Genomic DNA, 111,040 nt, shown 5'->3' on the forward strand with positions numbered 1-111,040 from the left:
CGAACAGGAACAGGATGTGGTCGTATCCCGTCACCATGTGCTTGGCGCCGAGATAGATGAAGGGCAGCAGATTGATGCCCGTGATTTCCTGGATATAGCCCTTGTCGCCTTCGGCCACGGCATGGGCGAGGGCAGCTCCCCCAAACAATGGGAGGGTCAGGAGAGCGAGCAACACAGGTAGGGCGGGTCGCCAGCGCGCGCAAGGCGAGCATGGCAGGCCCTGATAGCAGGATCCTTGCATGAGAATTCCAATCTTCGTCGTTGAGGGTGGCCGCGCAAGTGGCCGCGATCATGCGGTGAGGATCGGTCTCGGAGGGCGATCGAGCCGGGAACTTGCTTCCAGATCGGACAAGGACGGCGGATAAATCACCCAGGTCCGCCCGGCCGCAGGGACGGCCGGCGAAAAGTCCGGAAGCGTGCTCGCCGTTTCGTGCGAGTGGTCGGCGGGATTGTGGCCGTGAGAATGGCCGGATCCCTGCTCCTCGGTTGCACCGTCATCATGGACATGCCCGTGGGCTTCGATTTGTCCCGCCAGTTCGGCGTGACGGTCGGCCTCGGCGGCAGCGAGCGCGATGGGATCGTGCGAGACCGAACCGCCCATAGGCGACAGCAGCATGCCGAGCGCCATCGCGAAAGCGACGATGAGACGAAAGGCTGCGCTATGGATCCAATTCGGCATGCTTAACGATTATTCTCTAAAATCCTAACGAATGGTTGCGTGCACCAGAATCGAGGCCACTTTGAGGCTTGGAATATCCTCTCTGGGGGGATAGCATCAAGGCATGAAGGAGCGTCCCCACGTCCATGAAACCCATCCTGCCATCATCAAGCGGCTGAAGCGCGCCGACGGCCATCTGCGCGGGATCGTCGAGATGATCGAGGCCGGCCGACCGTGCCTCGACATCGCCCAGCAACTTCATGCCGTGGAGAAGGCCATCGCCCAGGCCAAGAAGACGCTGATCCAAGACCACCTCAACCACTGCCTTGAGGACGTCGTCGGACCGCTGGCGCTCGAGCAGCGCCGCTCGATCGACGAGTTCAAAGATATCACCAAGTACCTGTGAGAAGCGCCATGATGGACAAAGTTCGCGATTGGTTCGGATTCGGCCCGATGACGCATGGCATGGGCGGCCACGGACATGATCACGGTGATGGCGGCCATGGCCACACCCATGGCGTCATCGATCCGACGATCGCCACGACGACGCGCGGCATCTGGGCGATCAAATGGTCATTCGTCGTTCTGGCCATCACGGCAGTGCTCCAGCTTGTGATCGTGTTCCTCTCCGGCAGCGTAGCGCTGCTGGCCGACACCATCCACAATGTCGGCGACGCGGTCACCGCCATTCCGCTGTGGATCGCCTTCGTGCTGGCCCGCCGCAAACCGAGCAAGACATTCACCTACGGCCTGGGTCGCGTCGAGGATCTGGCGGGGATCGTCATCGTTCTCATCATCCTCTTCAGCGCCATCGTCGCCGGCTATGAGGCGATCGACCGGTTGATCAATCCGCAGCCGATCGCATTTCTTGGCTGGGTCGCCATCGCCGGCCTGATCGGCTTCATCGGCAATGAAGCGGTCGCCGTATTTCGTATCCGCGTCGGCCGCGAGATCAACAGCGCGGCGCTGATCGCCGACGGTTATCATGCACGCACCGATGGCTTTACCAGCCTGGCGGTTGTCCTGGGCGCCATTGGCGTATGGCTGGGCTTTCCGCTTGCGGACCCGATCGTCGGATTGTTGATCACGCTGGCGATCTTCGCCATCGTCTGGCAGTCGTCGAAAGCCGTGTTGACCCGCATGCTCGACGGCGTCGAGCCCGGCATCATCGATGAAATCCATCATGCCGCCGAGCATGTGTCCGGCATCGAGCGCGTCCAGAGCGTGCAGGCGCGGTGGATCGGCCATCGTCTGCATGCCGACGTCGCCATCAGCGTTCCGGACATGGCGACGGCCAAGGACGTGCTGGGCGTCACCGAAGCCCTCAAGGAGGAATTGTTCGCGCATTTGCCGGCGCTGGCGGAAGCCAATGTCCGCCTGATGAGCCCGGCCGCGCCGGCCGCCGCTGGAAGGGAACCCTCTCATGCTCACCATCATGCGCCGGAGCCCTTCAAGGTCGCCTGCGATCTGGCTGAAGGGACGTTGGAAATCGTCGACACGGCGGCCGGCGAGCGGATGCGGCTGACCATAGAACGGCACGCCGATGATTTGACAGCGACTGTGATCATCGACCGGCCCAACGGGCCAGAGACGCTTCGCCTCGAGCCTGTCGCTGACAACCATCATCGGCTTGAGAGCACCGTCGCCCCTGCTGAGCCGCATGAGTTCCAGGCGAGGTTGATCCTGGCCGCAAAGGGTCGCGAGCAGGTGCTGCCGTTCAAGATGGTCGAGCCGGAAGGCCACCACCACTGAGACAGGGAGCTGTTCGCGCTACATTCCTGGCTCGACGAACCCCAATCCGCTGCAAGAAGGCAAAATATGCTTCAGGTCCTGGCCAATCGCACCTACCGTCATCTCTTCCTGGCCCAGGTCATCGCCCTGATCGGCACCGGCCTTGCCACCGTGGCGCTTGGTCTACTGGCCTATGATCTTGCCGGCGCCGATGCCGGCGCGGTGCTTGGCACGGCGCTCGCCATCAAGATGATCGCCTATGTCGGCGTGGCGCCTGTCGCTGCCGCGTTCGCCGAGCGCCTGCCACGCCGTACCATGCTGGTTTCGCTCGACCTCATCCGGGCCGCGGTCGCCGTGTTCCTGCCCTTCGTCACCGAAGTCTGGCAGATATATCTTCTCATCTTCATCCTGCAGTCGGCGTCAGCAGGCTTCACCCCGACCTTCCAGGCTTCGATCCCTGATGTGCTGCCCGAGGAGAAGGACTACACACGGGCCCTGTCGCTCTCGCGACTGGCCTACGACCTGGAAAGCGTCGTCAGCCCCATCCTCGCGGCGGCGCTGCTTTCAGTCATAAGCTTCCATAGCCTGTTCGCCGGCACGGTTGTCGGGTTCCTGGCGTCCGCGGCGCTGGTCGTCTCCGTGGTGCTGCCCAGCCCGCAACCCTCGGAGCCGCGCGGCATCTATGAACGCACGACGCGCGGAATCCGCATCTATCTGGCAACGCCGCGATTGCGCGGCCTGCTGGCGCTCAATCTGGCCGTCGCGGCGGCCAGCGCCATGGTGATCGTCAACACAGTCGTCCTGGTGCAGGCGCAATTTGGCCTCTCCCAAACCGATACGGCGCTGGCGCTCGCAGCCTTCGGCGGTGGATCGATGATTGCAGCCCTTGCCCTGCCGAGGCTGCTGGAGAACGTCCCGGACCGGGTTGCGATGCTTTCGGGCGCCGCGATCCTGGTCGCGGGCGTGCTGGCCGGGCCGCTCGCCAGCAGCTACTATCTTCTGCTGCCGCTCTGGTTCGTGCTCGGCCTCGGCTATTCGCTGGCGCAGACGCCTTCCGGCAGATTGATCCGGCGTTCCGCCAATGCCGTCGACCGGCCCGCTCTGTTTGCAGCCCAATTCGCACTTTCGCATGCCTGCTGGCTGATCACCTATCCGATTGCCGGCCGCGTCGGCGCGGCGATGGGATTGCCCTTCACGTTCATTCTGCTCGGCGTCATTGGCGCGGCAGCCCTGTCTGCCGCGGTCTGGCTGTGGCCCAAACACGATCCGGACGTGCTCGTGCACACGCATGTCGACCTACCGGAGGACGACCGGCACGTCGGGGACGCAGTATGGTCGGAAGCAGGTTATGAGCATTCGCATGGTTACGTCGTCGATGATCGGCACCCGCAATGGCCAAAAGCAAGCTGAGCGCCCGGAATGCCTGGCGATCTCGCCGTCTATGGCGGTCTTTTTCTGACCGCGTTCGTGGCGGCGACCATCCTGCCGATGCAATCGGAAGCAGCTCTTGCGGGACTGCTTCTGACGGAAAGCTATGCTCCGGCTCTGCTCATCGTCTCCGCAAGCGCAGGCAATGTGCTCGGCTCGATCGTCAATTGGTGGCTTGGCCGGGGCGTCGATCACTTTCGCGACCGCAAATGGTTCCCGGTGAAGCCCTCCGCACTGACGCGCGCGACGCGATGGTACCAGCGCTATGGACGATGGTCGCTGCTGTTGAGCTGGCTGCCTCTCGTCGGCGATCCGCTGACGATCGTGGCAGGGGCGCTGCGGGAGCCACTCTGGAGCTTCCTTGCGATCGTCACGATCGCGAAGGTTGGCCGCTACCTCGCACTCGCGGCGGTGACACTGAATTGGATGTAGCGGCTTGTGGCAACAGATCCGTGACCATCGCTTCCGACCTTGTTTTTGAGCCGACGCAGATCGAATAAGTATAGACATATCGCATATCCGAGTTAGGATGATTCAAAATCAATCAAAAAATGGGGAACTGACATGATCACTCTCGACCGCCGCAATTTCCTTGTTTCCACCGCCGGACTTGCCTTCGCCGCCGCGATGCCACGCAGCGCCTTTTCCGAAACCAACGACACGCTGAAGATTGCCATCGCCGCGGAGACGGGCGATCTCGATTTGCTGCAGAACGTTTCAACGCTGAGCACCTACACCATCGTCTTCGATGCGCTGATCCACTACGGCCAGAACGGCGCGCTTGAGCCGGGACTTGCCACCAAATGGACTGTCGCGGACGATCAGCTCTCGATCGCCTTCGATCTGCGTGAAGGCGTGACCTTCAGCGACGGCACGGCCTTCGACTCGGCCGCGGCCGAATGGAACCTCAAGCGCTGGATGGGGGTGAGCGACTTTTCCTGGATCGGCATCTCCGACGCTTTCGATAGCATCGTCACCGATGGACCGAACAAGTTGACGGTCAAGCTGAAGCGGCCAGTGCCGGCGGCACTGCTTGAACTCACCATCGTGCGGCCAGTCCGTTTCCTGTCGCCCAAGGCGGTCGACAAGGATGGCAAGCAGACGGCGCCGATCGGCACCGGTCCGTGGATCGTCGAAAAATACGATTCAAGCGGCACCAGCCTCGTTCGCAACGACAAATACTGGGGCGAGAAGCCGCTATTCAGCCGGATGGAATTGAAGGTGGTTCCCGATGAGCTCGCTCGCGCCAATGGCCTGCGCTCAGGCGACCTCGATGTCATCGGTGGCGACTGGGTGGCAACGCTGTCGCCGCGCCGCGCTCGCGCGCTCGAAAGCGACGGCATGAAGGTCGTGGCCGAGCCGGGCACCGCGACGATGCTGCTCGGCTATTCGCCGAAGTCGAAGGTCATCGCCGACAAGGCCGTCCGCGACGCCGTCTATGCATCGGTCGACCGGGCGGCGATCGCCAAGGTGCTGTTCGAGGGCTTTGCCGACCCGGCCGCCGATCTGTTCCCGGCAAACGTGCCTTCGTCGGGCAAGCGGCATGACGTGCCGGTGCGCGACGTGGCGGTGGCCAAGAAGATCCTCGCCGACGGCGGCTGGGTCGACAGCGGCGGCGCCTGGACCAAGGCTGGTTCTCCTCTGGCCATCGACTTTCTGGTTTCCGAAGAATCCCTGCCGGGATCGCGGCGCATCGCCGAAATGATCCAGGGCCAGTTGTCCGAGGTCGGTTTCCAGGTCCAGGTGTCCTCGGTGGACAATGCCACCATGCATGAACGGCGTCCGGCCTTCGACTACGACCTGGCTTTCTTCACCACCTATGGAGCGCCCTACGATCCGCACGGCACGCTGGGCAACGCCTTCGTCTCGACCGCCGACAGCGGTCCCGACGGCAAGATCTATGTCTCCGACGCGCTCGACGGCGTCGTCAAGGCTGCGCTCGAGGCGAGCGGCGCCGAGCGCGACCTGAAGATGCAGGCCCTCTACGACTGGCTCCACGACAACACCGCCATCTGTCCGCTCGTCGTCAGCCAGCGACTGTGGGCCCACAATCCGCGCGCGGAGAATTTCTCGCTCCCGGCGACCGACTATGATCTGCCGTTCAAGGCGATCACGCTGAAGGCCTGAAGACTTCGAGCCCAAGCGAGGCCTGACGATGAAACGCACGATCCTGCGACGGATGCTGCTTGCCTGCCTATTGATCCTGGCGGCATCCGCGCTGACATTCGCCCTGGTTGCGGCCGCTCCGGGCAATGTTGCGGCGCTGATTGCCGAGCGTGCGGCGGGCCCCGGCGCGGACGCCGAAATGATCACCAGGATCGGCAACGAGCTTGGCCTTCACGACCCGCTGCCGATCCGCTATGGACGCTGGCTGGCCAGCGCGCTGGCCGGCGATTTCGGCATTTCACTGCGAACGGGAAAGCCGATTTCTCAGGAGTTTGCCGCCCGCATTCCGATGACGACGGCTCTGCTTGCCGGCGGCGGCGTTCTCGCCTTCATCCTGTCGATTATGCTTGGCATCGCTGGCGCCGTCAGCAATGGCGGCGTGATGGACAGGTTCCTGCACGCATTTTCCTTGATCGGCGCGTCGACCCCGAACTTCTTCGTGGCGGCGCTGCTGGTCATCGTGTTTTCGGTGATGCTTGGCTGGGTGCCCACCTTCGGCACCAGCGGCTTCACCTCATGGCTTCTGCCATGGGTGACGATCGCGCTGTTCCCGGCCTGCGTTCTCAGCCGCGTCGCTCGGGTCAACCTCCAGGAAGCGATGTCGCGGCCGTTTGCGACGACGGGCTTCGCCAAGGGCTACACGAGAACCCAGGTGCTGCTGCGCGAGGCGCTGCCCAATATCGCCATTCCGTTCCTGACGACGTTCGGAGCCCAGTTCACGCTGATGATCATCGGATCGATCGTCGTCGAGACGGTGTTTGCATTGCGTGGCGTCGGTGCCTTCTTCATCGAGGCCATACGCTTCCGCGACTACATCGGCATGCAGTCGGTGCTGCTGCTGTTTGTCGTCTTCTTCGTCATGGTCAATTTCATTGTCGACATGATTTGCATCGTTGTGGATCCGCGAATGCGCCGGGCGCGGGGAGCATGAGGCGATGAACATTTCCGCAATCAGGGATATCAAGGACTGGCCGTGGCTGGTGCTGCTCCCCGTCATCGGCTTTGTGCTCGTCGGCATCTTTGCCCCGGTGATCATGCCTTACGATCCAAGCGCGCAGGATTATTCGGCGACATTGGAGGGCATGAGCTGGAGCCACTGGCTCGGCACCGACTATCTCGGCCGTGATGTCCTCAGCCGCATCGTCGGCGGCGCCCGCATTTCCTTGGTGGCGATGGTGATCGTGCTCGTCGCCGCACTGGCGATCGGCGTGACGATCGGCTCCTTTGCCGGCTACGTCGGGGGACGTGTCGAGCTTGTCCTGATCAGCCTCATCGATATTGCGCTGGCGCTTCCGAGCCTGGTGATCGCGCTGGCGCTGATCGGCATTCTGGGCACCGGCTATTGGTCGATGATCACGGCGCTCACCTTGGCGTGGTGGGCGAACTATGCCCGCATGAGCCGCGCAGTCGTCACGGCCGAGTTGCAGCAGCCTTATATCGAGGCGGCCAGGGTCATGGGCGCTGGCCATCTGTGGATTTTTGTCCGCCATATCCTGCCGCATGTACTTGCCCTGGTCGTCGTCTATGCAAGCGCCGATGCCGGCGCTCTTGTACTGGCCATCGCTACGCTCAGCTTTCTTGGACTTGGCGTCGCGCCGCCAACGCCGGAGTGGGGTCAGATGCTCGTCGACGGCATGAGCTACATCGAGGAGGTTCCACGGCTCGTGGTCCTGCCCGGCCTAGCGCTGACGCTGGTCGTGGTCAGCTTCAATCTTCTGGGCGAAGCTTTCGCATTGCAAAAGGTGCCGCGGCCGGTTCGCGGCGCGACGTTGCGTAAACGCCGAAGGGCGCGCGCTCGCGAAGAAGCCGAGCGCAACGCCGTCGAAACCGGGACGACTTCAGCATGAGTGACAATCAGCCGCTCTATGCGATCGAGAATTTGGTCATCGATCTCTACGCCACCACCGTCTCGGTGCGGGCTGTGGATGGGGTGTCGTTCAACGTCCGTCCTGGAGAAACGGTCGCGGTCGTCGGCGAAAGCGGTTCGGGAAAGACCGTCATGACGCTCGGGCCGCTCGGTCTGCTGCCCGAGGGCGTGACGGTGGACATGAGGGGTTCGGCGCAAGCGGACGGAAGCGAATTGCTCAGCATCGGCTCCCGGCAATTATCGGATCTGCGCGGACGCTATTTCGGCGTGATCTTCCAGGACCCGATGAGCGCGCTCAACCCGATGCTGAAAATCGGCCCGCAACTGGCGCGCCAGGCGCGCCGCTTCGCCGGCCTGTCGCGTGACGCTGCGCGCAGGCAAGCGGTTTCGCTTCTGGCACGCTCCGGCATTCCGGACCCTGAGGATCGCTACAACCGCTATCCGCACGAAATGTCGGGCGGCATGCTGCAACGCGCGATGATCGCGCTGGCGCTTGCGGCCCGGCCGCGCGTGCTGATTGCCGACGAGCCGACTACGGCGCTGGACGCCACCGTCCAGGCGCAAATTCTGGAGCTCATTCGCCAGATCCAGCGCGAGGACGGCATCGCGGTCGTTCTGATCACGCACGATATCGGCGTGGTCGCTTCCGTCGCCGACCGCGTCATCGTGCTTTACGCCGGACAGGTGGCGGAGGAGGGGACGGCGATGGATGTGCTGACCCAGCCGGTCCATCCCTATACGCGTGGGCTGCTCGCATCGGTGCCGGATTTTCGTGCTGACGACGATGTGGCTACGCGCGAGATACCGGGCCTGCCGCCAAGCCAGATCAGGCTGGAGCCGGGTTGCCGTTTCGCCGACCGCTGCGAATTGGTCGAAGCCGGTTGCCGAAAACACCGACCGCCGCTTCAGACGATATCCATCTCGGCAAATCCGCATCGCGTGGCCTGCCCGGTCGTGCTTCGGCGGGAAGGGATTGCCGTTCATGTCTGATGTCGCGGCGATCGAAGTCAGGGGATTGAAGGTGCATTTCGCCAATCGCTCGGGCACCGGCGCGGTGAGGGCGGTCGACGGTATAGACCTGTCGGTCGCGCGCGGCGCGTTCCACGGCATTGTCGGCGAGTCCGGCTGCGGCAAGACCACGCTGGCGCGCACCATCGTCGGTTTGCAGAAGGCGAGCGAGGGCACTGTCTTGATTGGAGGAAGGGATCGCGCCGAATGGCTGAAATCGGACAGGAAGTCGTTCAGCCGCGAAGTCCAGTTCGTCTTCCAGGATCCGTTGGGGTCGATGAGCCGTCGGCAGAGCGTCTATCAGACGCTGGAGGAGCCGCTGCAGATCCATCGCCTCGGCTCGTCGGCGGAGCGCCGCCGCCGCATCGCCGAGCTTCTGGATCTGGTTGCGCTGCCCGCGACCGTGCTCGACCGTTTGCCAAGGTCGCTCTCCGGCGGCCAGCGCCAGCGCGTTTCGATTGCGCGCGCACTCGCCCTCAAACCATCCATATTGGTCTGCGACGAACCGCTCAGCGCGCTCGACGTTTCGATCCGAGCGCAGATCGTCAACCTGTTTACGTCGTTGCAGAAGCAGCTTGGTCTGACCATCGTCATTGTCGCGCATGACTTGGCGATCGTGCGCGAAGTCTGCTCGAACGTGACGGTGATGTATCTCGGCCGCATTTCGGAAGCCGGTGTGACCCGGCCGCTGTTTCGCGAGCCGGCCCACCCCTACAGCCAGGCGCTGCTGTCGGCTGTTCCTTCTCCCGATCCTCGCATCGAAGCCGGGCGCCGCCGGATCATTCTAGCCGGCGATCCGCCAAGTCCGAGCGCGCCACCTCCGGGGTGCCGGTTCAACACGCGCTGTCCAGTCGCGATTGATGTCTGCCGGGTCGAGGAACCCCTGTTGCGGATGGTGCCCCACGGCGGCGTTGCCGCCTGTCACCTTGCAGATAGCGCGCGCCGCCCGGTGATCTGAAGGAGGGTCATTGCTGGCTCTCTTGACCAAACTGCCAGAGGGTCCATCTTGATCGTGTGGATTGTTCCGTTCTCCTGACTGAGGCGCGCTGAATGTCGAAGGCATTTTTTGTCCTGGCGTTTGCGGCTGTGTGGCTGACATCGCCGCTGGCGCATGCCGATAATGTCGATCTGGCGTTGGAAGCTTTTCACGCGATTTGTCTTGCCCATGGGCCTGACTTCGAGCGAACCGCCGCTGTAGCCGGGAGACGCGGATGGACACCGCTGTCCGGCGACGCAGCGCTTGCTCCGGTCGATGACGTAGATGCTTTCCAGGGCTGGGAGGCGACTGGCGACGACCTGCCTGCCAGAACCATGATCGCGGTGACAAAAGCCACCTTGAACGGCAAGGCCGTGCAAACCTGCTCAATCAGGCTGTTCGATGTCGACCGTGCGGCTTTCGAGGAGCGTTTCTTCGCCCGGACTGATGCGGAAAAAATCGGCGAGGACAGAAACGGGGCTCACGTCTCCAAACTCTACATATTGATTGCCGGCAATCGCAAGCAGCTTGTCCATTTGACGTCGCCAAGGTCCCGGATCAAGTCGAGCATGATCATTGCAAGCTCGATAGTCGATGATTAATCGGGGTGAACAGGCGGCCGATGGCGACCAAGGGTAGTGATTCCGACGGTGCTACTCGTGGCGCCACACCTTGTAGGCCGAGATGACGAGGATAGCAGCCAACAGAGGCAGCAGCACTTTCTCTGGCACGATGCCCAACAACATGCCGCCGATCCATGTCCCGACAATCGACCCCGCAGCAATCAGGACCACGAACCATTTGTTCCTCGCAATTACGCCAAAGCTTTGGTCCTGCGAATAGCGGGTGAAACCGACCATCATCGTCGGAAGGCTCACCGCAAGCGACATGCTCCCGGCAAGCTTGATGTCGATCCCGAAAAGCAGGACGAGCGTGGGGACAAGCAGTTCCCCACCGGCTACACCAAGCAACGACGCCACGACGCCGATGGCGAAGCCGGCGATGATCCCGGCAATGATCAAGGCCGGCCCGCTGAAAGGCGGCAGGTTTGTTGCGCTCGGATCGTGGCCGAAGACTAGGACGATGGCGATTAGCAGCAGCAGTGCGGAAATCACCTTATAGAGCGTTTCGGATTTGAGCCTTGTTGCCCAACCCGCACCGAACCAGGCACCGGCTAGGCTACCGGCCAGCAGATTGAGAATGACCGGCCAATGAGCTGCGACGGTGGCTAAAGGGACGGTAGCGGCCCGGAAGGGCAGGGCAGACGCAACCACCACCAAACTGGTGGCCTTGTTCAGAATTACCGCTTCAAGAGCGGCAAACCGGAACAGCCCGATGAGGAAGGGAAGGCGGAACTCTGCCCCGCCAAGGCCAATTAGTCCGCCAAGCGAACCGACGACCGCGCCAACCACAAATGCCAGTATTCCGCGCCGTTCGGCCATGTGGACGATATGCAGCAACGGTGTGTGAAATTCCAGTCCGCAATCCTCGATGGCCCGTCACTCGCAAGAGGCGCGGATTTTTTTTCGTTTGCAAGGAACGCGCGGTAGGACCCATCCTCGGCATTGATCCGGACCAGGAAGTTGAGCGATAGGCAAAGGATCATCTGGATGATAGCGCTGGCAATCCTGCCGGCATCGCGTTGATCATGCTCAACCACTGGCTGAAGGGCGACTTTGGGTGGCCGCTCCGGTATAAGTCGCGCTGCATGGATGGCATGCAGAGAGTACGTCCTATTTCGGCCTGCTTGCAATGCCAGGTGTCCTGCCTGATCCGGAAGCGATGAAATGCGAGTGAAAATGCGACTGGCAGGGATGGTATCAGGCGCGGCGCTGTTGCTCGCTTCCGCCGCGGCGGCGAGCGCCCATCCGCATGTCTTCGCCGAGGCGAGGCTGGATTTGATTGTCGGTCCCGACCGGACGGTCAAGTCACTTCGGCATTCCTGGCGTTTCGACGACCTCTTTTCCAGCACTGTGCTGATGGAATTCGACAAGAATTCCGACCTTGTCCTTGATGCAAAGGAACTCGATGAAGTCGCTCTTACCGTCCACGCATCGCTGGCCGAGTATAACTACTTTCAAATGGTGACCTTGAACGGCAAGGACGTGACGATGGCGCCACCGCCGAAATTCAGCGTCAGCTATGAAAACGATCAACTCGTCGTCCAGTTCGAAACGCAGCCGAAGGACCCGTTGGCCCTTGCTGGAAAAGTCAGCATCGGCGTCTATGATCCGACCTTCTACACGGCAATCGACTTTACCGATGACGACAAGATTGCGGTGGCGGGTCTGCCGCAAGGCTGCTCACGTGCGGTCGTGCGTCCCGATCCGGACACGGCCATAGCGCAAAACCAGAAAAGCCTGACAGACGCTTTCTTCAGTGACCCGACGGGGACCGATCTCGGCAAGATTTTCGCGACACGTCTTGAATTGACGTGTGGCTGACACGGAGCCGATCTGATCGCCATGTTCCGAACCCTCGTCGAATTCCAGCGAACGATCTACCTGGCGCTGGCATCTAGCTGATCAGGCTCGCTGCCCCAGGACCATCACCTTTCATGAATCGGAGCGTGGCATACCCCAGGCGCCGATGCCTTTTCCTGCCATCTTCTGGAACAGGTCGTCTGCCTGTGTCGGTGAAAGGTTCAAGTCGGTGGCGACCCACCAGGCGAGCACCGCAAGAAATGCGCCGGCTATGAACTGAATGGCGAATTCGGCAGGCATGCCGCGATCGCCGATCCGTTTCTCGACGAGTTCTTCCCGGACGGCTCGCCGGATACGCTCACGCAGTTCGTCGTGGATCGTATCGCCGCTGCTTGCAAGCAATGCGTGGTGAAGCGGTCGGAATGCATGGGCGTGCTCGAACATGGGCAGGCTGAACTCGAACAGGCGGCTACCTGTTTCTTGACTTGCCGCCTCGCGCCTGCGGCCGATAGACCGCAGATGCGCCTCGATGGTCGTGCTGCGCAGAGCATCCTTGTCGGCATAGTGGGTATAGAAGGTCGACCTGCCGATATTGGCCCTCCGGCAAATGTCGTCGACGGTGATGGCAGCATATCCCTGCTCCGGGATCAGGGCGATGAGCGCGTCCTGCAGCAGGCCGCGCGTCCGCGCGACGCGTCGATCGATCGTGTTCCGCTCGCCCGCACGTTCGATTTTCATGGCCATGGCCCTCTGCAGTGCCCGGTTTCGGACATTCGGCGGTCCGGTGTCTGACAACACCATTTCCAGACATTGTGTCCATTATGATACGCCAAGTCCAGGAGCTCAAATCGGGGTTTGGGCACGCCGCAAGGAAACAGAAGGTCGCCAGACATGCATTCATCTGATCATCACGCCAATAACGGACCGCATTCGCGCAAGAGGGTGATAGCGTTGGTTCTGCTTGCCAAACTGTCGCTGGTTGCCGGCTTCCTCGTCCTCGCCAAATTGGGCATGGGCTATGTTCAGGCTGGCGCTTGGACGGCGGCATTCCACGGACTCGTCCTCGCGGTGATCGCGGGACTGGCGCTGTGGGGCAGCCTGCGTCACAGGGGGCTCGTCGGCAACGGTGTGCAGAGCGCGAGCGACAGGGGCATTGGCATCGTCCTGCACCGGGCGGCCGCCTATGACTTGCTCGCGCGCGTTCTGACCCTCGGGCGCGAGGGCCGCTTTCGCGAGTTCATGCTTCGCCCGGCAAAGCTCCAGCCCGGCGAAGCGATGCTCGATGTCGGCTGTGGAACGGGCACCCTTGCCATTGCCGCGAAGCGGCTGGTCGGTTCGGACGGAAGCGTCACCGGCGTCGATGCGTCGGCCGAAATGATCGAGAGGGCGCGCGCCAAGGCCGAGCTGTCCGGTCTCGATCTGACTTTCGTCAACGGGACGGCGCAGGAGCTTCCCTTCAAAGACGCGCAATTCGACATCGTCGTCGGCACGCTGATGCTGCATCACCTGTCGAAGCCCGTTCGATCGGCCTTCATCCGCGAGGCGGCACGCGTCTTGAAGCCAGCAGGCCGGCTGTTGCTCATCGATTTCGGCAGGCCGGTGCGCAAGTCCAGATTGCCCAGGCTCCACAAGCATGGTCATGTCGATATGCATTCGGTCGCCTCGCTGTTGACCGAGAGCGGATTCCAGGTCAGCGATATCGGCGCCGTCGGTACCAAGAACCTGAACTATATTCGCGCAACGACGAACAAGGACCAACCAGGCCAAGCGTCGCAGTGATCATGCTCAGACGCTAGTTGCATGGCGACCTGTTCTGGCATGTCCCATTTCGGCCTGCTTGCAATGGCAGGTGTCCTGCCTGAACAGGAAACCCGAAGTGAGTCTTCGCCATGTGCCTTGAATTGACCTGCGGATGATGTTCCAAACCCTTGTCGAGTTTCAGCGCACGATCTACCTCGCGCTGGCCGAGCAGATCAAATTGCTGTCGGCGGGCGGCGACTGGCTGGCGTTCATGGCCTTCTTGCCGATGGGAGTGCTGTTTGGTGCGGCGCATGCTCTGACGCCAGGTCATAGCAAAGCCGTGCTGGCGACGTATCTGGCCGGTTCGGATGCCAAGGTTTCGCGCGGCCTTCTCGTGTCGCTGACACTCTCGTTCACGCATGTGACGATAGCCGTGCTGATCGCAGCCCTCTCGTTGCCGCTGGTCTCGATTGCTTTGGGTAGCGTTGGCCGGGCGCCGCTTTTGGAAGATGTCAGTCGCGGCCTGCTCGGCCTGATCGGCGTCTGGATGCTCTGGCGCGCTTTGAGCCATGGCCATCACCACAAGCATGAAGGTGAAGCCGTCGGCGTCATGGCGGGCTTGATCCCGTGTCCACTCACGCTTTTTGTGATGACCTTCGCGATATCCAGAGGCGTTCCGGTCGCCGGCATCCTCTTCGCAATCACCATGATGGTCGGCGTGGCGTTGACGCTGTCTTGCGTAGCCGTGTTGTCGATCCTGTTTCGGGAGCGTCTCGTGCATTTTTTCGACAGCAGGCCACGCCTGTTCGATATCATTTCTCGGACCATCGAAGGCGGGGCAGGCCTTGTGCTCGCCGGTGTAGCCATTTGGCAAATCTCTGCGCGCTGAAAGACGTTCAAGCAGACAGCCGGACGCAAAGCGTGGCCTCGCCGATGGATGGCGGGCTGGACGGCGCAATAGCGCCATACGTCCGAACTCAGCGTGACCGTTTGCCCGAGCCGCGTTGCAAGCTCGCCAGAGGCCGACCTAGCTCTTCTTGACCGCAACTTTGTCGAGGGCTGCGCGCAGACCTTTCGCCAGCTTCTGTGCATCATCGTTCGCCCAGAAATGCATGAAGAAGAGCCGGGGCTGCTCATCGAGCATGTGGCTATGCAGCGCGGTGATCTCGATGCCGTCGTCCTGCATGGCTTTGATAACCGGATCGACCTCCTTTGCCGTCAGCACAAAATCACCCGTGATCGCCGCCTTGCCGCCACCTGTCGATTGGAAATTGATCGCTATGGCCGAGCCCATGGCCGCCGGCACTTCCATTCCATTTTCCTCGACCGGCTCGGCGCGCGGTATAGTGAACTGATAGACCGCGCCATTGGCCTTACCCTTGTAGCCCATGGTTTGGTCGACAGCGGCGGCGTCGAACTCGATCGGTGGGCCGGCTTGCGGTTGGGCGCCGCCTCCCATTGGTGTTTTGCTCAGCGCCAATCCGGCATGAAGTGCTGTTGCGAGCGTGACCGGGTCGCCTTGGCCTAAGACATGCATGTAGAGTGTCATCGGCTCCGCACGCAGCAAGTGGTTGTGCAACCCGGTGATTTCGATGCCGCTTTCTTCAAGCTTCATCATGACCGGGTTCACCTCGTCCTGTGTCAAGACGATGTCACCCATGACCATGGCCTGTTTCCCCATGGGTTCGAACGCGACCCAGCCTCCGAGCGCAAATCCTGGTTTCAGGGCCACGCCATCGAGCGATACCTTCAGGTCGGTTCGTGGCAAGCCCACCCGATAGACACCGCCAGGCATTTCGGCTCCGGATTTGCCAAGCGCCTGTGCGACTGTTTGCCAATCGGGTGCCGCCGATGCCGGTTGGAGCAGCGCCGACATCGCAATCAGCATTGCTCCGGTCACGAGTTTTGCATGCATGGGATTTCTCCTTGTGATCAGCCCCCATTGCCCAATTTGTTATGCGACCGCCGGCTTCGAGGCCGGTGGCCAGCTGTGCGTTTCCGCTCTGCGGCCCGAGGCCCAGGCATAGAGCGCGTCGTAAATGACGAAGCCGTGCTTCAGCACCTCGTGGTCGTCAGGCGTCAGGTCCCGGAGGCCCATGGAAATCGCGAGCAGCCCCGCCGACTGTGGCGTGAGATCATGCCGATCCGTGTCGGCGCCACGCACGATCGCGGCAATTGTCACGATCGCCGGATCGCGCTCAAGGCCGTATTTCGAGACGAAGGTGTCGAAGCTGCAGCCGTCACCGACATGCGTGAATTCGACGCCGGGTACGTCGTAGGGCGTCGCACCTGTCTCCTGGGCAATAGGGATCACTTGATCGGGCGGCACGAACAGGAACTCCGGTTCCTTGTCGATGAAACGTGCAATCAGCCAGGGGCAGGCAATGCGGTCGATGACCGGACGTTCGCGGGTAACCCATTTCATGACGCAATCCTTTCTTCGCTCATTGCTAGAGGAACGGTTGGCGCGCCGATCGCATGCCAGGCGGCGATGCCGCCTGAAAGCGCACTTGCATCGACGCCGCGGCGGCGCAGTTCGGCGACGGCGTCGCCGCTGACCTGGAAGCCGTAGACGCAATAGACGATGACCGGCCTGTCTCTAGGCAGTTCACCAGCCCAATCGGCGATCGTCTCGGGGGCTCGGAGCTTGGCCCCCGGCAGCATATCGCTGCGCTTAGCCAGATCCTCGGCGAGGCAGACGTCGAGCACGACGAGATCGTCTCCTTGATCGAGACGCGCACGCAGTTCCTCTGGCGCGATCGCTGGAACCGTTTCGTCCGATGCGAATCCTGCTGAAGGATCGCGCTGCGTGACGGCTCGGCGGTGGCGGGCAGCGACCCGTTCCCAATGGATGTTCTTCATGAAGGCATCGACATAGGCGCCGGCCTTGGCGCCGAAATCCATGTGATAGGCATGTTCGTACATGTCGAGCGCGAGGATCGGAATGCCGCCGGCAAGGCAGTTGGTGTGATCCGCTGCCCATTGGATCGTCAGCCGATCGCGGCGCTCCGACCAGGTCAGCAGGGTCCATCCCGAGCCGCCGGCTTGAGCCTTCGCACAGGCCATGAACTTGGCGCGCCAGGCCGCCACGCTGCCGAAATCGCGCTCCAGGGCAGCCGCGAGATCGCCTCCGGCATCGCCGGAGCCACCGAGCCCATCGAAATAGATTTCGTGCAGGATCGCCGAGTTGGCCGCGACCAGCTCTTCGCGCTTCAGCCCGTTGATGTCGAAGACGGGTGCTGCGCCCCAGTCGAGCCCGTCGAGCCGTTGTTCGATGGCGTTGAGGCGGCGAACGGCACCGCCGTAATTGTTTTCATAGTGGCTTGCCAACAGCCGCTCGGACAGGCCGACGAGGCGGGGCGGCTTGAACGGCAGCGGCATGATCTGGTGTGGCATCGGGTTCCCCACTCTGCGGCACGGCCCATCCGTGAGGACGCGAACGCTATGCCTGAATGGAAAATGATACAAGTGTTGCATTGATATTTATTCGTGATACGGTTCACCTATGAGTGAGGGGCAATCGGAAGAACAGCGCTGGCTGCTCCTGATCCATCAGCTGCCAAGCAAGCCCGCCTATTTTCGGGTGAAGATCTGGCGACGGTTGCAAGGCATCGGCGCGGTCGCGGTCAAAAGCACCGTCTACGCCCTGCCGGCCAATGCCGAGATGCAGGAGGATTTCGAATGGCTTCTCAAGGAGATCGTCGCTGGCGGCGGCGAAGCTATGTTGTGCGAGGCACGCCTGGTTGACGGTCTGTCGGACGCGCAGGTGAGGGCGCTGTTCGACGAGGCGCGTGACGCCGATTACGCCGAGATCGCCAACGACGCACGCGATCTTGCCGCGGGGATCAGAGCGGACGCGATGTCGGAAAGACATGCGGAGGCGCGTTCGCAACTCGGCCGCTTGCGCAAGGGGCTCGCCGAAGTCGTGACAATTGACTTCTTCGGCGCGAGCGGTCGCCTCGCCGTCGAAGGACTGATCGCCGAGCTCGAGACACAGCTTATAGAGGACAAGGCCATGACCAAGGAACCGAAGAAGGCGGCCGAGCCGAGCGAGCTCAAGGGCCGGATCTGGGTCACACGCCGGGATGTGCATGTCGACCGCATCGCCTGCAGCTGGCTGATCCGTCGCTTCATCGATGCCGATGCGGTCATTCGCTTCGTGGCGGGCAAGGGATATGTGCCGAAAGAGGGGGAATTGCGCTTCGACATGTTCGAGGGCGAAATCACCCATGAGGGAGACCGCTGCAGCTTCGAGGTGCTGCTGGCCCGCGCCGGCATCACCGATACGGCTTTGCAGGCCATCGCCGAGGTCGTCCACGATATCGATCTCAAGGACGGCAAGTTCGGCCGCGAGGAAACCACCGGCATCGCCAGCCTGATCGCTGGTATCGCCATGGCGAACGCGGGAGACGAGCAACGGATCGCCGAGGGCGCTTCGGTGTTCGACAATCTCTATCGATATTTCCGTTCGAAACGTGGGTGATCCTAGCCATGGCCAATGCGGAGAGTATCGTGACAGCGCCAAACCGACCAAACGACACGCCGGGTCATGGCGTTTCGTTCGCTGAGGCCACGCGGGTGTGGGCCCGAGTGGCCGCGCTCAGCTTCGGCGGGCCGGCGGGCCAGATTGCCATGATGCATCGCATCATAGTCGAGGAAAAGCGCTGGATCGGCGAGACCAGGTTCCTGCATGCGCTGAACTATTGCACGCTGCTGCCCGGACCGGAGGCGCAGCAGCTGGCCATCTACATCGGCTGGCTCATGCACAAGACCAGAGGCGGCCTTGTCGCCGGGATTCTGTTCGTGTTGCCAGGCGCGATTGCCATCATGGCGCTCAGCTGGATTTACGCCATCTTCGGCAACGTCGGCGCCGTTCAGGCTCTCTTCTTCGGTTTGAAGGCGGCGGTCCTCGCGATCGTGCTTGAGGCGGTCTTGCGGATCGGCAGGCGGGCGCTCAAGAACAACGCAATGGTCGGGCTCGCGGCGGCAGCCTTCATCGCTCTCTTTTTCTTCGATGCGCCGTTTCCGCTGGTCATCTTGATCGCGGGCGTGATTGGTTACGTGGGGGGAAGAGCTGGGTGGGCTGCATTCCAGTCGGGCAATGGACATGGCAAGGTCGGCGGCAAGCAGGTCGCCGATGCCGATACAGCGCTCGGCGAAGGGGTGCCGGCGCACGCCCGGCCGTCCGTCAGTTGGTCGCTGAAGATCGCGGCAGTTTTTCTGGCGCTGTGGTTCGTGCCGGTCCTGGCACTTCTGGTGTTTCTTGGGCAAGGCAATGTCTTCACCGACATTGCGATCTTCTTCTCCAAGATGGCGATGGTTACCTTCGGTGGTGCCTATGCGGTGCTCGCCTATGTCGCGCAACAGGGCGTGGATCACTATGGCTGGCTGAAGCCTGGAGAAATGCTGGATGGCCTCGGCATGGCCGAGACGACGCCCGGTCCGCTGATCATGGTCACCCAGTTCGTCGGCTTCATGGGAGCCTATCGGGCGCCGGGCGTACTCAACTCCCTTGTCGCCGGAACGCTCGGCGGTCTTCTCACGACGTGGGTGACCTTCGTCCCCTGTTTCCTGTGGATCTTCCTCGGCGCGCCGTTCATGGAAACGATGCGCAGCAACAAGGCCTTGTCAGCAGCATTGTCTGCCATCACGGCGGCGGTGGTCGGCGTGATCTTGAACCTGGCGGTGTGGTTCGCGCTTCACGTGCTGTTTCGCGAGCGTGAGGTCACCTGGCTGGGCATGACGCTGGACGTTCCCGTGTTCAACTCCATCAACCTGCCGTCTCTGGTGCTGACGCTCGGGGCGCTGCTGGCGGTATTCCGTTTCAAGATCGGTATGATCCCAGTGCTCGCCGCATGCTCGATCCTCGGCTTGCTCTACGGGGTGGCCAGCGGATCGATTTAAGCTGAGCGGTCGGTGTAACCATTCTCCCGGCAGGAGGCATCCTTGACAGCCCAAAGGCCGATGAATGCTCCGCACGAACCGGCTGCGAGACGGAGGGTTGCACTCCTGCCTTCCGGTGCCGGGCCGGCAGCTACGCACCTGCTGGCCTCAAGAGGATTGCGGGCGTTCGGCGATGGACTCGTCAGTCTTCTGCTTCCGGCCTATTTGGCCGCGCTCGGCTTCAACGCTTTCGAGATCGGGGTCCTCGCGACGGCGACGCTCGCGGGTTCGGCCGCGCTCACCTTGGCAGTCGGGTTTGTCGCGCACCATTTCTCTCGCCGCTCTCTGCTGATTGCAGCCGCCGTCCTGATGGTCGTCACGGGGATCGCCTTCGCGTTGGTTCACGATTTCTGGCCGCTGCTCCTTATCGCATTCGTCGGAACGCTGAACCCATCCTCGGGCGACGTAAGTGTGTTTCTGCCGTTGGAGCATGCGCAACTTGCCCATAGCGTCACCGATCGCGACCGCACCGCGCTCTTTGCCCGCTATAGCCTTGTCGGTTCACTCATTGGGGCCGTCGGTGCTCTGGCGGCCGGAGCCCCCGATATTCTCCGACATGTTGCCGGGCTGGATATCAAGCAAGCGCTCCAGATCGCCTTCCTGCTTTATGCCTTTCTGGGAGTAGGTGCGCTGCTCCTTTATCGGCAACTGCCGGACGAGCCGCTCGATGCGAATGCGGTACCGGCGGAGCCATTGCGCAAGTCTCGAGCCATCGTCCTCACGCTCGCTGCGCTCTTTAGCCTGGATGCCTTTGCGGGAGGCTTCGTGGTCCAGTCATTGTTGGCTCTTTGGCTTTTCCAACAGTTCGGCCTATCGCTCGCTGCTACAGGTGCGATCTTCTTCTTGACGGGCATCCTGTCAGCCGGGTCGTATCTGCTGGCAGTGCAAATCTCCAAACGGATCGGGCTCGTAAACACCATGGTGTTTACGCACCTGCCTTCCAGTCTTTGCCTTTTGCTCATTCCCTTCATGCCGAGCCTCGGTCCGGTCATCGTCCTACTGCTGATCAGGAGCGCCTTGTCGCAGATGGATGTACCGACCCGCACCTCCTACGTCATGGCGGTGGTGACGCCGGGTGAGCGGGCCGCAGCGGCGAGTGTCACTGCCGTGCCTCGCAGCCTCGCGGCGGCCGCCAGTCCGATGCTTGCCGGCTCGCTGCTCGCAATGTCCGGTTTCGGTTGGCCGCTGGTCATCGCGGGCGTCTTGAAGATTGTCTACGATGTGCTTCTGCTTGCAATGTTCCGCAAGGTTCGCCCGCCGGAGGAACGACGGGACGGGCAGTAGCAGGTGCAAAATGCGGCCGAGCAGATCACCCGCCCCGTCGAGGGCTTGGTTGACGCTGCGTGGATCGCCCTCGCGATCCACGAAATCTTGCTTCGCTGATTTGACGAAGGCACGACTGAATGCGCGTTCCCCCGAGGAAGTCCTCAGCCGAGAATTAGGCCTGCCACGGCCACTTTGAACATTCATTCCGAATCTGCGCAGGGCTCAGACCCAAGTCTGCCAGCTGATGATCTTCGAGTTCGGCCAGCTGTTCCCGTTGGCGATGGATTTCGATCCAGCGCGCCACCGATGCCATCGAGCGCACTAAATTTTCAAGGACGCGATGGGCACTTGCCTGTGGGGACGAACGCCTCGGCGTCTCAATCAGCAGGGGGTTCAACATTTCTCATCCTTCCGCAGTGCGCTTGTTGACGTGGGGTGCGGAAATGCTCCAATCTGCCCGCGGGCGCAAAGCATGGTTTCTCTTGCTTGGCCCAATTTTTCTCATGACATGGTGTGAAATTGGCCCGCCGACTGCCATCACTCAACGCCCTCAAAGCCTTCGAGGCGGCGGCGCGCCACGAGAGCTTCACCAGGGCGGCGGACGAACTTTCCGTCACGCAGGGTGCGGTGAGCCATCAGGTGAAGGCGCTCGAGCTCGAATTGGGCATCAGGCTGTTCGATCGCGAACGTCAAAAGCTGAGCATCACGCGAGCGGGCCTCTCCTATCTGGAGGTGGTGCGCGATGCCTTCGACCGCATAGCTCTCGGCACACAACGCATCCAGCATCTATCTCGGGCCGGAGCGCTGACGGTCAGCACGTCGCCCGACTTTGCCGCCAAATGGTTGGTAAACCGCCTTGGCAGGTTTGCCGAGACGCACCCCGACATCGATCTCAGGATTTCCGCAACCATGCATCACGTCGACTTCGCCAGGGAGGACGTCGATCTTGCCGTGCGGCATGGCGATGGCAATTGGGCGGGGCATGATGTTGTCCGCCTGTGCTCCGAGCAACTGTTCGTGGTCTGCAGTTCCAAACTTCACCAGCGGATGCGCGAGCCGTCCGATGTGCTGAACTTTCCGTTGCTGCATCTTGATGACCGAAAGGACTGGTCGGAATGGCTCGAGGCCGCCGGCGTGGTCGATGCCGAACTCTCCCATGGGCCAGTCTTGAACCGCGCCAGCATGGTCATAGACGCCGCTATCGACGGCCAGGGCGTCGCACTCGCCCGCACCACGCTTGCGGCATGGGACCTCATCAACGGGCGCCTCGTGAGACCGTTCGCCACGACGCTGCGATTGTCCAAGACCTACTGGATCGTCTGCCCCAAGGCGACGTCGATGCTCCCTAAAATTACGACATTCCGTGACTGGCTGTTGGCTGAAACTGCCGATGATGTGCGCCGCCTCAAAACGCTCGGTCCATAGGCCTAAGATCGAATCGTGAAGATCAAGCAGTCGGAAAAGCTGCTTGCAAAGGGCTCAATTGTTCAACGGGCTTCTGCGAGGGGCCAACGTTCGGTTACCGGCTGTGAGAAGTAATTCGGACGAACGGCGGTAAACGCAGATAAGAGTCCGCTAGCGCGCCAGCGCGACCTTCAGCATGATGAGCCACGATGTCCGGGGTGGCTATTCATACCGAGTTCAACCGCGGCGAGACCGGATGCTGGCTCGCACCAGGCCCTAACTGCGCCTCGGGAGATGATGAGATGACCGATCTTCAGAAGATCACTTGGATGATAGTGCTGGCGATCCTCGCCGGGATCGCAGTGATTTTACTGAATCACTGGATCAGAGGCGACCTGTCCGCAGCGCTGCCATTGACTTTGCTCACCGAGAAGCCAGTTTGAGCTCGGCCGTCTGCAGAGAGGATTTGGTCATTCTGCCACTCATTGACCGGCAGTCAGCGACGCTACAGTGATAGCTCCGCAACGATGCTCAAGGCCAAACGGCGGTTGCGCGATAGCGGCAAATACGCTTCAGAGACGACCGTAGCTTTTTCATACAGAGGATATCATGCCGGCGGACGATGGTAGTCTACGCGACATTCTTGGAATTTTGTTGGTTCTCGTACTCGTAGGCGCAAACGGCTTCTTTGTCGCCGCCGAGTTTGCCCTGGTAGCGGTTAGACGCAGCCGCGTCGACGAGCTTGCAGCTGCCGGGCGTTTGAACGCCGGGCGGCTTCAAAAAACCTTGGTCAATCTCGATGCCAATCTGGCCGCGACCCAGCTCGGCATCACCATTTCATCGCTGGCGCTCGGCTGGGTTGGCGAACCCGCACTTGCCCATCTGATCGAGCCACTGCTCTTGGGGGTAATGGGGTCCCTGGCCACGGCAGCTTCGCACACGATCGCCGTCGTAATCGCTTTCATCATCATAACCGCTCTTCACATCGTCCTGGGCGAATTGGCGCCGAAAAGCCTGGCGCTTCAACGCAGCGAAGGCACGGCACTCTGGGTCGTACGCCCGCTCGGCCTGTTTCTGTTTCTGCTGAGACCAGCGATCCTCGCTCTGAACGGTCTCGGCAATCTGGTGCTGCGTCTCTGCGGTCTGCGCCCAGGCACAGGGGAGGAGTCCTTGCATTCGCCTGAAGAGCTGAAGCTACTTGTGGCGGCAAGCCAGGAGGCAGGGCTGCTCCATCAAACTCAGCAGGAACTTGTCGAGCGTGTCTTCAACATCGGAGATCGGCGCATCGCGGATATCATGACACCGCGACGCGATATCGACTGGATCGACGCTGACGACAGCCCAGACGAGATTCTGCGCACCATCCGCGAATGTCGTCATGAGCAGCTTCTGGTCGGCCGTGGCGGGATTGACGAACCGCTCGGTATGATCCTGAAGAAGGATCTCCTTGACCAGGTGCTCGATGGAAAAACGCTCGATCCGATGGCGGTTATCCGCGAACCCGTGATCGTCCACGAAGGAACGCCAATATTCCGCGTGCTCGATCAGTTCAAGCGGGCGCCGGTGCGCCTGGCGATCGTCATCGACGAATATGGCGCTCTGGAGGGGATCGTCACCCAGACCGATCTGCTCGAAGCCATCGCGGGCGACCTTCCGGACCTGGATGGTGAAGACCCCGATGTCGTCGAGCGTGATGACGGTTCCCTGCTGATCGACGGGATGATGCTGGCGCACGATGCCTTCGCTCGCCTGGGCTTTCGATCAGGGGCGGCAGAGGGTGATTTTCATACGATCGCCGGGTTCGCCTTGTCCCGGCTTGGGCATCTTCCTGAAGCTGGTGAGCACTTTGACTATGAGGGCTGGCGCTTCGAGATTCTCGATATGGACGGAAGGCGGATTGACAAGCTGCTCGCTCGCCGTGAGCAGCCTACATCCACGCCTGCAGCCAGTTGAGACTGACCGCGCGAGAGGCCGGGAGCCGGCCGGCCTTTTGCGCGCGAATATTTCCACCACCCGTCGGTTCGCCCCGGACGAGTCTCCGCTGGAGCCACAGTGGCTGGTGAGCGTCTTCGCGTCGCACTATATGATCAATGGAACCGACAGTTGAGGGTTTAAATGGACGCCAAGAGCGCCGTCTGGCTGATTATTGGGGTCCTTGTGGTGCTAGTGGTGGCCTTCCTCACCGCAATGGCATTCGGACTGCTATGAGTCAGTCAGGCTGATCTACACTCGACATAGGCTGGCGCAACCTGGTGTGGCGAGTCGCGGTCGATGACCGATGGCGTTGGTGAGCCCCGACTGCGTTTGACCACTATTCGAAATGCATGGACTGGCCGCGCATCATTGCCAGCGTCAGCGCGATTGCAGGATTTGCCGGAGGCTTCTCCATATGCAAGGAGCCGTCGAAATCACGCCACGCCGCCATGCGCAATTCATCATCGTCATCGCCGGCCGACGGGTCGAAAACGTGGGCATCACATGGATCTCGATCGATCTCGATTGTCCAGTCCTTGAGCGCCTTGCGCGCCATCTCTTCGACCTGAGCAAGGTCGCTGGTGAAGAAGGGGATACGGTCTCCATCCTCCGAAAGCGGCTCAACCCGATCGAGCGTCGGCCGCTCGGGGACCCAGCCGAGAACAAAGGCGATATCGAAATCGATCTGGCGGTCCGGGCCGGTCGAGATTTCTAGCCGTTTGACGACGTCGGGATAGAGCTGCTTACGATCCGGCCAAGTTTCCGGAATCGCCTCGGCTTGCAACTTCGTGCGGGGGACGTTGATCAACTCCATGACCTCATGGTGCGGAACTTTTTCCGCGGGCCAGCCCGCGCAACATGCCGCCGCCGCAGCCTCGTCGGCTTCCAGCCAAACAGTGGCAGCCTGATCCTCGTCCTCGCTAGGCTTGTCATCTTCTGGAAAGCCCTTGATGTCCCAGCCTTCCAACGCGAACAGTCCTTCCGCGCCCTGCAAGGCCGTAATGCCGGCGCGTGCAAACACCGCTTCGGCTGCCGCGATGCCGCGTTCGAGTTCTTGGGGTGTCGCCCCTTCAATGTTCAAGCGAAGTTCCATGGTTCGCCTCCTATGCCTATTTCCGCCAATAGTGAACAAAAAGAGAACACAAAGTCAAGCATGCCCTTGACGAAGGAGGAATATGTTCCTTATTTCAGCGTGATCTGGAACAGCAAAGGACCATGGGCTCGGCGTCAATCGCGCTGGCCGGCGAAGCTATGGCAAAAACAGCGGAAGACAATTTTCGGATCGAGGTCTGGGATCGCGAGGAGCAGGGTTTGTCAGAAACCATTTCGCGTTCTCCCGATTCAACGGTGAGTCAGGCAGCCTGGCAAGCCGCCATCCGGCGCCGCCCGGGGATGTTGCTGATCCACTACAACAGTCGGCATGTGATGGAGAAAATCCTGACACCCGGCGAGGTGACAATCCCGCCACAGACGATTATCGACGGCAGCGTTCACGCCGGCCTCGATGTTGCTCTTGGAGATCTTCGCGAGTGGCATGTGTTGCGGGCCTGGTGCAGATCCTGTTCGCACCATGCAACGGTAAAGCCTGCCGGCCTCATCAAACGCTATGGCAAAGGCGCTCTGTTCAGTTCAGTAGAGCGAGCGCTATTCTGCACAAGTTGTGACAGGGGAGGGCCTGTCAGGTTGGAAATTCACAAGCTGCCACGCAATTGAGGGGTGAAGATGCAAGACCTCATCGATTTCGTCTAGGCATCTCGGCTCGGGTTTGGACATCCGATCTCGGTCAGCTGTCGAGAGCCGGACCTCCGCGCGACCTCCGCCGGTGGCTTCGGCGCAAAATACGCGGACCACCGCGAACGGGGACAGTCGGTCCCGCGTCCCGTCCTGCGGCCGGCGCTATGCTGACGCTCCTACGGCTGTCCTGTTCACCGCCAGCGGCGGGGGCGAATTTCCTCCGTCCTACGCCCGGCAATTGTCCGCTGTTGCGGACGCGCGCAGGACTGCGTTTTATACGCCGTCCTTCCTTTGGGCGCCGACGGTCGCCGGCGCGGGGACGGGTGGGCATGGAACCGAATCCGAGGCAGGGTATTGAATCGGACTAAGTATCCGAGTTCCGCATGTCGGCTGTAGACGGCACCCTCAGTAAAAGGCGCACACGGCCCAGAGACTCAGAATCTGTCCCTACAAATCGGCTCCCGCGGTTTCGTCCCTTCCAGCTATGCACGCTGACAGACCACATACCGGTCGGCGGGGATTGGCTTTTCGAGATGAAGTTCGACGGCTATCGTGCCCAAGTCGCCATCTCCGGCTCGAACGTCGTTGTCTATACCCGCAATGGCCACGACTGGACCCGACAGTTCAAGGTCATCCTACCGCCGCTTCAGAGACTGACCAAAGGCGCGGTGCTGATCGATGGTGAGATCGTCGCCATCGACAGCCAGGGCCGCTCGAACTTCTCCATGCTGAAAACCGGCATCGCCGCGGGTATGCCCCTCAAGTTCTACGCCTTCGATCTGCTTGAATTGGATGGTGAAGATCTGTCGACCCAGCCGCTCCTCGAGCGCAAGGCGCGACTTGAGTCCCTGCTGGGCGCGCGCCGCCCTGACGACAGCCTGCAATTTTCCAGCCACATCGTCGACCAGGGCAGAAGGGTGTTCGACGCCATGTGCGAGGGCGGCCACGAAGGCGTCATCGCCAAGCGCGCCGACAGCTCCTACGTCGGCGACCGCAGCCGGAGTTGGCTCAAGATCAAGTGCACGAAGAGACAGGAATTCGTCGTCGGCGGCTACCGCCCAAGTGACACAGGACGCGGCATGGCATCGTTGATCCTCGGCACTTACGAGAATGGCAAGCTCATCTATCGCGGCCGCGTCGGCACGGGGTTCACCGCGGCGATGCGCAAGGACATCCTCGCGAAGCTCGAGAAACGCCGTGTTGAGAAACCGGCTTTCGTTTCCGTTCCGAGAGACATTGCCCGCCGTGCCCGATGGGTGAAGCCCGAGCTAGTTGCCGAAGTCACCTATGCCGAAGTGACACCGGACGGCAGCTTGCGACATCCAAGCTTTGAGGGCATGCGCGAAGATAAGCGAGCCGACCAAGTGGTAATGGAGATGCCGAAGACGCCGGCAACTCTTGGCTCCGCCAATCTCGATCCCGGAATCGGCAAGGAGATCGCCGCTGCTGTCGGCGTCAAGCTGACGCATCCAGACAAGGTCATGTATCCCGGGACCAAGGTGACCAAGGCCACGCTCGCCGCCTACTACGCCGTGGTCGCCGAGAAGATGCTGCCGCACATCCAGGATCGGCCGCTGTCGCTGGTGCGCGATACCGATGGCGACCTGCAGCAGACCTTCTTTCAGAAGCACAGACTGCCCGGCATGCCCAAGGCCATCCATGACGGCCAGTTGGAGAAGATGTCCGGGAAGGAAAGCCGCATCTTGTGGGTCGATGACCTGGCTGGGCTGATCGCAGGCGTCCAGATGAACGTGCTCGAATTCCACATCTGGGGAAGCCTGCGCCAGCAGCCGGATCTGCCGCATCGCATGATCTTCGACATCGACCCCGACGAGGGCCTTGGCTTCACTGCCGTCAAGCAGGCAGCCCTCGACATTCGGGGCATTCTGGAGGCGCTTGAACTGCAGTCGTGGCCGTTGCTGTCCGGCGGCAAGGGCGTTCATGTGGTCGTGCCGCTCGTCCCAGAGGCAGACTGGGACGAGGTCAAGGGCTTCTGCCAAGACTTCGCCGAACTACTGGCCCGTACAGATCCGTCGCGCTTCGTCGCCAACATGAGCAAGGCGAAGCGAAAGGGCCGAATGTTTCTCGATTACCTGCGCAACGGCCAGGGCTCAACTGCAATCTGTCCTTGGTCGACTCGGGCACGCGCCGGGGCGTCGTGTGCGGTGCCCGTCAGATGGGAGGAGTTGCCCACCTGCGAAAGCGCCAACGGTTTCGATGTTATCGCCGCTGCCGCGCGGGCTCAGCTGCCCGAGGCCTGGGAGGGCTATTTCGACGTCGAACAAACGCTTACCGACCGCATCCGCCACGCAGTCCGGTAGCAATAACCATACTAGATGGCTAGCGACATTTGCCGATTTGGCGCGGACCGCCGTTGCCCCAAATTCGAGAGCGTCCCCCCTTCTGCGGGAGGCCCGGCAACGCCGTCTAGAGTGAGAGTACGGACCGGTTTGCCGTGACGGGTTGAGAGTTGGAGGAGAGGCCTCCGGCGCCCGTCGCGGAGAACCGCGATGTCCAGACATCACCGCAACGATGGCGCCGGCGCGGACCGGACGAACCTTTATGACGATATCACCAGTAAGATCATCGCCGAACTGGAAGCAGGCCGCTTCCCCTGGGTTCAGCCCTGGGGCACCGCGGCAGCGAAGGCGCCGCTGGCCATGCCGAAAAATGCCGCCACGGGCCGAGCCTACACCGGCATCAACGTGCTCCTACTCTGGGGCGCCGTGGTCGAGCACGGCTTTCCAAGCCAGGGCTGGATCACCTTCCGGCAGGCTCTGTCGCTCGGCGGCAACGTCATGAAGGGCGAGCACGGCACGACCATCGTCTATGCTGATCGTTTTGTCCCCGACGACGAAAAGAAGCGCGCCGTGGAGACCGGCGAGGAAGCGGCGGCCATCCCGTTCCTCAAGCGCTACACCGTCTTCAATGCCGCCCAGTGCGAGGGTTTGCCGAGGGACGTAGCGGTCGCCGCGCCACCGCCGCCGCCCGGCCAGATCGAGCCCCAGGTGGAGGCCCTCATCAAGGCGACCGGCATCGCCTTCCGCATCGGTGGCGACCGGGCGTTTTATGATCCGGCACAGGACTATGTGCGGGTGCCGCCGCCGGCCGCCTATTTCGAGCCTATCAATTGGCACCGCACGGCGCTGCACGAGATGGGGCACGCCACCGGTCATGCCTCGCGGGTCGGCCGGGATCTCGGCGGTTCGTTCGGCACCAAGAAATATGCGTTCGAGGAACTGGTCGCAGAGATGAACGCGGCCTTCTGCTGCGCCTCGCTCGGCATCGTGCCGACGGTGCGCCATGCCGACTATCTCGGCTCTTGGCTCGAGGTGCTCCGCGACGACAACCGCGCCATCGTGCGGGCCGCCAGCCAGGCGAGCAAGGCCGCCGACTGGCTGCTCACCCACCTTCCGGAAACCGACGCCATGGTCGAGGCCGGCCAGCCCGAGATCGACAAGAGGGCCGCATGACCCTCCTCACGAGGGCAAAGTCGTGTCTGCGGCCCAGTCCCCCTCTTGATCTTCGGTGTGCGGCGCAGTCCTCAGAGTGAGAGGGCTGCGCCCGTCTCTTTTGACGGGTTTGGAGGTCGAGAGAGTCTCGGTCGCCCTGTCGCGGAGATAATCCAATGGCTACGCCCAAGCAGAAGATCACCCTCAACGTTTCACGTGACATCCCCTTCAACAAGTTGATGCTGAGCCAGTCCAATGTCCGACGCATCAAGCGCGGGGAAACGATAGAGGACCTCGCAGCATCGATCGCACGGCGCGGCCTGCTCCAGAGCCTTAACGTCCGGCCAGTATTGGATGGCGAGGGTAACGAGACCGGCATGTTTGAGGTGCCGGCTGGCGGGCGCCGCTATCGCGCGCTGGAACTGCTGGTCAAGCAGAAGCGCATGATTAAGACCGAGCTAGTTCCCTGCGTCGTCAGCGACGCCCACAGCGCGGTCCCGATCGAGGAGGACTCGCTGGCCGAGAATTTTCAGCGCGAAGATTTACATCCCCTGGATATGTTCCGGGCCTTCCAGACCTTGCACGATCAGGGCGCCAGTCATGAGGAGATTGCGGCACGCTTCTTCGTGTCCGCTAGCTTTGTCCAGCAGCGCCTGCGGCTCGCAAAAGTTTCGCCCAAGCTGCACGAGGTCTACGAGCAGGAGGGAATGCAACTCGAGCATCTCATGGCCTTTACCGTGACCGACGATCACGCCCGTCAGGAGCAGGTCTGGGAGGCGCTCGAAAACTCCTGGTCGAAGGAGCCGCAGCAGATCCGGCGCCTCCTGAGTCAACTGAAGGTCTTCCGGGAAGTCTTGCGGGCCGGATCGACAAGGCGAGCAGCGGTTGCGCTCGGGATAAGCCAGCCGGCCGTCAGTCAACATGTGAAGCAACTCGAGACCACGCTCGGCATCACACTCTTCAAAAGATCAGCCAACCGCATCGTCCCCTTGCAGGAAGCCTGGGAACTTCTGCGAAACGTAGAACTTGCCCTGACGTCGCTGGATCGCCTGGAAGCGTCGATCTTCGCTATGAAGAATGAGGAAAAGCAGCGGATTGCTATTGCCGCGCCATCTGTTTTCGGTTTCGTGACCTTGCCCAAGGTCGTGGCGATTATCCGCTCACAGACCGCTTCGAATGTGCGGTCGATTTCGGGAAGCTACGAGCAGATCGGCGAGCACATCCTGGCTGGTCGGGCGGATCTCGGAATCTCGAGATTGCCGCTGGATCCACACCTGTTCGAATGGGCGCCGCTTGGGTCGGCACGAAACGTATGCATCTTTCATCCCGACCACCGCTTTTCAAAACAGAGCTGTATCGAGGCGCAAGACCTGGCAGGCGAAACGATCGTCGATATCGATCCCCAGTTCGCCGCCCACCAGATGAACTTCAATGCGTTGCGCTTCGCCGGCGTTGAGCCGGACATCCTGGTGGAATTCGATTGCAACGGTCACGAAGCCGGATACGTCTCCGCTGGCCTGGGCATTTCGATAACCAATGAGATCATTGCACGTGAATACGCGGCGTTTCACTTGGGAATAAAACCGGTCGAACCGTCCGCGCTCTATCACTATGTTGCGATTTGGCAGAAGGGCAGGACCTTTTCCAACACACTGAATGTGTCGCTCGAGGCGATTATCGCCGCGTTTTCCCTGATGCCGCCTGCGAGAGGTTGACCATCCCTTTTGGGGTGGCGTCCTCGACAGCGGCTGCCTTTGAACAGGAGGTAAGGGTTCATCCTATCAGAAAACGATCAGCCCGCGCCCCTGCAACAGAACGCGGGCCTTTTGAGCAAAATAGCCCCGATGTCAGCTGGTCTTGATGCCGATCTTGCGGCGCTTCGCTGGCGCCGCTTCAGGCTCAGGCGCTACGGCCTTCCGTCCCAGGCCGATCGCCTTCGCCATCGCCGATCGCGCCGCAGCATAGTTCGGCGCAACCATCGGATAATCGGAGGGCAGGCCCCATTTCGCGCGGTACGCATCTGGCGTCAGATCGTAGTGGGTGCCTAAGTGCCGCTTGAGCGATTTGAACTTCTTGCCGTCTTCCAGGCAGATGATGAAATCGGGCGTCACCGATTTCTTGATCGGGACTGCGGGTGTAGGCTTCTCTTCCGCTTTGGGTGGGAGTGCTCCCTGCAGCTTGCTGATCGCTCCATAGGTATCGGCAATTACCCGGGCGAGTTCTGCGACTGGAACCGGGTTGTTGCTGACATAGGCGGAAACGATGTCAGCTGTCATCTCCAGCAAGTCCGCGTCGGAGTTGATAAGATCTTCAGGCATTTGGGCCAACCCTTCATTTGCTCTTCAGTTGCCGTAGCCCCGATCTACGTCAGCAGCCTCGCTACAGCAAAGCGCACCGGGTGCACAAGACCGCGTGATCCGGTCGCTGGGCGGCTTTCCCGAAGTCTCGACCATCCATACCACCAATGGCCGCTGGGATCTGGTGGTCGAACTCGGGACCGCATCGCTGACGGATTTCGACGCGGTGTTGCGCCGCATCCGGCTCGTAGCGGGCATAACGGCCAGCGAAACGAGCCTGCTGCTGGCGACGCCGCGCACGACCCGAGCACGACTAACCTAGAATCCAACCGAAACCTTACCGTCACGACTATTGCCGCTCGATAAAAAATGTCAGACCATGGATCGCTTTGGAGCGCTAGCTGCTTGGCTGAACTTCCAAGCGCCCAGCGTTCAAGAAACAGGCTCGTGGGATAGCAGGTTGACCAAGGCAAGGGAGTTCGCACGTGAGTGAGACATGAGCCCCTCGCGATCTGACCGACGGCCTGCAGATCAAAACGACAAACCCGATTACGTGTATTCGCTCCACGGGATCAGGACGAATGCTTTTTGGATGTCTCGCGTTAGCGAAATTGTGGCCCAAGAGACGGGTTTCAAAGTCGGATACCGCAATTACCTGCGCTTTGACCTCTTCATGTTCATCTTCAAGAACTTTTTCTACCACAAGCCGCTGAGACTGGTGGAGAGCGATCTGCGTGCGCTCCAGACCAATTATAGGGTGAGTGTAATCGCTCACAGCTTTGGGACTTGGCTTCTTTTGAAAGCCCTCACAGAGAATCGTGACTTGCAGCTTCACAACGTGATCCTCTGTGGCGCTGTGTTTCCGCGCGCGACTTCGTTCTGGCGGCAACTGACTAATGACTCGAAACAGATCAGTGGAGAAGTCCTGAACTTTTGCGGCGCTCGAGATCCGTTTCCGGCCTTGGCCGAACTGCTATCCAGGAACTTTGGCGCCTCCGGCGTAGTCGGCGCCGGCGATCCGATGGTCGAGGATTCTTATCATGACCTTACGCACAGTGGCTTTATGGAGGTGGATTTCTGCCGCGAATATTGGCTTCCCCTCCTGTTGTCGTCCCCTCGAACCAGATCACCAGCACATGTTGAGCCCAGACCCTATGTCAAAGCCCTGCTGTGGATGTCTGCCCACAGAGGGGTGCTATTGATCGCCGCCGTTGCCGCCGTAGCGGCTTCATACTTTGTCCTGAGGTCGGAAGCCTCATGTGCGGTTCGACGCTGCTACGTGGACGTCGTTCGCATCTACAACTACGCAAACTCCGGCCGTGTCGTCGGACCTTTGCGGTATGTAAACGAGATCACCTTCTCGTATGCCTTCAATTACGACCTCAAGGATTTCGTTTTCAAGGCGGCCACCGATCGACGGCCAGAAGTGATCAGCTTTGTCGGTGAACAACTCACCAATCTTGACGGACAGGAAAGCTCGGAAACCGTAAAAACGGCGGATGGCATTGAGGACCGCAAGTACACAGCGTTTCACGTGCCCGCTCGCGATCGTCGTGCCTACTTTTCGGCCGAGTTCGCCAATGAGTACGATGTGCCGCCCGGGGGAGCCACCGTGTTTGCAGCGCGCGAAATACGGAACCTCCGCATACAGATATTGTTGCCAGCGGGTGTATCGCTCGTTCCCGTTTCCGGCACGTTTAGAGAGGGTGTACTCATTAACGGCGCGCCTGACCGCGAACGTGCAGCCCGCTGTACGTTCGCGACTGACGGTAGGCAGATAAACTGTAGCGATCTCGACCTTCCTGCGAACGTCGAGTTCTTCTATTGCTTTGCCGTAAAGGGTTGGAACTCGTCCGGCGAGATTTCACCCGCGCAGGTCGACAAATGCAAACAGGGGCTGCATTAGGTAAACTACCTCAACTGCGGTCCTCCCTGGGGAGAACGTTAGCCGCAGGGATCGACTTGGATAACCTTGGTCATAGCCTTGCCTCCATTTTTCCACTTACAAATGAGGAGTAACAAGGAAAGTTGCAAGACAGACGTCAATATTTCACATGCAAGTTCGTCCAATCCCAGAATCCGTCCCACCTATCTGACAAATCTGGCTGAACAGCTTTCAGGCGGCGAGCGCCAACGCATAGCCATCGCGCGGGCCTTGCTGGTCAACCCGAAGCTTCTGATCTGCGCCGAAATCCTGTCGGCACTCGACGTGTGTGTCCAGTCGCGCATCGTTGAGCTGTTCCAATCGTTGAAAAAACAGCATTCCGTTGCAATGCTGTTCATCTCGCACGATCTCGCTGTCGTCCAAGCTTGTCGACAAGGTGGGTGTGCTCTACCGAGGCTAACTCATGCCAGATGGCAGATACTGCCACACTGCTCGAATCTCCTCTGCACCCTACACCCAGATTCTGCCTGAGGCGGCACGCGATGTGATCGGTCCGCTCTTCAAACCGCATATACGCCGTCAGGCACCCCAACCTTGCGACTTGGTGGCCCTCAAATATTGCAGGACAAGTGCGTTGCGGTTCTCCGTCCGGAATTGCGTGAAGCCAAAAAGACAGAGCGCTTTTGCGATTGCGAGAAAAAGTGGAAACGCTCGTGCATCCAGGCGAGCTGCGTCGCTCTGATGATGGGCACGCGCCAGTCCAAGGGGCCCGGGCCTCGAATCCGCTCGCCCATCACGATTGCCAAAACCGCGATCATCACGGGGATATGGCTGCTCGAAACAAACATGGGCACCAGCATCCAAGGCCAGCAACTGGCCAAGCACCATTTGCCCAGGCCGGAACCGAAGGCAATACAATCGCGATCGGCTGTGAGCCCAAAAACGCCGATCCGTCGCAGCCGATGCGCCCGGTTCTGCGCTGCCTGGTGGAAAGGACTTGCGCTCCAGACCAGCGCGAGCACGGTCGCTGCGATGAATGCGGTCAAGGCACTGTCCGCCAGCAACCGGATTGTGAACGCGAGAGCCAGGAGAGGAATGCCAGCGAGGACCAACACCCCAAAATAGCCGAGAATAAAGGCTGCGGAGGCGCGCCATCGCCGTGTAGCGAGGCTTGATGCGCGGACATGCGACAAGGGCAACGCGATAAGCGGCGTCATCATCGCCGCAAGCATGGCCAGCCAGGCCAACACCAGTGACGACAGCGGATTGGTAGCAATTATGAAACGCAAGCTGCCGACGACGGCCTCAAATGTTGGGTCAGCTGCCGTGGTGCCGCAGAGCGACGGAAGATCGGCATGGAAATTCAACGTCGATGACGCCGCCATACCGGCCGCTGCTGTCAGCATGGGTCCTCTAAAAGGGGGGCTGAGCAGGCCACCCAGCAACACAAATCGCACGGGTCCACTCCTCACGGCATCGACAGAGAGCCACCGCCTTCTCAGTCTCGAAGCACGCTGACGCGATCGATTGTGACCGGATTGGCGTCACCGCCAGAATGCACCGACACGATCTTCACACGCAGATGCTTGGGATCGAAGTCCTTCTGCTCGATCAGGCGTCGCGCCAGATCGGAGATATCGAAGATAAGCGTTATGCCGTTGCCGCCATGCTGCCCGTCGACTTTTGAAGCGCTAGCCAGTCCGAATAGGGCCGCGCTTCCTGCGACGCGATCCTGGGGCAGATCCGCTCCAGCGCCAGCCGGGGGGTTGATATAGGCTTGAATGCCGCCCGCAATGCTTGCGCCGCGGATATTCTCAAGCTTGAGAAAAAGGCGAGCGGGCGCCGGCCTCTCAGGTGCGTTGGGACCCATGGCCACGATGACCGCCGAGCCCTCCTTGGATGCGATTGTCACGGCCGTTTCGACTGGAGCATCGCCAATAGATACCTTCTGGCCGTTGGCGCCGATGACAATAGGTTCAGCCATGCTCGTTGGTCCTTGCGCAACTCTGATAGCGCCGCCTGCTGACGGGGCCGGAACACCGGTACCCAAATGCAAATCGTCATATTCAGGGTAGAACTTGCCACCTGCAAGAGTATCTCGCGCCGCATAGTTTTCCAATCCTGAGCCGTCGACCGTCGGAACGGCAAAGGCGCGGTCGGATGGACCATCAAGCCATTGCTTTCCACTCTCCATCTTGACTCCGGGCGCGGTCATCCACGCGGCCCAGAGTCGATCAATGTTGCAGTGATGGAGCCAGAACAATGGGTCGAGGCCGGCCGTTTCGAATGCCGAGAGGAAGCCGTCGCCCGGATTGACCGGAAGCGCCCCACCGACAAGGACATGAACCGAACCATGCGGCGCGTTCTCAAGCTGCCCCCGCACGCCAGCTTCTGGATTGGAGAACAGCGTCTTGCTGCCTCCGAAGCTGACTGTCCCGGTGAAATCAGTTTCCTTCATTGCCGACAGATCGATGTCAGGAATGCCGAAGCCCGGCTCTGGGCCAATAACCGTCTGACCGTAGCGCGGAAGGTCTTCAAGCGGGTTTCGTGTGACGCCATCGGGAAGGTACTTGAGAAGGAAGGCCTCCGGTATCTTGCGCGCATTCGGATTTGTCGCGTCAAGATAATTCCAATAGGGCAGTTTCCAGCCAACTGGCCCGCCAAGCGCGACGATGGTCGCCGCGATGATGTCCTCGAAGCGCGCGAGATAGCCGCGGTGCCAAGGGAGGAAATAGTAGGACGAATGTTGGCACTGGTTCCAGGCGATTAAGGTGTCACTGGCTGGAGGAAGCGCCGCATTTTTGTCGATGATTCCCAGCCCGATCCACATGTCGCGATCGAACTGATGCATCGCTGCAAGGTACCGCCAACTCGTCCGGTCGGTTACGTCGCGCGTCTTCAATTCAATGATGGCCTTGGCATACCAGAGGAAGGTGTCGTTCCAACCTGCTCCTAGTTTCCAGGCGTCCTCACGCTTGCCAGCCATTTTGCCCTCTTTTGGTTCTGTCACAGTTGAATTTCAACGCGGTCTCAATCAAGGTTTCCTCACCGCAATGAATGACGCCGTGTAGCCTGCGGGCGCGCCATTGTGCGGCTTGGCTCGGATCAGGGAACCAACCAGCGATGGCACTTGCTTGGTCCCGGAAGGCCATTTGTAGGCAAGGCATCCATTATAGTCGTATTCCCAACCATCGGTCTGACTGCGTGAGCGTCCGATGCCGACAATCGCGAATGCGACCGGAGTGTCAGCGCCGCCCGGTTTGATGATGCCGGTCAAATCGAGCCCGCCGCTGCCCCAATCGATGACCCCCTTAAATTCAGTCTCCGAGATCGCATCGAAGCGGAACTCTGCCTCTGCAAAAAAGAGGTCGAGCGCCTTCTGAGGGTCACCGTTCACCGGGTCCGGATTGTTGTGGAAACTCCGGTAGGTCCAGGTGCCCACGATAGCTGAGGTTGACATGGCTTGAATTCCTTCTTTCCGGTCCGACCTTGCCGCCGGCACAACCGCGCCCGCGACGCCTCCCGTCTGACACATCGGCGCCAATGCACGCTTACCTGTTGATCGGGATGTCGCCGGCCGGATCCTTGATGAACCAGGCGAGTCCCTTGGTGATCAGCACTATGTTGCGTACCGGGGCACCGGACACGCCGGCAACCACAGTGAACATCTTGGTGTCCATGAAGTTGTGCGCGCCGCATGAGAAGTCGAAGGCGGCCTTGGGGCCGAGCGCAGCGAGGTCGAGGTCTTGCCGGACAGTAGCGGTGAATTTCGGCTTCGGCTCGGTATCGCAGACAGCCTCGGTGCCCACACAGGGAAAATCCTTGTCGAAATCGAGTAGTTTGAGCACTTGTGCAAACGGCACGTTTCCCGGGTTGTCTGTTTCGTTTGGGTCGCCGGGATCGCCAAACATCGCGCGGTGGATACCCGTTGGTTGCCAGGAAAGAGTGTCGCCGGGATGCAGCACAAGCGGGTCGGCGGCCTGGGCGAACGCCGGGGCACCGAACAATGTTACGATAGGCAACGTCAGGCCGAAGATGGCGGCGGTCAGGGTCGAAACGTAACGCATCTCAGGATCTCCTTTTCATGAGTGGCTTGTGTTCAATGATGACGCGTCAATGACGCCTTCGGGATAACTCGCACCAGCTGCATCATGCCCCGATCCTCATGCTCAAGGATGTGGCAGTGCAGAACGAACGATCCGGTGAAATCATCGAACCTGTGCCGGATCTTCACGTAGCCCGGCGCCGTGACGCCGTTCTTCTTCCGCGGAATTGCGACGGTGTCCTGCCATGGCCGCGGTGTGGGCGGGATGTAGAGCCTATGCTCCTCCGGCATTCCTGGGTCGAATACCTCGATCACTTGGAACGGATTGACGTGGATATGGAATGGATGCGCTGCTGTATTCGTCGTGTTGACCAACTTCCACTCCTCGGAATCGCCCAGCACCATGGTGTGGTCGTATCCACCGTCCGAGAACTCACGACCATCGATCAGAGGGCCCTTTGACGTTTCCGAGAATTTGATTGTGCGCACGATCGGCGGCTCGTCATCGGGGAGATCGGCGAGAAAACTTGGTCGCGGCGGAAATGACGCTTCTGTCGGAAGCGTCATCGCCATGGGCTCGCCGCTCACCACCAGTGTCAGCAATGGCTGAATGGACTGGTTGTCGACAGCGATCTCCAAGTCGAATATCGCGCTCTGTCCATCAACGGCCAGCGCAGGCGCCTGCACCAACAAGTCCACGCGGTTGCCTGGCGCAAAGTTTCGCAACGGGTAAAAGGTGTCCTGGAGCGGCCGGGTTGCATATGTCTTCGGGTCGAACTGCACGCCGTCTTGCGCTGTCTGTTTCCACGCAGGCAGTGGAGCGCTCGTCGTCTCGTCACGCGGCCGGAAATCGGTAATCTTGCACACCGCGTCCACGCTGCCATTGACCAGCCGCCACAACTGCACTTCGCCGGGGCGCATGCTGATTGTTGGCGTCGCCTGGCCGTTCACCATCAGGGACGGGATTTTGCCCGATTCCACCATGGTGGGTGGAAACTCGGCATATTGCTGGACGATCATGACCTGCTCGACGAGCCCCGGCAGCAGCACCCGCAGTTTGTCGTCGTAACTTTCACCTTCGACCACGAACACACCGGCCATGCCGTGGTACATGTTGATCGCCGTCGATCCGTGCACATGCGTGTGATACCAGTGCGTGCCAGGTGCCTGTCCGGCTACAGCCGGTGGCTGCGTGGTCGCTCCCTTGTGATGTGTCATGGCCATGGCTGGTTGGACAAACGGTGTGATCTGGAACGAAAACGGATGTGCACCAATCTCGAACTGCGGCCACATTCCGGCGGCAACCTGCTCTTTCACCAACGGCAGCAGCCGATTGGCTGTCGGCAGCGTGCCGGGCTCCCCCTTCCATGTTGCGCTGTCGTCATAAGCAGCAAGCATCTCTTCCTGTAGCGCCGTGAGATCGAGTGGAAGATCTCGCCAGTTCCGCGGCGGGTCGCCGCGCCGGGTGCGCTCGAAGATGGCATCGAAATAGCCACCGACCTCGTCCTCCTTGAGTTGCGGATTGGGACGAAGTTTAAGCAGCACGTTGTCGCCCAGCCCGTCCGGGGAGACGTGAAAGCCGTGGAAGTGGATGTTCGTCGTGCTCGAGCCGTGGAAGCAGTTCGGGAACACATCGCTGGATAAGGGGTAAATTGTGTCACCACCAAAGGACTTGGTAACCTCGCAACCGTCAGCTTTGCCGGTCTCGCCTCGGTCGATGCCGTCATCACCGAAAGCCGACACGTCGATGGCGTTGAAGAACTTGATCTCGACGAAATCGCCCACCCGTGCGCGCAGCGTGGGGCCAGGATTCATCGCCTCGCGATCGTCGGCCGGCGGCCACATGGCGCCGGTCAAAACGTCGCGACCCCAGAAGTGCCGAAGGACTATGCTTTCGGACTTGCCGGGAAGGCGCCGCGCGATGTTGCTGGTGCCCAGCACCGCTTGCAGGCGACCGCCGGCACTGCCGATCTCGCCGATCTTGCGTAGGGATGGCCCCAGCGCCGGCTCTTGCGCGGCTGCCGGCGCAACAAACCCGCGCCGCAGCGTTAGGGCTGCGAGTGCGAGAACGCCGGTCGCTGCGCTGATCAAGAAGCGGCGGCGGCTCGGTCGTGCCGTTGTCGCCTCGAAGTCAACTCCAGGACTCGACTGTCCCACGATGCCTCCGGCCCGGACCGTCATGGCCAATTGATCTCGATGACGCCGAGTTCCTGCGGGTCGCGTCCAGAGCGCATCGAGCAGGTATACTCAACCCGGGCCGGACCATCGCTGCCGGCGATCCTGAGAAGCGAGCTGACCTGTGGCACGTCAGGATCGAGGCAGCGGGGAATCCGTTGCGGGAACCATTGATCGTCCGCCCCCCCGACCGGCTTGATCCAGTGCCCGGCTTTCCGGTCAAAGTTTCGGAACACCACGACCTCGACCTCGTCGTCGGCCAGTATCAGCGACAGCACGGGTGGGTCAAACGAAATGAGATCTGTCGTTCGGCGAATGTCTACGGTCTTCAATTGCCACCCTCGCACATTGTTCCAGATAAATTTTCTGCCGCAGAACCGCTTGACGTCACAAATACAGCAACGACGATGGGAGTAATGAAGTTGAATGTTCGGCGCGTCCATTGTGCTAAATCTTCTCAAGCTCCGATGTGGCAAAAGCCACAAACGTGAGAGGCGCTAGGCCACTAGAATTTCGGGTCGGCAGGCCATTGCCTCCGCCGGCTTCACCAGATGGAGTTGGTATGCTCAGGATACAGGCTTCGCCGATCACCGATCTCACCGGCCTTCGCGCGGCGCTGCAGCAGGCGATTCAGCTCGAGCATTCGACGATCCCACCCTATTTGTGTGCCCTGCTGACGCTGTCCGGAAACTCGGACGCGGTGCGGTACGCGCGGCGCCTTATCAGGGATATCGTCCTGGAGGAGATGCTGCATATGTCGTTGGCCTGCAACATCGTCAATGCCATCGGCGGTACGCCCGAGATCAATCGTCCGGGCCTGCAACCCATTTATCCCGGCCCGCTTCCGATGGGCATTGCCGGTGGTGTCGAGGTTCACCTGAAGCGCTACTCGCGTGCACTTGTCCGTGACGTATTCATGCAGATCGAGGAGCCGGAGCTGCCGCTGGATATCCCGGTGCTCGGAGCACTGCCGCCCGATGCGGCGAGCGGACCACGCACAATCGGTGAATTCTACGCGGCGATTCGCCACGAGATCGTCCGTCAGACGGATGCCATCTTTACCGGAGATCCGGCCCGGCAGGTGACGACCGGTCGGTTCGACGCCAGCGAGGAGTTCGTCGTCAGCAATGTCGAAACGGCGCTGCGCGCCATCGAAACGATCGTAGAGCAGGGTGAGGGCACACCACAGTCGCCTTTTGACCTCCAGCAGGACATCGCACACTATTATCGGTTCCAGGAACTCGAAAAGGGCATGAAGCTGGTTGGTAATCCAGGGTCCCCGCTGAAGGTCGGCTTCGATCCGGCCCAGCCGCTGGTGATCGACGACGATGCCGATGTGATCAAGATGGTCGACAACCCGCAGCTCGTCGCGATTGACATTTCGGACGCCCAGGCGGTGCAGCTTTCGAACGAGTGCGACCGACTCTATTCAAGAATGCTGGACGAGCTGCAAATGGGGTTCTCGGGCGAGCCAGACAAGGTAGACACCGCCGTCGAGACCATGCAGGACTTCGCCGGGGTGGCACGCGACCTGCTAGCCCAGCAGCTTACAGCAGGACCGCAATCCGGATTTTTTGCGGGTCCGCGCTTCCGCTATTCCGCAGCCTAGTTCCGGCGGCACGCCAGTTTTTCATTTGCCGCCGCCACGCGTCGAACGTTCTTCAGTATCCGCAGGGGCTTACACAGTTCACCGGCAAATACAAAGAGTGCGCGCCGTTGCCGGTCCACTGCCTGGGATCTGGCAGGTGTCAGCCAGCAGATTTGACGAGAGCCTCGGGAGACTCCGAGGCTGGTGTTGCAGCACGTCGCAGGACAGGCGATTGACAATGCGCCGTTCGTATCAGAAGATCATAATATATTCGAATTCTTGGTGGAAATGTGGCTGCTGCGCCTCTCTTCAGGCGTGTCGCGTTACTCGCTCAACTCGCGGACAGCGAGTTGCAGGCGGTAGTTTCGAAGTGCGTCGTGTGCCGCGTACCCAAAGGTACGCAAATACTGTCGGCGAAGGACGATACTAAAGACTTGTTCTTTATTCTAGAGGGGCGAGCCCAGGTGAAGAACTACTCGCGGAACGGCCGAGAGTTGATCTATTCCGAAATAGGCAGCGGCGGGCTTTTTGGCGAATTCGCGGCCATCGACGGCATGCCCCGGGCGGCAGACGTGTGGGCGCTCGAAGACACGATCGTCGCGCGCCTTGGTTCGGCCGACCTACTGTTGCTGATGCGGGAACATTTCGTGCTGGCGCTGGAACTGCTGAAGTTACTCACGGCGAAGTCTCGGGCGTTGTCGGACGGGTTGCTACAGCGGATCGTGCTCAGCGCGCACAATCGCATGCACGTCGAGCTGGCGCGCTTGGCGGTCGACGGCCAGCACGCCGGAGCGAGCGCAATCATCAGCCCTGCGCCGACCCACTACGAGATCGCCGCAAGGGTCGGCTCGCACCGGGAGGCGGTGACAAAGGAACTCAACCGCTTGGAGGCCCAAGGTTATGTCCAGCTCGGACGTGGACAAATCGTCATCGTCGACGAGCAGCGGTTCCGAAGCGACCTCGTCGACGGGTTCTTGGTCTAGGTCGGACCAGACCAAGGTCGGGGCGGTTCTCGCGTCGCGGCGCTCGGCCGCAACCTTAGATGCTCCGGCAGCTCGAGAGCGGCCGCTCCGCAAGCTCGCCGTGCTTCTCTATGCCGATGCGGTGGGCTATTCTGCGGTGACCGCCGCCGACGAACTCGCAGCGCATCTCGCATTGTTCGCGAGCTTCGAGCTTTTCGCCAGTACATTCGGACGTCACGGCGGAGCAGTCATCTATCATCCGGGTGACGCAGTCCTTGCCGAGTTCTCGACGGTGGCGGGCGCGGTTATGGCGGCCGAGGAGGTGCAGACGGCCCTCGCCGCATCGAGGGCCTCCGCCGCAGGCAGCCTGGAGTTCAGGATCGGCGTCAATCTGGGCGATACGATCTTCGACCACAACAATGTCTATGGCGACGGCGTCAACATTGCCGAGCGCATCCAACGGTTGGCCGAACCGGGGGGCGTGTGCATCTCGGAAGCCGTCTACTCGACGCTCGGGGAGCCGTGGCAGCGCCGCTTCGCCTATCTGGGTGAAAAGAATCTCAAGAACATGAGCCGGCCTGTCGGGGTCTACCGCCTTAAGACGACGGCGCAGGACGCCGCCCCGGCCGAATCCGAAGCAAAGCGTTTCCTCGCGGTCGCCACGTTCAAGATGTCGATGCAGGCGGGCTCTGGCGGACTCGATGCCGAGGACACCCGCCGCGCGGCGATCGCGTTCGACAGGGTGCTGCGCAGAAGTGTCGCCGCCAAGGGCGGGACGATCGTCGGGCGCGCCGGCGACAGATACATCACCGCCTTCGGCATCGAGCCGACGCAGGAAAGCGCGATCTTGGCGTCGGTCGCTGCCGCGCTGGATTTCAGCCGCGCCGCTGGCGATCCGGCCGAAGGGCTGTCGCCCTTGGTCGGCTGGCGCGTCGGCATCGACTGTGGCCTCGCACTCGTCGAAGGCGAGCCGGGCTCTAGCGAAAAGGGCATCTACGGGCCACTGGTGGCGAATTCACTCTGGCTGGCCGAGCGCTCGGGCGACGCCGGCGTCTACATGACCACGGACGTGTTCAATGCCGTAGCCGAGTGGTTCGACGCCATCAGGATCGACGCTGGCCCGGACGGGGCGGTGCCGATATGGCAGGCGATCGGCGAATGCAGTCGGCCGGGGGCTAACCGCATCGGCTTTGTCGGCCGGCTGGTCGAGCTCCTGCAACTGCGCAGCATGCTGACGGCCGTGCTGTCGGCTGGACGCGGCTGCGTCGTCAGGATCGTCGGCGAGGCCGGCATTGGCAAGACGCGGCTCGCCGAGGAATTAGCCAACGGCGCGAACTGGCGGCCGATCCGCGTGGAGTTCGACGATTTCGAGGCACGTTCGGCATCGCTCTCCGTCGCCGGATCGTTCGTCCTGGAGCTGGTTAGGGCGAACGGGCTGAAGACCGCGAGGGTCGAGATCCTGGTTGCCGAGCTGCAGCGTCAAGGCTGGCTGGAGAAAAAGAACCTGGCCTTCTTCTACGATCTGCTCAACGCGTCCGTTCCGATCCAACTCATGGGGCAGCATTCGCTGTTGGATGAGCAGGCGCGTAAACTGGGCAAGCAGGCGGTCGCGCTGGATCTCGTGGCGAAGCTGTCGCGCCGCGCGCCTTTGGTCATCATCGTTGATAATGCCGAACAGGCTGACCATCTCCAGATGTCCTTCATCAGCGATCTCGGCGAGATTGCGGCCACCCACCCTGTCGCGGTGCTGCTCACGTCGCGCGTTGCCAGCTTCCCGACGGAGGTCGACGCGTCCGGCCGGTCCGTCCCAAAGGGCCTCGTGCTGCCTCTTGGATCGCTGGCTTATGACGAATGCAGGCAGATAGCGGAGCAGTTTCCGGCAGTGGACGGGCCGATGATCGATGGCTGCATCCAGCGCTCCGGTGGCAACCCGCTATTCCTAGTCCAGTTGCTGCAGCATCACGACACGTCGACGGGTCGCGCGATTCCGGCCACCATCATGGATGCGATCGACTCGCGGCTGGCCAGCCTGCCGCGCCGCGACAATGCGGCGCTCCAGGCGCTGGCTGTGGCGGGGCCGCGCGCGGCCGCGGAAACGCTTGCCTTCCTGCTCGGTGAGCCCGCCTACGATCCGCGCAGCCTGGTGCAGGGTGGACTGATCCGGATGGTCGACGACGCTTGGACCTTCAATCATCCACTCATTCGCGAGGTCGCCTACGCCTCCATCATGACTTCACGACGGCGCGACCTACATCTGCGCGCCGCCGAATGGTTCAGCGACAAGGACGCTCTGCTGGAAGCGGAACACCTCGAAAAGGCGGGCGACGAGCGTGCCGGCGAGGCCTTCTACCGCGCTGGCGACCAGCATTTGGATCGTCTGCGCCACGAAGAAGCGCTGGCGCTGGTGGAGCGGGGCCTGCTCTGGAGTCGCTCCGGACGGCTCGGGGGCGACCTGCTCGTTCTGAAAGCACAAGTTCTTCTGGCGACGGGCCTCACGGCGAGCGCGACCTCGGTCGCCAGCGAAGCAGTGGCGATGCTCGACGGAGCCGACGATCACAAGGCGGTGAAGGCTCGGCTAGTGCTGGCAAAATGCTGTCTGGCGCTCGACCACTATGACGACGCGCTGGCCGCGCTGGAGCGTGCTGAAGAGATGGCAAGCCGCGGCGACTTCGCGGCCGAACTGGCGCAGGTCCACTACCTGAAAGGCAGCGTCTATTTCCCGCAGGGCAGGATCGAAGAATGCTACCGCCGGCAGCGGGCGGCGCAAGAGATCGCCCGCAAGGCCAATTCCGTCGAGACCGAGGTCCTGGCGCTCAGCGGTCTCGGCGATGCCGAATATGCGCGCGGCCGCATGCGCAGTGCCCATGAATTGTTCCGTCAGTGCGTCGAGATGTCGGACGCCCGCGGCTGGCGCCGCCGTGCGGCCGAGAATCATCACATGGTCGCGACGGCCGCCCACTATTTCGTGCGGCTCGCCGAAGCGCTGCAAGAAGGCCATGCGGCGCTGGAGCGCGCCGAGGAGATTGCCCACCACCGCGCTAGGCTCTGCTGCCACTCATTCCTGAGCGTCATCCTGTTCGACCTCGACCAACTCGACCAGGTCAGGCACCATGTTGAGCAGGCCCAGGGGCTCGCCCGCGAACTCAACGCGCGCCGCTTCGAGCCGCTCAACCTCACCTATCTCGCCAAGGCGCATCGGCTTTCGGGCGAGCCCGTCCAGGCTCGATCGGTCATAGCCTCCGCCTTGGCGATCAGCGAAGAAGTCGGCACGTCTTACAACGGCGCGCGCGTGCTAGGGGAGGCGGCGCTCAACGAACCCGACACGACGCGCCGGAAGGTGATCCTTGCCAAGGGCGAAGCGCTGCTTGCTTCCGGCTGCATCGGCTCGAACCACCTCTGGTTCTATCGCGACGCCATCGATGCCTGTCTCAACAACGATGACACGACCGAAGCGCTGCGCTTCGCGGCCGCGCTCAAGCGCTACACTGCCCATGAGCCGATGGTTTGGACGGATACTGTCGTTCGGCGCTGCGAGCATTTAGCCGCCGTTCGCCGCGGCAGCGGCACCACTTTCGACGACATGAGCGATGTGTTGGCGACCTTCGGCTATCGGTCGTTCGCGACAGGCATTGCCGCCCTCGGGTCGACGCCGCTGACCAGCTGACGCGTTCTATCGCGGAGGGAACGGGCCTACCGCTACTCTAGGGCCGCATGCCGCCAGCGATCCATTTGTCGAACAGGTCGATGTCGGACTGAGGCCAAGCCCCGTCGCACGGCATCGATCCAGCGCGAATCTCGCCGCCGATCGCTTCGATGTTGGCCGTAACGTCCTGGTAGACGTCCAGGCGCCATCTCGCGATCGCTTTCATCGCGTTGATGTCCTTTGCCCGGAAGAGCGGCTTTATGTCCGTTTCAAAACTCGGTGCCGGCATGGCGTCGATTGTCCGGCTCGGCGCCGCGGCGACGCCCTGTCCGGTGGCGAGGTTGTGCATCTTGGACGTTGCGTCGAAGCTGGCGGTCTTGGAGTTGGAGACGGCGAACACGCGCACACCGCGCAGCGGCAGTCCCGGCCCCCAGTAGTTGGCGAGGTCGATACCATCGAGCACGGCCTCGGCGCGGATCGGACGCAGCACCGGCAGGACGGTTGAACCGGCGAGCGGTCGTCTGGCGGTGAAGTCGAACTCCTGGATGCCGTCGGCCGGCGGCGTCAGATAGATATATTGCGACAGCTCGCCATCACTCCAGCCGCTGGTGGTCACGCGCCCGAGGCAGCCGATCAGTAGCGAGGGCGGATTGCTCTTGAGCAAGGTGGTTTCGATCTCGTCGACGGCGTAGATCTTGCTGGTGCTCATGCGTTTGTTCCCTTGGCTTTCGTTGATGGTTTGCGGTGCACAACCATGCTCGTGGAAATGTCATCCGCTGTCAGGCGGACGATGAAGGCGCCGGCACCGAGGTCCCTGCCGTCATCGTCGGTGAAGTCCCATCGGATCGAGCGCGCGCCCGGCCGGGGATCTGTCTCGTCGACGAGCAAGCGCACCCGCCGGCCGAACCGCTCCCAAATACGGACATGGAACGTCCCGGCGCCTTGCGGGATATCCGCGGCGAACTGTACCGAGTCCTCGTCGGCAGGCTCTGCCTTGCGCAGGCCGGCGATGCTTGTGGCAGGGGGGAGTGGCTCGTCGGAGAGCTTGTAGACGGTGTCGCCGGACGCATAGGCGACCACCGGCGGTGAGCCGATGAAGCGGAAGCGATTCAGCCGGAAGCCGGCTTCGTTGGCGTCGATCCAGTTGCGTCCGCCGTCCTCGGTCATGCTGGTGAAGCCACCTGTGAAATCGAGATCGCCCCAGCCGCCGACCCAGCCAAGATTCTCATTGAGGAAGCCGATGCCCTCGAGGTTGGAGTTGCGCTGGCGATCGTTGATGCGCAGTCGGCGCCAGGTCGCCCCGTGGTCATCGCTGCGCAGGATCGCGCCGTCGAGGAAGTTCTCGCAGGAGACCAAAAGCGTGCGCGCGTTGAGTTTTTGGAACTTCCAGCCCCATTCGCCGCGCGGCAACTCGCCGTTCCTGGCATTCCTTGCGACGACATTGACCCATGTATCGCCGCCGTCCTCGGTGAAGAATATCCCGGGCACCACATCCGCTCGCTTGGGAGGGCGCCCGGGATGGCCAACATCGTCCACCCCGCCGACCACCCATCCGCGCTCGGGTGAGTCGAAAAAGATATCGACCAGCAACGTCGCGCCCGGGACCTGGAGGGAATCCCAGGTAGCGCCGCCGTCTCGCGTGCGCAATACACCTGTCGGCTCGTTCGGATAGTTGGTGCCAGCCGCGAAGACGACGCCCGGCGCAGGAGAGCAGAGGCCGCAGATGCGGCCAGGAGATGTCGCCGGCAGGTTTCCCACCGGCGCCCAGCTTTGTCCGCCATCGCGCGATGCGATCAGGCGCGGAGTGGGCTCCAGAGTTCCGACCCACCCCGTGCTCGAATCGGAGAATGCCATGCAGCGCAGGTAGTTCTCAGCAAAGTGCGCCTGCCGCACCCAACTCTCCCCGCCGTCGATGGTCTTGAGGATGTTGCCCTCGGCATTGACGGCCCACCCGACCGAGCTGTCGACGAACCAGATGTCGTCCGTGCGACCCGCGGCAGTTAGTTTCGTCGGCCGCCATGTCAGAGGCATCTCACTCACTCTCTGCCCAAGCCGGGCACGCCATCGAGAACTTCTCGGTGAGTTTGCCGCCTTCCGGTCAGTGCGACTGTGGGAAATGCCACCTTGATGCGATTTCGGCGCCATCTGGGGCAGGTCAGCCTGTGCTTCGCCAGCAAGTTGGTGCCAAGACGAGAAGCGACCCTAGCCCGCGCGAGTGCCCATCCTGGCCGGGACGAGCACCGCATTATCCCAGAGCTGCTTCAAAAGTCGTATCGCCGCCTGCTCGCCGATGGCTGGCGACCAGTGCTGGACCAGTTCCGCCGCCGTCATGGTGCGAGGCAGGTTCGCGAGCAACAAGCGGATCGGCACGTTGCCGACGAAGGCGATCGGCCTCGCGAGCCGAGGATGACTCAAGGCCGTCTCCTCGTCGATCATCTGTCCGCGGATTATCGGTTCCGGCGCAAGGCTTGCCGCTGCGTCGAAAACGAGCGCTGCGTCCGGAAGCAGCGGGCCATCCGCCTGGCGATGCCGTGCCTGCGCCTTGCCTTCAGCGCGGGCGAGCCAAAATGGCGTCGGCGTGACGGCTGCCTGGCGCGCGTAGTGCGCGGCCGAAGCGCGCCGGTCCCAGTCGAGGGCTTCCAGCGTGCGGTCGAGATGAAACGCCTTGGCCGCACCGCGTCTGCCAGACTGCCGCAGCATGGTGTTCAACGCGATAGCCCCTTGCTCGGCCGAAACGATCGCCTTGGTCATGCCCTGCGACGACAAGGGGTCGATCGTGAAGGCCGCATCTCCCACCGCAATGAAATGGTCGTCGACGCAAGGCTCAACGATAGTCGGCGATGCATCGCAGACTGTGACCGGATCGGCGAGCGGTGCTCCGGCCAGATGGCCGAGCAGCGACGACCCTGCGACCAGCCGGCGAAATCCGTCCTCCACCGTGGCCTCGCCTGCGAGCGCTAGATGATCGGGTGCGGCGAAGGCGGTGACCTGAATGCCGCCGACGAGCGGCGCCGCCCAGAACCAGGCATGAGCGGTCGCCTCGACGCAACTCCGTGCCGCTGCTTCGGGCAGGTTGAACTGGCCGGTCACGGCAAGCGTGACCGGGCCGAGGCGTCGCCGCCGGCCGCATCTCGGCCCGTGCCGGCCAGCGGCGAAGATCGCCAGCCTTGCCTCGATTCTTACCTGGCCTTCGGGCGTCTCTGCCTCGGCCAGCCAGCCTGTCCCGTGCCGGTGTAGTTCGTGGATGGATGCAGCGGTGGTGACGACGACACCGCACTGAACGGCCTTGTGCAGCAGCGCCGTCCGCACGGCGGTACGGCGGACGATGACGCTGGTGGCTTCGGAGGCGGCGGTCTCGGTGGCTTCACCCGCCCAGCGGACAGACGTCCCGGCAGATTGCGAAACACGCGCATCGGTGATGCAGTCGGCGATCCCAAGCCGCTCAAGCACGACCAACGAGCCCTTTGCAACGGACTCCACCATGCGCTGTTCGCGCGTCTCCCTCTGGTGGAGCAGGCAGACGTCGAGTCCGAACTCGGCCAAACGGCGGGCAGCCACCGCACCGCTGACGCCACCGCCGATGACGATGCAGTCGAAGCGTTGCCGCGCCGCCATCGCCGGCCGGGCTCAGGTCGGCCCGATGGGCGCGGCGCCGAAAAAGTCGGGACGGCGTGCGCTAAGCCTGACATAGGCGGCCAGGCAATAGGCAAGCCAGCCGCGGATGAAATCGCAAGCCGGACGCCCGCGATGGATCACCTCGTGATGGCAGCCTCCGCCACACAAATAGCGAGCGCCGCAGTCCGAGCAAGGTTGCTGGCGATGCACATGGCGATCGGACAGCCAGGCGCGCCGGCGGGTCTCGTCCGGTCCCAAGGCGACCGTACCCATCGCACCGGCGCCGTCATCAACGAAGCGGTGGCAGGCGAAGTAGGCGCCCTCGGCGGATACGCCTAGATAGCCCCCGCCGGCGCCGCAGCCATAGGGCCGGTGCGTTCCGCGATGGATTTCCCGCATGGCGTTGACGACGTTGAGGAAGGGGTACCGACGTCCTTCGATTACCGCATCCTCGAACGCACGGCCGCAGGCAATCATCTGCTCGAGCATGATTTCGAGCGCTGGCGTATCCATTTCGCCGCGACGCGTCGGCGAACTCAGCATTGGGGAGAAGCCGACGCTGAAGAAGCCACGATCGATGAAGTCCTCCAGAGTGCGCGGCAGGTCGAGATTGCCCGGCGTAACGGTTACTCTGGCGGATACCTGCATGCGGTGTTGCCTCTCCAGCAGCGGGGTGACGCGCCGGATGATCTCATCGAAGGAGCCGCGGCCGCCCTTGTAGGAGCGCTGTGTGTCGTGGACCTGGCCGACGCCGTCGAGGCTGATCGTCACCGCGAAGCCGTGCCGCTCGAAGAACTCGGCGTCGTCCGGGCGAATCAGCGTGCCGTTGGTGGTGATCGAGAAGTTAACCTGGACGCCCTTCTCGTCCGCCGCGACCTCGGCATGCTCCGCCGCCGCGCGCAGCACATCGCGGTTGACCAGCGGCTCGCCGCCGAGGAAGGCGATGTTGACTCGTTCGCCGGCCGTTACACCGCCGATGAGCGCGTCGATCGAGGCCTTGGCGATGTCGAGGGGCATGTTCTTCGGCCGGCCGCCGAATTCGCCTTCCTGGGCGTAGCAATAGGTGCAGCCCAGATTGCATTTCTGTGCGACCGCCAACGATATCGCATGCACCGGAAACGGATCGATCGGCGTGTCGTCGATAAACCGCTCTGCGTCGAGCCGATGCTCAGCGAGCCAGTCCGACAGCGCGTCGTCGTCGTTCGCGCGGGCGGTGAAGGAGCCCAGCAAGGTGTCGTCGATGCCGTAGAGACGCGACCCGTTGGCGAGGAACAGGTGAGGCTGGCCGTCGGCATGGAAGGTCAGGCCGGCCTTCGACCAGCGCGGCGCCGGTGCGGTGAGGGCCTTCGTGTTGGCTTCGGTCCGCATCTCAGGAAGCCGATCCATCGGGCGAATCCTTGCTCTTGAAAACGAACTGGAACTTATCCTCCCAGCTCTGCATCACGTCCTTGTGGGTCAGGAGGTTCTCATCCAGCAGCGTATAGAGCGGCTTGCCGTCGGCGTTCACGCGGGCGACGTTCAGCCAGTTGTGCCCAGTGGTGCTCGCCGTATCGGCGTCGGTGATGTTGACATAGTCGGGCCTATTGGCGGCCCAGTAGTAGCAGGCGCAGCCGATATAGTCGGTTTGCCATGGCGAACAGAGGCTTTCGGTGATCTCGCCCGGCAGGCTTGTCTCGCGCTTGATCAGTGCAGAATCCGCATCGAGCAGCCGATTGACCTTCAGGCGGAACGGCCCAACCGCGATCGCTTGGCCAGCCGACTGGAAGAAGCATTCGACCGTCTGCGCCGTTCCTCCCTTCTGGGCATGGATATCGGCCAGCAGGTTGCTCCATTCGAACAGGATGAACGGTCTGGGGAGGTTCTGATCCTGCAGCGGCCCTTTCATCTGCATGAAGGTCTGCCGGCCGTCGATCGCAAGGAAAAGGCCGCCCGCCACCGCCCCAAGCCGAGTGGCATCCGGGCCCTGCGAGACAATGTCGCCGCCGCTCGCCGCCACCGCCGCCTCATCGACGGCGATCACCTGGGCGTTGTGCTCAAGCACCTCCAGCCCGACGAAGAATCGCTTCCAGACGTTTTGGAAATTGAACTCCAGGCCAGGAAAAAAATTGCCGACCGCATCCTCGGGATGCGACGCGGGAGGATTGCCCCGGCCACGGAACTGTATCTCCGCCGTCACGTTTCTAGCCTTGATGGTAGCCATCCCGCATCTCCCTGTCAGGTTTCGTTGTTGCGGCGAACGCGGCTGAGGATTGGGCGCGTGGCATTGGCGAAGTCGAGGGGCTGCGGCGGGGCCGCGGCCGCGGGCGGGGCCACCCCCGCTACCGCTGCCACTGCATTGGGGTCGGCATGCGCGAGCTTGGCTATCATGCGCCTTGTAAGCACCAGTTCGAGGCCTTCGTTGCCGCGCATCATTGCCGGCATCTTGCGGCGGCCGGCATCGGTGAGGTCCGCGGCCTCTTCCGGCAAACGCACGAAGGCCATGCCATTTGGGAATGCGCCGGCATGGTCCGGACTGCGGAGCGCGCGGTCGACGACCCGCTTGTGCGCGCGCAGGGCGAAACTGTAGCTGGCCTGCTGTGCTGGTTTGAAGATAGGTTCCAAGAGCCGGTTGTAGGTGTCCGCCTCCTGGCCCGGCATGTTGTTTCCGAAGAGCGGATTGTCTGCGACCGGGCTGTCGCCATTGTGCACCACCGTGTTGATCTGGCGCATCGTGTCGAGCCCTCGGCGCAGGATGTCTTGCACGTCGGCGAGCAGCGTCGCCTGCCCGGCTGCGTCAGCTGGCGCGGCGACGCTGGGACCGAATGCCATCTGCTCGATCTCGTCGGCGATGGAGCGCACCGGCAAGGTGTCGGGTGCGAAATCCGGAACGGCCGACGCGAATCGGGCATAGCCGCTGAAGGTCTGGCCGCCGAGCGTCAGCGTCACCTCGGCGATACCGTCGCAGGAATCGTCGAAATAGCCGTGGCTGAGCTTCGAAGTCCCGCGGACGCCGATCGTCGATCCCTGGAAAATGTCGGCCGGCGCAGTCGAGACCGGCGAACCCGGTTCGTTCATGTAATAGCGGTCCCACCTACCCGACTGCGGCGGCTCCGGATCCTCAGACGTGGCACCGAAGTAGACGTCGTCGTTGATCAACGGATCGCCGGCACGCGGCCCGAAGACCAGTCCCTTGCCAGGCGTGAAACGCAGCCGAATCTCGGGGAATGCCGTCGTCGGCTTGATGAAGCGGACATCGCCTAGGGCGATGGTCTTGCCAGGCTTGAAGTTCGCCGAGTGGCCGACCAGCGTGTGCCGCGTGTGGTCGGAGAAGTTTCCGCTGTCCGCCTCGACCTTGTCGCCGTCGATACCGGTGCGACGGGATACCTTCCGATTGGCCGCCCTGACACGCCATGAGATCGACGCCGGCGAGCCGCCGAGGTCGGCGAGATCCTGCAGGGTCAGCGGCACCAGATCGTCACTGCCCTCGAACTCCGCCCAGACTTCAAGGAACGGCGAAACCGGCTTGATGCGCCCCTGACCGTCGCGGAAAAACACGCTTGCCGGCGTCGCCGCCGCGGCAATCTCGCCGGTTGCCTCATCCACCGAAAGCGTCTCGGCGGGCACGACGACGCGATAGTCCGACGTCTCCGCGCCCGCCGCGTCACGCGGCAGCTCAAGGGCATAGTTGTCCATGGGCGTCGACGACGATCCGAACCGTGCGATCGCCATAGGTGGGAGGATGCGTATCTGCCGCAAGACCTTGGCCATGGTGGTTCTCCGTTCGTGCGATCAGCCTGCATGCCGCGCCGTCACGTTAGCCCCCGTGCCACAGGGCGAATGTGAAAATTGCCACGTCGATCCGCTTCCGCATGGCCTACCCGGCCTTGAAGACGATGCGGCTCTGCGCGACGTTGTCGACGACGATGCGAATCAGATACGGCCCCGGCGATACCGGTCGGCCGTCGCCGTCGTTCATATCCCAGTGGAGGCTGGCGGGGTTGCCAAACGGCGCCTCCATTGGGTCGACTTTCCACACGAGACGACCGCGTACCGCCCACGCCCTCACAGTCACGCGGGAGCGGTCGGGCAGATGGAGCCGCGCGGCGAACGCGGCAGATGTCTCGGTGTCCCGCGAGGCACGCGCTGCCCTGCGTGCCGCCAGCCGTTTGGAGGATAGCGTACTAGCAGGGTCGTTCAGGCTGTAGATCGTATCGCCCGCCGCGAAGACGATACCGTTCGGGTGGGTCGCGAAGCGGCTGATGCGCAGGCCCGCGTGGTCCGCCCTTGCCCAGTTCATGCCGCCGTCTGTGGTCGACAGGCAGTGGCCGCCGGTGAAGGTGCTGTCTCCCCAGCCACCGACCCAGCCGACATTCCTGTCGACGAAGCAGACGCCGTCGAGATTGGTCTGCCCTTTGACCGGCAGCAGACGCCATGTCCGCCCGCCGTCGTCGGAAACCAGGATGCCATCGTGCCTGCCACCGAGCGAGACCGCAATGCGTCCGTCCGCCGAGACACTGAGCTTGCGCGCCGCGCCCTTGGCGGGCAGGCTCAGGTCCACGGCATCGTGCCAGCTCGTGCACGAATCCCGTGTCTCAAGGACGACCGGTTCTAAGCTTCCTTGGGCGCAGCCCGGAACCAGTCGGCCGCCGACAACCCAGCCATGGCTTGCGTCGAGGAAGCGGACGTCCGAAATCACGGAAGCGCGACGGGTGAGGTCGACGGTCGCCCAGCTCTCACCTCCGTCCCGCGTCCAGACGATCGCCGCCTTGTCTGTGGGGTATGCGCCCCCGGCGAGCACGACCGTGCTTTCGTCGACGACGCTCAGGCAGGTGATACGCTGCGGTTCCGGCGGCAAATTATTGACCGAGCGCCAGGTCGCTCCGCCGTCGCGCGTGCAAAACAGTCTTTGCTCCGGCGTAAGCGTGCCGACCCATCCGACCACGGTTCCGGCAAAGCCGACGCAGGAAAGATAGGCTGTCGGCAACAGCGCCTGCTCAAACCAGTTCAGGCCGCCATCGACCGTCGCGACGATCTGGCCGCTGGCGTTGATGGCCCACCCGTGTCGCTGACTGGCGAAGCAGATGTCCGGGGTCCATGCGCTTTCGATGGGCGCGGCCGTCTGGAGCCAGCTGTCTACGGGGTCGTCGAGCAAAGTACGCCTTTCGAACGGCAGGTCCAATCTTGAGGGACTATGTGCCGCATCGGCGTTCCACGAGGTGGCGATTGTCACATTGGTCCTCCCTGCGCACAGGCGGGCCGCGGAGTCACTGACCGGAGGGTGGCAATTTTCACATTGCCGTCGGAGCAGGGCTCCTAACATTCGAGCGAAGTCTCGCTGCTGCACGGCTAGGACGGTGGCATCGACCCCGCCGACAAGGCCGAACTGAAGATGGGCTGATCCACTCGCCGGTCGCAAGATTGAGAGCAACACCATGGTTCGAAAAACCAGCAAATCGGCTACGACAGGGTCACCGGGTCCACGGCCGCCCAAACAGCCGCCATCTGCTGTGCTGGACGACAATCCGGCCGGTGCGCCGTTCATCCCGCAAGGCTCGGGCGCCATCGGCGGTACCGCCGAGGCTGCGGCGCCACCGCCCGAAAGCCTTCTGGTGGAGGTGGAACTGACGACCAACGCGTCGTCGATCGGTGCCGTGCTCGCCGCGGACGCCTCTGCCTTCGCGTCCGGCAGCACCGCTGGCGCGCGGGCCGATACCGCGCTCGCCGAGGTGTTGCGTCAGTTCCAGGTGATCGACGCACACCAGGTATTCACCCCCGAGCAGAACCAAGCCGACGAGGCGCGACTGGCGTCCGTCAGGCAGGCTGCTGTGCTGGGCGAGGCGTCGCAGGAGCAGGTAAGCGCGCTGGAGCGGCTGTCCCCGTTGTCGAATTTCGTGCGCCTGCGGTTTCCGGCTGACACATCGGCAGCGGCGGTGACGGCAGCGCTTAGCCGCGTTCCGGATGTCGCGCGTGCTGTCGTTGTGCCGAAGGCAATGCCGCCCATGCTGGCGTTTAACGCCCCAGCGCCAGCGGACCCGCTCATAGGCAGCGGCTTGCTCATCGTTGATGGTGCGACCGGTCTGGAATCGCAGTGGTACCTGCACCGTACACGCGTTCCGCAGGCCTGGCGGTACACGCGCGGCGCAGGCGTGGTTGTTGCGGATATCGACTGGGGTTTCCGCACATCACACCAGGATTTCGGGAGCGGATTCGAACAGACCTACAATGCCGTAGACGGCAGCGCCAACGTCATCCACGGTGCCAGCGCAGGCCACGGCACGGCGGTGATGGGCATAGCAGCCGCGCGCGCCAATGGCGTCGGCATGGCCGGCTATGCGCCGGAGGCGAGCCTTTGGGGCATCCAGGGCGACAGCGGGACAGGCATACCCATATTCCAGGAGCCGTGGGCCGAGGCGATCGACTTTGTGCGGCGCCAGCCGGATGCCCGCCGCAAGGTCATTATCCTCGAGGTCCAGACCGGGCAGGGCGGTAACTACGAACAAGTGCCAAGCGTCGCCCGCGCGATCCGGGCGGCGATTGCCGACGGTTGTGTTGTCTGCGTGGCTGCGGGGAACGGCAACCGTGCCGCCGACCGCACCGATGCCGGCGATCCGTTCGATCCCACCGGCTCGATCCTGGTCGGCGCCACCGCCTACGATCCGGTGCTGAACAAACGTGCATGGTTCAGCAATTTCGGCAGTCGCGTCTCGATGTCGGCGCCAGGCGATTCCAGCCATGATCTGACCTGCGCGAACGAGAGCGATAGTGCCTATCGCAATGGCTTCGGCGGTACCTCCGGCGCTACGCCGAAGGTGGCCGGCACCGTGGCCTTGATGCTGTCGGTCAACCCCGCTCTCACGCATGACGATGCGCGCGACATCCTTGTCGGCACCGGCGCTTCGCTCGTCGAGGACCCCGGCAAGCCGATCGGGATGTTCCTCAACGCGGAGGCGGCGATTGCCGAGGCATTGCGGCGCCGCAGCGAGTCGACGCCCGCTACGGCATTGCTGACGCCGCAGGGTGAACCGGCGCCGGAGCCACCGCCGACCACGAGGCTGGAAGGGGTACGCCGGCGTGTCGGTCAGATGTCGCTGCCGCGCGACACCGGCGGGCCGCTTTCCTGGAACGAGACGGACGAAGCCGTGGCAAATGCGCCGGCGGCCATGCCGGAGCTGGGTCAGCCGCCCGCCGGTGATAAGACACTCAGGCTCTTCCGCGAAAGTGTCGAAGGCACGCTCACCCAGGACGACCGCATCCTGATCGTAAGCCAGGCAATCCAGATGCTGGATAATTTCTATGTCCATCGGACATTGAAGGAGGCGGTGCACGCGGTGCGGCCAATTCAACGGCTACGGGTGCTGCAGCGCCGTCTGCAGACGGAGGGCAATATCCCCTCTGCCGAGCGCGACGAACTCGCCTTCCATAATGCGCTCACGCAGATATTCAATTCGGTGCGCGATCTGCACACCAGCTATCAGCTGCCGCGACCCTACCGCGACTTCATCGCCTACTTGCCTTTCGAGGTCGCCTGGTTCCGGGAGAATGACCGCGACCGGTATCTCGTCACCCGTGTGGTGCCGGGCTACGGTTTCGAATCCTCCGACTTCGCGCCCGGCGCCGAGCTGCTGTACTGGAACGGCATGGCGATCGGCCGTGCGGTGCGCGCGAATGCCGACCAGACGGCCGGTGGCAACGAGGCTGCGCGCCATACGCGGGGCGTCAGCGCGCTGACTATTCGCCCGATGAACACGGCGCTTCCTCCTGACGCGGATTTCGTCGACCTGGAGTTCGTGCCGCGCGACGCCGATCCGCAGGACAGCAGCGCGCGACGCAAGATGCGGCAGGACTGGTTCGTACGCTTCGCACCGTCGACCTCGGCGCCGGCCGAACTCACGTCGTCGGCGCCCGTTGCCCCAGCCATGGTACCCGCGAACATGGCGGTCGCAGCTGCGGCGCGGTCATCGCTCGACTTGGGCCGCCACAGCACGCAGCGGTCGCTCGACATGCTCTACGGCTTGCCGGGCGCCGGGGCGCCCTTGGCGGCCGATTCGCCGCCTCAGGTTGCTGCGGCCGCAGCGCAACCCGTGCGCATAGAAGCGTTCTCGGCGGTTCTCGGGCTCGACACAGCGGCCGATTCGGTGCGTGAGGCTCGCCAGCTCATCTTCGATTCTGCCTCGCTCAAGAATCTCCAGGCGGCCGCCATGGGTGACGAGGCCGACGGCATCCGAGGGAGCAGTTCTGCTGGCTCGGTAGAGGACACACTCGACAGCGAGGAGATCAAGGTCAAGGTGACGTGGGCGACGGCGTTTCGGGCGAGGACGCTCGGCATTGACGGCAAACGGTTCGGGCACATCCATGTCCGCACCTTCAATTCCTCGGATGCGGATGGGTTCGTCGAGGAATTCGTTCGGCTGCTCCGGCAGATTCCGGACAACGGCTTGATCATGGACGTCCGTGGCAATGGTGGCGGCAATATCTGGGCGGCGGAGCGGCTCTTGCAGACGCTGACCGCGCGGTCGATCGAACCCGAGCGGATGCAATTCGTTTCTTCTGCGGGGACGCTCGATCTCGCCCGCAATAATCCGGCTACGTCGTCGATACCTCTGAACTTGTGGCGACCGTCCCTGGAGGAGGCGGTGGAAACCGGGGCCACCTATTCGCGCGCCTTCCCTCTGACGTCGCTGGACAGCTGCAACGCCATCGGCCAGCAATACTATGGTCCGGTCGTGCTGGTCGTCGACGGCAACTGCTATTCGGCCACCGACATGTTCGCGGCAGGCTTTCAGGACCATCAGGTCGGCAAGGTACTCGGCGTCGCCAATGCGACCGGAGCGGGGGGCGCCAACGTTTGGCCGCACTCGCTGCTCACCCAGGCGCTGCCGGCCGGCTGGGGTCTCAAGCCGCTGCCCAACCAGGCCGGGATGCGGGTGGCGATCCGGCAATGCCTGCGTGTCGGTCCGCGCGCCGGGGCCCTTCTTGAGGACTTCGGCGTCGTGCCCGACAAGGTCCAGTTCCCGTCCCGTGCGGATCTGATGCTCGGCGACATCGAGCTGTTCAAGCGTGCGGCGGAGCTGCTCGCGGAGAGCGGACCGCGCAGCATCCGGATCGAAATCGGTGCTCCGCAGGCCGGCAACACCGGCAGGCGCGCGCTGACAGTGACGACGAGCGGCTTGAAGCGGTTGGATTTCTTCATCAACGACCGTCCGGAAGGCTCCGTCACCCTGACGCCCGACGCCGCCGGCAACGCCACGCTCTCGCCGGCGATCGATATCAATGCCCGCTTCAGGTTGGTCGGCTACGCCGAGGTGAGCGATCGCGATCCAGCGGCCCTCTGCCAAGGCCAGGTCCCGTGACGGCGCGGGCAGCCATGATGGCCCTGCCGCGGCCCGGGCGCACATCTGTCTTGCGACGGGGGCTACAGTGAGCATCACCCGCGAGCAGCAGCGCTTTCCGACCCGCAACTATCCCTATCGGGCAACGACGCTCGGCGCGGCGCCAGCCGACGCGGCTTTGCAACAGGCCGTCGACAAAAATGTCCTCTATCGGCGGATCGCTGGGCTGGACGTCATTCCGCGCCCGATGACCGCCGAGGAATTGCTGGGGCTTGACGACCCGCTCGGCCGCCTGCTGCGCTCGGGCAAGCCTTTTCCCCTCACGCTGCGTGCGCTTCTTGCGGCGATCGACGCGCTGGCCGGTACCTCGGACGCCTTGCCGCAGCAACTCGTCTTCCTGGTCGCCGACGGCGGGCACATTCCGTGGACACCTGAGACCGACCGGCTAAGACGCGGCTTCCGCTTCGCGATCGCCCGCGGAGCGAATGATTTTCCGCTCCTGATTTCGGCCAGCACATTGATCGAGTCCGACGTCAACCAAGCCTTTCTGCAGATCATCGGCTGGGACACGACCCACAGCGTGTTCAATTTCTACGAGAGGCGAGAGGGAACTTTCTTCTGGGCCGGCATGTCGGAACACGCCTTGCGGGACGAAACACGCGGACAGCAGGGTCCATTCGACAGCCATGTCAACGGCGCCCCTGTGATGAAGGAACTGCGCCCGCCCTGGGTGCATTGGCATTCGACCCAGGCCGGCATCAACGCAGACGCGTTGGCGCCGAACGACAGCTTGCGCGCCGAGCCGCTGTTTCAAGCACGCGTGTCGGCCGAGCGCTTGGAACGCGAGGTCGTGCGCCCCGGAATAGCGCGCTGGAACCAGAGGCGTGTAACCAGGGCGGTGGCGCCCGACGGCGCCTGGCAACATATCGACTGGTTCATGCGGCAGGTGGTGACCGAGACGACGGTCAATCTGGTCACGGCTGATCTTGCCAGCCATATTCTCACTGACGAAACGCCGCTCGAATTGCCGCTGTCATTCTTCCTCAACCGCGACGTGCTGTTCGATACGCTGTCTCTTATCCCCGCGAACCCGGACATCGCCAGGATCGTCATCTCCGGAAAACTCTACCGCGACTGCCTGCGGCGCTACGATGTCCATCGCTTCGACGGCGAAATGCGTGTCGAAGGTGACACGCATTTCGCCTTCCTCGTCCCCGAGGCCGCCTTCGAAGACACCAACCTGATCGACCAGATGGTGCTGAAAGGCCTCGCTAGTGCACGCCTGATCGCCGCCATCTCGATGACGGACTTCTCCAATCCGGTATTTTCCGGCCGCCGCGCCGCGCTACTGAAGCATACACCGGCCAGCGTGCATGGCCCCGACCCCGCGGTGGAACTGGAGACGCGATTCGTCGCGGCGGTCGAGGGCGCCGTGGCGGCAGGCGGAGAGGCGGCGTCGGCCGACAGCCCGGAGCGCGAATTCCTGTCAAACTGGGAGTCAGCCGGCTTCACAAACGCCTTTGCGGCGAGGATCGGCGATTATCTTGCCGCACTGCAGTCGGGTGTGGATGATCCTCAGGTCGTGGACGGCTGGTTCCGCCTTGCCGAATACCGGCGGCGACGCTTTCGCGACCGTCCCCTCGCGGAGTTCCGCTTGACCACGCCGCGCACGAACATACCGGAAGATGCACCCGCCATGCGCATGACCGTCGCCGGTCGAGCCGAGGCTATTCCATCCCTCCAAGCACCACCACCTTACGTCTGAACATCGCAACTTTGCTGGGAGACAAAAACGCCATGCCTCGATTCGATCCGCCCGGACACCTCGACGACCTCGACGACGCACAGAAAGAGAACTGGAGCGCCAAAGTCTCCGCTTGGTTCGATTCGGCTCGCGCCGGAGATCCCGGTGAGAATGACGGGCCGCGCGCACAGTTCTTCAATCCACTCGTGAATCCGCCGGCGGAAGATGCGAAGGTGGCGACCATCGCCTGGAACGCCTTTCCGCGCCAAGTGCGCAGTTCCTCGTTGAGCGAGGTCCAGCGCTGGCGGCGGGCCGACGCCAGCCGTGACGTTCAGGACGAATATTGCGAATGGAGCGTCAGCCGTGATCCGGCAACGGGCAAGATCGTCCGCGTCACCTTCACCTGCGAGCCGCCCGAATACTGGAGTGAGTTGGCGTTGGTGAATCCCGAAAAGGTGCTGGCTCTCTACCGCCAATTCGTCTCGCCACAGGTCCAGCATGAGGACCTGTTCGTTGCCGGCCAATATACCCCGAAGAACCGCTACAACAGCACCACCACGAACGGTGCGATGCACCTGATCCAGCAGGCAAACACGCTCACCGCCGAGATCTGGCTCGCTGCCGCGGCGACCATCCGGCGGCTGAGGGACGCGCAGGAAATCACCGACGCGCAGGCATTGATCCGCTGTTCGCTCTACGGCTCCGAGGGGCGCAACAGCGATCCCTTCATAGGCGAGCAGGTCAATGCGCTGGCAAGGCAACGTGCCGACATCACCCTCAACAACCCGGTCGGCCTATACTTCCACGAATTCAATCCGGTGGGGTGGACGACGCCGGACAATGAGGACCCGCGCACCTTCTGGAGCTACGTCCGCGGCAGTGACGGACACTTCGTCCGCGCCCACTTCGAGGTGCCGGCCGGACGCGGCTACACCGTCGGCGACATCATGATAGCGAGCCGGCGCATCGACTTCGGCGGGCAGGTCGCGGACTTCGTGACGATGAAGCTGGAGGGCCTGGCAACTCGTCTCGGCCAGAGCACGGTCGCCCCTTTCGCCGGATGCCGCATCGTGCTGCCCGGTGCTGTCGCTTCGGCCGTACCCTTGGCGCCGGAAGCGATTCCCGCCTCTGCTCTCGGCACCCGCACGCTGGCGGCGCTGTCGGATCCGGGCGCCGCGCGCTCACCCAATCTCGCGCTGGCCGCCAATGCGCGGATGGAGACCTTGCTCCGGAGGCTGCCGGCGGTGCTTCGCGGCGAACGGGAGGAAGACGACAGCGAAGCCGCACCGGCTGCCCTGATCCCTTACCCGAAGCTACCGCCGGAGCATTTCGCCACCCGGTCGGTCTCCGGCCGCATCATGGCGTTCGCCTCTCCCGATTCGACCTACGCGGTCACCAGGAAGCTGATCGAAAGCGCCCGGCACTCCATCGTCATTGGCATATACGACTTCAGCGCCTCCTACATGAAGGAGCATCTCAAGAAGGCGATGCGGCGAGGCGCGTCGGTCTCCTTGATGCTGGATACCAACGCGGACGACGATCCCAACCTGTTCGCGGAGCTCAGCATGCTCGGCGCCAATTGCGTGAAGGCGCCATCGCAAAGCGCCGGCAATCCGAACCGTTACTTCGGCAACGCCCACGAAAAGATCATCGTCGTCGACGGCGAGATCGCCATGATCCAGAGTGGCAACTGGTCGGAAAACAGCATCCCGTTTAACGAGGGCGACGGCGTCGTCGTCGGCAGCTTCGAGCCGGGCAACCGCGACATGGGCGTTGCGGTGCAGTCGACCGAACTCGCCAGGCTGTTCTCGGACCTCGTTGCGCGCGACATGCGCCTAGCGCTAGGTGAGCCGCCGGACCTGCCGCCCGCGGTCGTGGCGGAGGCCGACGGCGCCGCGGCGAGCGAGATGTTCTTCGAAGTCGCCCCGAGCGAGATGCCGGAACGGCTGTTTTCCAGCCTGACGATCACGCCCTCCGCACCGATCGCGATCACGCCGCTGGTGACGCCTGAAAATTTCCACGGCGCCATCCGCGAACTCCTGCGCTCGGCACTCCGCAGTATCCGCATCGAGCAGCAATATATCCGCGGCGGCCAACCGGCCGTCGAGGAATTGCTCAGCGCGATCGGGGAGGCTCGTGCGGAAAATCCGGGCCTGGTTGTGAAGATCATCGTCTCGCCAAAGTACCTGTTTGGCGACAAGAAACAGAAGTTCGAAAAGGCCATGCGGGACTTCGGCTTCGAGTTCGATGAAAACTACCGGTATCTGTCGCTGCGGCACTTCGTGCATTGTCACAACAAGCTGGTCGTCGTCGACGACGAGAAGGTGCTGGTCGGATCGCAGAACTGGTCGACGACGGGTCTGATGTCCAACCGCGAGACGAGCCTGCTGATCGAACATGCCGGACTTGCCGCCTACTTCGCCGAAATCTTCGACTCGGACTGGCAGTCGAGCGAGCCCGCTGAAACGCCCGACGAAATCATCGCGCGATCACTGGAGGGTTTGCGGAACGCCGGCGATTTCGCAGCCGGAGGTGTCGTGGTGTCTTCAACCGGTGACTACCGCGACACGTGACCGGAAGCGAAGACTGTCGCCGCCCCAGGGTGATGAAACCTATAACTGAAGCGGCCGTGCTTTCGAAGCAATCTGACAATTAGAATGGAGATTCCCATGAGCGTGAAAGATCTGGCTTTTGCAAAGCTCTCAGCGATCAAGCCTTTGGAGGGGGTCTTCCCAACGGCGAGCGGACAGACTGTTGGGGTACGAGAACAGTGGCGTGGTGTGGCCAGAAGCATGCGGGCACGCGACATGACGGTAGCCGAAGTCGACTCTCGCGCCGCGCTGGATTCCGAACTGTCTGCAGGCGATGTGGTCGAATCCGCCGTGCCAACGCTTTCCGGATCGATCGAAACGGATGAACAGCTGGCAGGCTTCGCTGAGGCCGGCATCGGTTTCTTCCACGGGTCCGACAGCTACTCGCAAATGCCGCTGGCCCAGCGTCGGGACGTTGGAGGCAATGGGTCGGTATCCCGAGTGATGCTGGAAGGATCCAGAATTCTGCTTGAGCCGGAGCGGCTAATTCTGCGCTTTGAAGCAGGTGTTAAGGCCGCTGAGCGAAAGCGAGTCTTCAAAAGACACGGATTGGTACTCGTCGGTTCGGATGGATTGCCGCCCGACACCTATCGCTTGGGCAACACCAGGGGCTTTGCCACCGCGGTAGCCGCAGAACTGATGCAGGAAGGCGTCGTCGTTTTCGCCGAGCCTGATTTCATCGAGCACATCGGTACACGCTATGTGCCCGGGGATCCCAGCTATCCCCAGCAATGGCATCATCCCCGCATCGGTTGCCAGAACGCGTGGGACGTAACAAAAGGAGAAGGCGTACGCATCGCCATAATCGACAACGGTTTTGACAAAGGTCATCCAGATCTGGCTTTCGGCAGTTTATCCGGCTGGTACCGCCAAACCGCGGATTTCTCCGATGCGGACTTCATACGTGGTACGGCCAGCATGCCAGACCAAAATCACGGCACCGCCTGCGCGGGTATGATAGCGGCAAAAGAAGGCAACGGCATTGGAGGCTGTGGCGTCGCGTTCGGCAGCGAACTTAACATGATCGCATGTATGGGGGATCAGGTCGGAACGCAAAGTACGCTCGCACGCGCAATTGCTTACGCTGCCCAGCCTTCGCTGGAACCGGGAGGCGTGGCTCGCCAGGTTGGTGCTGACGTTATCTCGTGCTCGCTCGGACCCAACACGGCACTTTGGACGCTTCGACAAGTTTTATCGGACGCCATCGACTTCGCCGCAACGCAGGGCCGCCAGGGCAAAGGGGTCGCGATTTTCTGGGCATGCACCAACGGCAATTTCCCCGTCAGCTCGGATCAGGTCTGTTCGCATCCGAGGGTCTGTGCGGTTGGACGCTCGACATCGGCGGATACCGACAATGGCTCGGGCTTCGGCCCGGAGTTGGAGTTCTTGGCGCCGGGAGTCCAGGTCTTTATTCCGGCCAGCGGGGGCGGCTACGCTGCAACGACCGGGACGAGTTTCGCTGCACCTTGCGCAACAGGCGTCGCAGCGCTCGCCCTGTCGCAAAATCTTGCGCTCACAAGCACCCAGCTTCGAGATCTAATCCGATCGACATGTGACAAAATTGGGCCACTAAACTATGTTAATGGTAGAAATCCAAGGTTTGGATATGGGAGAGTGAACGCTGAGAAAGCTGTCGCAGCCGCGCCGGCAATCGTCTAGCATCATTCCGGCCCCCGTACAGGATGGTGATGTCAGACAAAGAGACTTCGGCTGAAAAGCTTGACGATCTTAAACGGGTCGAAGGCGTGTCTGCCGTCCCGCCTGGGCCGCCGGGAACAGTTGGAAGCGATCCTGGCCGAGCGCCGCAGGCGGTGTCGATGCTGCCACGTGACGATGTCGACAACTTCACCAGAGCAGGTTGGGCATTTGTCGAGTCCACATCGCGGGTGAACCAAACCGGCGCAAGGGCGGTTTTCAAGGACAGCGACGGTCACCTCAAGATCGATAGCGGCAATTTAAATGTGCGGTTCGCCGGAGAGGCGTCAGTTCCCGAAATTGAGAGTCTTCTGAAAGAGCACGGTCTCTTGATCAGGCGGCAACTGGGCTTTGCACCAAATCTCTACACTGTCGGTCCAAGTCAGGCCAATGCCGTCACGGATTCGGTCGAGACCGCCAAGTTGCTGACGACATCCCAGAAGGTTGAATACGCTGAACCGGTGCTAATCGAGGCACTTGGTGGGCGTAACCTAGCTCGATAACGCTTCTGCTATCGCGCGCGACAACGAAACTCTCGGTACCTGCTCTGACAGTAGTTTTCCGACGGAACGAAGCGACCTTGGGACAGCCGTCGAAGAAAAATTGATGGGCCTGCCCGCGTCACCGTCATCGGCACCTGGCGGCCAAGCTCGAGGCCGCCGCCGGCGAATTGAGACCGCTTGACGCCTTTGCTCGATGTCGATGCGGCCGGCGAGTTCGCCGCCGCCGTCGAGCAGCAGCACGGGCGGGTTTCGATTTTGGGGCCATGACCTATCTTGCCTCTCACGCGGCTGGTCCACCATGACCATTGATTTTGCAACGAAAAATGCACTAGCTGGAGCGGCGACGGTACTTTTTCGAGGCGGCTGGGACGCCTCGAACGCCGAAAAGTGCAAAAATCGCCCGATTGGTCCCGATAGTTGGTGAAACCTCAAAATATTTTTTGCGGCGATTTTCCCTGTAAAATTAAAAGCGTAACTTTTTGACGGACCATGCGTCGGCTTTCGGTGCCGCAAGCAAGAAAAAACCCATCTAGATCAATGGCCTAGCTGGGTTAGAAACAATCAAGTGGGTTTGTTCTATAGGGAAACCTTATGACACTCATATCTATGCTGCGCGCGCTGCCAACAGCGAGTGGAGAGCCTCCGGCTTCAGATGGGTGTAGCGCCTCAACATCTTCCAGTCCTTGTGCCCAGTTACCAGCGCAACTTGTTCGATCGTGAATCCGGCCTCGAAAAGGCGGCTTGTCCCTTCGTGCCGCAAGTCATGAAAATGAAGGTCGGGGATATTTAGGTCAGCGCATCCTCGACGAAACGCGGTGCCGACTGACCTATGATTGAATGGGAAAATTCGATCATCGTCATTACACCGCTTAGCCTGCTGCTCCTCAACAATGGCCCACGCATCGTATCCGGTTGCCGCAAATAGCGGTATGCGCTGATTGTTCCCGCTTTTGTTCCGCGGGTCTTTCCGGTCACGGATTAGAAGCATCCGCGTGCGGACGTCCATGTCGGACCACCGCGCCTTGCAGATTTCCTCCTGGCGCATCGCGGTTGCGACGGCGAAACGTATGATCTGGCTGACTGGTGCCATCTGGCGAGGGTTTGCATCGAAGTGAGCGATCAGTCTGTCGAGCTCATCCTGGGTCGGCCGCCTGTCGCGCTGATGGCCTTTCCCAACGAGACCCAGCCTCTTTAGGGCGATACGGGCGAGATCAACAGGTTCGACCTTGACGGGTAGGCCGTGCACCGCAGCGGCGTGAGCCAGAATGAGTTTTACAAAGCCGATGTCAATGCCGACCGTCATCGGTCCGGCGCCTTGGGCAGCTCGATCACGACCAAAGCGAATGAGGCGTTCGCGATCGAGGGCGGCGATGTTGCACTTCCCTAAGTGTCTTTGCAGCATGTCGAGTGTCGCAGCCTTGGAGCGGAGAGGGGACTTGCCTACATCGCACATGTCGTCGATATGAAGGTCGATGAGTTCGCCGAAGGTCTTCAGGCGCGCTGTACGTGACTTGGTCGGCGTCTCACCGCGATCGACCTGGCGCTCGGCGTCGGTTGCCCAGCGTCGTGCGTCGTCTCGGCGCAGGAAGGTCTCGCTGACGTAGCGACCTTTGCGACGGACTTGGACACGCCAGGAGCCGGACGAGAGTTTTGTGTAGGTGGCCATTTTTTCGTGTGCGCTCCGTGTGCACTGAGAGATCGAAACGTGGCGAAAAGGGTCGTATCCTGGCGTAATGTGGCGTGGCCGCCCTTGCGACTAACGAATTGATGTTAAAGAAAAAATGCTGAAAAATCAAGAGCATAGACTGGCCGTGGCGCCGATGATGGACTGGACGGACCGGCATTGCCGGTTCTTCCACCGCCAGTTGACGAGCCATGCACTGCTTTACACCGAGATGGTGGTGGCCGACGCGGTCATTCACGGCGCGCGCGAGCGGCTGCTCGGCTTCGATGCGACGGAACATCCGGTCGCGCTGCAGCTCGGCGGCTCTGATCGTGAAAAGCTCGCCGAGGCTGCCCGCATCGGCGAGGCTTTTGGCTATGACGAGATCAACCTCAATGTCGGCTGTCCGTCGGACCGCGTTCAGTCGGGCACGTTCGGCGCCTGCCTGATGAAGGTGCCGGACCTCGTCGCCGGCTGCGTCGCAGCGATGAAGGCGGCGGTGACAATTCCCGTCACCGTCAAATGCCGCATCGGCGTCGACGAGCAGGACCCGGAACCAGCCCTCGATGCGCTGGCGGATGGGGTTTTCGATGCCGGCGCCGACGCGTTGTGGGTGCATGCACGCAAGGCGTGGCTGGAAGGGCTGAGTCCCAAGGAAAACCGAGACATCCCGCCGCTCGATTACAGCAGAGTCTATCGACTGAAGGCAAAAAAGAACAACAAATTCATAGGCATAAATGGTGGAATTCAGTCGATTGAAGAGGCCCAGGCGCATCTCGACCATGTCGATGGCGCCATGCTTGGCCGCGCCGCCTACCACACGCCCGGCATTCTGGCCGGCGTCGATGCCGCTTTCTACGGCGTCCAGTCCGAGCCGTTCGATTTTGCCGCGCTGATCGATACCATGGCGGACTATGCGGCACGCCATATCGAGCAGGGTGGCCGGCTTGGCCATGTCACCCGCCATATGGTCGGACTGTTCCATGGCCTGCCCGGTGCGCGCCGCTACCGGCAGATCCTGTCCACCGACGCGACAAAACCCGGCGCCGGCCCGGACGTGCTGAAGACGGCTTTCGCGGCCGTCGAGTTCGGTGGAGCAGCAGCCGAAGCGGCTTGAGTTTTGGGGATCAATCCCTGAGGATCATGCGGTCGCCGCGCACGTCAAAACCCGACAATGAACCGATGAAGTTCATGCCGAGCAGGCTCTGGCTGAGCATGCCGGGTGCGGCGATCATCACCGACATATCCCTGCGCATGATGCCGCCGATCGCAATCTGATCGGTTTTCACGGCCGCGGCGCGTGCCATGCCGTTAGCGGTCGAAACCGGTATGGTGTAGTTGAGCGCGGCCGGATTGAATCCGGCGGCCTGCGCATCCTGTGACGTCAGCACGGTGCTGGTTGCACCCGTATCCACCACGGCCCGGACCGGGTTGCCGTTGACCAGGATGCGCGCTTCGAAATGGCCGTTGTCGGCCTTGTCGAGCGTCACCGTGGCGTGACCGTCTTCGACGCCGAGCGCAAGCGGGCTGCCGGGAACAAGGCCCGCGGTCACCCGGCTGGCGACATCCTGCAACTCATAGCGATATTGGTAGCCAGCGATCAGCGCGAGTGCGATCGCCGCCCAGGCGCCGAGGTTGCGGGCCATGGCGCCCAGGGGCCGGCCCGAGCGAAGCAGGCCGGCGCCGACAAGGGCGCCAAAGGCGCCGAGCCAGATCAGTCGGCTGAAATCGTTGTTCTCGACGCCGAGCGTGCTGCCGGCGGAATCGTTGAGCATGAGCAGGACTGCTCCCACCCCGATCGCGGCCATCAAGATCCAGAACAACCGGCTCATCCGCACCTCACGATAGCGCGTCGCGTTCGCGCGTCATGCGGGTGCGGCGCGTTTCCCGGCGCGGCCGGCGCTCGACCGTTTCCAGCCGGGCCGGCAATTGCGCCATGACGCTGCGGCGCGTTTCCGTCGTCATCCCGATCCAGGTGCCGATCTCCTCGCGCGTGCGGCCGCAGCCGAAACAGAAGCCGGTTTTCATGTCGATCGAACAGACCAGGATGCACGGGGATTCGATGGCCGTCATGACTTTCTCTTGGGCTTCCATCCGGAATCCCTTGTTCCACCTCCACATGGTGCAACGGCAAAGCCAATGCAAGCCCTCGCGATTGCGCCCTTCGGGGCCGGCTTTGCGTCAAATGCAGGCCCATCATCCCAGAGGTTGTGCCAACCTCGCAAGGCGGCTATGCCGCTCACCAACTCCAGGGAATGATCGACAACAAGATGACCAGCGCACTGCCCTTCGACGATTTTCGCAACCTGTTGGCCAATCTGCCGGCGGCCGACACGGCAGCCGAGACCCGCGTGCGCATGCTGTTTGCCAAGGCCGACAAACCAGGCAATTCGCTTGGCCGTATCGAGGACATCGCCGCCTGGCTGGCAGCCTGGAGCGGGCGGGCCCCGCCCGCGGTGACAAGACCGCTGATGGCGGTCTTTGCCGGCAATCACGGCGTCACGCGCCACGGCATTTCGCCACGGCCCGTGGCGGCGACCGCCAATGCGGTCGAGCTTTGCGCCGCCGGAGGTGCCGCGATCAACCAGATCTGCATCGCCAACGACCTCGGACTGAAGGTCTTCGATCTCGCCCTGCACATCCCGACCGCCGACATTACCGAGGATGCCGCGCTCGACGAGCGTGGCTGTGCCGCCACCATGGCCTTCGGCATGGAAGCGATCGCCGGCGGCACCGACCTTTTGTGTCTCGGCGATCTCGGAGTCGGCAACTCCACCGTCGCCGCCGCCCTGCTTACGGCGCTGTTCGGGGGCAGGGGCTTCGACTGGGTCGGCGCGGGGTCGGGCGCCGATGCGGCGATGCAGGCACGCAAGGCCGACGTGGTCGATGCGACGCTGGCTTTTCATGGCGGCCATCTCGGCGACCCGCTCGAGGCGCTGCGCCGGGTCGGCGGCCGTGAATTCGCGGCGATCGCCGGCGCCATCCTTGCCGCGCGCATGCAGAAGATCCCGCTGCTGCTCGACGGATTGGCCGCCACGGCAGCCGCAGCGGTACTGCATGGCGTCAATCCCGCCGCGCTCGATCATTGCCTTCTGGCCAGCCTGTCGCCAGAGACCGCGCATGCACGCGCCGCCCAAAGGCTCGGCCTGCGCCCGTTGCTTGATCTGGGCATCAGCCATGGCGAAGGGGCAGGGGCCGCCCTTGCCGCGGGTCTGGTCAAGGCCGCCGCGCTGACCAGTTCGGGCATGGCAGCTGCGGTACGCGGCTAGAGTCTTGCCGGATTAGCGTCGTCGAGCCGCCACCGCCGCGGTCGGCAGTGCTGGCAGTTCCTCCATCACCCGGCTCAGTGGGAAGATGGCGATCGCCTCGGTGCCTTCGCGCAGCTTGGAATGAAGCTCGAACTCGCCGCCATGCATGGCGAGCAGCCCTTGCACGATCGGCAGGCCAAGCCCGGTGCCTTGCTCGGCGCTCTTGATCGCGATCGAGCCCTGGCCGAAGGCGGAAAGCACGATCGGGATCTCGTCTTCCGGTATGCCCGGACCGTTGTCCTTGATCGAAATGTATTGTCCGCCGCCCGCCGTCCAACCAACGCGGACACGGATTTCACCGCCGGTGGCGGTGAACTTGATGGCATTCGACAGAAGGTTGAGCGTGATCTGTCGCACCGCACGCTCATCAGCGAAAAGGCGCGGCAGTTCGTGCTCGAAATCCTGGGCGACCCGGATATCCTTGTTGCGCGCCCTCAACTCCATCATGTGACAGCAGTCCTCGACGATACCAAGCAGCATCACCGGTTCTTCGTTGAGCTGGTAGCGGCCGGCCTCGATGCGCGACAGGTCGAGGATCTCGTTGATCAGATCGAGCAGATGCTGGCCGGATTCGTGCACGTCATGCGCGTAGTCGCGATAGGTGGGATTGCTCATCGGCCCCAGCACCTCGTTCGACATCACCTCGGAAAAACCGAGAATGGCGTTGAGCGGCGTGCGCAATTCGTGGCTCATCGAAGCGAGGAACCGCGATTTCGCCAGATTGGCGTCTTCGGCCCGCCGCCGCGCCTCGTCCGACATCGATTTCGCCGTCTCCAGTTCGGCGATCAGCGCATCCTTTTCGGAGCGGAACGACAACATCATCAGGGACGAGTGGTTGAGATGCCGGGCCACATAGGCGAAGAACGGCAGCGACATGACCAGCAGCGCGGCCATGATCGCCTCGACCGGCATCCATAGCTTGGCGCCGGCATAAGCGTAGAGCGCCACGGGAACGGCAAAGGTGGCCAACAGTGCCCCGCGCAGAGACGAGGTCATCACCGCGGTCGCCGCCATGGCGAACAACAGCACCACGGCCTTGACGATGTGGAACGGATCGACCTCGCAGACGCTGCAGCCAAGCCACACAAACCATGCCCAGCCGAGACCGCACAGGAAATGGCCGATCAGGAATTCTCGTCGTGCTTGCGAAGGGTTGAGCTCGGAAGCTTCCGTGCGCTCGATGCGCCGCGCCATGAAGGCAACGATGGTGTAGCAGGTCAGGGTGAACAGCGCCCAGAGCCCGATCTCGTTGCCGATTCCGGCCAGCCGGCCGGCCGCCGCGATCGCCAGAACAAGAAGCGGGATGGCGATGGCGCCGCTGGTCATCGCGCGGGCATGCAGCTTCAACAGTTCGCGATCGAAATCGGGATTGCCGGCCTGCTGCGAAAGACGGTCACGCGTCTTGCGCACCGCGCGCGCCACATCGCTGTTGCGATGAGGTTTCCTGCGGTCCACAATGAACTTGTCCGCTGTGTTCGAGCGTTGCAAGGGCATCAAAACTTCAATTTATGCGAGCAGCGGTTTCCAAGTGTTAAGCTACGTTCGAATGATTAACCAACCGTTTGCCATATGAGCCGCTCGTGGTCGCCAAGACCGCGCCGGCGATACGTTGCGCGCCCCAGAAGCCTGTGGCGCCGGCTGGTGGATTACGGGCTTGCCGTCATCATCCTCGGACTGCTGATCCTGCTGGCGGCCCGCCTCGACCGGGTGGAGACACGCAAAACGCAAGGCGTGGCAATCATCAACGACGGCGATTCGATCACGCTTGGCACCGAGCGTATCCGCATGCGCGGCATCGATGCTCCGGAATATACGCAGACCTGCCGCAAGAACGGCGCGGACTATTCCTGCGGCACGCTTGCGCGTCAGTCGCTCGTTCGCCTGATCGCCGGCAAGCCCGTCTCTTGTACCGGCTGGCAGCGTGATCGTTATGGCCGGCTGCTCGGCGACTGCACCGCCGGCGGCAAGAATCTCAACCGCGCGCAGGTCGAGGCGGGCTGGGCGGTTGCCTATGGTGACTTCGAGAGCGAGGAAGCCATCGCCCGCGCGGGAAAGGCCGGCATCTGGGCGGGAACGTTCGATCAGCCGCAAGACTGGCGAGACAGCCATCACGGCGAAGTCGTCGAGAAGAAGCACGGCACGCTGGCGTCGATCCGCGATGCCGTGCGCGAGATTTTTCGCTTCTGGTGATGCACATCCTGGAACTGGAACCGAGAACGAACAGGAGGATGGAATGAAACTCTTCGACGGTGGCCGGGCGCCCAACCCGAGGCGGGTCCGCGTTTTCCTGGCCGAGAAAGGCATCGAAGTTCCACAGGTGCCCATCGACATGGGGGCGCTGGAACACAGGCAACAGGTGGTCGGCTCGCGCAATCCCTTGCTGCGCCTGCCGGTGCTGGAACTCGACGACGGCACCATCATCACGGAATCCGTCGCCATCTGCCGTTATTTCGAGGAACTGCATCCCGAACCGGCCCTGTTCGGGCGTGGCGCACTCGGCAAGGCGCAGGTCGAGATGTGGCAGCGACGGATGGAATTCAATTTGCTCAGCTGCGTCACGCAGGCTTTCCGGCACACCCATCCGGCGATGAAGGAATGGGAAATCCCGCAGTTCCCCGAATGGGGTGAGGCCAATAAGCCGAAGGCCGTGGCGTTCCTCAGGCTTCTGGACGGCGAACTGGGCAGCCGGGAGTTCATCGCCGGTGACAGCTATTCGATCGCCGACATCACCGGCCTGATCGCCGTCGACTTCATGAAGCCGGCACGCATCAAGGTGCCGGATGACTGCGCGAATGTGTTGCGCTGGCATCAGGCCGTCTCCAGCCGGCCGAGCGCATCAGCCTGAGAATGACTGTTGAACTCGAAAACCTCGTCGCCAGGGTCCGCGCCTGCCGTATCTGCGTGGAAAATCCGGCCGGCAAGCCGTTGCCGCATGAGCCACGACCAGTGCTGCGCCCTTCGTCCAGCGCTCGTATCCTGATCGCCAGCCAGGCGCCCGGCACCAAGGTGCATCTGTCGGGCATGCCGTTCACCGACGCCTCCGGCGACCGCCTGCGCAGTTGGCTTGGCGTGACGAGCGACGAATTCTACGACATCGAAAAATTCGCCATCGTCCCGATGGGCTTCTGCTTTCCCGGCCAGGATGCCAAGGGGGGAGATCTGCCGCCGAGGCGCGAATGCGCGGCGGCCTGGCGCGCGCCTTTGATGGCCTCGATGCCACAGATCGATCTGGTGCTGACGATCGGCATCTATGCGCAGTCCTGGCACATGGGTGCGGCGCGCCGGCCCTCCCTGACCGAAACGGTCATGGACTGGCGCTCCATCTGGGAGAATTCCGTCGGTCCGAAAGTGCTGCCGCTGCCGCATCCCTCGTGGCGCAACACCGGCTGGCTGAAGAAGAATCCATGGTTTGAAATGGATTTGCTGCCTTTTCTGCGTTCGGAAATCCGATATCGCCTCGGCTGACCTTACAGCAAGAAATCACTCGCTTTTCCGTCAATTGGCAGAATTTCTTTCTTGTGAAAGGTCGGAATAAGGGGGAGTATAGCCAATCTATTCCCCTGGGGAGCAAAATATGGACCGCCTCGATAGAAAAATTCTCCGTCTTTTGCAGGAGGACGCGACACTCGCGGTCGCCGACGTCGCCAAGAAAGTCGGGCTGTCGACAACACCTTGCTGGCGGCGCATCCAGAAGCTCGAGGAGGAAGGCGTCATCAAGCGGCGCGTTGCCATTCTCGACCATGAAAAGGTCAATGTGCGCGTCACCGTCTTCGTGTCGATCCGCACCAATTCGCACAGCCATGAATGGCTGCGGCGTTTCTCGGAAGTCATCCAGGAGTTTCCCGAGGTGGTCGAGTTCTACCGCATGAGCGGTGACGTCGACTATCTCCTGCGCGTCGTGGTTCCAGACATCGCCGCCTATGACGCCTTCTACAAGCGGCTGATCGCCAAGATCGAAATCCGTGACGTGTCGTCGTCCTTCGCCATGGAGCAGATCAAATACACGACCGAAATCCCGCTCGACTACATGGTGCTGGACAAGGAATCGGGTGCCAACGCCGCCTGAGCTGCAGCAGGTTGTCCTGCTTAGTTCTTCTTTTTGTTGAGGAAACTCCAGGGCGAATTGACCGGCAGGGTGACGGTGTCCGGTACGCTGCCGACGGCGACCACGTCTGCCTTGCGGACGCTGTAGCCAGACTGGATGACGCTGACGCCGTCGAGGATGAACAGCTGGCTCTTCTCCATGTCCGGCTTCAGCGCGCCGGTGACCGCGACCGGCTGATAGGCCTCGGAGATTTTGTAGGGACGTGCCGGCGTGACCAGCACGATCTGGTTGGGGGGCGGCGTTGGCATGTGGCTGCACGCACCCGTCCACGGCACCAGCAGGAACTGATAGACAAGATCGCCGTCGCGATCGACCGGCAATGCGTAGCCGGCTAGCTGAATGCTTTTGTCCTGCAGGTTGAGGGACAGCGTCTCGCCATGGTCGGGCAATTTTGCCGCGATCATCGGCAGCCCGACGTTTTCGGCGGCGGATTGCGTAGCCGGACGCAGATCCTTCCAGAATATGTGCGCGGTCTCGGCCGAGGCATCGGTGGCCGCGGACACAAACAATGCCGCTGCGAAGGCCAGGATTGATTTGGGAGGATTGCTCATTGGCCGCGTCCCTTTGAAGCTCAAGTAAAGACGCCGCTGTCAACGACGTCAACGCTCCCGCCGCATCACATGTCGGCAGCCGCATCACATGTCGGCAGCCACTTCACATGTCGGCGAGATCCAGACATGCCGGAAAGCGGATTTCCGCGCCGTCAGCCTTTCCTGGCGACGATCCGCGCGAGCGTCTTGGCATTGGTCAGCTCCCTTACGGCGTCCTTGCCGATCCAGCGCGCCGTCTTGTCAGCCGACTGCGCCAGCCGTTCGGCGGCAGCAAGGGCAGCACCGTGCATGTCCATCGATCTTTTGCCGATCGACCGAAGCGCCCAGTTGACGGCTTTCTTCACGAAATTGCGGCTGTCGGTGGCATGCGCTTCGATGATCGGCAGGAAGGAGAGGAAGGTCGCCCCTGGCTCCTTCTTCCGGTGGACGACAGACCAGGCCATCATGGCGAAGGCCGTGCGCCGAACGAATTCCCGCTCGTCCGCCGCGAACTCGCCGATCAGTTCCTTCCAGGCGTCCGTATCGACAAAGAGGTCGGAGACGCCGTCGACGATGTCCCAGGAGTCGAAACTAGCCGCCCATCGTCTTGCATCTTCAGCAGAAAACCGCTTCGGGTCAGCCGTGACGGAGGCAATGAACTGCGCCTCCATGATGCCGCTGTCCCATAGTTCGAAGGCGCGCTCGTGGTTGCGTTTGATCTTCCTGGCGATCTGCCGCTGCATACTGTGCGAGATGCCAAGCGCGCGGTCGATCTTGATGCCGTAGCGCAACATGCCGAGGCGGTTCTCCTCCGATCCGATAGCGCGAAGATGGGCGACGATTTCCGCGGCACTGGATTGAGGCGAGAGTTCTGCCACCGCGGAAACCTATTTTTCGAGACGCGCCAGAAGGGAGGACGTGTCCCAGCGCTTGCCGCCCATCGCCTGCACATCCTTGTAGAACTGGTCGACAAGTGCGGTGACCGGCAGTCTGGCGCCATTGCGGTCGGCTTCAGCCAGACAGATGCCAAGATCCTTGCGCATCCAGTCGACCGCGAAGCCGAAATCATATTTGCCGGCATTCATGGTCTTGTGGCGGTTCTCCATCTGCCAGGAACCGGCGGCGCCCTTGGAGATCACCTCGATCACCTTCTCGATATCGAGCCCGGCCTTCTTGCCGAAATGGATGCCTTCGGCCAGGCCTTGGACGAGGCCGGCTATGGTGATCTGGTTGATCATCTTGGTGAGCTGGCCGGCACCGGCCGATCCCATCAGGCCGACCATGCGGGCAAAAGCGTCGATGACGGGCTTCGCTCTGTCGAAAGCGTCCTGCTCGCCGCCGACCATGACGGTCAGCACGCCATTCTCGGCGCCGGCCTGGCCGCCCGAGACAGGCGCGTCGAGAAACGAAAACCCGCCGGCTTGCGCCGCCGCCGCCAGCTCGCGAGCGACCTCGGCCGAGGCTGTGGTGTTGTCGATGAAGACCGAACCCTTCTTCATCGATTTGAAGGCGCCTTCCGGGCCGGTCGTCACCGAACGCAAATCGTCGTCATTACCGACACAGGAGAAGACAAAATCCTTGCCCTCGGCGGCCTGTGCTGGCGTCGCCGCAAGGCTACCACCATGCTGGCCAACCCATTGCTCAGCCTTGGTCTTGGTGCGGTTGTAGACTGTGACGTCATGGCCGCCCTTGTTCTTCAAGTGCCCGGCCATCGGATAGCCCATCACGCCAAGACCGAGAAATGCAACAGATGCCATGAGCCTGCCCTTCAGAATGGAAACGGAATTTGCTGCGAGACGTCTAGGCTCTGCGCGCAATTCGTCAAGATGCGTAGGGCAGGATCGACTGGTGCAGCTGAATTGAAAATAGTCAGCGTTTCAGGTGAACGGTGATCCGGCGCTCGATCCATTCGACGCCATGGCGCAATATCTCGACCATCACCAGATAGACGAGCGCGACCCAGATATAGGCCTGGATGTCGAACGAGTTGGCGAAGGCGAGCTTGGCATTGCCCATCAGATCATAGACCGTGATGATGGCGACGATGGCGGACGCCTTGACCATCAGGATCAGTTCGTTGCCATAGGGCCGCAAGGCGACGATCAGGGCCTGCGGCAGGATGATCTTGCGCAAGGTCTGCAGTTTGTGCAGGCCAAGCGAGGCCGCACCTTCCCATTGCCCTCTTGGCACGCTCTCGATGGCGCCGCGCAGAATCTCGGCCTGATAGGCGGCGGTGTTGAGCGCAAACGCAAAGACGCCGCAATTGAACGCGTCCTTGAAAAAGTCCCACAGCGTAACTCGCTCGATCGTCAATCCGGCCGGGATGCTTATGTGAGGCAGAAGTTGGAACCAGTTGCTGATGACCGGCATGTAAAAGCCAACTGCACTAAGTTCCTGCCGGAACGAGCCCAATCCGTAATAGACGAGATAAGTCTGGACCAGCAGCGGCGTGCCGCGGAAGAAATAGACGTAGCAATAGGCGAGGCCGGACAGGATCCGGTTCTTGGACATGCGCCCGTAAGCGACGGGCACCGACAGGATCGCGCCGAGCACCATCGATATGGAAACCAGCGCGAGCGTAACCCCAAGCCCGCTCAAATAAGCCGGCGCATATTTGGCGAAGAAATCGGGATTCCAGGCAAGGAAGAGATAGCTGACGATGCCAATGCCGAACAAAATCCATAGGCAGACCAGCGCGTAACCGGCGATACGCCTGCGCGGCCAGCCGCGCGCCCGTGGCGGCGGCCGTTCGACCATTGTGGCCGTGGCGCTCATCGCTGCGCCTCCTGCCGACCAAGCGAGCGCAGAATAGCGCTGGTGGCGAAGGACGACAGGACGGCCAGGCCAAGAAAGACCAGCGAGGCGACACCGAAGAACAGGAAAGCATGCTTGGTGACGCGGGCGGCAATGCTGGCATTGCGCAGCGTCTCGGCCAGGCCGACGACCGACACCAGCGACGTGTCCTTGAGCAGGCTGAGCCAGCAATTCTCCAGGCCGGGGAACGCGATGCGCAGCAGCTGCGGCACGATCACCTTGCGCATGGTCAGCCAGTTCGAAAGACCGATGGCATAGCCGCCCTCGTATTGGCCTTTGGGAATGGCGCGGAAGGCCGACAGGAAAACCTCGCTGGCATAGGACGAGAAGATCAGCGCAAGCACGATCATGCCGGCGACGAAGCTGTTGACGTCGATGGTGGTGTCCGGCCGGAAATACCTGACGAGATGCTGCAGCAGGATCGGCATGCCGAAGAAGAACAGGAAAAGCGTCACCAGCTCCGGCAGGCCGCGAAAGACGGTGGTGTAAATGTTGGCGGCAAGGCGCAACGAGGGTTCTTCGGACTGCTTGGCGAGTGCAATGAAAAAGCCGATCGCCAGGCCGATGGGCAGCGTGGCAAGCGCAAGCGCAATGGTGATCAGTGCGCCATAGGCAATATCGTCAAGCCAGCCTTCGGGTCCCCAACTGAGAAGTGTCCATATGCTCTGGGCTGGCATCGACCGGTCTTATCTCCACGGCATTCCCAAGACGAATAGAAAGACGGCGGGGAAATTCCCCGCCGTCTTGACCGTATTTATCAGGACTCGGCGCCGTAGACGTCGAACTTGAAGTACTTGTCGTTGATTTCCTTGTATTTTCCATTGGCGCGGATGGCGTCGATGGCCGAATTGAGCTTGTTGACCAGGTCGGTCTCGCCCTTGCGCACGGCAATGCCGGCGCCCGGCCCGAAGATCTCGACCGGCTGCGGCGAAGGCTGGCCGAGAATCTTGCAGCAGGCGCCATCAGGCGAATCCAGAAACTGCTGCAGCACGACGATATCGTCCTGGATGGCGTCGAGACGACCATTGGCAAGATCGGCCTGCTCCTCGGGGCTGCTCGGATAACCCTTGACGGTGCTGTCGGTGTAGGTCTTCGAGGCATAGTTGAAATGCGTGGTGGTGGTGGCGACGCCGATGGTCTTGCCGGCGAGATCTTCCTTGGTCACGCCTTTCAACGTCGAGTCTTTCGGCACGGCGAGCGCCGACGGCGTGTTGTAGTATTTGTTCGAGAAGTCGACCTTTTCCTTGCGCTCGGGCGTGATCGACATCGAGGCGACGATGGCGTCAAACTTGCCGGCCTGGAGGGCTGGAATGATGCCGTCCCAATCCTGGGCGACGAAGGTGCACTTGACCTTCATCTCATCGCAAAGCGCCTTGGCGATGTCGATGTCGAAGCCGACGAGCTGGCCATCGGCGGTGAGGTTGTTGAATGGCGGGTAGGCGCCTTCGGTGCCGATCTTCAGGGTCTTTTCCTGGGCCTGAGCTACGCCGAGCGTCAGCAGCGCGGCCGAAGCGGCGAGCGCGATACGCAGTGCAATACGCATGATAGTCCTCTCTTTATGGTCCCGGCCGTCGTTCCGAACGGCTCTGTGGGGCGGTGCTTTTGACCGCCCGCTGGCGCGATACTCCCATTCTTTCCAAGAAAAAAGCAACTGCAAAACCACAAAAATGGGCAAGGCTATTCTGCCGTTGCGTCAGCGCTCAAGCAACGAGCCCAGTGGTGCGCTCGATGAAGTCGGCTATCGATTTTGCATCGTCGAGATCGAATACCGGCAGCAGCTCGCCTTCAATCGCAAAATCGGCGGCGACAGCGACGATGTTGGGATCCTCCGCCGAAAGCGGCGTACGGTCCTTCGCATCCAGCCGGCGGGTTTCGATCTTGTCATGGGCTTCGCGCTTGTAGCCCTCGACCAGCACAAGGTCGCAAGGGGCAAGCCGCGACAGGACAGTCTCCAATGTCGGCTCGTCCTCGCCGCGCAGCTCGTGCATCAGTGCCCAGCGAACGCCGGAGACGATCGCGACTTCGGTGGCGCCAGCCTGCCGGTGGCGAAAACTGTCGGCGCCCGGTTTGTCGATGTCGAAATCATGATGGGCGTGTTTCACCGTCGAGACTTTCCAGCCGCGCCGGACAAGTTCGGTGACCAGCCTTTCGGTCAAAGTCGTCTTGCCGGAATTCTTCCAGCCGGTGATGCCGAAGACGCGTCTGTTCATGGCTTGATGCTCTGCAACAGACGCTCGGCAGACACAAGATCGTCCGGATCGTTGATGTTGAAGAAAGGGTCGACCCCCGCCGATTGCAGAACAGGGAATTCCACCTCGACAAAACCGTGCCGGTCGATGAAAGCCGAAACCCGCCTGATATCCTCGTCGACCAGAAAGTGCCGCAAGGCATCGCGGCAGCCGAGCGGCCAGAGCGCGAAGGTCGGGTGCCGCTTGCCGGCCGAGCAGGCAACGGCAATCGAACCGGGACTTTGATCGGCGGCCGCTGCCAGACGCCCGACAAGGTTCAACGGCAGGAAAGGCGTGTCGCCGGCAGCACTGACGATCGCTTTGCAAGACGTATTGGCCGCGGCCCATTCGAGGCCGGTCAGGATTCCGGCGAGCGGCCCGGCAAAGCCGGGCACGCTGTCGGCAAGCACCGGCAGTCCAAAGCGCAGGAATCGTGCAGGATCGCCATTGGCGCTGAGCGCCAGCGATTCTATTTGCGGGGTGAAGCGCGACACGACCTGGTCAAGCAGGCAGCCATCGCCAAGCGGCAACAGGCTCTTGTCGCCGCCGCCCATCCGTCTCGACTGGCCACCGGCCAGGATGATCCCCGCAATGTCTCGCTTCATGCCACGAAGCCTGTACGCCAGCCGTCGGAAATCACAAGAACCTTCAATGATCTGGCTAGATTCCGTCCGGAACCATGCTCGGCCCCGTGCTTTCGGCGACGATCTTGCGCCGGCCGGCGACCCGCTCGCGGTAGAGCGCATAGAGGCCCGAGCCGATGATGATGGTGGCGCCGACGATCATCGGCGGATCGGGGATATCGGCGAAGATGAACAGGCCAAGCAGGATCGACCAGATCAGGGCCGTATAGCGGAACGGCGCGATGAAGGAGATGTCGCCCGCCCGCATCGCCATGATGATGAACTGGTAGCCGATCAGCACCAGCACCGCCGCCAGGGCCAGCAGGGCTGTGCTGTCCCCCGTCATCGGCGTCCAGCCGCCCATTGCCGGCAACAGCGCCGCACCGACGATGGTCATGGCAAGCGCGGTTGCCGTCGACACCAGCAATGTCGGAATGGCCTTGGGAATTTGCTTGGTGGCGAGATCGCGCACCGCACAACAGGCAACGCTGGCCAGCGCCGCCAGCGAGTAGATGCTGAACCCTTCGAAGCCAGGCCGCACGATGATCAGCACGCCGGCAAATCCGATGGCGATGGCCAGCCAGCGCCGCCAGCCGACAGCCTCGCCAAAGACGAGCGCGGCCCCCATCGTCACCGCCAGTGGCAGCGCCTGCAGCACCGCCGAAACATTGGCGATCGGCAAATGGGCGAGGGCGACGAGAAAACTCACCGTGGCACCGGCCTCGCTGATCACGCGCAGGGCCACCAGAGGCTGCAGCATCGAGCCCGGGCGGGCGAGCGCGCCGCGCTGCCAGGCGAGCAAGCCAACGAAAAGCGAAGCGAAAGCCCCACGGATCAACATGACCTGCGCCATGTTCATCGATTGTGACGAGTATTTGGTGATGGCGTCGTTGAGGCAGAAGCCGGCCATCGCCACCATCATGAACAACGCGCCGCGAATATTTGGTGACAGGGGCAAGACGGCTACCGGTTCTGCTAATGCATGTCGCCCAAAAGTGACCTCGATTTTTGGGAAACGGCATGCATAAGAAACAAAGACCTAAAGCGCGTCACCTGAATCCGTTCAAACGCGACGCGCTTTAGGCAGCAAGCCTGTAACAGCCGGGCATGAAACAGCAATAGCAAAGGGCTGGGCCACAGCCTTGTTTGTGGCCCAGAAGATCACCTGCAATGGCGGCAGAACTTACTTCTTCGGCGTCAGCACCTCGGTGCCATTGCCTTCCTTGCCGGCGATGGTCCACAGACCATGCAGCGAGCCGTCGTCCGTCATCTTGTAGACGACGAGGCCGATATCCTTGCCCATGACATAGCCGGCGGAGAAGGCGTCATCGTTGCGCATGCAGATGCCGTCGGAAGATGAGCCACCGGTTTCCCAATGGATCGCGCAGGTCGTCCCGCTGGTCAGCGTGATGGTGGCTTCGCCGCCATAGGCCGAACCGTCGAAGTTGGTGCCGGCGACCGTATAGGTGCCGCCGATCGACTGCGCCGCGGCGGGCGCGGCCGCGAGACCGAGCAAGGCGAGAGAAAGAATGAGTTTGCGCATGATGTATTCCCCCTGTGAGCGAAGAGCCGCTTCCAGAGAAAGGCTAGGCTGGAACAGACTGGCCGTAAATCCGGCTGCGGTTCGCGAACAAGACTTTTTCTGGGGTGTGGTCCGAAACGTTCATGGTCCCTTGAGACTGCCGGCAATGGCGCCGACCAGCGGGTCGTATTTCGACTTCAGGGCCGGAGGGTAATCGACCCATACCGTGCGGATGACGCCATCTCCACCAAACAGGCGCCGCTCGTAAAAGATCTTTCCTTCCTTCAAGCCCGACAGCACTGCCCAGTCCTTTCCGGCCCTGCTGTAGGTCACCTTGTAGCCCGGCTCGTTGCTCGCCTTCTGCGCCGCGACAAAGCCTTTCGGCGTATCGTCGTCGATGTTGAGGATGCCCGAGCAGATCAGGCTGGCACCGTCGGCACTCAGCCATTGCTGTCCGTCGCCATTGTCGGGCTCCGGCTGGCGATCGGTAAAGACATCGTCGGGAAAGGTGCAGACGGTGCCGTAGCGCTCGTTCACATAGGTGAACGGCGCTGCGACCGCACTGGCTGCTGCCATTGTCGCAATGGCCAGGAATGAAGAGTGCAGCCGCATGCTCGCCTCGAAATCATGATCCCGAAGCGATCTTGCATGAATTTCACGAAAAGATCAGCCGCCGGTGACGCTCATGTGGCGCGACACCGATGGGCGGCTGGTGCGGCGGTCGATGATGAAGTCATGGCCTTTCGGCTTGCGGCCGATCGCTTCGTCTATCGCTTCGGCGACCAGTTCGTTGCCTTCGGAGGCGCGCAAGGGCGAGCGCAGGTCGGCTGCGTCTTCCTGGCCGAGGCACATATAGAGGGTGCCGGTGCAGGTCAGCCGGACGCGGTTGCAGCTCTCGCAGAAATTATGCGTCATCGGCGTGATGAAGCCGAGGCGTCCGCCGGTTTCGGCGACATGGACGTAGCGGGCCGGGCCGCCAGTCTTGAAGGGGATGTCGGTCAGCGTGAACTGGCGTTCCAGAGAAGCACGCAGCAGCGACAGCGGCAAATACTGGTCGGTGCGGTCGGCATCGATCTCGCCCATCGGCATGGTTTCGATGACCGTCAGGCCCATGCCGCGGCCATGCGCCCAGCGCATCATCTCGGGCAGCTCGGCGTCGTTGAAATCCTTCAGCGCCACCGCGTTGAGCTTGACCTTCAACCCGGCCGCCTGCGCGGCATCGATGCCTTGCATGACCTTGTCGAGATGGCCCCAGCGGGTGATCTTGTGGAACTTGTCGGGATCGAGCGTATCGAGCGACACGTTGATGCGCTTCACGCCGCAATCGGCGAGTTCGGCGGCAAAGCGCGACAGCTGCGAGCCGTTGGTGGTCAGCGTCAGTTCTTCCAGCGCGCCGCTGGCGAGATGCCGCGACAGCTGGCGCACGAGATGCATGATGTTCTTGCGCACCAGCGGCTCGCCGCCGGTGAGGCGCAATCGCCTGACGCCCTTTTCGATGAAAACCGTGCACAGCCGGTCGAGCTCTTCCAGCGACAGCAGGTCCTTCTTCGGCAGGAAGGCCATGTCCTCGGCCATGCAATAGGTGCAGCGGAAATCGCAGCGGTCGGTGACCGACACGCGGAGATAGCTGATCGTGCGACCAAAGGGGTCGATCATGTCCATGCTTCAAGCGCTTCCCGTGAACGACGTCGTTATATACCGCTATGTGATACGATACGGACTGGCATTCAAGATAGCCGGTGTTGATCTTTGGTAACATCTCTCAGCCGACATCGCATGTCGGTCGGCCTTGTCAGGTCTTTTCCCGTTTGGCGAAGCGGCGTAGGGAAGGGTGGATGATACGGGATCGAACAGCATGACCGCACCGAAAGAACTCCGGGTCTCGAAGGACCGCAAACTGCTGTCCGTCACATTTCCCGACCATCGGCCGTTCGAACTGCCGGCGGAACTGCTGCGCGTCGCCTCGCCATCGGCCGAGGTGCAGGGCCATTCGCCGGATCAGCGGGTGACGGTTCCCGGCAAGCGCAATGTCGCCATTCTCAAGATCGAGCCAGTCGGCAACTACGCCGTGCGCATCACCTTCGACGATTTCCACGACACCGGCATCTTCACCTGGAATTACCTGCATACGCTCGGCCACGAGAAGGATGCGCGCTGGGAGGCTTATCTCGCGGAGCTTGCGGAAAAGGGCCTGAGCCGGGACCGCTAAAATTGATTCCCCTCGCTGTCGTCAAAACGTCATCGAGATGGCGTAGCGCCGGCAAAGGTTTGGAGGCGAAAACATGTCCGTCATCACCACGGTCGAGCAGCTCGAGGCGCTCTACGGCGTTCCAGGCGAGGCCTCGCTGGTCAAGGAACTCGACCACGTCATTCCCGAATATGCCGCCTTCATCGAAGCCTCGCCGTTCGTCGCGCTGGCGACCGGCGGACCGGAGGGACTGGACTGTTCGCCGCGCGGCGATCTCGCCGGCTTCGTGCGCATCCATGATCCGAAAACCCTGATGATGCCGGATCGTCGCGGCAACAACCGCGCCGATTCGCTGAAAAACATCATCCGCGACCCACGCGTCGGCCTGCTGTTCCTGGTACCGGGCTCCGGCACGACGCTGCGTGTCAACGGCCGCGCTCATATCACCACGGATACGGCGCTGTGCGCATCATTCACGGTGGACGGCAAGGCGGCGCGATCGGTAACCGTCGTCGACATCGATTCGGTCTATTTCCAATGCGCCCGGGCCATCGTCCGTTCCGAGCTCTGGAACGCGGCAAGGCACGTCGACCCGAAGTCGCTGCCGACGCCCGGACAAATCCTGGAAATCACCAGCCGCAGCAACATCGACGGCGAAACCTACGACAAGGAATGGCCGGAGCGGGCGAAGAAGACGATGTGGTAGGTCTGGCTGAAAGGTCGTCACGCCTCTTTTAGCACATCATAGATCTTGCGCATCTGCTCGCCGATCATGTCGCATTGTTCCGGCGTCGACTGGCTCATCGCCTTCTCGATCAGCGCCATATGCACTTTCAGCGCCTGCATCAGCAGCGCCTCGCCGGCCTCGGTGAGCGCGAGCCGCAGGATGCGCTTGTCCTTCTCATCACCTTCGCGGCGCAGCAGGCCGCGCGCCTCCAGCTGCGGCAAAAGCATGGTGATGTTGGAGCGGCCGACGAGCAGCTTGCGGGCAAGATCGTGCTGCGACATGCCGGGGTGGCGATAGAGGTTCATCAGCACGTCGAGCTGCGCCGGTTTCAAATCGAGCGGTGCAAGCTTCACCGCGAGCGTGCGCTCCAGCACATGGCAGGCGCGCGCCACCGCGACCCAGTTGCGGAAACGGGGGTTGTCCCAAGGCAGCTCTTGTTTATTGTTCATCTTTGAACTATTATGTTCATGCTTGAACGTATGGATGGATTTTCACTATGGCATCATTCGGGCTGAAGGTCATCCGGGGCGTGTTCGGTGCGGCAGAGCGTGTCGCGCCGCGGCTTAGCGGACGCGCGGCGTTCGAATTGTTCTGCCGCACCCCGAATGTCAAGGCGCTCAGCGATGGCGAGCGCCGCGCTGTCGAGCGTGCGGCCGGGTTCATGACCGAGGCGCGACATCACCGACTGAAGACCGCGACCGGCTGCGTCATGGTGCACGAGTTCCGGCCCGAGCCGGGCAGGGCGGCCGCCGGCACGGTGCTCGTCGTCCATGGCTGGCGCTCGCGCACCGAATATATGCGCGCCTTGATCGAAGGCTATCGCGCCGCCGGCTACAGGGTCGTTTCGCTTGACCTGCCCGGCCACGGCCAGTCGCAGGGCCGGCGCCTGAACATGGTCAATGCCGTGGATGCGGTGCGAATTGCCGGCGAATGGTTCGGCCCCTTCGTGGCGGCGGTCGGCCATTCCTTCGGCGGCGCCGTCGCCGCCAATGCCATCGCCGGTTCGGTCAAGAACATTCCGCCGCTGGCGGCCGGACGCCTGGTGCTGATCGCGGCGCCAAGTTCCCTGCCGGCGATCTTTGCCGACTTCAGTCATATGTTGAATGTCGGCCCGCGCTCGCAAGCCGCCATGGCGGACCGGGTCGAGCATCTTTCCGGCCGGCCGCTGCACGAATTCACCGGCGACCGTCAGCTCGCCCAGGCGCCGGTGCCGACCCTGGTCATCCATGCGCAGGACGATCGCGAAGTGTCGGCCGATCATGCAAGGCGCTATGCCGGCGCCGGCGGCCATGTGCGGCTCTACTGGGCCGACGGGCTCGGCCACCGCCGTATTCTCGCCGACAAGGGCGTGGTCGAACGCGCCGTCGGCTTCGTGACGCATCGCGAGCCATTGCTGCTGCACTGAGCGGCGGTCGAGATTATTTCTTCTTCTCGCCGGGTTCGACCGGCAGTCCGGCGGCCTTCCAGGCGGTGTAGCCGCCAAGGATGTGCTTGACCGGCGAAAGCCCCATGTCCTGCGCCGTCTTTGTGGCCAGCGCCGAGCGCCAGCCGCCGGCGCAGAAGAACACGAAGCTCTTTCCCGAGGCGAAGAACGGCTTGTGGTAAGGGCTTTCGGGGTCGATCCAGAACTCCAGCATGCCGCGCGTGACATGCTTGGCGCCGGGAATCTTGCCGTCGCGTTCCACTTCGCGTGGATCGCGCAGATCGACGAAGATCGTGTCTTCATCGTCGAGCAGCCCGGCCGCTTCCTCCGGCGAAACCACCTCGATCACGGCGTTCGCCTCGTCCAGCAGCTCGCGATAACCCTTTTTCACACTCTCATCCCTCCCGGCCTTGCCGGCCCTAGCATTGCTGGCCTCCCGGCCTTGCCGGCCCTAGCATTGCTGGCAAGTCAGAATTTCGAGCACACCAGCCGGCGTTTGTCACGCCGCGTTGCCGCCGGCCAGCGTCCTCCAGGCCGCCATGGCCCCGGCAACCGTCGCCAGCAGGGCATCGTGCGAGGCGCCGTCGCGTGCCTGGATCGACATGCCGTGCTGGACCGTGGCGAAGAAAGTCGCGGCGGCGCTCGCATCGAAATTCGCCGGCAATTCGCCTTCGGCAACGCCGCGCTCGAGACGCTTCCGCAGGGCGGTGTGGTTTTCGGCACGACGACGGCGCAGATCGTCGCAGATGGCGCCTCGGCTCGAATCCTGATGCAGCGCGCCGAGCGTGATCAGGCAGCCCTGCGGACGATCGCTCTGCGCATAGGCCTTCGCCGTCAGGCTCAGGAATTGTTCGATCGCCTGCCGCGCGGTCGGAGCCTCGTCCAATGCCAGCCAGATGTCGGCACCCTCGGTGTGCGAGTAAAAATCCGTCGCCTCCAGGAACAGCGCCTCCTTGCTGCCGAAGGCGGCGTAGAGGCTGGGCGAGTTGATGCCCATGGCGGCGGTCAGCTCGCTCATCGATGCGCCTTCGTAGCCACGCGCCCAGAACACCTGCATCGCACGTCGCAGGGCTGCGGTTCGATCGAAGGTGCGGGGACGGCCTCGTTCCGACATGATGCTCTTTTCTGTGTTGATCGATACATAATTAAGTTGACGCCGACGGGCAAGGCTGACAGATATTTATGTATCGATCGTTACAAAAGGAGAATTTGATGTCTTCCAGCAAATTGAACGGCAAGGCCGCGCTCGTCACCGGCGGCAGTCGCGGCATCGGTGCGGCGATTGCGCGACGGCTCGCGGCCAACGGCGCCAGTGTCGCTCTGACTTATGTGCATGGCGAGGAGCAGGCTCGCTCGGTTGTGGCCGAAATCAAGGCCAAGGGCGGCCGCGCCATCGCGATCAGGGCCGACAACCGCGATGCGGTGGCTATAGAAAAGGCCGTCTACGACGCAGTGACCGCTTTTGGCCGGCTCGACATCCTGGTCAACAGCGCCGGCATCTGGCGGGCCGCCCCCATCGACACGCTGTCGCTCGCAGATTTCGACGAGACCATGGAGGTCAATCTCCGGGCTCCATTCATCGCCTCGAAGGCGGCGGCCGTGCATATGGGTGAGGGCGGCAGGATCATCTCGATTGGCAGCAACCTTGCCGAGAGGGCGACCGACGGCAGCCTCACGGCCTATTCAGCCAGCAAGGCGGCGCTGGTCGGCCTGACCAAGGCGCTGGCGCGCGACCTCGGCGCGCGCGGCATCACCGCCAACGTCGTCCACCCCGGTTCGACCGACACCGACATGAACCCGGCCGACGGCCCGCACGCCGAGCATCAGCGCCGGAAGATGGCAACACCGCGTTTCGGCAAGGCCGATGACATTGCCGGTATGGTCGCCTGGCTTGCAGGCCCTGAAGGCCGCTTCGTCACCGGCGCTGCCCTGACCATCGATGGCGGCGCCAACGCCTGATCCGAGAGATTTCCGGCTGGGGCGGAACAACCCTCCGCTCCAGCCGTCACGATCTTGTGAAACCGTTCTGCAACAGGCTTTCCAAAATTTATGAAAGCTTAACGAAATCGGTATGAATCAGTATAGTCGCGCCTTACATCCGCCATGCGGTGAGCGGGACGATCTAGCGTGCGGAACGGGAACCGGTTGCGGCCGGAGCGGGTGATTCATGAAATTCCTCGGAAACAAAGCAACCGTGATGCCGCTGATGGCAATCACGGCAACGCTGGCTTTCGGTGTACCCCAGGCAGGCGCGCAGGGGCTCTTCGACATGCTTTTCGGCGGCGGCGTCAAGCATGCGCCGAAAGGCGAGTTTCCGCCCCCGCCACCGAAGCACAAGCCAAAGCCGAAGGCTCCGGCCAGCGGTGGCGGTGGCGGTGGCGGTGCGAGAATCAGCAGCCCATCCTACTACACCTACAAGGCCGACCGGCTGGTTCGCGTCGACTTCTCGGCGCTGGCCCCGACGCCAGAGCCGGCAACGCCACAGGATGCGGCTTTCGTGCCGTCGGCAACGGGCGCTGCGTTTCGTGATGCGGTTGCCAGCTTGGGCGACTACGAACTCTTAGCCGAGCCCGACATCGCCAAGGCGCTGATCGCCTATTACTCGGCCAATCCGGATTTCATCTGGATAAGCGGAACCAGCCTCAACAGCCGCGCGCAGAATGCGGTGCGGGTGCTTGGCGAGGCTTCAAGCTATGGCCTCGCGCCCGCCGACTATACGGTCGAAGTGCCCGCTGCCGGCGCATCGTCGGCCGATGCCAATGCGCAACTGAAAGAGCTCGTCCGTTTCGAGATGGCGCTTTCCGCGCGTGTGCTGCGCTATGCCCACGACGCCCAGAACGGCCGCGTCGATCCCAACCGCATGACCGGCTACTATGATTTTCCGGCCAAGCCGCTCGACTTGCAAGGCGTGCTGAGGACGCTGGCGCATACCCAGCAAGTGCGCACCTATCTCGAATCGCGGCATCCGCAGAATGCGGAATACCAGGCGCTGCGCGTCGAGCTGGAATCGCTGCAGGCCAGCGCTGAAAACGAAATCGTCGTCGACCCCAAGCTGTTGCTGAAGCCGGGCGAAACCAGCCCTGAACTGCCGAAGCTGCTGACCCTGATCGCGCGCAATCTCGATGACGAGATGGGCGGCGCCTATGGCGAGATCCTGTCCAGGCTGGCCACCAGCGACGTCTACGTTCCGGAACTGGTCCCGGTCATCAAGGCCGTGCAGCAGAAGGCAGGCATGAAGGGCGACGGCGTCATCGGCCCGCGCACCGTCGCGACGCTGGCCGGAACATCCAAGGCCGACAAGCTGCTGAAGGTGGAAGTGGCGCTGGAGGAACTGCGCTGGCTGCCCTCCGATCTTGGCAGCCCGCGCGTCTTCATCAACCAGCCGGCCTTTACCGCAAGCTACATCGACAATGGCGAGGAAAAGCTGAAGACGCGTGTCGTCGTTGGCCGGACCACCAACCAGACCTCCTTCTTCTACGACCAGATCAAGCAGGTCGATTTCCATCCCTATTGGGGCGTGCCGCAGTCGATCATCGTCAACGAGATGCTGCCGAGATTGCGCAACGATCCGGGCTATCTCGACCGGGCCGGCTACGAGGTGACGGATTCGCGCGGCAAGCGCATTCCTTCGTCGGCGGTCAATTGGGGCGCCTATGGCTCCAACATCCCCTACAGCGTTCGCCAGCAGCCGAGCGAGGCCAACGCGCTGGGCGAGTTGAAGATCCTGTTCCCCAACAAGCACGCGATCTACATGCACGACACCCCGCAGAAATCATTCTTCCAGCGGGATATGCGCGCGCTCAGCCATGGCTGCGTGCGGCTGCAGGACCCGCGCGGCATGGCAGCGGCGGTGCTTGGCACCTCCGTGGACTATATCGCCGAGAAGCTGAAGCACGGCCATGCGACCGAGAATGTGACGCGCACGATCCCGGTCTATGTCGCCTATTTCACCGCATGGCCCGATCTGTCCGGCAAGGTCGAGTATTTCGGCGACGTCTACGACCGCGATTCGCGCCTGAAGCAGGCTCTGGACGCTACGGAGGCGGTTCGCTCGCCTTCGAGTTGATCCAGGACTTCCGGTAGGCCGTTAACTCATAAATACGGCATGACCGAAAGCGGAAAGGCGGCTGAGAGGGAACGAGGAGCGGCGGCTACCGTTATCGAACAAGCTCAAAACGCAACTGTGATCCTGTTTCGGTAGGGACGAACGATGTTGAGCGATCGAAGCGATTCTGCGACGGTGTTTTGCCATCGTCGGCATTCTGCCGATGGCTGACGAAGGTCGACCAAGCTACGGAAGTGGGCACGTTTCGCTTCAGCGTTCAGATGGAAGGGCCTTCATTCGCGATCACACGGCCACAAAACAGAGGCCCTGACCTACTCCGCAAAATAGTCACTAATGGAGGCGCCTATGCCGAGCCATTATGCGATTCTCGAAGCCCCTTCCACGCTGGGCCTGGCGACCGACGGTGTGGAGCGCTTGCCTGACCGGCTCCTTGACCTTGGCCTTGCGGAGCGCATCCATGCGCGCCACGCCGGGCGGCTGGTTGTGCCTCCGAAGGACCCGACGCCCGATCCCGAGACCGGCACCCTGAACGCCAGGGCAATTGCGCAGTGGTCGCCCAAGCTCGCCGACGCCGTGGAAGCGGTGCTTGACGCAGGCGGGTTTCCAGTGGTGCTGGGCGGCGATTGCACGATCGTGCTGGGCTCGGCGCTCGCGTTTCGACGACGCGGCCGCTACGGCTTGCTCTTCATTGACGGCAATGCCGATTTCTTCCAGCCAGAGGCGGAACCCAATGGTGAGGGCGCCTCGATGGACCTCGCCTTCGTCACCGGCTACGGTCCGTCGCTCCTGACCGACATCGAAGGTCGCGGTCCTCTGGTCCGCCCTGAAGACGCTGTCGCCTTCGCGTATCGCGATCACAAGGATCAGGAGGAGTACGGAAGCCAGCCGCTCCCCGAAGAGCTCAAGGTGCTTGACCTTCCCGCTGTGCGCGCCACGGGCATCGAGGCCGCCGCACGCGAAGCGGTCGATCACCTGACGAGAGCGGAATTGGACGGCTTCTTCATCCATCTCGACGCCGACTGTCTCGACGACGTCATCATGCCAGCTGTCGATTTTCGCGTGCCAGGCGGGTTGTCGTGGGACGAGCTGACGGCCGCGCTCCGGCTTGCCTTGGCGAGCGGCAAGGCAGTCGGCCTCGAGATCACCATCTACAATCCGCGCCTTGATGAGGACGGCAGCGTCGGACGCGGCCTCGCCGACGTACTGGCCGCTGCGCTCGGAACAGCAGCGCCATGACGACGAGCTATGGCTGCTCTCAGGCAGCAAGGCGCACTGAGCGACCGATTTGAGATCGTTTTCCGACTGGCGGCTTTCACAATGCGGCGGAATCTGTTTCTTTCAGGCTCGGCATGAGCCGATATGCCGGGCTCGCGATTGTGAGCCTGCAAGCTAGTAGCGCTGGAACAATGGCCGCCGGAAGCCGGCGTCGCGCCCGGCGATCAGCCAATAGAGCAACCCGGCGACAAGTCCGGCAGCGGCAATGATGCCGATGTCGACCCAACGCTCCGGGTCCATATCCTCCGGTGCACTCGGCCAGATCAGGGCGAAACCGCCGACCGCGGCGCCGGCGCCGAAAACCATGTGCAGCAGGACATTGCGCAACGAGAAGAACTCGGCGATCAGCGCGAAGATCAGCGTCTGCAGCGCGGTCACCACGATCGTCAGGAAATAGACGAACATGCCGAGCGGCGGCACCAGCAGCACCGCGATCGGCGAAACGCCCATGACGTCGAAATAGTTGGGCGCGTTGGGCAAGGAACTGAGCACGCCATAGATCACCGCGATGGCGATCAGGCCGACCAGCACCGACACGAAGTAGCCGGCCAACATCATCAATATGCGCTTCATCACGTGCTTCGCCGTCGCCATGCCCATCCCCCAATGCGGCGCCCAGAGCTATTCCAGGAAAAGTGTGAAACGGTTTTCCGCCCGGAATCGCGTCAAAACAGAGAGTTAGAGCGGTTCGCCGTTTCTGTGAAACGGTGAAGTGCTCTGGCGCACAGTCAGCCATCAAAGTGAGACTGACGCAAGGGGAGGCGCCCGCGCCGGGAATGGTCGCTGACACGGCCGGGAACGAAATGTCTGCGAGCGAACCCTATTTCGGCTCCGCCGTCACAGGATCATAGGTGATTTCAACCTTCGCCTTGTCTGCCGTGTAATAGGTGACGGTGTAGGCACCGCTGTCCCAGTCGACCTCGTCCACATAGCGAAAGCCGTCGCGCTGCTCGACCTTGGCGATGATCTCCGACAGCTTCTTGGCATTGGGTGGCGGCAGCGGCTTGTCGTCCGCGGCCAAGGCCGGCGCGCCGGCGAGAAGAACGGCGACGCTGGTCGCCAGCAGAAATCTGGACATGGCTTTCCCTCAAGTTTTCGTCGGAGAGAAACTCGCTGGCGTGCCGGTTTGTTCCGCGGCTGGAATGCGTGCCGATTCAGTCCGCCGGTTTGCAGCTGCCCGAATGGGGCCGCCGCCCGCTTAACTTACGCAGCGCGTCGTTGAGCGGGGTGGAGACCTGAACGGGTTCGACGAGGGTCGACGGCGGTCACGATGCCGTGGTGGTGATCGCAATAGACGCGATCCGCCGAAGTTGGCCCGGCACAAAAACGATAGCCGCCGGGTACCGACCGGTCTTCGCTCACCGGGAAGCGGCACTGATAGAGGCCTAGCTGAATGAGGGGGACGTCTTTCGAAATCGGTCTGATGTTTTCAGGCATGGTTTTTCAAGTTCCTGGTTCATAGCCATTGCCGGCTGACGACCGCTGTGCGACCGCGTCAAAGCGAGCTTCTCTCGTTTTGGAGGGCTGTGGATCACCATATGGTGTTGATCGCAGCGTCAATGAAGCCCGAAACCCTGCTTTTCGGAAGTCAATCATTGCGACTTAAGGCCACACCGGCTGCTGGGCGGGCGGGCTACGGAAGCGAATACATCTGTCAGGAGACAGTGCGGTCGCGTCCCTGAGCATCTCTTCGAACCGTTGCGCCGGTGCTATGGTGTGCCTGCATGATCAGAGAGCAGGATATGAGGCATGCCCGAAATCACCCGCCGTACACTTCTTGCGTTCACCGCCGTGGCCTCGGCCATTGAACCGACGTTTGCCGAAGAGGAAGGTGCCTCACCCGAATTGCGGGCGCTGATCGGAGCCCATGAAGCCAGCTATGTCGGGCTTCACAGGGTTGTTCATCAAGCGGGCAGCAGCAGCCACGAACGCAAGACGGCAGACCGGATTGAACAGGAAGCATTGCTGGCCATCTGCTCCTATCCGGCGATCAGCCGAGGCGACCGCCGGGCCAAGGCCGATTACCTGTTGACCGCTGAGGCTCGCGGTGAACTCGACCTGGAAGAGCACATGCAGGCCATCCTGCACTCGATGAAGCGCTGATCGCGGCTCGACCGGCGTAGGGCAAAGCTTGGACGCATCAACAGGAGTCCATGCACGGCGACTATCTCGCCGTTTCCATTGCTGCGACCACGCATCAGTGGCTAATGGACGAAGCGGTCAGCAACCTGTCGGGCAAATGGCGGCCCGATGAATCCCCGTCCGTGCAGCTGGAACCGGAACGCTACACCGTCTATTGCGCCGACAACCGCATCGAGGTTTCGCTCTGGAATCTCGAGCAGATGAAGGTGCGGCGCAGCTCCAATGTCTGTCAGTTCCAGAGCTATACCAGTTACAGCAGCGCCTTGAATTTCGCGCAGAAGAATTTTGGCGGGGAAGGGGAGGGGTGTAGTTGTTGAAGCTGGTTATGGCTTGGAGCGCGTTGGATCCTCCTTCTGCAAGGCGATGTGCTTTTGGGAAGGCGATTAAGCTAATGGGAAACACGCAGTGAAGAATTCATCCGGCCCGCGGTCCAGAGTGCGCTAGCGTCTTTGTAGGGTGAGGAGGGCATGATAGAAAATACTCACATCTTTTAGATCGTCGGCCACAACCCGTTTTGATGTTCCCATTTTTACCGGTGCAGCCACTTATCTTCGAAAAAACTGTTACTCCCGTGGCTAGCGGCCAAATCGCCGTTGATTTAGTGCAAAAAGTAGTCATGTTCTTGTTAAGTTCACGCTAGGGGCGGTGGCGATGTCTGGACATGAAAAGTTGCTCAAGAGGGTTCGGGAGAGCGCCGAGAATCTTGGGCAGTTACTTGGCCCTTCCAGCAACATACCGTTGGAGCAATACGTCGATTTTACCGACGTACGGGGCCTTCACGATGCACTTGGCATCGAGGTGGACCAAGTCACCTTTGAGGACTTGGAACGCATCATCCTTATCCGAGACGGATTGTATGCCGTCATCGAAAACACCAAGGACCTTGAGGAAGATGCTGAGCACTCAATCGAGCAGTTGTCGAACGCCCTAAGCCGGCTCTACGTGGACCTAGAAGCGCTTCTCAAATCTAAGAATGCGATGGTCGACAGCGCTAAGGCTACGGTCGCCGAACAGAGCGAAACTAGCGAGATACAGATTTCCAAAGCTGGGAATATCGCCCAAAATATCATCAATGTCTCGAACGAGGTTATCAACAACGTTACCATCAGCCAGCGGACCATTCAGATTAACATCCTGAACGGCGTCAGCATTGATACCCTTAGAAATCTAAAGGTGAGGATCCAGCGGCTAAGCGCGAGCGCATTCGCTGTGAAGGTTCACCTCAATGCTAAGGTCATTTACGAGGGGACGATAAAATTCCTCACCGCAGGCGCTGACAAAGTCCTCTCAGACATCAGGGCAATTGCAGAAGCGCTGAAGGCGAGCTTTACCTCGGCGGCGGATCTCGTAAAGAGTCTCGAACCTGTAATCGCGGCAGGCACCCGCTTCGTAAAAGTGGTCGGCAGCTTGATTACTGGTGCCTTGGATGATGAACCGGCCCAGAAAGAGGTTACATTCAAGGTTGCCCGTATCCTACAGAGCAGGGGGCTCATATGCTCGACGCCTTTGGCTGATGGGGGCATCGCCATTGGTGGCCGCAACAGTATATTGGTTACCGTAGAACCTTCTGGAAAGGCGACGCCGCAGGTCATCGAAGGCAATCAGACGATACTAGCCATCTCGGAAATGGCGTCTGGGCGCTATGCCTTGGGGACTCATGACGGGTTCCAAATATGGTCGCCTTCTCACACGGGGTTCCGGGGTGAGAGGTCGAGCTTTTACGAGAAAGTCGTCGCGATATCTCGGCGGCAGCGCCGCAAGAGCGTCGAGACGATTGTCTCAGCCACCAGCGATGGCGGCATTAGGCGCTGGTGGACGCCGGCAGAAGGTTTGGACCAAGTCCGTGATAGTGACATGGTTCCGCGCGACGTCGTGAACCGGGTGGGACGATCCATTCAGGCGCTCGAAACGAGGGGCAACCATGTACTCGTCGCAACCGGTAACCGCATCGTGGTGCTAGACCAAGATTTTGATACCGAAAGGGATATCGACCTTGGGCAGCGCATTAATGCTATGTGCGTACTGAGCGAACATGAGGTGGTCGCCGTCGGAGAAGGATTAGTTGCTGTAGTCGACTTCAGCGTTGGTGTTTTCTCTCGCGTGCTTAGTGTTCCCGCATTTGTCGACTACAGCAGTGTGGCCAAACTTGGAGAAGGGTTGATCGCTGTAGCGACTAGCACCGGAATCCTTCGGTCAATCAACCTTCGGTCTGGCGGTGAAACTGGTGAGATTGACCTGTCGATGCCAGTGAGAGGGCTTGCTGTCGCAGGGCGTTTTCTTGTCGCCTACGGTGGCGACTGGAATAAGCCGTCTAAGTCGCTCTGCCTCGTGTCGTGGGAAGAGAGCGAAGCACGTATCGCAGCGTGATAGTGTGCCACGGTCTCCGCAACCGAGCAGGGAGAACGTCTATGGACGTCAAATATCAGGTGTTCGTCAGCTCAACCTATGCTGACCTGATCGACGAGCGCCGCTCTGTCATCGAATCTATCTTAAATATGGGCCATATACCGGTCGGGATGGAGGCTTTTCAGGCTAGCGATGATAGCCAGTGGGATTACATCAAACGCCGCATCGACGACAGCGACTACTACGTCCTGATTGTCGCGGAGCGGTACGGCTCTGAGCTGAAAGGGAAGAGTTACACGCAGATGGAGTATGAGTATGCCGTCTGCCAGAATGTCCCTACTGCGGCTTTCTTGCTTGAAAGCATGGCTCGCAAGATCTGGCCTGCGGAGAAGGTAGAATTTGAGAAGAAAGCCAAGCTGGAGCGATTTCGCCGGCTGTGCGAGAAGAAATTGGTCAAATACTGGCGCAACAAGGACGATCTGGCCGGTAAGGTCGCGATGGCTTTGAACGAGCTAACCCGCCAAAAACCTCGAACGGGCTGGGTCAGAGCTGACAACCTCCCGTCTGCCCAAGTCTTAGCAGAGTTGGCACTGTTATCTGAGGAGAAGCGCTCCCTTCAACAACAGGTCGAGCGCCTCACCGGCGAGGACGTGCTTACTATTCCCGGCGATTATATGTGGCGCATTCGGCGATTGGAGGAGGAGAGCATCGAGAGCGTGCTTGCCTGGAAAGAAGATCAAGGCACCAAGCCGCTACTGGATCTCTTCTTGGAACTCGATTTTGTCCTCGTAAGAAGCCCGGACACAGACGATCTCAAGGAGCATTTTCGTGATTTTGTAAATTACGAGCTTGAGGTCTGCGAGCTGGAATCGGTGATGAACGAATATGTGAAACACGGACTTCTGGACGCGAACACCATCTTCAATGGCCATGCCGAGCCGGTGTCGACATATCACCTAACCGACAGGGGCAAGCAGTTTTTGATGTATGCAACTGAATGGCGATCCCGGAAGTCCGCCGCGAAACGGCAAGAACATTCCACAACCCCTGATTCAGATCCACCAGCCCAAATACAACCCTGATCCGGTTCCGCACCCGATGGCTACGCTATCCCCGACAGCAACCCGCCCAAAGTGGGTGCGGCAGTGGAGAACCTGGGAGCGCCTCTGCTTTTCCGGCTAGATTCTGCGCTAGCCCGAAGTAATGTGCCGATGGGTTTATCGGCGGGGTTCTAGGTGGCACTCAGAAGTGTGAAGCGGCCTCCCAAAGAAGGGAAGAAGCCTTTCGACCGCGCCACCGCAATCGCCGTCGTCGCTTTGATTGTGAGCATCAGCCAATGGATTCTGCCACCGATCTCTGGATGGTATTTTTCCCCGCGCCTGATAATCAGCAAAAAATATCAGGGCGATACGGACGCCATGTTCTTCATATTCAATGCGGGTGGTGGAACCGCGCGAAACATCGAAGTGCTCTTCACTTCGCCCGACTTTGTTGACTACGACGTAACCCCAGACGTGGGAGCCACGTTCACCCTCACACCGCCTATATACCTCCGCCTGTCGTATCCCCACATCGACGCAGGACAACTGCTGTTCGTTCACATTGGTCATAAGAGCCTCGATTTATACCGAGCGCTGAAGCTGGATGTCGCAGGGCCGTCTATCTACCTATTCAGATCGGAGGATGGGGCCGGTGTGGTTGACGCAAGCCCCCCTCCGCCTCTGCCGCCACCTCCGCCCTAAAAAGCCGTGCGCAGATAAGGCCGCCCTTAAGCCAAACTGCCGCAATCGCGCACGATTTCGTTTACGCGCCAGTAACATTCTTGATGAAAGTGAGTAGGGCCAAATCATCCAACCATTTCGAGAGATTGGATGGTGGGCGATGCAGGGATTGAACCTGCGACCCCACCCGTGTGAAGGGTGTGCTCTCCCGCTGAGCTAATCGCCCGCTCGTTGCCCGAAGGCCAAGCGAGCCGCGATATAAGGGAGGCGGGTGCGGGAAGTCAAGGCAGTGTCCAGTGTTCTGACGAGGATCGGATTTGCTGCCCTCACAGCCCTGTCTCGGACCGACGCCGGCCGCCTTCCGGTCAGTTTCCGGCAGCGGCAATCAGCCTTTGCGCCAGGTCGAGCGTCAGCGCGTCGAAATGCGAGATCACCGCCGAGGGTTCGAACTCGCGCACATGGCGGTCGGTGTAGCCGAAATCGACTGCCACCACCGGAATGCCGGCGGCTTTCGCCGTGTCGATATCGGTTTGCGAATCGCCGACCATCAGCGCGCGGTGCGGGTCGCCGCCGGCCAGCTTGATGGTCTCGATCAGATGGCGCGGGTCGGGCTTGCGGAAGGCGAACGTGTCCTGGCCGGCGATCGCGGCGAAATGTTTGGTCAGGCCGAGCGCCTCGATCAGCGCCAGCGAGTTGGCTTCGTATTTGTTGGTGCAGATGGCGAGGATATAGCCGGCCTCCTCGAAGCGCGCGATCGCCTCGACGACACCGGGGTAGGGGCGCGACTTGCCGGGGATGTTGAGCGTGTAGTGGTCGAGGAAAAGTTTCAGCAACCGGTCGTGCTCCTCGACGGCAAGCGATCGCTGATGGGCGGCGTGCGCCCGCTCGATCATCACCCGGCCGCCGTGGCCGACGAAACGCCTGAAGCCGGCTTCGTCGACCGCCGCGATCTCGCTGGCGGCAAGGCTGTGGTTCAGGCTGTCGAGCAGGTCCGGCGCTGTGTCGATCAGCGTACCGTCGAGGTCGAACACGATGATCGGTCGGGTCATGGTCTGTCCTGGGCAGGTGTGCAATGGGCAGGCGATAGCGGCTGCGGCGCGTCAAGGCAAGCGCGGGGCCAGTTCGTTCAGGCGGGCCTGCCCATCGGGCCGGGCATTCGCGGCGGGCCGTCCTATATGAAAAAACCCGCCTCGACGGCGAGCTGTTGGCACAAATCAGCACCATGGACAAAAATGTAGCATAGCTGCCCTCACCGGTCAAGGAAATAATTCCTACACAGGCATCACCTGGAGAAGCGCCGTCCAGGGCTTTGACCGGACCGGCAAAAATGCTACGAGCCCGGCAGCGAATTTCCGGGGCAATTACCGACATGGATGCAAGGCAATTGAAGGTCGAAGCCGCGCGCGCCGCACTTGCCCATGTGGGCGACGGCATGCGGCTCGGCATCGGCACCGGCACCACGGCCGAAGAGTTCGTGCGGCTGCTTGCCGAAAAGGTCGCCACCGGCATGACCATCATCGGCGTGCCGACTTCGGAGCGCACCGCGTTGCTCTGCCGCGAGCTTGGCGTGCCGCTGTCGACGCTGGAGGAAACGCCAGAGCTCGATCTCACCGTCGACGGCGCCGACGAAGTCGACCCGGAACTGACCTTGGTCAAGGGCGGCGGCGGCGCGCTGCTGCGCGAGAAGATCGTCGCCGCGGCGTCCCAGCGCATGATCGTCATCGCCGACCGCTCCAAGATGGTCGAGACGCTCGGCCGTTTTCCGCTGCCGATCGAGGTCAATCCGTTCGGCCTGCGCGCCACTGAAATTGCGGTTGCCGCAGCGGCTGAAAAGCTCGGTCTTTCCGGGCCGGTCACATTGAGGATGACGGGGGGGCAGGCTTTTGTTACAGACGGCGGCCATTTTATCCTCGATGCATCTTTTGGCCGCATTCCGGATACAAGAGCGCTTTCGAATGCTCTCCACGCCATTCCAGGCGTGGTCGAGCATGGTCTTTTCATCGGGCTGGCTTCAGCGGCCATCATCGCCGGCGGCGACGGTATCCAAACCGTCCATGCCGCCCGAAAACCAGGGAGTTCTACCGATCATGACGTTGCATAACCGGGTTCGCAGCCTTTCCGTCCTTCTGGCGGCGTCGGCCGTTTTCGCCTTCTCTTCGCCGGCGTTTTCGCAGGATGTCACGGATTCGCACCTGAAGGCCGCCCGCGCGGCGGTCGCTGCGATCCACGCGACCGACCCGTTCGACAACATTCTGCCGCAGGCAGCCGCGGCGCTCGAATCGCAGCTGATCCAGAAGAACCCGGACATGCAGGAACTGATCGGCAAGACGATCAGCGAGAAGGCGCTGGCGCTGGCCTCGCGCCGCGCCGACCTCGAGAAGGAAGCCGCACTCGCCTACGCGAAAGTGTTCTCCGAAAAGGAACTGGCCGACATCGCCGCCTTCTACAATTCCGATTCGGGCAAGAAGCTGCTCGATAGCGGCCCGACGGTGACCCGCGAACTGGTCAAGGCAGCCGACATCTGGCAGAACGGCCTCGGCCGCGATCTCGCCCAGCAGGTCGGCGAAACGCTGGCCGCAGCCGCCAAGGCAAAGGCGCAGGCAGCACCTGCCGCGCCCGCCGACGGAGCCGCCGCTCCGGCCGATGGCGCAGCGCCCGCCGATGGCGCGGCCCCCGCGGACAACAACTGACCCGCATTTCAAATGGCCTTGCGGCCTCCCGCGAAAGCCCGGCCTGTCCGGGCTTTTCTTTTGACGGATTGCGGCCTACCTGTCTGACACATTTCTGAAGCTTGGGAGCCGCGTCATGGCCGGTTACGACTACGATCTTTTCGTCATCGGCGGCGGTTCAGGAGGGGTCAGGGCGGCGCGTGTCGCCGCGGCTCTCGGCAAGCGTGTCGGCATCGCCGAGGAATACCGCTATGGCGGCACCTGCGTCATCCGCGGCTGCGTGCCGAAAAAGCTCTATGTCTATGCCTCGCAATTTCCCGAGCATTTTGCCGACGCCGCCGGCTATGGCTGGACGGTGCCGGAAGCCAGTTTCGACTGGCAGACGCTGGTCGCCAACAAGGATCGCGAGATCAGCCGGCTGGAGGCGATCTACGTCAGGAACGTCGAAGGCGCCGGGGGCGAGACCTTCCACTCGCGCGCCATGATCGTCGACCCACATGTCGTGCATCTGCTGGGTGAGGATCGCACCGTCACAGCAGACCAGATCCTGATTGCCACCGGCGGCCGACCCGCGGCGCATCCGGCGCTACCCGGCCATGAACATTGCATCTTTTCCAACGAGGCTTTCGACCTCAAGGAATTGCCCAAGGCGATCATGATCGAGGGCGGCGGCTACATCGCCGTCGAGTTCGCCAACATTTTTCACGGTCTCGGCGTCGACACCACGCTGGTCTATCGCGGCAAGGAGATCCTCAGCCGGTTCGACATGGACCTGCGGCGGATGCTGCACGAGACGATGGAAAAGAAGGGGATAAGGATCCTCTGCCATTCCGTGTCCGAATGGATCCGCAAGCGGCCGGACGGCCGGCTCGACGCGCTCGTCAGCGGCGGCGAGGTGCTGACCGTCGACCAGGTGATGCTGGCCATCGGCCGCATTCCCAACACCGAGAATATGGGCCTGGAAGGCATCGGACTGGAGATGACCAAGACCGGCGCCATCGCCGTCGACCAATATTCCCGCACCAATATCGACAGCATCTGGGCGATCGGCGACGTCACCAACCGCGTGCAACTGACGCCGGTGGCGATCCACGAGGCGATGTGTTTTATTGAAACCGCCTTCAAGGGAAATCCAACCGCGCCCGATCACGAGACGATCGCGACCGCCGTCTTTTCACAGCCGGAGATCGGCACTGTCGGCGTGTCGGAGGACGACGCCGTCAAACGCTTCCCCGACATCGAGATCTACCGCGCGACATTCCGGCCGATGCGGCACACGCTGTCCGGGCGGGATGAGAAGATGCTGATAAAGCTGGTGGTCGACGGCGCGTCGAAGAAAGTGCTTGGCGCCCACATATTGGGGCCGGACGCCGGCGAGATGGCGCAGCTTCTCGGCATCCCGCTGAAGGCCGGCCTGACCAAGGACGATTTCGACCGCACAATGGCCGTGCATCCGACAGCGGCGGAAGAACTGGTCACCATGTACAAGCCGACCTACCGCGTGAAGGACGGCGTGCGGGTCGATTGACGGCAAGCGCCGAGGGCGGTCGCATATCAGGACGTCATGCTTGCGCCCTACGAATACCACCTCCCCACAAGGGGGAGGGAGAGGTGCCGATCTTGGCAAATCGCTTGCGTTTCAGCTTCAAAGAGCGCGCGCGGCAGCATTCCCTCCCCCTTGTGGGGAGGGTTAGGGTGGGGGTCCTCTTCGCAAGAATCCTTATGCCACCGTCTCGGTCCAATTCTGGCCGCTACAGCAGCGTGCCGCGCAGGATCACCAGCGCTACCGAAAAGTAGATCACCAGCCCGGTGACATCGACCAGCGTGGCGACGAACGGGGCCGATGCGCTGGCAGGGTCGAAGCCGATACGTTTCAAGGCGAACGGCAGCATCGACCCCGACAGCGAACCGAAGGTGACGATGCCGACCAGTGCAGCACCCACCGTCGTGGCGATCAGCGGCCAGTGCGGGCCATAGTCGTAGAAGCCCATATATTGCCACAGCGCAATGCGGCAGACGCCGACCACGCCGAGCATGGCGCCCAGCACGAGACCGGTGGGCAGCTCGCGCAGCGCCACCCGCCACCAGTCGCCAAGACCGATCTCGCGCAGCGCCAGCGCGCGGATGACCAGCGAGGTCGCCTGCGAGCCGGAATTGCCGCCGGAGCTCATGATCAGCGGGATGAACAGCGTCAGCACGATCGCCTTCTCCAGCTCGCCCTCATAGCTCTGCATCGCGTTGGCCGTCAGCATCTCCGAGATGAACAGCGCGCACAGCCAGCCGCCGCGTTTCTTGATCATGGCGAGGAAGCTCATCTTCATGTACGGCTCGTCCAGCGCCTCCATGCCGCCGAAACGGTGCGCGTCCTCGGTCGTCTCCGCGATCATCGTGTCGATGATGTCGTCGATGGTGACGATGCCGAGGATCTTGCCATGGTCGACGACCGGAACGGCGAGCAGATCGTATTTGGAGATCGTCTGCGCCAGGGTTTCGCGATCGGTCAGCGGTCCGACCGTCACCGGAAGATGATCCGGCGCCACCGTCATGATCGAATCGTCGGGCTCCCCGGTGATCAGCCGGCGCAGGCCGGTCGAGCGCACGAGCAGGTGCGTCTGCGGATCGACGATATAGATCGCGTACACGGTTTCGCGCGTCCGCTCCACCTTGCGGATGTAGTCGAGCGTTTGCCCGACGGTCCAGTCCGAGGGCACGCTGACGAACTCCGTGGTCATGATCGATGCGGCGCTGCCTTCGGGATAGCCGAGGATGGAGAGCAGCGTTGCGCGCAGCGGCGGCGCAAGCCCGCCAAGCAGCTCGGATCGGGCCGGCTCTTCCAGCTCGCGCAGGATGTCGGCGGCACGGTCGACCGACATGGCGGTGAGCAGCTTGCCCGCCTTGGCGCGCGGCAGCGCCTCCATGAGCTCGGACGCGCCGTCGAGTTCCGGCTGGTCGAAGATCCCGACCAGACGCTCGAACGTCACTTCACAAAGCAGTTCCGTCGCGGTCTCTCGAGGCTCCCTGTTCAGGGCCTCGACAATGTCGGCGACGTGATCGTTGGCTAGGATACGGGCAATCGCGACGGCCTCGTCGCTGGCTACGGCGGTAAATTCGTTCATGGCTCACTCCTTGCCGTCCGGCAGGACATGAACCATGTGAGGTCACGTCAGGGCGGACGGCTGTTGCGTTCGACTGTGACTGTCGCCAGGCATGGCGCGGTGACCTTTCCGCTTGCGGGTTCGCGTTTTTACTATCTGCAAGCGGGCGCAACATAGGAGCGGGCCTTGCCGTGTCAATCGCGGTGAGGAGGGAAAATGCCGACGAGCGGCCGAGATCGCGAGACTGTGATTGCCGGCCGCCGTTCGACCAGGCAGACCGGGGTGGATTAACCGTTATTTCTGCTTCAGCCGGCGCGAGAAGCGCAGCCATTTGTCTTCGACCGGCCTTGGGACCGGCCTTGGCTGCACCAGAATGGTGGTGAGCTCGACGGGCAAGGTCGGAACCAGCGGCTTCTTGGTGGCGACGCCGTCGGCGATCGCGACGATGCTATGATAGAATTCGCTGCCCGTCATCGATCTTGGCGCAACCGCCTCGTGCATGACGCTGATCACCGTGACATCGGGGCAGTTGTCCTTGATGGCCTGGTGGAAGGCTACCTTGCCGTCGGGGTCGAGCGCGCCGGTCGCCTCGTCGAGGAACAGCAGCCCCGGCTGCTGCAGCACGATGCGGGCCACCACCAGCTTCTGTTTCTGGCCGCCCGACAGCACCTGGTCCCAGCTTTTGCCTTCGCGGCTTTCGTCAGCCATGTGCTCGATAAAGTCGCCGAGCCCCGCCTTGTGCAGCGCCGACGCGACCTGCGCGTCGCCATGGTCGCGCTCGGAGCCCGGAAGGCAGACCAGTTGCTTCAGCCTAACCTGCTGCAGCTTGACCTCCTGGGCGGCATAGAAACTCTTGACGCCCTCGGGGAAGACAATGGTGCCGCGGCCATAGGGCCACAGGCCGTTGATCGCCTTGATCAGCGAAGTCTTGCCGCAGCCGGACTCGCCCTTCAGGAAAGTCCATTCGCCGCGCCGGAAGCGCAGATTGGCGGCGCTGAGGAAGGGCGTCGCATCCTCGCCTTGATGCGCCAGTTCGAGCTTCTGGATGGTCAGGCCAAAAACCGGGTTCTGGCTGGTGTAGTGGAAATCGGAGCGGCCGGTCTGGCTGTAGAATTCCTGCGGATGCTGGACATTCTCGATCGCCTGCGCCAATTCGATGACGCGCTGGCTGTTGGCGCGCAACGTTGCGATGTTCGGCATGACGTGGATGAACCAGGAGCATTGACTGATCAGCGAATTGACCAGCTCGGAGCCGGTTATGTAGCCCTTGAGATCGAAACCGTTGTGGATGAACGGCACCAGGCCAGGTCCATAGGCGACAATGCGGGCGCCAATGAAATTATAGATCAGCTCGAACGAATTGTAGCCTGTGTTGACGATATTCAGCCGCGCCCAAGTGCGGTCGATGTCGACATAAAGTCGATTGTGCATCGTCTTCTGCACATCCTCGCCTTGCGAGGCCGCGACATGGAAGCTGCGACGCAGGAAAGTGGTCAACTCGCCGCGATAGCTGCCTTCGGATTGCTGCATCCTGACGTTGAGCCGTTCCAGCAGACGACCCAGTTTGACCGCGATCCAAGTGTTCAGCGGCACGTAGGTGGCGACCGCCAGGAAAGCCAAAACCGCGCTGCCGTAGCTGCCGAGAAATTCCAGCCCTTTCACTTCCGCTGAGTTTTCAAGCAATTTCTGGCCGACGAAATAAAGCGATGTGGCAACACCCAGGACGCCCATGGCGAGGCCGATGGCTCCGCCGGTCATGTCCTTGATCGATTCCTGGACGCGCTGATCGATGTTGTCGGGAGCGGCATTGCCGGACGAACCATGCTGGGCGTGGAAATGCGTATGATTGGTGTCGAGCAGCGCTTCGTTGAAGCGGCTGTCCAGCCAGCCGCGCCATTTGCGGTGCAATGTCGCTGACACGAGGCTGCGGATGCCGGTGAAGCCGGCGTCCTTGAGCACGACCAGCAACACCAGGACGCCGGCATTGACCAGCAGCGAGCGAAGCGGCGTGGTGTTGGCGGCGTCATGGAAGAAGGCGATCGAGTTGACCAGTTCGCCGGAGGCTTCGGCGAACCAAACACCGGCCTTGCTGGACAGCGCCGTGAGCAGTGCGATCACCAGCGTCAGCGTCCAGGCTTCCTTCCAGCGGTCGGAAACCCAGTAGGCCCGCATTAGGCCCCAGAAGCTGCGCATCGACGACACCGGCGTCAGAAGCGATCGCCCTGCGGCATCGCGAGGTATTTTTTCCGGTACTGACTCTTGCGATGGTCTACCGACCCGAATCACGATCCCGCCCAAACCTTTTTTCTTTTGTTACGGATGGTAACACCAATTGATCATTTTCCATTAATTTAAAACCGGGCCGACCGGATTGCGCCGGCAGCCGTGGCCGTGAGGCAACAGATTACATGCTGAAATATAGCGATAACGATAGGCAAAAATCCGAATATTGCTTTTGATTTCAAATGCCTGATACATAGGGGTGTGACGTTAGCGCGGCTTCCCTTAGGGAAGGTTTTCACACGGTTTTGTGAACTCAAAATCGTCCGGACCGAGCGCTTTTCTCGAAGCAGGTTGACCCGAACACCCGAAAATTCGCCGTTCGCGACCTCGCCGGGCGTGCCGTTGTCGTCCTTGCCGGAGGCAGGAGGTGACCGGAGAATCGGCCGAGCGGCGCTTCCTTGTCGGATCGGCTGAGGGACTGCGTTTGACAATTCATCCGCTTGGGATTGAACCTTGCCTGGCATCGTCGACACTCATGCATGTTCGGTTCTCCAACAAGGAAGCTCCCAATGCTTGCACGCGCGGCCGCAATCCTGTCCCTCTTCGCCTGGCTGCCCCTCGTACCTTTGGCGCATGCCGGCCAGCAGAGCATCCCGGCCAGCGCCGAAGGCCAGATCGAGTTCAACACGCCGTCCGGCAACATCGGCTGCATCTACACGCCCAAAGGCGGCACCGGCACCTATGAACCAAGGGATGGTGGCCCGGAGCTGAGCTGCTCGCGCGTCGAGCCAAGCTACGTCACGATTATCCTGGGTCCGAAGGGGCCAGCCACGCTGATCAAGAACCCAGGCGAGCAGGGCTGCTGCAGCGATGTCGACAAGCTTGGCTACGGCAACAGCTGGAGCGCCGGGCCGTTTTCGTGCCAGTCGTCAAGCAAGGGACTGTCCTGCACGGCCACGAACGGCCATGGATTTTTCATCAGCAAGGCCAAGGCGACGGTGAAGTAACGCTTGCTGCTGTCGCGGAGAGGAGAGGGCGGTCGGCTCAGCCGGCCTTTTCCAGTTCGCCGCGCGCCTTGGCGGCCGCCACCTGGCGAATGGCATCGGCCAGCGTGTCGGCATCCTGCGCGCCCATGACCGCGTATTTGTCCTCGAGCAGGAAGCACGGTACACCAGAAATGCCCATGCGCGACGCGGTGGCGATCTCCGTGCGCACCGCCTCGACATCGGCCTCGGTCGGCAAAAGCGTGGCGACCACGGACGCATCCATGCCGGCCTCGCGCGCCGCCTCGACCAGCACGGCATGATCGCCAATGTTGGCGCCTTCCTCGAAATTCAACTGGAACAGCCGGCGCACAAGCCTGTTCTGAATGGCTTCGCCGGCGGCACCTGCCCAGCGGATCAGCCGGTGCGCATCCAGCGTGTTCGGCGCCACCTTGATGGCGTCGAAGGCGAACGAGATGCCTTCGATTTCGCCCAGCGGCTCGATGCGGGCGTGAATCTCGCGGATGCGCTCGTCGCTGCCGAATTTTGCCAGCATGTATTCGCGGCGGTCCTTGCCATCAGACGGAATGGTTGGATCGAGCTGGAACGGCCGCCAGCGGACATGCACGTCGACATCGCCGACGGCGGCAATCGCCCTGTCGAGCCGCTTCTGGCCGATGAAGCACCAGGGGCAGACGACATCGGACACCACATCGACGGTGATGGCGCTCAATTCGCTCATCTCGACCTCCTGATCCCTCAGTTGGGCTTGCGCCACCATGTTGGCAGTTGATACCCGAATATGGGCGTCTTTTGCGGATGTTCCAGGTAGTTCCAGTAGGCGATCCATTGCTGCGTGTTGTACTGCATCGGCACCATGTAGTTGCCGGAGATCAGCAGCCGGTCGAGAACGCGAACTGCGGCAACATAATCCTCCTTGGAGCGGGCGCGCAGCATCGCCTCGATCGCCGCGTCCACAGCCGGATCGGCGACGCCGGCGAGATTGAACGAGCCTTCCGTCCTGGCCGCGGCCGAACTCCAGCGCCCGCTCTGCTCGATGCCGGGCGACAACGAATTGTTGAAGCCGCTCGATCCGATCAGGACCTCGAAGTCGAAGCGCTGCTTGCGCGACTGGATCTGATCGCCGTCGAGGCTGCGAATGGTGAGATCGATGCCGATCTTCTCCAGCGTGCGCTGGTAGATGCCGGCAAGGCGCTCCTCGTCCTGCGACGCGGTCAGGATTTCGAAGCTGAAGGGTTTGCCTTCGGGATCGAGCATCGTTCCATTCTGCACGTGGTAGCCGACACTTTTCAAAAGATCGAAGGCTGCCTTCAGCACGCGGCGGTCCTGGCCCGATCCGTCGGTCACCGGCGGCCGCCATGTACCGTCCATGACATCGGCCGGCACGCGGCCGGGGTAGGGCGCCAGAAGCGCTTTCTCCTTGTCGTCCGCTGGATGGCCGAGCGCGGAAAGCTCGGAGTTTTGCCAATAGCTCATTGTCCGCGCGTACTTGCCGCCGAACAGGTTCTTGTTGGCCCATTCGAAGTCATAAAGCATGCCGAGCGCGCGCCGCACGACCGGGTTGGCGAATTTCGGCAACCGCGTGTTGAACAGGAAACCAGTCACCACGGGCGGAATGCCGGTGTCGAAGGTCTGCGCGACCACATCGCCCTTGTGGAAGGCCGGAAAATCGAGATCGCGCTCGCGCTTCACCGGATCGCTATCGTCGTCGATGGCGCAAAGGCCTTTCTTGAACGCTTCGAGCTTGGCGTTAGCGTTGAGGAAATACTCGATAGTGATCTGGTCGTAATTGTCGAAACCGCGCTTGGCCGGGACGTCCTTGCCCCAGTAATCCGGGTTGCGCTTGAACACGATGCGCTGGCCGGGCTGCACCTGCGCGATCGTATAGGGGCCACTGCCGATCACCGGCTTGAGCGTCGTCCTGTCGAAAGTCTCCTTGTCGAAGGCATGCTTCGGGATGATTGGGGTCAGCGCGATGATCAGCGGGAATTCGCAATCGGCCTTGTCGTTGAAGGTGAAGCGCACGCTGTGATCGCCGGTCTTTTCGAGCTTGGCGACCCTGGCCATGCGGTCGCTGTAGGGCGGTCGCCCTTTCTCGGTGTAGACATCGTAGCTGAACAGCACATCTTCCGGCGTCACTGGCTGGCCGTCCGACCATTTGGCCTTCGGGTTAAGATGGAATTCGATGCTCTTGCGCTCCGGGTCCATGTCGGCGCTGTCGGCCAACAAACCGTAAAGCGTGAAAGCCTCGTCGGCATTGCGCTGCATCAACGGCTCGAAGACCAGATTGCCGAAGATCGTGTCCATCATGCCGCGCGCCGTCGTGCGCAGGCTCTTGAGGATGAAAGGGTTGAGGTTGTCGAAGCTGCCGACGACGCAATACGTGATCGAGCCACCCTTCGGCGCATCGGGATTGACGTAATCGAAATGCGTATAGCCGGGCGGCAGCGCCGGCTCGCCCTGCATGGCGATAGCGTGCTTCGGCTCCGATGCGGCCGGCTGATGCGAAAGGGCGAGAAACGATATCCCGGTGATCAGCCAAACAACAACGCGGCCCATGACCGTCTCCTTACTGGGTCGGCTTGATGATTCGGTGTGCACCCTAGCATGGGGCGGCTGCGCGCCGGCCAACCGCGCGTTCAACAATTGCTGACGCCGGGCTGGATTCGCCCTCGCTTGCAGTGTAACACGCCCTCCGAAGTCATTCTGTTGCCTCATTTCGGCAACAGGTAGCTGGACCACACGGCACGAAGAAGCCGGTCCCGGGATCATTTGAGAGGAAGTGCACGACATGACGAGCCTGAACAGCAACGCGTACCGCCTGTCGGTCATGGCCGCTGGCGTGGTCGGCTTTCTCGGCGCAGGACTTCCCGCTGCTTCCGCACAGCAGCAACAGCAGATTCCGCAAGGCTGGTTCAAGGCCTGCACCAAGCAGGAAGACGTCGACATCTGCAATGTCCAGAACATCACCACCGCCGGCAACGGCCAGCTGGTCACCGGCGTCAGCCTGATCGAGCTGAAGGGTAAGGTGAACCGCAAGGTGTTCCAGGTGACGGTGCCGACCGGCCGTCTGGTGCCTCCCGGCATCGGCCTGCAGATCGACACCGGCAAGGCGCAGAAGCTCGATTATGTGATCTGCTTCCCGGATCGTTGCGTGGCCGAAGTGCCGCTGACCGATCAGCTCGTCGCGGCATTCAAGAAAGGCCAGGCGATCACGCTGACTTCCGTCAATTTCCAGAACCAGCCCAATCCGATCAAGATCGCCCTGCAGGGCTTCAGCGGCGCGTATGACGGCCCGGCGCTGCAGCAGTCGGACATCGAGGACCGGCAGAAGAAGCTTCAGGACTTCGTCGCCAAGAACAACCAGGATTTCGCCAAGAAGCTCAAGGAAGAGCAGGACAAGGCGAAGACCGCCAACTGATCGGCCGATATCGTCCGGCCAGCAAAAAAGCGGGGTCATGCCCTAATGCAGTTCACTTAGGCACCTTCAGTGTTCTGACAGGATATTTGGCTGGTAGCTTTTTGACGACACGGGGGCATGATCGCC

At 61.9% G+C, this 111,040-nt stretch carries 103 protein-coding genes, 1 tRNA gene and 4 pseudogenes; 58 read left to right on the forward strand and 50 right to left on the reverse strand.

Annotated elements, in window-relative coordinates; genetic code table 11:
• On the reverse strand, nucleotides 1-241 hold a 241-nt coding region (locus NKH95_RS26585; RefSeq protein WP_502895347.1), incomplete at its 3' end, for a HupE/UreJ family protein.
• 48 nt (nucleotides 242-289) lie between these two features.
• Nucleotides 290-679 carry a hypothetical protein gene (locus tag NKH95_RS26590; protein ID WP_352795304.1) on the reverse strand — a complete coding sequence of 130 codons (390 nt, stop codon included), beginning with the start codon at nucleotides 677-679 and terminating at the stop codon, nucleotides 290-292.
• Between the two features lie 103 nt (nucleotides 680-782).
• On the opposite strand from NKH95_RS26590, the gene NKH95_RS26595 reads away from it, so the two are divergent.
• The 10 genes from NKH95_RS26595 to NKH95_RS26640 all read left to right on the forward strand — a co-directional run bounded on the left by NKH95_RS26595 (nucleotide 783) and on the right by NKH95_RS26640 (nucleotide 10,436).
• Entirely contained in the window at nucleotides 783-1,064 is a 282-nt protein-coding gene (locus NKH95_RS26595) for a metal-sensing transcriptional repressor (protein WP_352760098.1), read from the forward strand.
• Nucleotides 1,065-1,072: 8 nt separating this feature from the next.
• Nucleotides 1,073-2,410: a cation diffusion facilitator family transporter gene (locus NKH95_RS26600; protein WP_352760096.1), complete on the forward strand. Its 1,338-nt coding sequence runs from the start codon at nucleotides 1,073-1,075 to the stop codon at nucleotides 2,408-2,410.
• Nucleotides 2,411-2,476: 66 nt separating this feature from the next.
• Entirely contained in the window at nucleotides 2,477-3,799 is a 1,323-nt protein-coding gene (locus NKH95_RS26605) for an MFS transporter (protein ID WP_352760093.1), read from the forward strand.
• Nucleotides 3,800-3,808: 9 nt separating this feature from the next.
• On the forward strand, nucleotides 3,809-4,249 hold the full coding sequence (locus tag NKH95_RS26610; RefSeq protein WP_352760091.1) for a YqaA family protein: 441 nt from the start codon (nucleotides 3,809-3,811) through the stop codon (nucleotides 4,247-4,249).
• A gap of 132 nt (nucleotides 4,250-4,381) precedes the next feature.
• A complete protein-coding gene (locus NKH95_RS26615) occupies nucleotides 4,382-5,944 on the forward strand; it encodes an ABC transporter substrate-binding protein (RefSeq protein WP_352760088.1) in 1,563 nt (520 codons plus the stop codon).
• A gap of 28 nt (nucleotides 5,945-5,972) precedes the next feature.
• Nucleotides 5,973-6,914 (forward strand): ABC transporter permease, encoded by a 942-nt coding sequence (locus NKH95_RS26620; protein ID WP_352760085.1) that lies wholly within the window; start codon nucleotides 5,973-5,975, stop codon nucleotides 6,912-6,914.
• A 4-nt stretch (nucleotides 6,915-6,918) separates the two neighbouring features.
• A complete protein-coding gene (locus NKH95_RS26625; protein WP_352760083.1) occupies nucleotides 6,919-7,830 on the forward strand; it encodes an ABC transporter permease in 912 nt (303 codons plus the stop codon).
• Nucleotides 7,827-8,840 (forward strand): ABC transporter ATP-binding protein, encoded by a 1,014-nt coding sequence (locus tag NKH95_RS26630; RefSeq protein WP_352893735.1) that lies wholly within the window; start codon nucleotides 7,827-7,829, stop codon nucleotides 8,838-8,840. The genes NKH95_RS26625 and NKH95_RS26630 overlap by 4 nt, the downstream gene beginning before the upstream one ends.
• A complete protein-coding gene (locus tag NKH95_RS26635) occupies nucleotides 8,833-9,816 on the forward strand; it encodes an ABC transporter ATP-binding protein (RefSeq protein WP_352893736.1) in 984 nt (327 codons plus the stop codon). The genes NKH95_RS26630 and NKH95_RS26635 overlap by 8 nt, the downstream gene beginning before the upstream one ends.
• Before the next feature lie 92 nt (nucleotides 9,817-9,908).
• The gene (locus tag NKH95_RS26640; protein WP_352552239.1) at nucleotides 9,909-10,436 is read left to right on the forward strand and encodes a hypothetical protein; all 528 of its coding nucleotides are present in this window, start codon (nucleotides 9,909-9,911) and stop codon (nucleotides 10,434-10,436) included.
• A 51-nt stretch (nucleotides 10,437-10,487) separates the two neighbouring features.
• On the opposite strand, the gene NKH95_RS26645 is transcribed toward NKH95_RS26640, so the two are convergent.
• Nucleotides 10,488-11,276, reverse strand: a complete 789-nt coding sequence (locus NKH95_RS26645) for a sulfite exporter TauE/SafE family protein (RefSeq protein ID WP_352795588.1) — start codon at nucleotides 11,274-11,276, stop codon at nucleotides 10,488-10,490.
• A gap of 357 nt (nucleotides 11,277-11,633) precedes the next feature.
• On the opposite strand from NKH95_RS26645, the gene NKH95_RS26650 reads away from it, so the two are divergent.
• Nucleotides 11,634-12,278: a DUF1007 family protein gene (locus tag NKH95_RS26650; RefSeq protein ID WP_502895352.1), complete on the forward strand. Its 645-nt coding sequence runs from the start codon at nucleotides 11,634-11,636 to the stop codon at nucleotides 12,276-12,278.
• A 111-nt stretch (nucleotides 12,279-12,389) separates the two neighbouring features.
• On the opposite strand, the gene NKH95_RS26655 is transcribed toward NKH95_RS26650, so the two are convergent.
• The gene (locus NKH95_RS26655) at nucleotides 12,390-13,001 is read right to left on the reverse strand and encodes a TetR/AcrR family transcriptional regulator (protein ID WP_352795314.1); all 612 of its coding nucleotides are present in this window, start codon (nucleotides 12,999-13,001) and stop codon (nucleotides 12,390-12,392) included.
• Nucleotides 13,002-13,208: 207 nt separating this feature from the next.
• On the opposite strand from NKH95_RS26655, the gene NKH95_RS26660 reads away from it, so the two are divergent.
• Nucleotides 13,209-14,036, forward strand: coding sequence for a class I SAM-dependent methyltransferase (locus NKH95_RS26660; RefSeq protein WP_352679076.1), 828 nt, complete (start codon nucleotides 13,209-13,211; stop codon nucleotides 14,034-14,036).
• Between the two features lie 136 nt (nucleotides 14,037-14,172).
• A complete protein-coding gene (locus NKH95_RS26665) occupies nucleotides 14,173-14,886 on the forward strand; it encodes a HoxN/HupN/NixA family nickel/cobalt transporter (protein WP_352679135.1) in 714 nt (237 codons plus the stop codon).
• A gap of 138 nt (nucleotides 14,887-15,024) precedes the next feature.
• Here the strand turns inward: NKH95_RS26665 and NKH95_RS26670 are convergent, their stop codons facing one another.
• The 3 genes from NKH95_RS26670 to NKH95_RS26680 are packed head-to-tail and all read right to left on the reverse strand — an operon-like array spanning nucleotide 15,025 to nucleotide 17,393.
• On the reverse strand, nucleotides 15,025-15,912 hold the full coding sequence (locus tag NKH95_RS26670; RefSeq protein ID WP_352679079.1) for a DUF1259 domain-containing protein: 888 nt from the start codon (nucleotides 15,910-15,912) through the stop codon (nucleotides 15,025-15,027).
• A 39-nt stretch (nucleotides 15,913-15,951) separates the two neighbouring features.
• On the reverse strand, nucleotides 15,952-16,422 hold the full coding sequence (locus NKH95_RS26675; RefSeq protein ID WP_352679082.1) for a chromate resistance protein ChrB domain-containing protein: 471 nt from the start codon (nucleotides 16,420-16,422) through the stop codon (nucleotides 15,952-15,954).
• Nucleotides 16,419-17,393 carry a Fe-Mn family superoxide dismutase gene (locus NKH95_RS26680; protein ID WP_352795317.1) on the reverse strand — a complete coding sequence of 325 codons (975 nt, stop codon included), beginning with the start codon at nucleotides 17,391-17,393 and terminating at the stop codon, nucleotides 16,419-16,421. The genes NKH95_RS26675 and NKH95_RS26680 overlap by 4 nt, the downstream gene beginning before the upstream one ends.
• A gap of 109 nt (nucleotides 17,394-17,502) precedes the next feature.
• Between NKH95_RS26680 and NKH95_RS26685 the strand changes: the two genes are divergently transcribed.
• The 3 genes from NKH95_RS26685 to NKH95_RS26695 are packed head-to-tail and all read left to right on the forward strand — an operon-like array spanning nucleotide 17,503 to nucleotide 21,224.
• The gene (locus NKH95_RS26685) at nucleotides 17,503-18,480 is read left to right on the forward strand and encodes a chromate resistance protein ChrB domain-containing protein (protein WP_352795319.1); all 978 of its coding nucleotides are present in this window, start codon (nucleotides 17,503-17,505) and stop codon (nucleotides 18,478-18,480) included.
• A gap of 8 nt (nucleotides 18,481-18,488) precedes the next feature.
• Complete coding sequence (gene chrA / locus NKH95_RS26690; RefSeq protein WP_352893738.1) at nucleotides 18,489-19,901, forward strand: chromate efflux transporter; 1,413 nt, start codon at nucleotides 18,489-18,491, stop codon at nucleotides 19,899-19,901.
• 42 nt (nucleotides 19,902-19,943) lie between these two features.
• Nucleotides 19,944-21,224 (forward strand): MFS transporter, encoded by a 1,281-nt coding sequence (locus tag NKH95_RS26695; protein ID WP_352679095.1) that lies wholly within the window; start codon nucleotides 19,944-19,946, stop codon nucleotides 21,222-21,224.
• Between the two features lie 154 nt (nucleotides 21,225-21,378).
• On the opposite strand, the gene NKH95_RS26700 is transcribed toward NKH95_RS26695, so the two are convergent.
• A complete protein-coding gene (locus NKH95_RS26700) occupies nucleotides 21,379-21,606 on the reverse strand; it encodes a DUF1127 domain-containing protein (RefSeq protein ID WP_352679098.1) in 228 nt (75 codons plus the stop codon).
• 113 nt (nucleotides 21,607-21,719) lie between these two features.
• Between NKH95_RS26700 and NKH95_RS26705 the strand changes: the two genes are divergently transcribed.
• The 3 genes from NKH95_RS26705 (at nucleotide 21,720) to NKH95_RS26715 (ending at nucleotide 24,563) form a co-directional block, all read left to right on the forward strand.
• Nucleotides 21,720-22,631 carry a transcriptional regulator GcvA gene (locus NKH95_RS26705; RefSeq protein WP_352795322.1) on the forward strand — a complete coding sequence of 304 codons (912 nt, stop codon included), beginning with the start codon at nucleotides 21,720-21,722 and terminating at the stop codon, nucleotides 22,629-22,631.
• Nucleotides 22,632-22,912: 281 nt separating this feature from the next.
• Entirely contained in the window at nucleotides 22,913-23,053 is a 141-nt protein-coding gene (locus NKH95_RS26710) for a hypothetical protein (RefSeq protein WP_352679104.1), read from the forward strand.
• A gap of 166 nt (nucleotides 23,054-23,219) precedes the next feature.
• Nucleotides 23,220-24,563 carry a hemolysin family protein gene (locus NKH95_RS26715; protein ID WP_352795324.1) on the forward strand — a complete coding sequence of 448 codons (1,344 nt, stop codon included), beginning with the start codon at nucleotides 23,220-23,222 and terminating at the stop codon, nucleotides 24,561-24,563.
• Nucleotides 24,564-24,921: 358 nt separating this feature from the next.
• Here NKH95_RS26715 and NKH95_RS26720 read toward each other — a convergent pair whose 3' ends face one another.
• Entirely contained in the window at nucleotides 24,922-25,677 is a 756-nt protein-coding gene (locus tag NKH95_RS26720) for a hypothetical protein (RefSeq protein WP_352893739.1), read from the reverse strand.
• Nucleotides 25,678-25,799: 122 nt separating this feature from the next.
• On the opposite strand from NKH95_RS26720, the gene NKH95_RS26725 reads away from it, so the two are divergent.
• The 5 genes and pseudogenes from NKH95_RS26725 to NKH95_RS26745 all read left to right on the forward strand — a co-directional run.
• Nucleotides 25,800-26,297 carry a hypothetical protein gene (locus NKH95_RS26725; RefSeq protein WP_352538289.1) on the forward strand — a complete coding sequence of 166 codons (498 nt, stop codon included), beginning with the start codon at nucleotides 25,800-25,802 and terminating at the stop codon, nucleotides 26,295-26,297.
• Nucleotides 26,298-26,701: 404 nt separating this feature from the next.
• Nucleotides 26,702-28,639, forward strand: coding sequence for a DNA ligase D (ligD, locus tag NKH95_RS26730; RefSeq protein ID WP_352893740.1), 1,938 nt, complete (start codon nucleotides 26,702-26,704; stop codon nucleotides 28,637-28,639).
• Nucleotides 28,640-28,828: 189 nt separating this feature from the next.
• The gene (locus tag NKH95_RS26735) at nucleotides 28,829-29,791 is read left to right on the forward strand and encodes an ArdC family protein (RefSeq protein ID WP_352795330.1); all 963 of its coding nucleotides are present in this window, start codon (nucleotides 28,829-28,831) and stop codon (nucleotides 29,789-29,791) included.
• Nucleotides 29,792-29,946: 155 nt separating this feature from the next.
• Nucleotides 29,947-30,699, forward strand: a pseudogene (locus tag NKH95_RS26740) (ParB/RepB/Spo0J family partition protein); the annotation flags it as partial.
• A gap of 159 nt (nucleotides 30,700-30,858) precedes the next feature.
• Nucleotides 30,859-31,485 (forward strand): annotated as a pseudogene (locus NKH95_RS26745) (LysR family transcriptional regulator substrate-binding protein); the annotation flags it as partial.
• A gap of 132 nt (nucleotides 31,486-31,617) precedes the next feature.
• On the opposite strand, the gene NKH95_RS26750 reads toward NKH95_RS26745, so the two are convergent.
• On the reverse strand, nucleotides 31,618-32,088 hold the full coding sequence (locus tag NKH95_RS26750; RefSeq protein ID WP_352893742.1) for a Ros/MucR family transcriptional regulator: 471 nt from the start codon (nucleotides 32,086-32,088) through the stop codon (nucleotides 31,618-31,620).
• A 73-nt stretch (nucleotides 32,089-32,161) separates the two neighbouring features.
• Here NKH95_RS26750 and NKH95_RS26755 point away from each other — a divergent pair.
• The 3 genes and pseudogenes from NKH95_RS26755 to NKH95_RS26765 form a co-directional block, all read left to right on the forward strand.
• Nucleotides 32,162-32,389: pseudogene (locus NKH95_RS26755) on the forward strand (Lrp/AsnC ligand binding domain-containing protein); the annotation flags it as partial.
• Between the two features lie 270 nt (nucleotides 32,390-32,659).
• A complete protein-coding gene (locus NKH95_RS26760; RefSeq protein WP_352893744.1) occupies nucleotides 32,660-33,973 on the forward strand; it encodes an alpha/beta hydrolase family protein in 1,314 nt (437 codons plus the stop codon).
• Nucleotides 33,974-34,075: 102 nt separating this feature from the next.
• Entirely contained in the window at nucleotides 34,076-34,483 is a 408-nt protein-coding gene (locus tag NKH95_RS26765) for an ATP-binding cassette domain-containing protein (RefSeq protein ID WP_352893809.1), read from the forward strand.
• 80 nt (nucleotides 34,484-34,563) lie between these two features.
• Here the strand turns inward: NKH95_RS26765 and NKH95_RS26770 are convergent, their stop codons facing one another.
• The 6 genes from NKH95_RS26770 to NKH95_RS26795 form a co-directional block, all read right to left on the reverse strand.
• Nucleotides 34,564-35,358 (reverse strand): copper chaperone, encoded by a 795-nt coding sequence (locus tag NKH95_RS26770; protein ID WP_352893746.1) that lies wholly within the window; start codon nucleotides 35,356-35,358, stop codon nucleotides 34,564-34,566.
• A gap of 92 nt (nucleotides 35,359-35,450) precedes the next feature.
• On the reverse strand, nucleotides 35,451-36,938 hold the full coding sequence (locus tag NKH95_RS26775) for a tyrosinase family protein (protein WP_352893748.1): 1,488 nt from the start codon (nucleotides 36,936-36,938) through the stop codon (nucleotides 35,451-35,453).
• Nucleotides 36,939-36,986: 48 nt separating this feature from the next.
• On the reverse strand, nucleotides 36,987-37,412 hold the full coding sequence (locus NKH95_RS26780) for a hypothetical protein (protein ID WP_352893750.1): 426 nt from the start codon (nucleotides 37,410-37,412) through the stop codon (nucleotides 36,987-36,989).
• Nucleotides 37,413-37,503: 91 nt separating this feature from the next.
• The gene (locus NKH95_RS26785; protein ID WP_352893751.1) at nucleotides 37,504-38,019 is read right to left on the reverse strand and encodes a hypothetical protein; all 516 of its coding nucleotides are present in this window, start codon (nucleotides 38,017-38,019) and stop codon (nucleotides 37,504-37,506) included.
• A 32-nt stretch (nucleotides 38,020-38,051) separates the two neighbouring features.
• A complete protein-coding gene (locus tag NKH95_RS26790) occupies nucleotides 38,052-40,178 on the reverse strand; it encodes a multicopper oxidase domain-containing protein (protein WP_352893810.1) in 2,127 nt (708 codons plus the stop codon).
• Nucleotides 40,175-40,615 carry a hypothetical protein gene (locus NKH95_RS26795; protein ID WP_352893753.1) on the reverse strand — a complete coding sequence of 147 codons (441 nt, stop codon included), beginning with the start codon at nucleotides 40,613-40,615 and terminating at the stop codon, nucleotides 40,175-40,177. Before NKH95_RS26795 ends, NKH95_RS26790 begins: the two co-directional genes overlap by 4 nt.
• A 119-nt stretch (nucleotides 40,616-40,734) precedes the next feature.
• On the opposite strand from NKH95_RS26795, the gene NKH95_RS26800 reads away from it, so the two are divergent.
• The 3 genes from NKH95_RS26800 (at nucleotide 40,735) to NKH95_RS26810 (ending at nucleotide 46,386) form a co-directional block, all read left to right on the forward strand.
• A complete protein-coding gene (locus tag NKH95_RS26800) occupies nucleotides 40,735-41,781 on the forward strand; it encodes a ferritin-like domain-containing protein (protein WP_352893754.1) in 1,047 nt (348 codons plus the stop codon).
• Nucleotides 41,782-42,137: 356 nt separating this feature from the next.
• Complete coding sequence (locus tag NKH95_RS26805; protein WP_352893811.1) at nucleotides 42,138-42,743, forward strand: Crp/Fnr family transcriptional regulator; 606 nt, start codon at nucleotides 42,138-42,140, stop codon at nucleotides 42,741-42,743.
• A gap of 100 nt (nucleotides 42,744-42,843) precedes the next feature.
• A complete protein-coding gene (locus NKH95_RS26810; RefSeq protein WP_352893755.1) occupies nucleotides 42,844-46,386 on the forward strand; it encodes a tetratricopeptide repeat protein in 3,543 nt (1,180 codons plus the stop codon).
• A gap of 37 nt (nucleotides 46,387-46,423) precedes the next feature.
• On the opposite strand, the gene NKH95_RS26815 is transcribed toward NKH95_RS26810, so the two are convergent.
• The 7 genes from NKH95_RS26815 to NKH95_RS26845 form a co-directional block, all read right to left on the reverse strand.
• On the reverse strand, nucleotides 46,424-47,074 hold the full coding sequence (locus NKH95_RS26815) for a hypothetical protein (RefSeq protein ID WP_352893756.1): 651 nt from the start codon (nucleotides 47,072-47,074) through the stop codon (nucleotides 46,424-46,426).
• A complete protein-coding gene (locus tag NKH95_RS26820; RefSeq protein ID WP_352893758.1) occupies nucleotides 47,071-48,396 on the reverse strand; it encodes a YCF48-related protein in 1,326 nt (441 codons plus the stop codon). Before NKH95_RS26820 ends, NKH95_RS26815 begins: the two co-directional genes overlap by 4 nt.
• Before the next feature lie 171 nt (nucleotides 48,397-48,567).
• Nucleotides 48,568-49,980: a flavin-dependent monooxygenase QhpG gene (gene qhpG, locus NKH95_RS26825; protein ID WP_352893759.1), complete on the reverse strand. Its 1,413-nt coding sequence runs from the start codon at nucleotides 49,978-49,980 to the stop codon at nucleotides 48,568-48,570.
• Nucleotides 49,981-49,992: 12 nt separating this feature from the next.
• The gene (locus tag NKH95_RS26830; RefSeq protein WP_352893761.1) at nucleotides 49,993-51,366 is read right to left on the reverse strand and encodes a radical SAM/SPASM domain-containing protein; all 1,374 of its coding nucleotides are present in this window, start codon (nucleotides 51,364-51,366) and stop codon (nucleotides 49,993-49,995) included.
• Nucleotides 51,350-52,180 carry a hypothetical protein gene (locus tag NKH95_RS26835; protein WP_352893763.1) on the reverse strand — a complete coding sequence of 277 codons (831 nt, stop codon included), beginning with the start codon at nucleotides 52,178-52,180 and terminating at the stop codon, nucleotides 51,350-51,352. The genes NKH95_RS26830 and NKH95_RS26835 overlap by 17 nt, the downstream gene beginning before the upstream one ends.
• A 14-nt stretch (nucleotides 52,181-52,194) precedes the next feature.
• The gene (locus tag NKH95_RS26840; RefSeq protein WP_352893765.1) at nucleotides 52,195-53,727 is read right to left on the reverse strand and encodes a hypothetical protein; all 1,533 of its coding nucleotides are present in this window, start codon (nucleotides 53,725-53,727) and stop codon (nucleotides 52,195-52,197) included.
• Nucleotides 53,728-53,833: 106 nt separating this feature from the next.
• Nucleotides 53,834-55,189 (reverse strand): WD40/YVTN/BNR-like repeat-containing protein, encoded by a 1,356-nt coding sequence (locus tag NKH95_RS26845; RefSeq protein WP_352893766.1) that lies wholly within the window; start codon nucleotides 55,187-55,189, stop codon nucleotides 53,834-53,836.
• Between the two features lie 277 nt (nucleotides 55,190-55,466).
• Between NKH95_RS26845 and NKH95_RS26850 the strand changes: the two genes are divergently transcribed.
• From NKH95_RS26850 to NKH95_RS26870, 5 genes are all read left to right on the forward strand, one after another.
• Nucleotides 55,467-59,309, forward strand: a complete 3,843-nt coding sequence (locus NKH95_RS26850; RefSeq protein WP_352893768.1) for a S8 family serine peptidase — start codon at nucleotides 55,467-55,469, stop codon at nucleotides 59,307-59,309.
• Between the two features lie 67 nt (nucleotides 59,310-59,376).
• A complete protein-coding gene (locus NKH95_RS26855; protein ID WP_352893770.1) occupies nucleotides 59,377-61,053 on the forward strand; it encodes a hypothetical protein in 1,677 nt (558 codons plus the stop codon).
• Nucleotides 61,054-61,085: 32 nt separating this feature from the next.
• Nucleotides 61,086-63,605 carry a phospholipase D-like domain-containing protein gene (locus tag NKH95_RS26860; RefSeq protein ID WP_352893771.1) on the forward strand — a complete coding sequence of 840 codons (2,520 nt, stop codon included), beginning with the start codon at nucleotides 61,086-61,088 and terminating at the stop codon, nucleotides 63,603-63,605.
• A gap of 96 nt (nucleotides 63,606-63,701) precedes the next feature.
• Nucleotides 63,702-65,282: a S8 family serine peptidase gene (locus tag NKH95_RS26865; RefSeq protein ID WP_352893772.1), complete on the forward strand. Its 1,581-nt coding sequence runs from the start codon at nucleotides 63,702-63,704 to the stop codon at nucleotides 65,280-65,282.
• A 29-nt stretch (nucleotides 65,283-65,311) separates the two neighbouring features.
• Nucleotides 65,312-65,821, forward strand: a complete 510-nt coding sequence (locus NKH95_RS26870; RefSeq protein ID WP_352893774.1) for a hypothetical protein — start codon at nucleotides 65,312-65,314, stop codon at nucleotides 65,819-65,821.
• 604 nt (nucleotides 65,822-66,425) lie between these two features.
• Here the strand turns inward: NKH95_RS26870 and NKH95_RS26875 are convergent.
• On the reverse strand, nucleotides 66,426-67,487 hold the full coding sequence (locus tag NKH95_RS26875) for a site-specific integrase (protein WP_352893777.1): 1,062 nt from the start codon (nucleotides 67,485-67,487) through the stop codon (nucleotides 66,426-66,428).
• Nucleotides 67,488-67,602: 115 nt separating this feature from the next.
• Here NKH95_RS26875 and dusA point away from each other — a divergent pair, with 115 nt between their 5' ends.
• Complete coding sequence (gene dusA, locus NKH95_RS26880) at nucleotides 67,603-68,601, forward strand: tRNA dihydrouridine(20/20a) synthase DusA (protein WP_352893779.1); 999 nt, start codon at nucleotides 67,603-67,605, stop codon at nucleotides 68,599-68,601.
• A gap of 10 nt (nucleotides 68,602-68,611) precedes the next feature.
• Here the strand turns inward: dusA and NKH95_RS26885 are convergent, their stop codons facing one another.
• Together NKH95_RS26885 and NKH95_RS26890 are read right to left on the reverse strand one after the other, a co-directional pair.
• Nucleotides 68,612-69,316: a TIGR02281 family clan AA aspartic protease gene (locus tag NKH95_RS26885; protein ID WP_023813938.1), complete on the reverse strand. Its 705-nt coding sequence runs from the start codon at nucleotides 69,314-69,316 to the stop codon at nucleotides 68,612-68,614.
• A 7-nt stretch (nucleotides 69,317-69,323) separates the two neighbouring features.
• Nucleotides 69,324-69,557: a DUF1289 domain-containing protein gene (locus NKH95_RS26890; RefSeq protein WP_352893780.1), complete on the reverse strand. Its 234-nt coding sequence runs from the start codon at nucleotides 69,555-69,557 to the stop codon at nucleotides 69,324-69,326.
• A 197-nt stretch (nucleotides 69,558-69,754) separates the two neighbouring features.
• On the opposite strand from NKH95_RS26890, the gene NKH95_RS26895 reads away from it, so the two are divergent.
• A complete protein-coding gene (locus tag NKH95_RS26895) occupies nucleotides 69,755-70,753 on the forward strand; it encodes a nicotinate-nucleotide--dimethylbenzimidazole phosphoribosyltransferase (protein WP_352893812.1) in 999 nt (332 codons plus the stop codon).
• A 12-nt stretch (nucleotides 70,754-70,765) separates the two neighbouring features.
• On the opposite strand, the gene NKH95_RS26900 is transcribed toward NKH95_RS26895, so the two are convergent.
• A complete protein-coding gene (locus NKH95_RS26900; protein WP_352893782.1) occupies nucleotides 70,766-72,286 on the reverse strand; it encodes a sensor histidine kinase in 1,521 nt (506 codons plus the stop codon).
• Between the two features lie 75 nt (nucleotides 72,287-72,361).
• Between NKH95_RS26900 and NKH95_RS26905 the strand changes: the two genes are divergently transcribed.
• The 4 genes from NKH95_RS26905 to NKH95_RS26920 all read left to right on the forward strand — a co-directional run bounded on the left by NKH95_RS26905 (nucleotide 72,362) and on the right by NKH95_RS26920 (nucleotide 74,858).
• Complete coding sequence (locus NKH95_RS26905) at nucleotides 72,362-72,982, forward strand: thermonuclease family protein (RefSeq protein WP_352893783.1); 621 nt, start codon at nucleotides 72,362-72,364, stop codon at nucleotides 72,980-72,982.
• 43 nt (nucleotides 72,983-73,025) lie between these two features.
• Nucleotides 73,026-73,637 (forward strand): glutathione S-transferase, encoded by a 612-nt coding sequence (locus tag NKH95_RS26910; protein WP_023813944.1) that lies wholly within the window; start codon nucleotides 73,026-73,028, stop codon nucleotides 73,635-73,637.
• Nucleotides 73,577-74,257, forward strand: coding sequence for a uracil-DNA glycosylase family protein (locus tag NKH95_RS26915; protein WP_032909543.1), 681 nt, complete (start codon nucleotides 73,577-73,579; stop codon nucleotides 74,255-74,257). The genes NKH95_RS26910 and NKH95_RS26915 overlap by 61 nt, the downstream gene beginning before the upstream one ends.
• A 109-nt stretch (nucleotides 74,258-74,366) precedes the next feature.
• On the forward strand, nucleotides 74,367-74,858 hold the full coding sequence (locus tag NKH95_RS26920) for an Lrp/AsnC family transcriptional regulator (RefSeq protein ID WP_006205209.1): 492 nt from the start codon (nucleotides 74,367-74,369) through the stop codon (nucleotides 74,856-74,858).
• A gap of 20 nt (nucleotides 74,859-74,878) precedes the next feature.
• On the opposite strand, the gene NKH95_RS26925 is transcribed toward NKH95_RS26920, so the two are convergent.
• The 12 genes from NKH95_RS26925 to moaA form a co-directional block, all read right to left on the reverse strand.
• Complete coding sequence (locus NKH95_RS26925; RefSeq protein WP_023813946.1) at nucleotides 74,879-75,448, reverse strand: DUF3299 domain-containing protein; 570 nt, start codon at nucleotides 75,446-75,448, stop codon at nucleotides 74,879-74,881.
• Nucleotides 75,449-75,600: 152 nt separating this feature from the next.
• Nucleotides 75,601-76,305 carry a DNA alkylation repair protein gene (locus NKH95_RS26930; protein ID WP_023813947.1) on the reverse strand — a complete coding sequence of 235 codons (705 nt, stop codon included), beginning with the start codon at nucleotides 76,303-76,305 and terminating at the stop codon, nucleotides 75,601-75,603.
• A gap of 9 nt (nucleotides 76,306-76,314) precedes the next feature.
• Entirely contained in the window at nucleotides 76,315-77,184 is an 870-nt protein-coding gene (locus NKH95_RS26935; protein WP_023813948.1) for an NAD(P)-dependent oxidoreductase, read from the reverse strand.
• A 112-nt stretch (nucleotides 77,185-77,296) separates the two neighbouring features.
• Entirely contained in the window at nucleotides 77,297-78,202 is a 906-nt protein-coding gene (locus tag NKH95_RS26940) for an ABC transporter permease (protein ID WP_023813949.1), read from the reverse strand.
• Nucleotides 78,199-78,918 carry an ABC transporter permease gene (locus NKH95_RS26945; protein WP_023813950.1) on the reverse strand — a complete coding sequence of 240 codons (720 nt, stop codon included), beginning with the start codon at nucleotides 78,916-78,918 and terminating at the stop codon, nucleotides 78,199-78,201. The genes NKH95_RS26940 and NKH95_RS26945 overlap by 4 nt, the downstream gene beginning before the upstream one ends.
• A gap of 80 nt (nucleotides 78,919-78,998) precedes the next feature.
• Nucleotides 78,999-79,784: an ABC transporter substrate-binding protein gene (locus NKH95_RS26950; RefSeq protein WP_023813951.1), complete on the reverse strand. Its 786-nt coding sequence runs from the start codon at nucleotides 79,782-79,784 to the stop codon at nucleotides 78,999-79,001.
• A 157-nt stretch (nucleotides 79,785-79,941) separates the two neighbouring features.
• Entirely contained in the window at nucleotides 79,942-80,451 is a 510-nt protein-coding gene (gene mobB / locus NKH95_RS26955; protein ID WP_023813952.1) for a molybdopterin-guanine dinucleotide biosynthesis protein B, read from the reverse strand.
• Nucleotides 80,448-81,074, reverse strand: a complete 627-nt coding sequence (mobA, locus tag NKH95_RS26960; protein WP_352893786.1) for a molybdenum cofactor guanylyltransferase MobA — start codon at nucleotides 81,072-81,074, stop codon at nucleotides 80,448-80,450. The genes mobB and mobA overlap by 4 nt, the downstream gene beginning before the upstream one ends.
• 55 nt (nucleotides 81,075-81,129) lie before the next feature.
• A complete protein-coding gene (locus NKH95_RS26965; RefSeq protein WP_023813954.1) occupies nucleotides 81,130-82,050 on the reverse strand; it encodes a DMT family transporter in 921 nt (306 codons plus the stop codon).
• A 225-nt stretch (nucleotides 82,051-82,275) separates the two neighbouring features.
• On the reverse strand, nucleotides 82,276-82,635 hold the full coding sequence (locus NKH95_RS26970) for a hypothetical protein (protein WP_023813955.1): 360 nt from the start codon (nucleotides 82,633-82,635) through the stop codon (nucleotides 82,276-82,278).
• A gap of 120 nt (nucleotides 82,636-82,755) precedes the next feature.
• Complete coding sequence (locus NKH95_RS26975) at nucleotides 82,756-83,190, reverse strand: hypothetical protein (protein WP_352893785.1); 435 nt, start codon at nucleotides 83,188-83,190, stop codon at nucleotides 82,756-82,758.
• 90 nt (nucleotides 83,191-83,280) lie between these two features.
• Complete coding sequence (gene moaA / locus NKH95_RS26980; RefSeq protein WP_352893789.1) at nucleotides 83,281-84,276, reverse strand: GTP 3',8-cyclase MoaA; 996 nt, start codon at nucleotides 84,274-84,276, stop codon at nucleotides 83,281-83,283.
• Nucleotides 84,277-84,469: 193 nt separating this feature from the next.
• Between moaA and NKH95_RS26985 the strand changes: the two genes are divergently transcribed.
• Together NKH95_RS26985 and NKH95_RS26990 are read left to right on the forward strand one after the other, a co-directional pair.
• Entirely contained in the window at nucleotides 84,470-84,823 is a 354-nt protein-coding gene (locus NKH95_RS26985) for a gamma-butyrobetaine hydroxylase family protein (protein WP_023813958.1), read from the forward strand.
• 73 nt (nucleotides 84,824-84,896) lie between these two features.
• Nucleotides 84,897-85,508: a pyridoxamine 5'-phosphate oxidase family protein gene (locus NKH95_RS26990; protein ID WP_352893791.1), complete on the forward strand. Its 612-nt coding sequence runs from the start codon at nucleotides 84,897-84,899 to the stop codon at nucleotides 85,506-85,508.
• 17 nt (nucleotides 85,509-85,525) lie between these two features.
• On the opposite strand, the gene NKH95_RS26995 is transcribed toward NKH95_RS26990, so the two are convergent.
• Nucleotides 85,526-85,978 (reverse strand): MarR family winged helix-turn-helix transcriptional regulator, encoded by a 453-nt coding sequence (locus tag NKH95_RS26995; RefSeq protein ID WP_023813960.1) that lies wholly within the window; start codon nucleotides 85,976-85,978, stop codon nucleotides 85,526-85,528.
• Nucleotides 85,979-86,025: 47 nt separating this feature from the next.
• On the opposite strand from NKH95_RS26995, the gene NKH95_RS27000 reads away from it, so the two are divergent.
• Nucleotides 86,026-86,934 (forward strand): alpha/beta hydrolase, encoded by a 909-nt coding sequence (locus NKH95_RS27000; RefSeq protein ID WP_128303656.1) that lies wholly within the window; start codon nucleotides 86,026-86,028, stop codon nucleotides 86,932-86,934.
• Between the two features lie 13 nt (nucleotides 86,935-86,947).
• Here the strand turns inward: NKH95_RS27000 and NKH95_RS27005 are convergent, their stop codons facing one another.
• Nucleotides 86,948-87,343 carry a rhodanese-like domain-containing protein gene (locus NKH95_RS27005; protein WP_023813962.1) on the reverse strand — a complete coding sequence of 132 codons (396 nt, stop codon included), beginning with the start codon at nucleotides 87,341-87,343 and terminating at the stop codon, nucleotides 86,948-86,950.
• Between the two features lie 108 nt (nucleotides 87,344-87,451).
• Nucleotides 87,452-88,066 carry a TetR/AcrR family transcriptional regulator gene (locus NKH95_RS27010; RefSeq protein WP_127297305.1) on the reverse strand — a complete coding sequence of 205 codons (615 nt, stop codon included), beginning with the start codon at nucleotides 88,064-88,066 and terminating at the stop codon, nucleotides 87,452-87,454.
• A gap of 98 nt (nucleotides 88,067-88,164) precedes the next feature.
• Here NKH95_RS27010 and NKH95_RS27015 point away from each other — a divergent pair, with 98 nt between their 5' ends.
• The 3 genes from NKH95_RS27015 to NKH95_RS27025 all read left to right on the forward strand — a co-directional run bounded on the left by NKH95_RS27015 (nucleotide 88,165) and on the right by NKH95_RS27025 (nucleotide 92,254).
• Entirely contained in the window at nucleotides 88,165-88,911 is a 747-nt protein-coding gene (locus NKH95_RS27015; RefSeq protein WP_352795439.1) for a 3-oxoacyl-ACP reductase family protein, read from the forward strand.
• 208 nt (nucleotides 88,912-89,119) lie between these two features.
• Complete coding sequence (locus NKH95_RS27020) at nucleotides 89,120-91,018, forward strand: L,D-transpeptidase family protein (RefSeq protein ID WP_352893793.1); 1,899 nt, start codon at nucleotides 89,120-89,122, stop codon at nucleotides 91,016-91,018.
• A gap of 345 nt (nucleotides 91,019-91,363) precedes the next feature.
• A complete protein-coding gene (locus NKH95_RS27025) occupies nucleotides 91,364-92,254 on the forward strand; it encodes an arginase family protein (protein ID WP_352893794.1) in 891 nt (296 codons plus the stop codon).
• A gap of 153 nt (nucleotides 92,255-92,407) precedes the next feature.
• Here NKH95_RS27025 and NKH95_RS27030 read toward each other — a convergent pair whose 3' ends face one another.
• Together NKH95_RS27030 and NKH95_RS27035 are read right to left on the reverse strand one after the other, a co-directional pair.
• On the reverse strand, nucleotides 92,408-92,893 hold the full coding sequence (locus tag NKH95_RS27030) for a hypothetical protein (RefSeq protein WP_352677244.1): 486 nt from the start codon (nucleotides 92,891-92,893) through the stop codon (nucleotides 92,408-92,410).
• A 220-nt stretch (nucleotides 92,894-93,113) separates the two neighbouring features.
• Nucleotides 93,114-93,371, reverse strand: a complete 258-nt coding sequence (locus NKH95_RS27035; RefSeq protein WP_024503292.1) for a PepSY domain-containing protein — start codon at nucleotides 93,369-93,371, stop codon at nucleotides 93,114-93,116.
• A 671-nt stretch (nucleotides 93,372-94,042) separates the two neighbouring features.
• Between NKH95_RS27035 and NKH95_RS27045 the strand changes: the two genes are divergently transcribed.
• The 5 genes from NKH95_RS27045 (at nucleotide 94,043) to NKH95_RS27065 (ending at nucleotide 98,523) form a co-directional block, all read left to right on the forward strand.
• The gene (locus NKH95_RS27045; RefSeq protein ID WP_352893796.1) at nucleotides 94,043-94,396 is read left to right on the forward strand and encodes a hypothetical protein; all 354 of its coding nucleotides are present in this window, start codon (nucleotides 94,043-94,045) and stop codon (nucleotides 94,394-94,396) included.
• A 50-nt stretch (nucleotides 94,397-94,446) separates the two neighbouring features.
• Nucleotides 94,447-94,752, forward strand: a complete 306-nt coding sequence (locus tag NKH95_RS27050) for a hypothetical protein (protein WP_352728605.1) — start codon at nucleotides 94,447-94,449, stop codon at nucleotides 94,750-94,752.
• Between the two features lie 334 nt (nucleotides 94,753-95,086).
• Nucleotides 95,087-96,802, forward strand: a complete 1,716-nt coding sequence (locus NKH95_RS27055) for a hypothetical protein (protein WP_352728607.1) — start codon at nucleotides 95,087-95,089, stop codon at nucleotides 96,800-96,802.
• A 41-nt stretch (nucleotides 96,803-96,843) separates the two neighbouring features.
• Nucleotides 96,844-97,863 carry a DUF4062 domain-containing protein gene (locus tag NKH95_RS27060; protein WP_352893798.1) on the forward strand — a complete coding sequence of 340 codons (1,020 nt, stop codon included), beginning with the start codon at nucleotides 96,844-96,846 and terminating at the stop codon, nucleotides 97,861-97,863.
• A 153-nt stretch (nucleotides 97,864-98,016) separates the two neighbouring features.
• Nucleotides 98,017-98,523 carry a hypothetical protein gene (locus NKH95_RS27065; protein WP_352728611.1) on the forward strand — a complete coding sequence of 169 codons (507 nt, stop codon included), beginning with the start codon at nucleotides 98,017-98,019 and terminating at the stop codon, nucleotides 98,521-98,523.
• Between the two features lie 130 nt (nucleotides 98,524-98,653).
• On the opposite strand, the gene NKH95_RS27070 is transcribed toward NKH95_RS27065, so the two are convergent.
• Together NKH95_RS27070 and NKH95_RS27075 are read right to left on the reverse strand one after the other, a co-directional pair.
• Nucleotides 98,654-98,728: transfer RNA gene (locus NKH95_RS27070), tRNA-Val, on the reverse strand.
• Nucleotides 98,729-98,867: 139 nt separating this feature from the next.
• Entirely contained in the window at nucleotides 98,868-99,551 is a 684-nt protein-coding gene (locus tag NKH95_RS27075) for a phosphoglycolate phosphatase (protein WP_127369243.1), read from the reverse strand.
• Nucleotides 99,552-99,871: 320 nt separating this feature from the next.
• Here NKH95_RS27075 and rpiA point away from each other — a divergent pair, with 320 nt between their 5' ends.
• From rpiA to gor, 3 genes are all read left to right on the forward strand, one after another.
• The gene (gene rpiA, locus NKH95_RS27080) at nucleotides 99,872-100,603 is read left to right on the forward strand and encodes a ribose-5-phosphate isomerase RpiA (RefSeq protein WP_352893800.1); all 732 of its coding nucleotides are present in this window, start codon (nucleotides 99,872-99,874) and stop codon (nucleotides 100,601-100,603) included.
• Complete coding sequence (locus NKH95_RS27085) at nucleotides 100,590-101,192, forward strand: DUF2059 domain-containing protein (protein WP_352442439.1); 603 nt, start codon at nucleotides 100,590-100,592, stop codon at nucleotides 101,190-101,192. Before rpiA ends, NKH95_RS27085 begins: the two co-directional genes overlap by 14 nt.
• Nucleotides 101,193-101,307: 115 nt before the next feature.
• On the forward strand, nucleotides 101,308-102,699 hold the full coding sequence (gene gor, locus NKH95_RS27090; RefSeq protein ID WP_352893801.1) for a glutathione-disulfide reductase: 1,392 nt from the start codon (nucleotides 101,308-101,310) through the stop codon (nucleotides 102,697-102,699).
• A gap of 223 nt (nucleotides 102,700-102,922) precedes the next feature.
• Here gor and mgtE read toward each other — a convergent pair whose 3' ends face one another.
• On the reverse strand, nucleotides 102,923-104,287 hold the full coding sequence (mgtE, locus tag NKH95_RS27095) for a magnesium transporter (protein ID WP_352893803.1): 1,365 nt from the start codon (nucleotides 104,285-104,287) through the stop codon (nucleotides 102,923-102,925).
• Between the two features lie 273 nt (nucleotides 104,288-104,560).
• The gene (locus NKH95_RS27100; RefSeq protein ID WP_352893805.1) at nucleotides 104,561-106,459 is read right to left on the reverse strand and encodes an ABC transporter ATP-binding protein/permease; all 1,899 of its coding nucleotides are present in this window, start codon (nucleotides 106,457-106,459) and stop codon (nucleotides 104,561-104,563) included.
• Between the two features lie 599 nt (nucleotides 106,460-107,058).
• On the opposite strand from NKH95_RS27100, the gene NKH95_RS27105 reads away from it, so the two are divergent.
• Both NKH95_RS27105 and NKH95_RS27110 read left to right on the forward strand, forming a co-directional pair.
• Complete coding sequence (locus NKH95_RS27105) at nucleotides 107,059-107,496, forward strand: hypothetical protein (RefSeq protein ID WP_023811876.1); 438 nt, start codon at nucleotides 107,059-107,061, stop codon at nucleotides 107,494-107,496.
• Nucleotides 107,448-107,555 (forward strand): annotated as a pseudogene (locus NKH95_RS27110) (hypothetical protein); the annotation flags it as partial. The gene NKH95_RS27105 and the pseudogene NKH95_RS27110, both read left to right, overlap by 49 nt.
• On the opposite strand, the gene NKH95_RS27115 reads toward NKH95_RS27110, so the two are convergent.
• Entirely contained in the window at nucleotides 107,534-108,214 is a 681-nt protein-coding gene (locus NKH95_RS27115) for a DsbA family oxidoreductase (RefSeq protein ID WP_023811877.1), read from the reverse strand. The pseudogene NKH95_RS27110 and the gene NKH95_RS27115 overlap by 22 nt on opposite strands.
• Before the next feature lie 17 nt (nucleotides 108,215-108,231).
• On the reverse strand, nucleotides 108,232-110,052 hold the full coding sequence (locus NKH95_RS27120) for an extracellular solute-binding protein (RefSeq protein WP_352893807.1): 1,821 nt from the start codon (nucleotides 110,050-110,052) through the stop codon (nucleotides 108,232-108,234).
• A gap of 232 nt (nucleotides 110,053-110,284) precedes the next feature.
• On the opposite strand from NKH95_RS27120, the gene NKH95_RS27125 reads away from it, so the two are divergent.
• Nucleotides 110,285-110,914 carry an invasion associated locus B family protein gene (locus tag NKH95_RS27125; RefSeq protein ID WP_013531658.1) on the forward strand — a complete coding sequence of 210 codons (630 nt, stop codon included), beginning with the start codon at nucleotides 110,285-110,287 and terminating at the stop codon, nucleotides 110,912-110,914.
• Nucleotides 110,915-111,040: the final 126 nt, after the last annotated feature.

Origin of the sequence: Mesorhizobium sp. M0848, from assembly GCF_040319805.1 — a bacterium.
GTDB lineage: Bacteria > Pseudomonadota > Alphaproteobacteria > Rhizobiales > Rhizobiaceae > Mesorhizobium.

What these genes read in the sequence shown, in the direction of transcription:
- NKH95_RS26590 (WP_352795304.1), bottom strand. Translation starts at nt 679, where the DNA reads ATGCCGAATTGGATCCATAGCGCAGCCTTTCGTCTCATCGTCGCTTTC.
- NKH95_RS27115 (WP_023811877.1), bottom strand. Translation starts at nt 108,214, where the DNA reads ATGAGCGAATTGAGCGCCATCACCGTCGATGTGGTGTCCGATGTCGTC.
- NKH95_RS26600 (WP_352760096.1), top strand. Translation starts at nt 1,073, where the DNA reads ATGATGGACAAAGTTCGCGATTGGTTCGGATTCGGCCCGATGACGCAT.
- NKH95_RS26820 (WP_352893758.1), bottom strand. Translation starts at nt 48,396, where the DNA reads ATGCCTCTGACATGGCGGCCGACGAAACTAACTGCCGCGGGTCGCACG.
- NKH95_RS27075 (WP_127369243.1), bottom strand. Translation starts at nt 99,551, where the DNA reads ATGACCCGACCGATCATCGTGTTCGACCTCGACGGTACGCTGATCGAC.
- NKH95_RS27055 (WP_352728607.1), top strand. Translation starts at nt 95,087, where the DNA reads ATGTCTGGACATGAAAAGTTGCTCAAGAGGGTTCGGGAGAGCGCCGAG.
- NKH95_RS27015 (WP_352795439.1), top strand. Translation starts at nt 88,165, where the DNA reads ATGTCTTCCAGCAAATTGAACGGCAAGGCCGCGCTCGTCACCGGCGGC.
- NKH95_RS26995 (WP_023813960.1), bottom strand. Translation starts at nt 85,978, where the DNA reads ATGAACAATAAACAAGAGCTGCCTTGGGACAACCCCCGTTTCCGCAAC.
- NKH95_RS26860 (WP_352893771.1), top strand. Translation starts at nt 61,086, where the DNA reads ATGCCTCGATTCGATCCGCCCGGACACCTCGACGACCTCGACGACGCA.
- NKH95_RS27060 (WP_352893798.1), top strand. Translation starts at nt 96,844, where the DNA reads ATGGACGTCAAATATCAGGTGTTCGTCAGCTCAACCTATGCTGACCTG.
- NKH95_RS26625 (WP_352760083.1), top strand. Translation starts at nt 6,919, where the DNA reads ATGAACATTTCCGCAATCAGGGATATCAAGGACTGGCCGTGGCTGGTG.
- NKH95_RS26895 (WP_352893812.1), top strand. Translation starts at nt 69,755, where the DNA reads ATGACCAGCGCACTGCCCTTCGACGATTTTCGCAACCTGTTGGCCAAT.
- mobA (WP_352893786.1), bottom strand. Translation starts at nt 81,074, where the DNA reads ATGAAGCGAGACATTGCGGGGATCATCCTGGCCGGTGGCCAGTCGAGA.
- NKH95_RS27010 (WP_127297305.1), bottom strand. Translation starts at nt 88,066, where the DNA reads ATGTCGGAACGAGGCCGTCCCCGCACCTTCGATCGAACCGCAGCCCTG.
- NKH95_RS26680 (WP_352795317.1), bottom strand. Translation starts at nt 17,393, where the DNA reads ATGCCACACCAGATCATGCCGCTGCCGTTCAAGCCGCCCCGCCTCGTC.
- qhpG (WP_352893759.1), bottom strand. Translation starts at nt 49,980, where the DNA reads ATGGCGGCGCGGCAACGCTTCGACTGCATCGTCATCGGCGGTGGCGTC.
- NKH95_RS26975 (WP_352893785.1), bottom strand. Translation starts at nt 83,190, where the DNA reads ATGGCAGCAGCCAGTGCGGTCGCAGCGCCGTTCACCTATGTGAACGAG.
- NKH95_RS26765 (WP_352893809.1), top strand. Translation starts at nt 34,076, where the DNA reads ATGAGGAGTAACAAGGAAAGTTGCAAGACAGACGTCAATATTTCACAT.
- NKH95_RS27125 (WP_013531658.1), top strand. Translation starts at nt 110,285, where the DNA reads ATGACGAGCCTGAACAGCAACGCGTACCGCCTGTCGGTCATGGCCGCT.
- NKH95_RS26830 (WP_352893761.1), bottom strand. Translation starts at nt 51,366, where the DNA reads ATGGATCGGCTTCCTGAGATGCGGACCGAAGCCAACACGAAGGCCCTC.
- NKH95_RS26650 (WP_502895352.1), top strand. Translation starts at nt 11,634, where the DNA reads ATGCGACTGGCAGGGATGGTATCAGGCGCGGCGCTGTTGCTCGCTTCC.
- NKH95_RS26735 (WP_352795330.1), top strand. Translation starts at nt 28,829, where the DNA reads ATGTCCAGACATCACCGCAACGATGGCGCCGGCGCGGACCGGACGAAC.
- NKH95_RS26775 (WP_352893748.1), bottom strand. Translation starts at nt 36,938, where the DNA reads ATGGCTGGCAAGCGTGAGGACGCCTGGAAACTAGGAGCAGGTTGGAAC.
- moaA (WP_352893789.1), bottom strand. Translation starts at nt 84,276, where the DNA reads ATGGACATGATCGACCCCTTTGGTCGCACGATCAGCTATCTCCGCGTG.
- NKH95_RS26985 (WP_023813958.1), top strand. Translation starts at nt 84,470, where the DNA reads ATGACCGCACCGAAAGAACTCCGGGTCTCGAAGGACCGCAAACTGCTG.
- mgtE (WP_352893803.1), bottom strand. Translation starts at nt 104,287, where the DNA reads ATGAACGAATTTACCGCCGTAGCCAGCGACGAGGCCGTCGCGATTGCC.
- NKH95_RS26670 (WP_352679079.1), bottom strand. Translation starts at nt 15,912, where the DNA reads ATGCATGCAAAACTCGTGACCGGAGCAATGCTGATTGCGATGTCGGCG.
- NKH95_RS26800 (WP_352893754.1), top strand. Translation starts at nt 40,735, where the DNA reads ATGCTCAGGATACAGGCTTCGCCGATCACCGATCTCACCGGCCTTCGC.
- ligD (WP_352893740.1), top strand. Translation starts at nt 26,702, where the DNA reads ATGTCGGCTGTAGACGGCACCCTCAGTAAAAGGCGCACACGGCCCAGA.
- NKH95_RS27045 (WP_352893796.1), top strand. Translation starts at nt 94,043, where the DNA reads ATGCCCGAAATCACCCGCCGTACACTTCTTGCGTTCACCGCCGTGGCC.
- NKH95_RS26620 (WP_352760085.1), top strand. Translation starts at nt 5,973, where the DNA reads ATGAAACGCACGATCCTGCGACGGATGCTGCTTGCCTGCCTATTGATC.
- NKH95_RS26870 (WP_352893774.1), top strand. Translation starts at nt 65,312, where the DNA reads ATGTCAGACAAAGAGACTTCGGCTGAAAAGCTTGACGATCTTAAACGG.
- NKH95_RS26945 (WP_023813950.1), bottom strand. Translation starts at nt 78,918, where the DNA reads ATGCCAGCCCAGAGCATATGGACACTTCTCAGTTGGGGACCCGAAGGC.
- mobB (WP_023813952.1), bottom strand. Translation starts at nt 80,451, where the DNA reads ATGAACAGACGCGTCTTCGGCATCACCGGCTGGAAGAATTCCGGCAAG.
- NKH95_RS26635 (WP_352893736.1), top strand. Translation starts at nt 8,833, where the DNA reads ATGTCTGATGTCGCGGCGATCGAAGTCAGGGGATTGAAGGTGCATTTC.
- NKH95_RS26665 (WP_352679135.1), top strand. Translation starts at nt 14,173, where the DNA reads ATGTTCCAAACCCTTGTCGAGTTTCAGCGCACGATCTACCTCGCGCTG.
- NKH95_RS26950 (WP_023813951.1), bottom strand. Translation starts at nt 79,784, where the DNA reads ATGCGTATTGCACTGCGTATCGCGCTCGCCGCTTCGGCCGCGCTGCTG.
- NKH95_RS27020 (WP_352893793.1), top strand. Translation starts at nt 89,120, where the DNA reads ATGAAATTCCTCGGAAACAAAGCAACCGTGATGCCGCTGATGGCAATC.
- NKH95_RS26875 (WP_352893777.1), bottom strand. Translation starts at nt 67,487, where the DNA reads ATGGCCACCTACACAAAACTCTCGTCCGGCTCCTGGCGTGTCCAAGTC.
- NKH95_RS26610 (WP_352760091.1), top strand. Translation starts at nt 3,809, where the DNA reads ATGCCTGGCGATCTCGCCGTCTATGGCGGTCTTTTTCTGACCGCGTTC.
- NKH95_RS26790 (WP_352893810.1), bottom strand. Translation starts at nt 40,178, where the DNA reads ATGACGGTCCGGGCCGGAGGCATCGTGGGACAGTCGAGTCCTGGAGTT.
- NKH95_RS26780 (WP_352893750.1), bottom strand. Translation starts at nt 37,412, where the DNA reads ATGTCAACCTCAGCTATCGTGGGCACCTGGACCTACCGGAGTTTCCAC.
- NKH95_RS27000 (WP_128303656.1), top strand. Translation starts at nt 86,026, where the DNA reads ATGGCATCATTCGGGCTGAAGGTCATCCGGGGCGTGTTCGGTGCGGCA.
- NKH95_RS27035 (WP_024503292.1), bottom strand. Translation starts at nt 93,371, where the DNA reads ATGTCCAGATTTCTGCTGGCGACCAGCGTCGCCGTTCTTCTCGCCGGC.
- NKH95_RS26970 (WP_023813955.1), bottom strand. Translation starts at nt 82,635, where the DNA reads ATGCGCAAACTCATTCTTTCTCTCGCCTTGCTCGGTCTCGCGGCCGCG.
- NKH95_RS26615 (WP_352760088.1), top strand. Translation starts at nt 4,382, where the DNA reads ATGATCACTCTCGACCGCCGCAATTTCCTTGTTTCCACCGCCGGACTT.
- NKH95_RS26685 (WP_352795319.1), top strand. Translation starts at nt 17,503, where the DNA reads ATGAGTGAGGGGCAATCGGAAGAACAGCGCTGGCTGCTCCTGATCCAT.
- NKH95_RS26675 (WP_352679082.1), bottom strand. Translation starts at nt 16,422, where the DNA reads ATGAAATGGGTTACCCGCGAACGTCCGGTCATCGACCGCATTGCCTGC.
- NKH95_RS27025 (WP_352893794.1), top strand. Translation starts at nt 91,364, where the DNA reads ATGCCGAGCCATTATGCGATTCTCGAAGCCCCTTCCACGCTGGGCCTG.
- NKH95_RS26720 (WP_352893739.1), bottom strand. Translation starts at nt 25,677, where the DNA reads ATGGAACTTCGCTTGAACATTGAAGGGGCGACACCCCAAGAACTCGAA.
- NKH95_RS26900 (WP_352893782.1), bottom strand. Translation starts at nt 72,286, where the DNA reads ATGCCCTTGCAACGCTCGAACACAGCGGACAAGTTCATTGTGGACCGC.
- NKH95_RS27085 (WP_352442439.1), top strand. Translation starts at nt 100,590, where the DNA reads ATGACGTTGCATAACCGGGTTCGCAGCCTTTCCGTCCTTCTGGCGGCG.
- NKH95_RS26940 (WP_023813949.1), bottom strand. Translation starts at nt 78,202, where the DNA reads ATGAGCGCCACGGCCACAATGGTCGAACGGCCGCCGCCACGGGCGCGC.
- NKH95_RS26910 (WP_023813944.1), top strand. Translation starts at nt 73,026, where the DNA reads ATGAAACTCTTCGACGGTGGCCGGGCGCCCAACCCGAGGCGGGTCCGC.
- NKH95_RS26725 (WP_352538289.1), top strand. Translation starts at nt 25,800, where the DNA reads ATGGGCTCGGCGTCAATCGCGCTGGCCGGCGAAGCTATGGCAAAAACA.
- NKH95_RS27120 (WP_352893807.1), bottom strand. Translation starts at nt 110,052, where the DNA reads ATGGGCCGCGTTGTTGTTTGGCTGATCACCGGGATATCGTTTCTCGCC.
- NKH95_RS26715 (WP_352795324.1), top strand. Translation starts at nt 23,220, where the DNA reads ATGCCGGCGGACGATGGTAGTCTACGCGACATTCTTGGAATTTTGTTG.
- NKH95_RS26990 (WP_352893791.1), top strand. Translation starts at nt 84,897, where the DNA reads ATGTCCGTCATCACCACGGTCGAGCAGCTCGAGGCGCTCTACGGCGTT.
- NKH95_RS26645 (WP_352795588.1), bottom strand. Translation starts at nt 11,276, where the DNA reads ATGGCCGAACGGCGCGGAATACTGGCATTTGTGGTTGGCGCGGTCGTC.
- NKH95_RS26890 (WP_352893780.1), bottom strand. Translation starts at nt 69,557, where the DNA reads ATGACGGCCATCGAATCCCCGTGCATCCTGGTCTGTTCGATCGACATG.
- NKH95_RS26925 (WP_023813946.1), bottom strand. Translation starts at nt 75,448, where the DNA reads ATGAGCAATCCTCCCAAATCAATCCTGGCCTTCGCAGCGGCATTGTTT.
- NKH95_RS26935 (WP_023813948.1), bottom strand. Translation starts at nt 77,184, where the DNA reads ATGGCATCTGTTGCATTTCTCGGTCTTGGCGTGATGGGCTATCCGATG.
- dusA (WP_352893779.1), top strand. Translation starts at nt 67,603, where the DNA reads ATGCTGAAAAATCAAGAGCATAGACTGGCCGTGGCGCCGATGATGGAC.
- NKH95_RS26605 (WP_352760093.1), top strand. Translation starts at nt 2,477, where the DNA reads ATGCTTCAGGTCCTGGCCAATCGCACCTACCGTCATCTCTTCCTGGCC.
- NKH95_RS26630 (WP_352893735.1), top strand. Translation starts at nt 7,827, where the DNA reads ATGAGTGACAATCAGCCGCTCTATGCGATCGAGAATTTGGTCATCGAT.
- NKH95_RS26595 (WP_352760098.1), top strand. Translation starts at nt 783, where the DNA reads ATGAAGGAGCGTCCCCACGTCCATGAAACCCATCCTGCCATCATCAAG.
- NKH95_RS26785 (WP_352893751.1), bottom strand. Translation starts at nt 38,019, where the DNA reads ATGCGTTACGTTTCGACCCTGACCGCCGCCATCTTCGGCCTGACGTTG.
- NKH95_RS26700 (WP_352679098.1), bottom strand. Translation starts at nt 21,606, where the DNA reads ATGTTGAACCCCCTGCTGATTGAGACGCCGAGGCGTTCGTCCCCACAG.
- NKH95_RS26840 (WP_352893765.1), bottom strand. Translation starts at nt 53,727, where the DNA reads ATGGCCAAGGTCTTGCGGCAGATACGCATCCTCCCACCTATGGCGATC.
- NKH95_RS26795 (WP_352893753.1), bottom strand. Translation starts at nt 40,615, where the DNA reads ATGGACGCGCCGAACATTCAACTTCATTACTCCCATCGTCGTTGCTGT.
- NKH95_RS26815 (WP_352893756.1), bottom strand. Translation starts at nt 47,074, where the DNA reads ATGAGCACCAGCAAGATCTACGCCGTCGACGAGATCGAAACCACCTTG.
- NKH95_RS26760 (WP_352893744.1), top strand. Translation starts at nt 32,660, where the DNA reads ATGTCTCGCGTTAGCGAAATTGTGGCCCAAGAGACGGGTTTCAAAGTC.
- NKH95_RS26885 (WP_023813938.1), bottom strand. Translation starts at nt 69,316, where the DNA reads ATGAGCCGGTTGTTCTGGATCTTGATGGCCGCGATCGGGGTGGGAGCA.
- NKH95_RS27100 (WP_352893805.1), bottom strand. Translation starts at nt 106,459, where the DNA reads ATGCGCAGCTTCTGGGGCCTAATGCGGGCCTACTGGGTTTCCGACCGC.
- rpiA (WP_352893800.1), top strand. Translation starts at nt 99,872, where the DNA reads ATGGATGCAAGGCAATTGAAGGTCGAAGCCGCGCGCGCCGCACTTGCC.
- NKH95_RS27105 (WP_023811876.1), top strand. Translation starts at nt 107,059, where the DNA reads ATGCTTGCACGCGCGGCCGCAATCCTGTCCCTCTTCGCCTGGCTGCCC.
- NKH95_RS26770 (WP_352893746.1), bottom strand. Translation starts at nt 35,358, where the DNA reads ATGCTGACAGCAGCGGCCGGTATGGCGGCGTCATCGACGTTGAATTTC.
- NKH95_RS26865 (WP_352893772.1), top strand. Translation starts at nt 63,702, where the DNA reads ATGAGCGTGAAAGATCTGGCTTTTGCAAAGCTCTCAGCGATCAAGCCT.
- chrA (WP_352893738.1), top strand. Translation starts at nt 18,489, where the DNA reads ATGGCCAATGCGGAGAGTATCGTGACAGCGCCAAACCGACCAAACGAC.
- NKH95_RS26710 (WP_352679104.1), top strand. Translation starts at nt 22,913, where the DNA reads ATGACCGATCTTCAGAAGATCACTTGGATGATAGTGCTGGCGATCCTC.
- gor (WP_352893801.1), top strand. Translation starts at nt 101,308, where the DNA reads ATGGCCGGTTACGACTACGATCTTTTCGTCATCGGCGGCGGTTCAGGA.
- NKH95_RS26905 (WP_352893783.1), top strand. Translation starts at nt 72,362, where the DNA reads ATGAGCCGCTCGTGGTCGCCAAGACCGCGCCGGCGATACGTTGCGCGC.
- NKH95_RS26640 (WP_352552239.1), top strand. Translation starts at nt 9,909, where the DNA reads ATGTCGAAGGCATTTTTTGTCCTGGCGTTTGCGGCTGTGTGGCTGACA.
- NKH95_RS27050 (WP_352728605.1), top strand. Translation starts at nt 94,447, where the DNA reads ATGCACGGCGACTATCTCGCCGTTTCCATTGCTGCGACCACGCATCAG.
- NKH95_RS26750 (WP_352893742.1), bottom strand. Translation starts at nt 32,088, where the DNA reads ATGCCTGAAGATCTTATCAACTCCGACGCGGACTTGCTGGAGATGACA.
- NKH95_RS26655 (WP_352795314.1), bottom strand. Translation starts at nt 13,001, where the DNA reads ATGGCCATGAAAATCGAACGTGCGGGCGAGCGGAACACGATCGATCGA.
- NKH95_RS26835 (WP_352893763.1), bottom strand. Translation starts at nt 52,180, where the DNA reads ATGGCTACCATCAAGGCTAGAAACGTGACGGCGGAGATACAGTTCCGT.
- NKH95_RS27030 (WP_352677244.1), bottom strand. Translation starts at nt 92,893, where the DNA reads ATGGGCATGGCGACGGCGAAGCACGTGATGAAGCGCATATTGATGATG.
- NKH95_RS26920 (WP_006205209.1), top strand. Translation starts at nt 74,367, where the DNA reads ATGGACCGCCTCGATAGAAAAATTCTCCGTCTTTTGCAGGAGGACGCG.